General features: G+C 67.5%; 126 protein-coding genes and 2 tRNA genes (1 of these 128 only partly in view). 45 read left to right on the top strand and 83 right to left on the bottom strand.

Going from position 1 to position 109,857, the window contains the following annotated elements; all coding sequences use genetic code 11:
* From ON34_RS07870 to ON34_RS07860, 3 genes are all read left to right on the top strand, one after another.
* Positions 1-295, top strand: partial view of a GlxA family transcriptional regulator gene (locus ON34_RS07870; RefSeq protein ID WP_040776110.1) — the 3' end only. The gene continues 680 nt to the left of window position 1, outside the view; 295 of the gene's 975 nt are visible here — the last part of the coding sequence; its start codon lies off the left edge, out of view; it ends in the stop codon at positions 293-295.
* A gap of 87 nt (positions 296-382) precedes the next feature.
* Positions 383-730 (top strand): ArsR/SmtB family transcription factor, encoded by a 348-nt coding sequence (locus tag ON34_RS07865; RefSeq protein ID WP_040776108.1) that lies wholly within the window; start codon positions 383-385, stop codon positions 728-730.
* The gene (locus ON34_RS07860; protein WP_157172211.1) at positions 721-1,080 is read left to right on the top strand and encodes a hypothetical protein; all 360 of its coding nucleotides are present in this window, start codon (positions 721-723) and stop codon (positions 1,078-1,080) included. The genes ON34_RS07865 and ON34_RS07860 overlap by 10 nt, the downstream gene beginning before the upstream one ends.
* Positions 1,081-1,256: 176 nt before the next feature.
* Here the strand turns inward: ON34_RS07860 and ON34_RS37125 are convergent, their stop codons facing one another.
* Positions 1,257-1,409: a hypothetical protein gene (locus ON34_RS37125; RefSeq protein ID WP_157172210.1), complete on the bottom strand. Its 153-nt coding sequence runs from the start codon at positions 1,407-1,409 to the stop codon at positions 1,257-1,259.
* A gap of 199 nt (positions 1,410-1,608) precedes the next feature.
* On the opposite strand from ON34_RS37125, the gene ON34_RS07855 reads away from it, so the two are divergent.
* Positions 1,609-3,510: a potassium transporter Kup gene (locus tag ON34_RS07855; RefSeq protein WP_040776558.1), complete on the top strand. Its 1,902-nt coding sequence runs from the start codon at positions 1,609-1,611 to the stop codon at positions 3,508-3,510.
* Between the two features lie 30 nt (positions 3,511-3,540).
* On the opposite strand, the gene ON34_RS07850 is transcribed toward ON34_RS07855, so the two are convergent.
* Entirely contained in the window at positions 3,541-4,182 is a 642-nt protein-coding gene (locus tag ON34_RS07850) for a TetR/AcrR family transcriptional regulator (RefSeq protein WP_040776101.1), read from the bottom strand.
* A gap of 209 nt (positions 4,183-4,391) precedes the next feature.
* Here ON34_RS07850 and ON34_RS07845 point away from each other — a divergent pair, with 209 nt between their 5' ends.
* The 3 genes from ON34_RS07845 to ON34_RS07835 all read left to right on the top strand — a co-directional run bounded on the left by ON34_RS07845 (position 4,392) and on the right by ON34_RS07835 (position 8,000).
* Positions 4,392-5,195 (top strand): SDR family NAD(P)-dependent oxidoreductase, encoded by an 804-nt coding sequence (locus ON34_RS07845; RefSeq protein WP_040776099.1) that lies wholly within the window; start codon positions 4,392-4,394, stop codon positions 5,193-5,195.
* Between the two features lie 32 nt (positions 5,196-5,227).
* Positions 5,228-6,355 carry a DUF5938 domain-containing protein gene (locus ON34_RS07840; protein ID WP_040776097.1) on the top strand — a complete coding sequence of 376 codons (1,128 nt, stop codon included), beginning with the start codon at positions 5,228-5,230 and terminating at the stop codon, positions 6,353-6,355.
* An 85-nt stretch (positions 6,356-6,440) separates the two neighbouring features.
* Entirely contained in the window at positions 6,441-8,000 is a 1,560-nt protein-coding gene (locus tag ON34_RS07835; RefSeq protein WP_040776095.1) for an AMP-binding protein, read from the top strand.
* Positions 8,001-8,069: 69 nt separating this feature from the next.
* On the opposite strand, the gene ON34_RS07830 is transcribed toward ON34_RS07835, so the two are convergent.
* Entirely contained in the window at positions 8,070-9,230 is a 1,161-nt protein-coding gene (locus tag ON34_RS07830; RefSeq protein ID WP_040776554.1) for a lipase family protein, read from the bottom strand.
* A gap of 648 nt (positions 9,231-9,878) precedes the next feature.
* On the opposite strand from ON34_RS07830, the gene ON34_RS07825 reads away from it, so the two are divergent.
* Positions 9,879-10,154 (top strand): hypothetical protein, encoded by a 276-nt coding sequence (locus ON34_RS07825; protein WP_040776092.1) that lies wholly within the window; start codon positions 9,879-9,881, stop codon positions 10,152-10,154.
* A gap of 4 nt (positions 10,155-10,158) precedes the next feature.
* Entirely contained in the window at positions 10,159-10,302 is a 144-nt protein-coding gene (locus ON34_RS37430) for a TetR family transcriptional regulator (protein WP_083889206.1), read from the top strand.
* Positions 10,303-10,404: 102 nt separating this feature from the next.
* Here the strand turns inward: ON34_RS37430 and ON34_RS07820 are convergent, their stop codons facing one another.
* The gene (locus ON34_RS07820; protein ID WP_040776552.1) at positions 10,405-11,610 is read right to left on the bottom strand and encodes a lipase family protein; all 1,206 of its coding nucleotides are present in this window, start codon (positions 11,608-11,610) and stop codon (positions 10,405-10,407) included.
* Positions 11,611-12,030: 420 nt separating this feature from the next.
* Here ON34_RS07820 and ON34_RS07815 point away from each other — a divergent pair, with 420 nt between their 5' ends.
* Complete coding sequence (locus ON34_RS07815) at positions 12,031-12,894, top strand: cyclopropane mycolic acid synthase family methyltransferase (RefSeq protein ID WP_040776090.1); 864 nt, start codon at positions 12,031-12,033, stop codon at positions 12,892-12,894.
* Positions 12,895-13,099: 205 nt separating this feature from the next.
* On the opposite strand, the gene ON34_RS07810 is transcribed toward ON34_RS07815, so the two are convergent.
* Entirely contained in the window at positions 13,100-13,978 is an 879-nt protein-coding gene (locus tag ON34_RS07810; protein ID WP_040776087.1) for a proline dehydrogenase family protein, read from the bottom strand.
* Positions 13,979-14,082: 104 nt separating this feature from the next.
* Here ON34_RS07810 and ON34_RS33425 point away from each other — a divergent pair, with 104 nt between their 5' ends.
* On the top strand, positions 14,083-14,481 hold the full coding sequence (locus ON34_RS33425) for a YunG family protein (RefSeq protein ID WP_051022255.1): 399 nt from the start codon (positions 14,083-14,085) through the stop codon (positions 14,479-14,481).
* 54 nt (positions 14,482-14,535) lie between these two features.
* On the opposite strand, the gene ON34_RS33420 is transcribed toward ON34_RS33425, so the two are convergent.
* From ON34_RS33420 to ON34_RS35835, 3 genes are all read right to left on the bottom strand, one after another.
* The gene (locus ON34_RS33420) at positions 14,536-15,117 is read right to left on the bottom strand and encodes a flavin reductase family protein (protein ID WP_157172209.1); all 582 of its coding nucleotides are present in this window, start codon (positions 15,115-15,117) and stop codon (positions 14,536-14,538) included.
* Positions 15,110-16,747, bottom strand: coding sequence for a hypothetical protein (locus ON34_RS37425; RefSeq protein WP_245547933.1), 1,638 nt, complete (start codon positions 16,745-16,747; stop codon positions 15,110-15,112). Before ON34_RS37425 ends, ON34_RS33420 begins: the two co-directional genes overlap by 8 nt.
* A 482-nt stretch (positions 16,748-17,229) precedes the next feature.
* Entirely contained in the window at positions 17,230-17,541 is a 312-nt protein-coding gene (locus tag ON34_RS35835) for a hypothetical protein (RefSeq protein WP_157172208.1), read from the bottom strand.
* Positions 17,542-17,684: 143 nt separating this feature from the next.
* Here ON34_RS35835 and ON34_RS07780 point away from each other — a divergent pair, with 143 nt between their 5' ends.
* The gene (locus tag ON34_RS07780; RefSeq protein ID WP_245547931.1) at positions 17,685-17,870 is read left to right on the top strand and encodes a hypothetical protein; all 186 of its coding nucleotides are present in this window, start codon (positions 17,685-17,687) and stop codon (positions 17,868-17,870) included.
* Between the two features lie 70 nt (positions 17,871-17,940).
* Here the strand turns inward: ON34_RS07780 and ON34_RS33410 are convergent, their stop codons facing one another.
* Positions 17,941-18,552: a TetR family transcriptional regulator gene (locus tag ON34_RS33410; RefSeq protein ID WP_157172207.1), complete on the bottom strand. Its 612-nt coding sequence runs from the start codon at positions 18,550-18,552 to the stop codon at positions 17,941-17,943.
* Here ON34_RS33410 and ON34_RS07770 point away from each other — a divergent pair.
* Positions 18,539-19,579 (top strand): DUF1295 domain-containing protein, encoded by a 1,041-nt coding sequence (locus ON34_RS07770; protein ID WP_157172206.1) that lies wholly within the window; start codon positions 18,539-18,541, stop codon positions 19,577-19,579. The genes ON34_RS33410 and ON34_RS07770 overlap by 14 nt on opposite strands.
* Before the next feature lie 106 nt (positions 19,580-19,685).
* Here ON34_RS07770 and ON34_RS07765 read toward each other — a convergent pair whose 3' ends face one another.
* Entirely contained in the window at positions 19,686-20,003 is a 318-nt protein-coding gene (locus ON34_RS07765; protein WP_040776077.1) for a hypothetical protein, read from the bottom strand.
* 1,105 nt (positions 20,004-21,108) lie between these two features.
* Between ON34_RS07765 and ON34_RS07760 the strand changes: the two genes are divergently transcribed.
* Entirely contained in the window at positions 21,109-21,789 is a 681-nt protein-coding gene (locus ON34_RS07760; RefSeq protein WP_157172205.1) for a Shedu immune nuclease family protein, read from the top strand.
* An 81-nt stretch (positions 21,790-21,870) separates the two neighbouring features.
* Here ON34_RS07760 and ON34_RS38495 read toward each other — a convergent pair whose 3' ends face one another.
* From ON34_RS38495 to ON34_RS07665, 22 genes are all read right to left on the bottom strand, one after another.
* On the bottom strand, positions 21,871-22,083 hold the full coding sequence (locus ON34_RS38495) for a transposase (protein WP_373291885.1): 213 nt from the start codon (positions 22,081-22,083) through the stop codon (positions 21,871-21,873).
* A 136-nt stretch (positions 22,084-22,219) separates the two neighbouring features.
* On the bottom strand, positions 22,220-23,959 hold the full coding sequence (locus tag ON34_RS34400) for a DUF2326 domain-containing protein (protein ID WP_157172204.1): 1,740 nt from the start codon (positions 23,957-23,959) through the stop codon (positions 22,220-22,222).
* 16 nt (positions 23,960-23,975) lie between these two features.
* The gene (locus ON34_RS38490) at positions 23,976-24,200 is read right to left on the bottom strand and encodes an ABC-three component system middle component 6 (RefSeq protein ID WP_083889200.1); all 225 of its coding nucleotides are present in this window, start codon (positions 24,198-24,200) and stop codon (positions 23,976-23,978) included.
* Positions 24,197-24,736 carry a hypothetical protein gene (locus ON34_RS07750; protein ID WP_040776072.1) on the bottom strand — a complete coding sequence of 180 codons (540 nt, stop codon included), beginning with the start codon at positions 24,734-24,736 and terminating at the stop codon, positions 24,197-24,199. The genes ON34_RS38490 and ON34_RS07750 overlap by 4 nt, the downstream gene beginning before the upstream one ends.
* A gap of 1,005 nt (positions 24,737-25,741) precedes the next feature.
* Entirely contained in the window at positions 25,742-25,924 is a 183-nt protein-coding gene (locus ON34_RS07745) for a hypothetical protein (protein ID WP_040776069.1), read from the bottom strand.
* The gene (locus tag ON34_RS07740) at positions 25,921-26,712 is read right to left on the bottom strand and encodes a hypothetical protein (RefSeq protein WP_051022249.1); all 792 of its coding nucleotides are present in this window, start codon (positions 26,710-26,712) and stop codon (positions 25,921-25,923) included. Before ON34_RS07740 ends, ON34_RS07745 begins: the two co-directional genes overlap by 4 nt.
* Positions 26,712-27,629, bottom strand: a complete 918-nt coding sequence (locus ON34_RS34390) for a DUF2637 domain-containing protein (protein ID WP_051022248.1) — start codon at positions 27,627-27,629, stop codon at positions 26,712-26,714. The genes ON34_RS07740 and ON34_RS34390 overlap by 1 nt, the downstream gene beginning before the upstream one ends.
* Positions 27,630-27,632: 3 nt before the next feature.
* Complete coding sequence (locus tag ON34_RS07730; RefSeq protein ID WP_040776065.1) at positions 27,633-28,040, bottom strand: hypothetical protein; 408 nt, start codon at positions 28,038-28,040, stop codon at positions 27,633-27,635.
* 29 nt (positions 28,041-28,069) lie between these two features.
* A complete protein-coding gene (locus ON34_RS33400) occupies positions 28,070-29,107 on the bottom strand; it encodes a toprim domain-containing protein (RefSeq protein WP_051022247.1) in 1,038 nt (345 codons plus the stop codon).
* Positions 29,108-29,109: 2 nt separating this feature from the next.
* Complete coding sequence (locus ON34_RS07720) at positions 29,110-29,451, bottom strand: hypothetical protein (RefSeq protein WP_169333850.1); 342 nt, start codon at positions 29,449-29,451, stop codon at positions 29,110-29,112.
* Positions 29,448-29,867: a hypothetical protein gene (locus tag ON34_RS07715; protein ID WP_040776062.1), complete on the bottom strand. Its 420-nt coding sequence runs from the start codon at positions 29,865-29,867 to the stop codon at positions 29,448-29,450. The genes ON34_RS07720 and ON34_RS07715 overlap by 4 nt, the downstream gene beginning before the upstream one ends.
* Entirely contained in the window at positions 29,867-31,378 is a 1,512-nt protein-coding gene (locus tag ON34_RS07710; RefSeq protein WP_040776061.1) for a GumC domain-containing protein, read from the bottom strand. Before ON34_RS07710 ends, ON34_RS07715 begins: the two co-directional genes overlap by 1 nt.
* A 38-nt stretch (positions 31,379-31,416) precedes the next feature.
* On the bottom strand, positions 31,417-31,782 hold the full coding sequence (locus tag ON34_RS07705; protein WP_157172203.1) for a hypothetical protein: 366 nt from the start codon (positions 31,780-31,782) through the stop codon (positions 31,417-31,419).
* Between the two features lie 23 nt (positions 31,783-31,805).
* Positions 31,806-32,429 (bottom strand): hypothetical protein, encoded by a 624-nt coding sequence (locus ON34_RS07700; RefSeq protein WP_040776057.1) that lies wholly within the window; start codon positions 32,427-32,429, stop codon positions 31,806-31,808.
* Between the two features lie 11 nt (positions 32,430-32,440).
* Positions 32,441-34,465: a type IV secretory system conjugative DNA transfer family protein gene (locus ON34_RS07695; RefSeq protein ID WP_157172202.1), complete on the bottom strand. Its 2,025-nt coding sequence runs from the start codon at positions 34,463-34,465 to the stop codon at positions 32,441-32,443.
* On the bottom strand, positions 34,462-35,523 hold the full coding sequence (locus ON34_RS07690; RefSeq protein ID WP_040776054.1) for a hypothetical protein: 1,062 nt from the start codon (positions 35,521-35,523) through the stop codon (positions 34,462-34,464). The genes ON34_RS07695 and ON34_RS07690 overlap by 4 nt, the downstream gene beginning before the upstream one ends.
* A complete protein-coding gene (locus ON34_RS07685; protein WP_051022246.1) occupies positions 35,520-35,930 on the bottom strand; it encodes an RRQRL motif-containing zinc-binding protein in 411 nt (136 codons plus the stop codon). The genes ON34_RS07690 and ON34_RS07685 overlap by 4 nt, the downstream gene beginning before the upstream one ends.
* Entirely contained in the window at positions 35,927-36,259 is a 333-nt protein-coding gene (locus ON34_RS07680) for a hypothetical protein (protein ID WP_040776052.1), read from the bottom strand. Before ON34_RS07680 ends, ON34_RS07685 begins: the two co-directional genes overlap by 4 nt.
* The gene (locus tag ON34_RS07675) at positions 36,256-36,597 is read right to left on the bottom strand and encodes a hypothetical protein (RefSeq protein WP_040776050.1); all 342 of its coding nucleotides are present in this window, start codon (positions 36,595-36,597) and stop codon (positions 36,256-36,258) included. The genes ON34_RS07680 and ON34_RS07675 overlap by 4 nt, the downstream gene beginning before the upstream one ends.
* A complete protein-coding gene (locus ON34_RS35830; RefSeq protein WP_157172201.1) occupies positions 36,594-36,743 on the bottom strand; it encodes a hypothetical protein in 150 nt (49 codons plus the stop codon). Before ON34_RS35830 ends, ON34_RS07675 begins: the two co-directional genes overlap by 4 nt.
* Entirely contained in the window at positions 36,743-37,015 is a 273-nt protein-coding gene (locus ON34_RS07670; protein ID WP_051022245.1) for a hypothetical protein, read from the bottom strand. The genes ON34_RS35830 and ON34_RS07670 overlap by 1 nt, the downstream gene beginning before the upstream one ends.
* Positions 37,012-37,224: a helix-turn-helix domain-containing protein gene (locus ON34_RS07665; protein ID WP_040776049.1), complete on the bottom strand. Its 213-nt coding sequence runs from the start codon at positions 37,222-37,224 to the stop codon at positions 37,012-37,014. The genes ON34_RS07670 and ON34_RS07665 overlap by 4 nt, the downstream gene beginning before the upstream one ends.
* Before the next feature lie 150 nt (positions 37,225-37,374).
* On the opposite strand from ON34_RS07665, the gene ON34_RS07660 reads away from it, so the two are divergent.
* Both ON34_RS07660 and ON34_RS07655 read left to right on the top strand, forming a co-directional pair.
* Entirely contained in the window at positions 37,375-38,115 is a 741-nt protein-coding gene (locus tag ON34_RS07660) for a helix-turn-helix domain-containing protein (RefSeq protein ID WP_040776047.1), read from the top strand.
* Between the two features lie 6 nt (positions 38,116-38,121).
* Positions 38,122-38,592: an NUDIX hydrolase gene (locus ON34_RS07655; protein WP_040776046.1), complete on the top strand. Its 471-nt coding sequence runs from the start codon at positions 38,122-38,124 to the stop codon at positions 38,590-38,592.
* On the opposite strand, the gene ON34_RS07650 is transcribed toward ON34_RS07655, so the two are convergent.
* The 3 genes from ON34_RS07650 to ON34_RS07640 form a co-directional block, all read right to left on the bottom strand.
* Positions 38,583-39,140: an HD domain-containing protein gene (locus ON34_RS07650; RefSeq protein ID WP_040776044.1), complete on the bottom strand. Its 558-nt coding sequence runs from the start codon at positions 39,138-39,140 to the stop codon at positions 38,583-38,585. The genes ON34_RS07655 and ON34_RS07650 overlap by 10 nt on opposite strands.
* Positions 39,141-39,208: 68 nt before the next feature.
* Positions 39,209-40,141 (bottom strand): tyrosine-type recombinase/integrase, encoded by a 933-nt coding sequence (locus ON34_RS07645; protein ID WP_040776042.1) that lies wholly within the window; start codon positions 40,139-40,141, stop codon positions 39,209-39,211.
* 97 nt (positions 40,142-40,238) lie between these two features.
* Positions 40,239-40,312 (bottom strand) — tRNA-Ile (locus tag ON34_RS07640).
* A 105-nt stretch (positions 40,313-40,417) separates the two neighbouring features.
* Between ON34_RS07640 and ON34_RS07635 the strand changes: the two genes are divergently transcribed.
* A complete protein-coding gene (locus ON34_RS07635) occupies positions 40,418-40,867 on the top strand; it encodes a nitroreductase family deazaflavin-dependent oxidoreductase (RefSeq protein ID WP_040776041.1) in 450 nt (149 codons plus the stop codon).
* Here ON34_RS07635 and ON34_RS35825 read toward each other — a convergent pair.
* On the bottom strand, positions 40,852-41,013 hold the full coding sequence (locus ON34_RS35825; RefSeq protein WP_157172200.1) for a hypothetical protein: 162 nt from the start codon (positions 41,011-41,013) through the stop codon (positions 40,852-40,854). The two genes, ON34_RS07635 and ON34_RS35825, sit on opposite strands and share 16 nt — an antisense overlap.
* Positions 41,014-41,078: 65 nt before the next feature.
* Complete coding sequence (locus tag ON34_RS07630; protein WP_040776039.1) at positions 41,079-42,071, bottom strand: zinc-binding dehydrogenase; 993 nt, start codon at positions 42,069-42,071, stop codon at positions 41,079-41,081.
* A 587-nt stretch (positions 42,072-42,658) separates the two neighbouring features.
* Here ON34_RS07630 and ON34_RS07625 point away from each other — a divergent pair.
* Complete coding sequence (locus ON34_RS07625) at positions 42,659-43,165, top strand: UCP032817 domain-containing protein (protein WP_040776037.1); 507 nt, start codon at positions 42,659-42,661, stop codon at positions 43,163-43,165.
* A 28-nt stretch (positions 43,166-43,193) separates the two neighbouring features.
* On the opposite strand, the gene ON34_RS07620 is transcribed toward ON34_RS07625, so the two are convergent.
* Together ON34_RS07620 and ON34_RS07615 are read right to left on the bottom strand one after the other, a co-directional pair.
* Complete coding sequence (locus ON34_RS07620; protein ID WP_040776035.1) at positions 43,194-44,300, bottom strand: PDR/VanB family oxidoreductase; 1,107 nt, start codon at positions 44,298-44,300, stop codon at positions 43,194-43,196.
* Positions 44,297-45,199, bottom strand: a complete 903-nt coding sequence (locus ON34_RS07615) for a metal-dependent hydrolase (RefSeq protein ID WP_040776034.1) — start codon at positions 45,197-45,199, stop codon at positions 44,297-44,299. Before ON34_RS07615 ends, ON34_RS07620 begins: the two co-directional genes overlap by 4 nt.
* A gap of 177 nt (positions 45,200-45,376) precedes the next feature.
* On the opposite strand from ON34_RS07615, the gene ON34_RS07610 reads away from it, so the two are divergent.
* Positions 45,377-46,768 carry a WS/DGAT/MGAT family O-acyltransferase gene (locus tag ON34_RS07610; protein WP_040776032.1) on the top strand — a complete coding sequence of 464 codons (1,392 nt, stop codon included), beginning with the start codon at positions 45,377-45,379 and terminating at the stop codon, positions 46,766-46,768.
* 73 nt (positions 46,769-46,841) lie between these two features.
* Here ON34_RS07610 and ON34_RS07605 read toward each other — a convergent pair whose 3' ends face one another.
* Together ON34_RS07605 and ON34_RS07600 are read right to left on the bottom strand one after the other, a co-directional pair.
* Entirely contained in the window at positions 46,842-47,738 is an 897-nt protein-coding gene (locus tag ON34_RS07605) for an alpha/beta fold hydrolase (RefSeq protein ID WP_040776030.1), read from the bottom strand.
* A gap of 92 nt (positions 47,739-47,830) precedes the next feature.
* The gene (locus tag ON34_RS07600) at positions 47,831-48,280 is read right to left on the bottom strand and encodes a MaoC family dehydratase (RefSeq protein WP_051022243.1); all 450 of its coding nucleotides are present in this window, start codon (positions 48,278-48,280) and stop codon (positions 47,831-47,833) included.
* A gap of 131 nt (positions 48,281-48,411) precedes the next feature.
* Between ON34_RS07600 and ON34_RS07595 the strand changes: the two genes are divergently transcribed.
* Together ON34_RS07595 and ON34_RS07590 are read left to right on the top strand one after the other, a co-directional pair.
* Positions 48,412-49,158, top strand: coding sequence for a glucose 1-dehydrogenase (locus tag ON34_RS07595; protein ID WP_040776029.1), 747 nt, complete (start codon positions 48,412-48,414; stop codon positions 49,156-49,158).
* A gap of 181 nt (positions 49,159-49,339) precedes the next feature.
* Positions 49,340-50,530, top strand: a complete 1,191-nt coding sequence (locus ON34_RS07590) for a lipase family protein (RefSeq protein ID WP_040776027.1) — start codon at positions 49,340-49,342, stop codon at positions 50,528-50,530.
* 155 nt (positions 50,531-50,685) lie between these two features.
* Here the strand turns inward: ON34_RS07590 and mbp1 are convergent, their stop codons facing one another.
* Entirely contained in the window at positions 50,686-50,937 is a 252-nt protein-coding gene (mbp1, locus tag ON34_RS07585; RefSeq protein WP_040776026.1) for a microaggregate-binding protein 1, read from the bottom strand.
* Positions 50,938-51,116: 179 nt separating this feature from the next.
* On the opposite strand from mbp1, the gene ON34_RS07580 reads away from it, so the two are divergent.
* Together ON34_RS07580 and ON34_RS07575 are read left to right on the top strand one after the other, a co-directional pair.
* Positions 51,117-51,518: a DUF6010 family protein gene (locus tag ON34_RS07580; protein ID WP_040776024.1), complete on the top strand. Its 402-nt coding sequence runs from the start codon at positions 51,117-51,119 to the stop codon at positions 51,516-51,518.
* A gap of 131 nt (positions 51,519-51,649) precedes the next feature.
* A complete protein-coding gene (locus ON34_RS07575; RefSeq protein ID WP_040776023.1) occupies positions 51,650-52,354 on the top strand; it encodes a flavodoxin family protein in 705 nt (234 codons plus the stop codon).
* A 12-nt stretch (positions 52,355-52,366) separates the two neighbouring features.
* Here ON34_RS07575 and ON34_RS07570 read toward each other — a convergent pair whose 3' ends face one another.
* Positions 52,367-53,008: a maleylpyruvate isomerase family mycothiol-dependent enzyme gene (locus ON34_RS07570; protein WP_051022279.1), complete on the bottom strand. Its 642-nt coding sequence runs from the start codon at positions 53,006-53,008 to the stop codon at positions 52,367-52,369.
* Positions 53,009-53,081: 73 nt separating this feature from the next.
* Here ON34_RS07570 and ON34_RS07565 point away from each other — a divergent pair, with 73 nt between their 5' ends.
* Positions 53,082-54,035: a MerR family transcriptional regulator gene (locus ON34_RS07565; protein ID WP_040776021.1), complete on the top strand. Its 954-nt coding sequence runs from the start codon at positions 53,082-53,084 to the stop codon at positions 54,033-54,035.
* 138 nt (positions 54,036-54,173) lie between these two features.
* Here the strand turns inward: ON34_RS07565 and ON34_RS07560 are convergent, their stop codons facing one another.
* The 5 genes from ON34_RS07560 to ON34_RS07540 form a co-directional block, all read right to left on the bottom strand.
* On the bottom strand, positions 54,174-55,637 hold the full coding sequence (locus ON34_RS07560; protein WP_040776019.1) for an MDR family MFS transporter: 1,464 nt from the start codon (positions 55,635-55,637) through the stop codon (positions 54,174-54,176).
* 347 nt (positions 55,638-55,984) lie between these two features.
* Positions 55,985-56,881, bottom strand: coding sequence for a glycosyltransferase family 2 protein (locus tag ON34_RS07555; protein WP_040776018.1), 897 nt, complete (start codon positions 56,879-56,881; stop codon positions 55,985-55,987).
* A 4-nt stretch (positions 56,882-56,885) separates the two neighbouring features.
* On the bottom strand, positions 56,886-57,770 hold the full coding sequence (locus tag ON34_RS07550) for a glycosyltransferase family 2 protein (RefSeq protein ID WP_245547927.1): 885 nt from the start codon (positions 57,768-57,770) through the stop codon (positions 56,886-56,888).
* The gene (locus tag ON34_RS07545) at positions 57,767-58,585 is read right to left on the bottom strand and encodes a polysaccharide pyruvyl transferase family protein (RefSeq protein WP_245547926.1); all 819 of its coding nucleotides are present in this window, start codon (positions 58,583-58,585) and stop codon (positions 57,767-57,769) included. Before ON34_RS07545 ends, ON34_RS07550 begins: the two co-directional genes overlap by 4 nt.
* Before the next feature lie 98 nt (positions 58,586-58,683).
* On the bottom strand, positions 58,684-60,075 hold the full coding sequence (locus ON34_RS07540) for an aldehyde dehydrogenase family protein (RefSeq protein WP_245547925.1): 1,392 nt from the start codon (positions 60,073-60,075) through the stop codon (positions 58,684-58,686).
* Positions 60,076-60,191: 116 nt separating this feature from the next.
* On the opposite strand from ON34_RS07540, the gene ON34_RS07535 reads away from it, so the two are divergent.
* From ON34_RS07535 to ON34_RS07510, 6 genes are all read left to right on the top strand, one after another.
* Positions 60,192-61,172, top strand: a complete 981-nt coding sequence (locus tag ON34_RS07535) for a glycosyltransferase (RefSeq protein ID WP_040776016.1) — start codon at positions 60,192-60,194, stop codon at positions 61,170-61,172.
* Positions 61,169-62,134, top strand: a complete 966-nt coding sequence (locus ON34_RS07530; protein WP_040776015.1) for a UDP-glucuronic acid decarboxylase family protein — start codon at positions 61,169-61,171, stop codon at positions 62,132-62,134. The genes ON34_RS07535 and ON34_RS07530 overlap by 4 nt, the downstream gene beginning before the upstream one ends.
* A 98-nt stretch (positions 62,135-62,232) precedes the next feature.
* Positions 62,233-63,852: a carbamoyltransferase family protein gene (locus ON34_RS07525; protein ID WP_040776013.1), complete on the top strand. Its 1,620-nt coding sequence runs from the start codon at positions 62,233-62,235 to the stop codon at positions 63,850-63,852.
* Positions 63,852-64,838, top strand: a complete 987-nt coding sequence (locus tag ON34_RS07520) for a glycosyltransferase family 2 protein (RefSeq protein WP_051022242.1) — start codon at positions 63,852-63,854, stop codon at positions 64,836-64,838. The genes ON34_RS07525 and ON34_RS07520 overlap by 1 nt, the downstream gene beginning before the upstream one ends.
* 43 nt (positions 64,839-64,881) lie before the next feature.
* Positions 64,882-65,826: a glycosyltransferase family 9 protein gene (locus ON34_RS07515; protein WP_040776012.1), complete on the top strand. Its 945-nt coding sequence runs from the start codon at positions 64,882-64,884 to the stop codon at positions 65,824-65,826.
* Positions 65,819-67,141, top strand: coding sequence for a UDP-glucose dehydrogenase family protein (locus tag ON34_RS07510; protein WP_040776011.1), 1,323 nt, complete (start codon positions 65,819-65,821; stop codon positions 67,139-67,141). Before ON34_RS07515 ends, ON34_RS07510 begins: the two co-directional genes overlap by 8 nt.
* Here ON34_RS07510 and ON34_RS34385 read toward each other — a convergent pair.
* From ON34_RS34385 to ON34_RS34380, 4 genes are all read right to left on the bottom strand, one after another.
* Positions 67,070-67,741 carry a TetR/AcrR family transcriptional regulator gene (locus tag ON34_RS34385; RefSeq protein ID WP_051022241.1) on the bottom strand — a complete coding sequence of 224 codons (672 nt, stop codon included), beginning with the start codon at positions 67,739-67,741 and terminating at the stop codon, positions 67,070-67,072. The two genes, ON34_RS07510 and ON34_RS34385, sit on opposite strands and share 72 nt — an antisense overlap.
* A gap of 71 nt (positions 67,742-67,812) precedes the next feature.
* On the bottom strand, positions 67,813-68,100 hold the full coding sequence (locus ON34_RS36730) for a hypothetical protein (protein WP_051022240.1): 288 nt from the start codon (positions 68,098-68,100) through the stop codon (positions 67,813-67,815).
* Between the two features lie 360 nt (positions 68,101-68,460).
* Positions 68,461-69,018, bottom strand: a complete 558-nt coding sequence (locus tag ON34_RS07495; protein ID WP_040776492.1) for a GNAT family N-acetyltransferase — start codon at positions 69,016-69,018, stop codon at positions 68,461-68,463.
* 90 nt (positions 69,019-69,108) lie between these two features.
* Positions 69,109-69,360: a tyrosine-type recombinase/integrase gene (locus tag ON34_RS34380; RefSeq protein ID WP_218003858.1), complete on the bottom strand. Its 252-nt coding sequence runs from the start codon at positions 69,358-69,360 to the stop codon at positions 69,109-69,111.
* A 331-nt stretch (positions 69,361-69,691) separates the two neighbouring features.
* Here ON34_RS34380 and ON34_RS37420 point away from each other — a divergent pair, with 331 nt between their 5' ends.
* Together ON34_RS37420 and ON34_RS38485 are read left to right on the top strand one after the other, a co-directional pair.
* The gene (locus ON34_RS37420) at positions 69,692-70,102 is read left to right on the top strand and encodes a hypothetical protein (protein WP_245547923.1); all 411 of its coding nucleotides are present in this window, start codon (positions 69,692-69,694) and stop codon (positions 70,100-70,102) included.
* Complete coding sequence (locus tag ON34_RS38485; RefSeq protein ID WP_373291884.1) at positions 70,012-70,701, top strand: VanZ family protein; 690 nt, start codon at positions 70,012-70,014, stop codon at positions 70,699-70,701. The genes ON34_RS37420 and ON34_RS38485 overlap by 91 nt, the downstream gene beginning before the upstream one ends.
* Here ON34_RS38485 and ON34_RS07480 read toward each other — a convergent pair.
* Together ON34_RS07480 and ON34_RS07475 are read right to left on the bottom strand one after the other, a co-directional pair.
* A complete protein-coding gene (locus tag ON34_RS07480; RefSeq protein WP_245547922.1) occupies positions 70,582-70,899 on the bottom strand; it encodes a DUF222 domain-containing protein in 318 nt (105 codons plus the stop codon). The two genes, ON34_RS38485 and ON34_RS07480, sit on opposite strands and share 120 nt — an antisense overlap.
* 722 nt (positions 70,900-71,621) lie before the next feature.
* Positions 71,622-71,694 (bottom strand) — tRNA-Asn (locus tag ON34_RS07475).
* A gap of 204 nt (positions 71,695-71,898) precedes the next feature.
* On the opposite strand from ON34_RS07475, the gene ON34_RS07470 reads away from it, so the two are divergent.
* Positions 71,899-72,144, top strand: coding sequence for a hypothetical protein (locus tag ON34_RS07470; protein WP_040776008.1), 246 nt, complete (start codon positions 71,899-71,901; stop codon positions 72,142-72,144).
* Between the two features lie 69 nt (positions 72,145-72,213).
* On the opposite strand, the gene dnaG is transcribed toward ON34_RS07470, so the two are convergent.
* The 4 genes from dnaG to ON34_RS07450 all read right to left on the bottom strand — a co-directional run bounded on the left by dnaG (position 72,214) and on the right by ON34_RS07450 (position 77,078).
* Complete coding sequence (gene dnaG / locus ON34_RS07465) at positions 72,214-74,133, bottom strand: DNA primase (protein WP_040776007.1); 1,920 nt, start codon at positions 74,131-74,133, stop codon at positions 72,214-72,216.
* 227 nt (positions 74,134-74,360) lie between these two features.
* The gene (locus ON34_RS07460; RefSeq protein WP_040776006.1) at positions 74,361-75,620 is read right to left on the bottom strand and encodes a deoxyguanosinetriphosphate triphosphohydrolase; all 1,260 of its coding nucleotides are present in this window, start codon (positions 75,618-75,620) and stop codon (positions 74,361-74,363) included.
* Between the two features lie 6 nt (positions 75,621-75,626).
* Positions 75,627-76,307, bottom strand: coding sequence for a YdcF family protein (locus tag ON34_RS07455; RefSeq protein ID WP_040776005.1), 681 nt, complete (start codon positions 76,305-76,307; stop codon positions 75,627-75,629).
* 93 nt (positions 76,308-76,400) lie between these two features.
* On the bottom strand, positions 76,401-77,078 hold the full coding sequence (locus ON34_RS07450; RefSeq protein WP_040776004.1) for an MBL fold metallo-hydrolase: 678 nt from the start codon (positions 77,076-77,078) through the stop codon (positions 76,401-76,403).
* Positions 77,079-77,108: 30 nt separating this feature from the next.
* Between ON34_RS07450 and ON34_RS07445 the strand changes: the two genes are divergently transcribed.
* Positions 77,109-79,082 carry a TPM domain-containing protein gene (locus ON34_RS07445; protein ID WP_040776002.1) on the top strand — a complete coding sequence of 658 codons (1,974 nt, stop codon included), beginning with the start codon at positions 77,109-77,111 and terminating at the stop codon, positions 79,080-79,082.
* Positions 79,083-79,299: 217 nt separating this feature from the next.
* On the opposite strand, the gene ON34_RS07440 is transcribed toward ON34_RS07445, so the two are convergent.
* Positions 79,300-80,562, bottom strand: a complete 1,263-nt coding sequence (locus tag ON34_RS07440; protein WP_051022239.1) for a phthiocerol/phthiodiolone dimycocerosyl transferase family protein — start codon at positions 80,560-80,562, stop codon at positions 79,300-79,302.
* A 70-nt stretch (positions 80,563-80,632) separates the two neighbouring features.
* On the opposite strand from ON34_RS07440, the gene ON34_RS07435 reads away from it, so the two are divergent.
* The gene (locus ON34_RS07435) at positions 80,633-81,241 is read left to right on the top strand and encodes a TenA family protein (protein ID WP_040776001.1); all 609 of its coding nucleotides are present in this window, start codon (positions 80,633-80,635) and stop codon (positions 81,239-81,241) included.
* Positions 81,242-81,386: 145 nt separating this feature from the next.
* Here the strand turns inward: ON34_RS07435 and ON34_RS07430 are convergent, their stop codons facing one another.
* On the bottom strand, positions 81,387-82,778 hold the full coding sequence (locus ON34_RS07430; protein WP_040776000.1) for a glycine--tRNA ligase: 1,392 nt from the start codon (positions 82,776-82,778) through the stop codon (positions 81,387-81,389).
* A gap of 194 nt (positions 82,779-82,972) precedes the next feature.
* On the opposite strand from ON34_RS07430, the gene ON34_RS07425 reads away from it, so the two are divergent.
* Both ON34_RS07425 and ON34_RS07420 read left to right on the top strand, forming a co-directional pair.
* Entirely contained in the window at positions 82,973-83,320 is a 348-nt protein-coding gene (locus ON34_RS07425; protein WP_040775999.1) for an ArsR/SmtB family transcription factor, read from the top strand.
* Between the two features lie 3 nt (positions 83,321-83,323).
* Entirely contained in the window at positions 83,324-83,758 is a 435-nt protein-coding gene (locus ON34_RS07420) for a Fur family transcriptional regulator (protein ID WP_040775997.1), read from the top strand.
* A 55-nt stretch (positions 83,759-83,813) separates the two neighbouring features.
* Here the strand turns inward: ON34_RS07420 and ON34_RS07415 are convergent, their stop codons facing one another.
* Positions 83,814-84,785: a hypothetical protein gene (locus tag ON34_RS07415; protein ID WP_040775996.1), complete on the bottom strand. Its 972-nt coding sequence runs from the start codon at positions 84,783-84,785 to the stop codon at positions 83,814-83,816.
* Positions 84,786-84,888: 103 nt separating this feature from the next.
* On the opposite strand from ON34_RS07415, the gene ON34_RS07410 reads away from it, so the two are divergent.
* Positions 84,889-85,506, top strand: coding sequence for a TetR/AcrR family transcriptional regulator (locus tag ON34_RS07410; protein WP_040775995.1), 618 nt, complete (start codon positions 84,889-84,891; stop codon positions 85,504-85,506).
* Positions 85,507-85,515: 9 nt separating this feature from the next.
* Here ON34_RS07410 and ON34_RS07405 read toward each other — a convergent pair whose 3' ends face one another.
* Together ON34_RS07405 and ON34_RS07400 are read right to left on the bottom strand one after the other, a co-directional pair.
* Positions 85,516-85,926, bottom strand: coding sequence for a YbjN domain-containing protein (locus ON34_RS07405; RefSeq protein WP_040776487.1), 411 nt, complete (start codon positions 85,924-85,926; stop codon positions 85,516-85,518).
* Between the two features lie 14 nt (positions 85,927-85,940).
* Entirely contained in the window at positions 85,941-86,759 is an 819-nt protein-coding gene (locus tag ON34_RS07400) for an isoprenyl transferase (RefSeq protein ID WP_040775994.1), read from the bottom strand.
* 122 nt (positions 86,760-86,881) lie between these two features.
* Here ON34_RS07400 and ON34_RS07395 point away from each other — a divergent pair, with 122 nt between their 5' ends.
* Positions 86,882-87,262: an Aca2/YdiL-like domain-containing protein gene (locus ON34_RS07395; RefSeq protein ID WP_051022238.1), complete on the top strand. Its 381-nt coding sequence runs from the start codon at positions 86,882-86,884 to the stop codon at positions 87,260-87,262.
* Positions 87,263-87,508: 246 nt separating this feature from the next.
* Here the strand turns inward: ON34_RS07395 and recO are convergent, their stop codons facing one another.
* The 3 genes from recO to ON34_RS07380 all read right to left on the bottom strand — a co-directional run bounded on the left by recO (position 87,509) and on the right by ON34_RS07380 (position 90,220).
* A complete protein-coding gene (gene recO, locus ON34_RS07390) occupies positions 87,509-88,288 on the bottom strand; it encodes a DNA repair protein RecO (RefSeq protein ID WP_040775993.1) in 780 nt (259 codons plus the stop codon).
* Between the two features lie 473 nt (positions 88,289-88,761).
* Positions 88,762-89,367, bottom strand: coding sequence for a TetR/AcrR family transcriptional regulator (locus tag ON34_RS07385; protein ID WP_040775992.1), 606 nt, complete (start codon positions 89,365-89,367; stop codon positions 88,762-88,764).
* The gene (locus ON34_RS07380) at positions 89,354-90,220 is read right to left on the bottom strand and encodes an alpha/beta fold hydrolase (protein WP_040775990.1); all 867 of its coding nucleotides are present in this window, start codon (positions 90,218-90,220) and stop codon (positions 89,354-89,356) included. Before ON34_RS07380 ends, ON34_RS07385 begins: the two co-directional genes overlap by 14 nt.
* Before the next feature lie 150 nt (positions 90,221-90,370).
* Between ON34_RS07380 and ON34_RS07375 the strand changes: the two genes are divergently transcribed.
* Positions 90,371-91,801, top strand: a complete 1,431-nt coding sequence (locus tag ON34_RS07375; protein ID WP_040775989.1) for an amidase — start codon at positions 90,371-90,373, stop codon at positions 91,799-91,801.
* A 288-nt stretch (positions 91,802-92,089) separates the two neighbouring features.
* Here ON34_RS07375 and ON34_RS07370 read toward each other — a convergent pair whose 3' ends face one another.
* The 3 genes from ON34_RS07370 to ON34_RS07360 all read right to left on the bottom strand — a co-directional run bounded on the left by ON34_RS07370 (position 92,090) and on the right by ON34_RS07360 (position 93,220).
* Positions 92,090-92,485 (bottom strand): hypothetical protein, encoded by a 396-nt coding sequence (locus tag ON34_RS07370; protein ID WP_218003856.1) that lies wholly within the window; start codon positions 92,483-92,485, stop codon positions 92,090-92,092.
* 146 nt (positions 92,486-92,631) lie between these two features.
* Complete coding sequence (locus ON34_RS07365) at positions 92,632-92,904, bottom strand: hypothetical protein (protein WP_040775988.1); 273 nt, start codon at positions 92,902-92,904, stop codon at positions 92,632-92,634.
* A 4-nt stretch (positions 92,905-92,908) separates the two neighbouring features.
* Positions 92,909-93,220 (bottom strand): hypothetical protein, encoded by a 312-nt coding sequence (locus ON34_RS07360; RefSeq protein WP_051022237.1) that lies wholly within the window; start codon positions 93,218-93,220, stop codon positions 92,909-92,911.
* Positions 93,221-93,257: 37 nt separating this feature from the next.
* On the opposite strand from ON34_RS07360, the gene ON34_RS07355 reads away from it, so the two are divergent.
* Complete coding sequence (locus ON34_RS07355; protein WP_051022236.1) at positions 93,258-93,554, top strand: hypothetical protein; 297 nt, start codon at positions 93,258-93,260, stop codon at positions 93,552-93,554.
* Positions 93,555-93,572: 18 nt separating this feature from the next.
* On the opposite strand, the gene era is transcribed toward ON34_RS07355, so the two are convergent.
* From era to ON34_RS07325, 6 genes are all read right to left on the bottom strand, one after another.
* Positions 93,573-94,493, bottom strand: coding sequence for a GTPase Era (gene era / locus ON34_RS07350; protein WP_040775987.1), 921 nt, complete (start codon positions 94,491-94,493; stop codon positions 93,573-93,575).
* On the bottom strand, positions 94,486-94,872 hold the full coding sequence (locus tag ON34_RS07345) for a cytidine deaminase-like protein (protein WP_040775986.1): 387 nt from the start codon (positions 94,870-94,872) through the stop codon (positions 94,486-94,488). Before ON34_RS07345 ends, era begins: the two co-directional genes overlap by 8 nt.
* On the bottom strand, positions 94,869-96,233 hold the full coding sequence (locus tag ON34_RS07340; protein WP_040775984.1) for a hemolysin family protein: 1,365 nt from the start codon (positions 96,231-96,233) through the stop codon (positions 94,869-94,871). The genes ON34_RS07345 and ON34_RS07340 overlap by 4 nt, the downstream gene beginning before the upstream one ends.
* Entirely contained in the window at positions 96,230-96,784 is a 555-nt protein-coding gene (gene ybeY, locus ON34_RS07335; protein WP_040775983.1) for an rRNA maturation RNase YbeY, read from the bottom strand. Before ybeY ends, ON34_RS07340 begins: the two co-directional genes overlap by 4 nt.
* A 61-nt stretch (positions 96,785-96,845) precedes the next feature.
* Positions 96,846-97,937, bottom strand: coding sequence for a PhoH family protein (locus tag ON34_RS07330; protein ID WP_051022235.1), 1,092 nt, complete (start codon positions 97,935-97,937; stop codon positions 96,846-96,848).
* Between the two features lie 121 nt (positions 97,938-98,058).
* Entirely contained in the window at positions 98,059-98,961 is a 903-nt protein-coding gene (locus tag ON34_RS07325) for a LysR family transcriptional regulator (protein ID WP_040775982.1), read from the bottom strand.
* A gap of 99 nt (positions 98,962-99,060) precedes the next feature.
* On the opposite strand from ON34_RS07325, the gene ON34_RS07320 reads away from it, so the two are divergent.
* A complete protein-coding gene (locus ON34_RS07320; RefSeq protein ID WP_040775981.1) occupies positions 99,061-100,299 on the top strand; it encodes an MFS transporter in 1,239 nt (412 codons plus the stop codon).
* A 263-nt stretch (positions 100,300-100,562) separates the two neighbouring features.
* Here the strand turns inward: ON34_RS07320 and ON34_RS07315 are convergent, their stop codons facing one another.
* The 5 genes from ON34_RS07315 to ON34_RS07295 all read right to left on the bottom strand — a co-directional run bounded on the left by ON34_RS07315 (position 100,563) and on the right by ON34_RS07295 (position 105,610).
* Positions 100,563-101,303, bottom strand: coding sequence for a 16S rRNA (uracil(1498)-N(3))-methyltransferase (locus ON34_RS07315; protein ID WP_040775980.1), 741 nt, complete (start codon positions 101,301-101,303; stop codon positions 100,563-100,565).
* Positions 101,304-102,458, bottom strand: coding sequence for a molecular chaperone DnaJ (gene dnaJ, locus ON34_RS07310; RefSeq protein ID WP_040775978.1), 1,155 nt, complete (start codon positions 102,456-102,458; stop codon positions 101,304-101,306).
* Between the two features lie 151 nt (positions 102,459-102,609).
* Complete coding sequence (hrcA, locus tag ON34_RS07305) at positions 102,610-103,641, bottom strand: heat-inducible transcriptional repressor HrcA (RefSeq protein WP_040776471.1); 1,032 nt, start codon at positions 103,639-103,641, stop codon at positions 102,610-102,612.
* 298 nt (positions 103,642-103,939) lie between these two features.
* Complete coding sequence (locus ON34_RS07300) at positions 103,940-104,761, bottom strand: alpha/beta fold hydrolase (RefSeq protein WP_040775976.1); 822 nt, start codon at positions 104,759-104,761, stop codon at positions 103,940-103,942.
* Positions 104,762-104,794: 33 nt separating this feature from the next.
* Positions 104,795-105,610: an alpha/beta hydrolase gene (locus tag ON34_RS07295; RefSeq protein WP_040775974.1), complete on the bottom strand. Its 816-nt coding sequence runs from the start codon at positions 105,608-105,610 to the stop codon at positions 104,795-104,797.
* Between the two features lie 174 nt (positions 105,611-105,784).
* Here ON34_RS07295 and ON34_RS33385 point away from each other — a divergent pair, with 174 nt between their 5' ends.
* Both ON34_RS33385 and ON34_RS38480 read left to right on the top strand, forming a co-directional pair.
* A complete protein-coding gene (locus ON34_RS33385) occupies positions 105,785-106,597 on the top strand; it encodes a cupin domain-containing protein (protein WP_218003855.1) in 813 nt (270 codons plus the stop codon).
* Positions 106,498-106,746, top strand: coding sequence for a helix-turn-helix transcriptional regulator (locus tag ON34_RS38480; RefSeq protein ID WP_083889196.1), 249 nt, complete (start codon positions 106,498-106,500; stop codon positions 106,744-106,746). The genes ON34_RS33385 and ON34_RS38480 overlap by 100 nt, the downstream gene beginning before the upstream one ends.
* Before the next feature lie 4 nt (positions 106,747-106,750).
* Here ON34_RS38480 and ON34_RS07280 read toward each other — a convergent pair whose 3' ends face one another.
* From ON34_RS07280 to ON34_RS07270, 3 genes are all read right to left on the bottom strand, one after another.
* The gene (locus ON34_RS07280; RefSeq protein WP_040775971.1) at positions 106,751-106,966 is read right to left on the bottom strand and encodes a hypothetical protein; all 216 of its coding nucleotides are present in this window, start codon (positions 106,964-106,966) and stop codon (positions 106,751-106,753) included.
* A 506-nt stretch (positions 106,967-107,472) separates the two neighbouring features.
* Positions 107,473-108,633, bottom strand: coding sequence for a radical SAM family heme chaperone HemW (gene hemW, locus ON34_RS07275; protein ID WP_051022278.1), 1,161 nt, complete (start codon positions 108,631-108,633; stop codon positions 107,473-107,475).
* Positions 108,634-108,903: 270 nt separating this feature from the next.
* On the bottom strand, positions 108,904-109,311 hold the full coding sequence (locus ON34_RS07270; RefSeq protein WP_040775967.1) for an SgcJ/EcaC family oxidoreductase: 408 nt from the start codon (positions 109,309-109,311) through the stop codon (positions 108,904-108,906).
* Between the two features lie 213 nt (positions 109,312-109,524).
* On the opposite strand from ON34_RS07270, the gene ON34_RS38475 reads away from it, so the two are divergent.
* Positions 109,525-109,617 (top strand): Ms4527A family Cys-rich leader peptide, encoded by a 93-nt coding sequence (locus ON34_RS38475; protein WP_357721293.1) that lies wholly within the window; start codon positions 109,525-109,527, stop codon positions 109,615-109,617.
* Positions 109,618-109,857 lie beyond the last annotated feature (240 nt).

Below are 109,857 nucleotides of genomic sequence, written 5' to 3'. Positions count from 1 at the left end.
GGTCCGCGACCACCTCGCCGACAACTTCCGAATCTCGCAGGCCGCCAAGGCCATCGGCGTCACCGAGCGCAGCCTGCAACGCGCCACCCACGCCGAACTGGGCATGTCGCCCACCGAATTCGTCCACGACATCCGCCTGGAACGCGCCATGCACCTGCTGCGTACCACGCCCCTCACCGTGGACGCGGTCGCCGCCAAGGTCGGCTACCTCAACGCGGGAACTCTCCGCGGGCTGTTCCGCCGTCGCCGGGGCATGTCGATCTCCGAGATCCGGATGACTCGCCTGTCGTACTGAATCCTTTTCCCGCAGTGGGGAATAGACGTCTCGCGCGCTACCATCTCTTCGAGAGTTCTCGAAGAGACGCGACGAAGCGGAGGTGCGATGCCGATCGGGCGCTGGAAGTCCGCAGATCACCCCGAGATCGATGCCGTGTCGATCGATGCGGTGCTGCACGCCCTCGCCGACCCGACCCGTCGGCGGATCGTGCGCATGCTCATCGACGAGGGCGATCGTCCCTGCGGCAGTTTCGGTCTCGGCATTCCGCCGTCCACCCTGAGCCACCACTTCAAAGCACTGCGCAACGCCGGATTGATCCGCCAGTTCGACCAGGGCCGCCAGCGCATGAACACCCTGCGCCTCGCCGAACTCGACGCCCGCTTTCCCGGCCTGGTCGCCTCGATCCTCGCCCAAGCCGAAGGGCGCCAGAAAGGGATTTCGCCATGTCTGTGAACACCGTCGCGCGAGTCTGCGCCATCCCGGTCAGCGTGTGGCTGATCATCGCGCTCATCGTCGATGCCGACTACCGCGCGGACAACATCTTCGCCGCCCCCGACTTCACTTTCTCCCTCGTCCTGCTGATCGCCGCCTTCCTCCCCTGGCGCTTCGCGATCCCGGCCCTCACCGCCGGCTATTTCTTCGGCTCCGGCGTCATCACCGTCGCCGCCCTCAACCGCTTCGACCATGGCGAATCCGGTCAGGGAATCCTCGACCTGATCATCGCCGCGGTCTACCTGACCGTCGCGTCGCTGCTCGTCCTCCGCGTCGAACGGGCCTCGGCCCCCGCACCGCGGGGCTGCTGATCCCGCGGTCTCCGACCAGCCGGGCCCGAACTACTGGGTGCAGACCTTGGGCGAATCGGCGGCAACGAGGCGACGCGACCCCTTTGGGCTCGGGGCCTGCACGGACACCCTTCGCCCGGGTGACCGATCGCCTCGAGTCCACACGACCGCCGAGCCGCCTGCAATGACCGAACCGGTCAGCGCAGCTGAACGCGGGTCTGCGGGGAATAGGTCACATCATCATCGGCATGCCGGGGAACATCCGATTCCACCAGTCGCGTGCCATCGCCATGATCTGATCCAAGGTCATCATCGTCGTTCACCTCTTTTCGATTGAGACCCACGATCACGGGTACCCCGGATGATCGTTTCTAACGGCGGGACTGCTGAGGATTCCCCCGCAACCTGCCCGATCGCCGAGCCGGGAGCGGTAACGTCCGGGACCAAGCGCCGGATGCGGCAGCGTAGCCCGCACGCAGGAGGATCGCCGTGACCGATCACCGGCACGAGACCACATCGGATGAGCAACGGCCAGCGCCGGGCAACGGTGTGCGCGCCAACGACGCGGTGCGGCTCGCGGTGGTGGTCGGGGCGTTGGGCGTGGTGTTCGGCGACATCGGGACCAGCCCGATCTACACGATCCAGACGGTGTTCAACCCGCGCGATCCGCATCCGGTCCCGGTCAGCATGGCGAACGTGTACGGCGTGGTGTCGCTGATCTTCTGGTCGGTGACGATCATCGTCACGATCACCTACGTGCTGCTGGCACTGCGCGCCGACAACGACGGCGAGGGCGGCATCATGGCGCTGATCACGCAGCTGCGGCGCTGGAGCGCTCGGCGCGGCCGGCGGCAAGCCGCCGTGCTGGCGTCGCTGGGCATCTTCGGCGCGTCGCTGTTCTTCGGCGACAGCATGATCACTCCGGCGATCTCGGTGCTGTCGGCCGTCGAAGGGCTCGAAGTGGTCGAACCGGAGCTGAAAGAGTTCATCGTGCCGATCACCGCGCTGATCATCGTGGTGCTGTTCCTCGTGCAGCGGCACGGAACCGCGGCGGTGGGCCGGGTGTTCGGGCCGGTGATGATCGGGTGGTTCGTCACCATCGGCGTGTCCGGAGTGGGCGGCATCGCCCGCCACCCGGAGATCCTGAAGGCACTGTCGCCGACCTACGCGCTCGGCTTCCTGATCCACCATTTCCACATCGCCTTCTTCGCCCTGGCCGCGGTCGTGCTCGCGGTCACCGGGGCCGAGGCGCTCTACGCCGACATGGGGCACTTCGGCCGCCGCGCGATCACCCGGGCCTGGCTGATCCTCGTGTTCCCCGCCTGCATTGTCAGCTACCTGGGCCAAGGCGCGCTGATCCTCGACGATCCCAGTAACGTCAGCCGCCCGTTCTTCCTGCTCGTGCCCGGCTGGGCCCGGCTACCCCTGGTCGTGCTGGCCACCGCGGCGACGGTGATCGCCTCCCAGGCGGTGATCACCGGCGCGTACTCGGTGGCCGCCCAGGCAGCCCGGCTCGGCTATCTGCCCCGCATGCGGATCGCGCACACCTCGGAATCGGAGGTCGGCCAGATCTACATACCGTGGATCAACTGGCTGCTGATGGTCTCGGTGCTCACGCTGGTGTTCGCCTTCCGCAGCTCGGCAGCGCTGGCCTACGCGTTCGGCATGGCGGTGACCGGAACGATCACGATCACCACGCTGCTGTTCTTCTACATCGCCCGCGCCAGGTGGGGCACACCGCTGTGGCTGATCGGCCTCGGCGCCGTCCCGCTGGTGCTGGTCGACCTGCTGTTCGTGGCGGCCAACCTGACCAAGCTCGTGCACGGCGCGTGGCTGCCGCTGACGATCGCGCTCACCGCGTTCACCGTGATGACCACCTGGCAGCGCGGGCGCGAGATCGTCAGCGCGGAGCGGGAGCGGCGCGAGGGATCACTGCGCGAATTCGTGGACCAGCTGCACGAAGGAGAACTGTCGATACGCCGGGTTCCCGGCACGGCCGTCTTCCTCAACCGCGGCAAGCAGACCACGCCGCTTGCGATGCGGGCCAACGTCGAGCACAACCAGGTGCGGCACGACCATGTGGTGATCATGTCGATCGAGACCGAGCCGGTCCCGCGTGTTCCGGCGGAGGAAAGGATCGCCGTCGACTCCCTCGGCTATGCCGAGGACGGGATCATCTACGTCAGCGCCCGGTTCGGCTACATGGAGCCGCAGGATGTCCGCGGCGCGCTGGCGCTGCTGCACTCCGACAGCACCGAAGGGGCGTTGCGGCTCGACGATGCCTCCTACTTCCTGTCGAAGATCGAGCTTCGGCGCGGGGACGCACCCACCATGGCGTCGTGGCGCAAGCGGCTGTTCATCGCCACCTCCTACATCACCGCCGATGCCGCCGAGCACTTCGGACTACCTCGCGACCGCACCGTCATCATGGGCTCGCGGATCGAGGTCTAGGCGGCGCGGCGCGTTCGGGCGTGGGGCGAGTCAGGGGCGGCCGTCGCCGGTCACCAGGTCCAGGAGACGGGCGGCATCGGCGCGCAGGGTGTCGACGGCGTCGGCGCGTCCGGAGAGCTTGTGCAGCAACGCTTGCTGGAACAGTCCGTCGAAGAGGGCGTACGCCGTGTTCGACGGCACGAGCAGAGGTTTGCCGGACAACTCCGCGTAGCGCCGCACGACGTTGTGGATCATCTGCTCGCGACGCCCGTCGATCTCGATGACGTCGTCGCGGAAGGACTCCTCGAACAGGCTCTGATTGCGTAGGTCGTACCACAGCCGGTGCAGCGGGGCATCGGTGTCCACGGTGGTGGCCATGGCGGCGCCGAAGTCGCGCCGCAGATCCTCGGCCGTGGTCGCGGTGGCGACGATGTCGTCGTACCGGGTGACGCACACCGCCTCGTACTGGCGCACCGCGTGCGTGATCAGCTCGACTTTGTCGTTGAAGTAGTAGTGCAGCACGCCGTGGGTGAACTCGGATTTCTGCGCGATCTCGCGCAGGCTGGTCCGGGCGTAGCCGAGTTCGGCGAGGGTGTGCAGCGCGGCGGCGGCCAACTGCGCGCGCCGTTCGGCGAACTTGTCCACCTGCCTGCGCGCGATGCGATCCCGCCTGGTCTCGACGATCTCGGTCACCGTGACTTCTCTCCGTCCACGCGTCCGCACCCTGCGAACCCGCTCAGTCTAACGCGGCCACTCCACACCGGACCGCGTCGTCTTGACAGTCGTCAAAGAAAATCTTGACGAGTGTCAAAATCTGACAGTACTGTGATCCACGTCGCAGTCGGACGAGCGCCGTATCGGGCGCCCGAGCCGCACAAGCCATCTCGAGGAGGAGATGCCGGATGAGTGGGTACGACCTGACCGGACGCCGGGCGCTGGTCACCGGTGGAGCACGAGGATTGGGCGCCGGTATGGCCGAAGCGCTGGCCCGCGCCGGAGCCGCCGTCGCCATCGGCGACGTACGCGAGGATCTCGGCAAGGACACCGTGGAGGCGTTGCGCGCCTCCGGTGCCGTCGCCGAATTCGTCCCGCTCGATGTCACCGACGACGCGCGCTGGGAGCAGGCGGTCGCCGACACCGTGGCCGCGCTGGGCGGTCTGGACATCGTCGTCAACAACGCCGGTATCGAGATCACCGGTCTGCTCGTGGATCTCGATCCCTCCGAGGCCCGCCGGATGCTGGAAGTGAACGTGCTGGGCACGGCGCTGGGCATCAAACACGCCTTCCGCGCGATGCGTCCCGGCGGGGCGGCGGGCCGCGGCGGAGCGATCGTGAACATCGCCTCGGTGGCCGCGACCATCGCGTTCCCCGGCATCGGGGTGTACTCGTCGACCAAGTCCGCGGTCGATCGCCTCACCCGCGTCGCGGCGATGGAGTCCGGCAAGCTCGGCTACGGCGTCCGGGTGAACTGCGTCTACCCCGGGCTCGTCCCCACCGAGATGGGCGCGCGGCTGGCCAGCGACGTGGCCGAGATCGGTCTGTTCCCCAGCGCGGAAGCCGCCGTCGGCGCCGTGATCGAGCAAACCCCGCAGGGACGCCTCGGCGAGGTCGCCGACATGGCCGACGCGGTGGTGTTCCTCGCCTCCGACGCCGCCCGCTTCATCACCGGGGCGGGCCTGCCGGTCGACGGCGGCATGGGCATGTGACAACCGAACAACATCGAAAGGTCTGAGATCTCATGAGCACCCACAAGCCCGTCGTCGTCTACGGCGCCTCGGGCTACACCGGCCGACTGGTCTGTGAATACCTGCGCGAGTTCAACCTCCCCTTCATCGCCGCGGGCCGGGACAAGTCCCGCCTCCAGGAAGCGATGGACAAGGTCCCCGGCATCGACACCGTCGAGCACGAGATCGTCGAGGTCGCCCACGAAGTGGGGCCGCTGACCGAACTGTTCCGCGGCGCCTCCGTCGTCTGCAACACCGTCGGGCCGTTCTCGCAATACGGCCACGAGGTCGTGCAGGCCTGCCTCGCGGCGGGGACGCACTATCTCGACACCACGGGGGAACAGGATTGGCTCATCGACTGCGATGAGCAATACGGCAGCGACATGGCCGAACGCGGACTGCTGCTGTCGCCGGGCATCGCGCAGATGTACACCACCGGCGAGATCGCCGCCAACCTCTGCCTCGAGACGCCCGGCCTGGACACCTTGGACATCCAGGTCTTCTGGAAGGGCTTCCCGACCGTCGCCTCGACGAAGACGATCCTGGTCAACGCCGCACTGTCCAAGGCCTACTACCTCGAGCAGAACGAGTACGTCGAGTGGCCCGCCGACGGCGGACTCTACGACGTCGTCGTACCCGGCCAGCACGAAATCGGGCTGGCTCTGCCGTGGGGCGGCACCTCGCATCCGGTCTGGTTCAAACGCGATCCGCGCGTCTCGAACGTGAAGGTGCTCGGCGGCGTCTTCAACCGGCCGCTGATGCTCGGCGTTCCGCAGATCGTGCAGGCCGTCATCGAGCAGGTGAAAGACCTTCCGGTGGAGGAGAAATACCGGGTGCTCACCGAGCAGGCGTCGGCTGTGCGCAGCGAGATGCCGCCGCGGGAGAATCCGCGCGTCAACACCTCGCTGGACTCGGTCCACGCGTCGGGTCCGCTGGCGCGCGCGCACTGCGTGATCTACGGAAACTGCAACTACAAGCAGACCGGCCTCCTACAGGCGTTCGCCGCGAACTCGCTGTTGCAGGCTCCGCCGAAGCGGGCCGGGTTCGCCTCGGCCTGCCAGGCGTTCGGCCATCGGGAACTGCTCGGGGTGCTGCGCGGTTTCGGGCTGGTCGCCGAACCGGTCCTCACCGTGCACCGCTGATCACGCCCCGGCCCGTCGGCGTCCGACGCCGCACGCCGACGGGCCGGGATCGTCCACCCACCGCTTCGCATTCGAAGGAACGACCGTGCGTCTGACCGACTATCTCGACAAGGGCGCCTCCCTGGGCGCGACCGCGCCCTGCCTGACCATGAACGGGAACACGCTGACCTATCAGCAGGTCCAGCAGCTGTCCTGGCAGGTGGCCCGCGCGCTGCACGATTCAGGAGTGCGCCCGGGCGACAAGGTCGCGATCCTGTCGGCGAACGACGCACTGGCCTTCGCCTGCGTCTTCGGCATCGCCCGCGCCGGTGCGGTGTGGTGCCCGATGAACCCGCGCAACGAAGCCGCCGAAAACCGGGAACTGCTGGACCTTTTCGATTGCACGTGCCTGATCTTCCACTCCGCCTTCGCGCCGCTGGTGCATGCCATCGCACCGCGGCTGCCCGCGTTGACGACCCTGATCTGCCTGGACCAGAACGTCTCCGGAGCCGTGGGTTTCGACGAGTGGATCCGCGACTGTCCGGCGACCGAGTGGCAGGCCGAACCGGTGGACGACGTCATCATGCTCGTCGGCACGGGCGGAACCACGGGGCGGCCCAAGGGCGTCCGGCTCACCGGGCACAACATCGAGACGATGACGGCGCTCACGCTGATGAGCTACCCGTTCGAGGGACGGCCGCGCTACCTGGCTCTCGCGCCGCTCACCCACGCCGCGGGCGTGCTGTGTTTCCCGATCCTGACCCTCGGCGGCGAGATCGTCGTGATGCCCTCCCCCGACCTGGGCGAATTCCTCGCTCTACTGCAGCGTCACCGTGTCACGCACACGTTCCTGCCGCCCACGCTGATCTACATGCTGCTGGACCACCCCGCCCTGCCGGACGCCGATCTCGGTGCGCTGCAATGTCTTTGGTACGGCGCGGCGCCGATGTCGACCGCTCGGCTGGAGCAGGCGCTGCACCGGATCGGCCCGGTCATGGGACAGCTGTTCGGGCAATCCGAAGCCCCGATGATGATCTCCACCCTGGCGCCGAAGGAACATTTCCGGCCGGACGGCTCGATCGCGACCGAGCGGCTGTCCTCCGCGGGCCGCCCCACTCCCCTGACCCAGGTGGCGATCATGGACGGCGAAGGCCGCCTGCTGCCCACCGGCGAACGCGGCGAGATCGTGGTGCGCGGACCGCTGGTGATGGCCGGCTATCACAAGAATCCGGCGGCGACCGCGGAAGCATCGCGGTTCGGCTGGCACCACACCGGGGATATCGGCTATCTCGACGCCGACAACTACCTCTACGTCGTCGATCGTGCCAAGGACATGATCATCACCGGCGGCTTCAACGTCTATTCCGCCGAAGTGGAGCAGGCCCTGCTGGCCCATCCCGCCGTCCAGGACTGCGCCGTGGTCGGCCTGCCCGACGACAAATGGGGTGAGCGCGTCACCGCCGTCGTCCAATTCCACACCGGCCGCACCGCCACCGCCGCCGAACTGCGCGAATTCGCCAAAGCACGGCTCGGCGCCGTGAAAAGCCCCAAACAAGTGGAGATCTGGGCCGACCTGCCTCGCTCGAAGATCGGCAAGGTGCTCAAACCCGAAGTCCGCGCCCAACTCCGCGCTCAGAGCAACGCACCGGAATCCCTTCCCCGCTGAGCCGTACTCCAGGTTCACGCGCGCCGCGCCAGCGCATGGCCGCCGCAGCGCGCCTGCTGAATCGCTTCGTCAGCAGTTGGTGGGGGCGGGCTCTCCGCGGACCCTTGCTTGGAGCCACAGCAGTGCCACGGGTGCGCCCAGTACCGCCGCGGTCAGGTGCTCGACTCCTGGCACCCGCAATGTCTGCACCCGCACTCCCGCCGCGCACCAGCGGCGGAGGGTGTTCTCCATGGCGTCGACCGGAATTTGCTGGTCGTCCAGTGAATGCCATTCGAAGATCGGTATCTCCGGCACCCCGGCGTAGAACTCCAGGCTGTTCTCCTCCACCACCGATCGGGCTTCGCGGTTGTCGAAGATCGAAGTGTCGGTGACGTACTCGCCGGCGCTGCCGCCCATGCCCGCGGTGAGGATGTCGTTGGCGCAGCTGTTGGCCATCGTCTCAGCAACCTCGAGGCCGCGCGGGTTGAGATACGAGCTGGTCGGCAGCCGGTCCGGGTACTCCCGCTCCAGGCCGATCGCCGCTGCCATGGCCAGCCCGAAGGACGGGTGCGGTTCCAAGCCCAGCGCCTCCCCGATCGTCACCAGGTTCATCGGGGCGCCGCCGAAAGCCGCACCCGCGAGTTCCAGCTCCGGTGCGTACGACGGCTGCAACGCGGCCGCCCAAGCGGTGGCCAGGCCGCCGCCGGAGTAACCGGCAAGCACGGCCGGGCTGTACTGTACGCCGAGTGCGGGCAGCTGTTTCACCGCGCGGACGCCGTCCAGCACGATCTGGCCACCCAAGCGCGCCGTTCCGAACGCGAAGTACGGCCCGAGATGATCCGGCAGCGCGACACTCCAGCCCTGTGCCAGCACCGCGTTCAAACTCGGCATGGTCACCGTCAGATTCAGATCGCCGCTGTACAGCGAGTGCGATACCGCGCACTGGGTGCCGAGCGAATTGATGAAATGCTGATACGACAGCAGCGGCCCGTCGGGCGGATGGTTGGCGGGGGTGATCACCGTGGTGGTCGCAGCGATCGGCGCGCCGCGTGAGTTGGTGGATCGGAATTTGACCAGCGTGACGGTCGCGCCGGGGAAGATCGCCACCGGCGGCATCGGACGCGCGTCGAGCACATCACCGGGTCGGTACGTCGCCAGATCGGCCGGGGCGGCGTAGAACGGGTCGGGATCCGGCCGCGGATACAGCGGTTCCGCGGTCGCCGTCACGGCCAGTAGCAGCGCGAGCGCCACACCGCCGAGAGCACCGAGGGCCCGGTCCGAACCGCTGCGTCCGCTGCTGAGAAAACGAAGAAACTGCCAGGTCACGGCCTTGACCTCCACGGGTAGTTCGCGGCATTCGTCGACCAGCCACAATGAATTCAAGTGCGACACCACCGGCAAACTCCCAGCGACACGCCGGACAGAAAGCCGATCGTGCCGAGAAAAAGACATTGCGCCTGCGATGTCGCGGCGACCGCCGCGTCGACCGGTGTGGCCACGGTGGTCTTGACTTGGCTGGTGGCGCCTGGTAATTCGTTCCCGGCGGCACCAGGCCGCATGGGCAGCCGCGACACTATTCGTCGGCACGGCATCGGCGATGTGGTTCACGCGTGGTTACCGCGTTGCTCGTCCGACAACGACAACCAGGACAGTCCGGGCACCGCGCCGCCGAGCAGATGGTGGCCTCAGACCGGACAACCGCGGCGTGACGAGCCTTGCCGGGCTGTCGGCGCTTGTAGACGGCGAATTCATCTGTACGACATGATCTGCGCCTAACGTGATTCCACTCCCGCCGCCGGGTTGATACCGGCGTATCGGCACGGCCGGACCTGAGCCCCGGGCACGCCGTTCGTCCCTGGCGGCGGGTGCGCCAACGACGAATCGAGCTAGGGGGAAGTGATGGATACCGGCACGGTGGCGGAAACGGCGGTGCTCGCCGTCCTCGCGCTGGGCGGCTTGTGGACCGCCGACCAGATCACCCGAGACGCGCGACTGATCGAGTGGAGTGCCCGCCGGGCGATCGGCCGACTCGAATCGCGCGGTCTCATCATGGCGACGCCGTACGCGGCGTGCTGGTCGATCACTCCACGCGGCGTGGCAGTGGCGCAAGCCGTCAGCACCAGCCCTGACACGGCCTACCTGTGGGCGGGTGTGCGCCGCAGACTGCTCTCATGATGCGATGCCGACTGTTCGGCCGAACCGGTCTGCGCGTGTGGCGTCGGCGCACCCGGACCAGCACCTGCCCCGGGCCGGGGTCGCCAAAGGCACGGTTTTCAATCACTTCGCCAGCAAGGAAGATCTGATCGCAGGCCATCTTCTGTGACAAGCCGGAGTCGGCGTCCGCGCCGGTCTTCGGTGAGCGTGCGGGTCGGTGGCAGCGAGCGCGCTCGCTGCCACCGACCCGTCGAGCATTCGCTGTGATTCGTCAGCAGGCGATCGGCGCGGGCTCTCCGCGAACCCGGCCCTCGAGCCACCCCAGTACCGCGGGCGCGCCCATCACCGCCGCGGACAGATGCTCGCCCCCGGGCACGCGCAGTGTCTGCAACGGCACCCCGGCCGCACACCAACGGCGGTCGGTGTTGTTGATGGCCGCCACCGGAATCAGCGGGTCGTCCGGCGAATGCCATTCGAAGATCGGCATTTCCGGTACCCCTGGGTAGAGTTCCACGCTGTTCTCCTCCACCACCGCCCGGGCCTCGCTTCGCTCGAAGATCGAAGTGGTGGTGACGAACTCGCGAGCGCTGCCGCCCGCGCCGACGGCGAGGATGTCGTTGGTGCAGCTGTTGGCCATGGCGTCACGGACCTCGAGACCGCGCTCGTTGAGATACAAGCTGGTCTGCACCCGGTCCGGATACTCCCGCTCCAAGCCGATCGCCGCGGCCATGGCCAGGCCGAAGGCGGGGTGCGGTTCCAAGCCGAGCGCCTCCGCCATCGTCAGCAGGTTCATCGGGGCGCCGCCGATGGCCGCGCCCGCCAGCCGCAGGTCGGGAGCGTACGAGGGTTGCAGCGCAGCCGCCCATGCGGTGGCCATGCCGCCGCCGGAGTAGCCGGTCATCGCCACCGGGCCGTTCTGCACGCCGAGTGCGGGCAGCTGTTTCGCCGCACGGATGCCGTCCAGCACGATCTGACCACCCAACCGCGCCGCGCCGAAGGCGAACCGCGGTCCGAGGTGATCCGGCAGGGCGATACTCCACCCCTGCTGCATCAGCACGTTCAGAATCGGCGTCGTCGTATTCAGATTGGTATCGCCTGCGTAGAGCAGGTGCGAGACCGCGCAGTCGGTGCCGAGCGCATTGATGAAGTGCTGATACGACAGCAGCGGACCATTGGGCGGATGGTTGGCGGGCGTCAGGATCGTGGTCGTCGCCGCGATCGGCTCGCCATGCGAGTCGGTGGACCGGAATTCGACCAGCGTCACCGTCGCGCCGGGAAAAAGGGGCAGCGGCGGCAGTGGCCGCACGTCGAGCACATCACCGGGTCGGTGCGCCGCCAGATCCGGCGGTGGGGCGTAGAACGGGTCCGGATCGGGCCGCGGATACAACGGCGCGGCGATTGCCGTCACCGCGATGAGCAGCCCAACTGCGATACCGGCGACCGAACCGAGGAGCCTGGGTGAACGGCTTCGCCCGATGCCTTGGAAACGAGGGAATAGACGAGTCACGACCTTGACCTCCACGGGTAGTTCGCGTCATTCGTCGACCAGTCGGCCTGCACTAGCGGGCCAGAGTCAGCAAACTATCAGCTAACACGCCTTGCGGAGCCGAATGTGGCGGAAATGAAACTGTCCCGCGATATTTCATAACGAGGCATGGCGCCAAGCCATGGAATGTTTCTGAATAGTGATCCATCCGGCGCGCTTTTTCGTATCGAATACCGGTCGGCGTCTCCGATAGGAAAGGTGTGCGGCGACTTGCCGTCGACGCATCGGTGATCGCTTCCGCGTTATTGGGCTGCCTGTTGCCGAGCCTCTCCGGCCGACAGCCTGCCGGTGGCGGCTGGAGCTTTGCCGTGCCGTGACATGAATCGCTCGCTGTGAAATGGAGGGTGTGGAATGACCAGGCTTGCGCCGTTCTATGAGAATGTGCAGTCGCACTACGACTTGTCCGACGACTTCTTCGCACTGTTCCTCGATCCGAGCCGCACCTACAGTTGTGCGTACTTCGAACGGGCGGACATGACGCTCGAGCAGGCGCAGCAGGCCAAGGTCGACCTCGCGCTCGGCAAATGCGACCTGCGTCCCGGTATGACACTGCTCGATGTGGGCTGCGGCTGGGGCTCGACGATGATGCGCGCGATGGATCGGTATGGCGTGAATGTCATCGGGCTGACCTTGAGCCGTAACCAGTTCGACTACGTCTCATCCCTGCTCGACGCGCGCGCCGGCGATGGACCGACCGGAGAGGTGCTGCTGCAGGGGTGGGAAGAGTTCGACCGGCCGGTGGACCGCATTGTGAGCATCGGCGCGTTCGAACACTTCCGCTACGAACGCTACGACGACTTCTTCGCCACCTGCCGCGCCCTGCTGCCCCCGGACGGGCGGATGCTTCTGCACACCATCGTCATGTACAACCGCCACCAGGTCCGGGCCATGGGTCTGCCGATCAACCGGGACGTCATCGAGTTCGCGCGGTTCATTCGCGACGAGATCTTCCCCGGCGGCGAACTACCCCAGCCGGAGCAGGTCGTCGCCGCCGCCCAGCGCGGCGGATTCGAGGTGGAACGCATCCAACCGTTGCAGCCGCACTACGCGCGCACACTGGACTGCTGGTCAGCCGCGCTGCGCGCACATGAGCGGGAAGCGATCGAGCTCACCGATGAGGGAACCTATGACACGTACATGAGATACCTGACCGGCTGCGCGGACTTGTTCCGCAACGGCTACGTCGACGTCATGCAGTTCACCCTCCTGAAGTAGGTCGCTTCTCCTGGCCCTGCGTCGCACGGGCTGTCACTCTTGACCGGAACGCTAGGCCGGTTACGACACCCTCCGCCGGGCCTACATCCCGGCGAACCGCGGTCGCGTTCGAGGAAATGGGCTCGCGCAGCACAAAATTCAACGCCCGCACGGGTGGCGGCATCCGAGCATCCATCCGTGCGGCTCCACGTTCGGTGCGCGATGGTCAAGCGCCGCGTGATTCGGCAAGTCGGCGCATCCAGTAGCGAAACCAGTTGTGACCGAAGGGAACGTACATACGAACCGGCACACCGCGAGCGACGAGATCGTTCACGGTCTCCGGTCGCACCCCCAGCAGATGTTCCACCGGTACCGGCCCGAGCGCGGTCAGAAGCGCCTCACGAAGGACACCGTCGTGGGTCGCCAGCGCGAACGGCGCATGTGCCGCCGCCAGCCGATGCGCCAAGCGCACGAAGGCGACGTCGGTGGGCTCACCGTAGGGCAAGGCTCGATCGGGCGCATCGAGGTAGGCGCCCTTGACCAGCCGGATGTGCACGCCCGCCGCGAGGAGACGCTCCATGTCGTCGGGCGTCCGGTGCAGATTGGCCTGTACGGTGGCACCGAGACGGTCGGCCATGCCTCGGTCGGCGACGTCGAGTACACACTTCAGCGCCGCGTCCGCACGCGCGTGATCCTCGGCGCCGACCTGGATACGTCGCCCCTCCGGCAACGCCTGCGCGATCGCCGCGAGAAGGTCGGCACAGCCGGTCGGGTCGACATCGAGGCCGAGATGGGACAGATCGACAGCCAGCCAAGTGTCCCGCGGAAGACCGGCAAGGTCGTCGGCCAACCGCAGATAGTCATCAGCAACCCGCCGCGCGACAAGGGTATCGTCGACCAGCTCACCGAACTGATCGATACTGGCAGCCACACCACGCGCATGAAGCTCCCCGACCACCCGCACCGCGTCGGCCGCCGCAGTCCCCGGGACATACCGCGACGCCGCCCGCCAAGCCAGCTCCTCACCCCCCGGCACAGCCCGAACAACCTGCTCGACAACATCACTCGTGGCCAGCCGAAACAAAATCGCGCGATCAATCGACATGATCCCATCCTTCCAGCCCCTCGACGGCCGGGGGCTGTCCAGCTCCACCCTCGTCGCTCGCAGCCTAAGTTTCGGAACGAAGTACCGCGCGCTACGGTCGATCCGTGGGTGTCGGAAAGCTGGAGGCACTGGCCAGTGCGCTCCAAAGGTCCTGGTCCGCAGAGACCAGCAGCACTCCAGATTGGACGGAAACCAATCGCGCGAAGGGCCAATGCGCCGTCACGGCATGCGTCGTCCAAGACTACTTCGGCGGGGATATCCTGAACACGGTTGCTACCCTGCCGAGCAACGAGACGGTCTCGCACTATTTCAATGTCATCGGTGGCGAGACGATCGACCTTACGCGTGGGCAGTTCCCCGAGGGGACGACGTTTACGAGGCCGACCGCAAAACTAGGTCGCTACTCTTCCACCCGCGAATATTGCCTGTCATACGAAAATACCCGGCTGCGATACGAAGAACTCCGCGGCCGGGTTGCCAAAAATTTTCGTGTGAACGAGTAGCACATGATCGCTGCCGCTTTCGACGGCCAGAACTGCCACCTTGTGCCAATGCCACTAGCGAACCGAGAAGTATGGGATGTGAGTTGGTTCGTCGGCCGTCGTTGTGAACTGGTTACCCGTTTGCTGCATCAGGGGGTGGGTAGCGCCGATCGGCACACCATCGGGCGTAAGGAACTTTGGATTGAACCAAACATGTTCGACCTCAGCGATCGCCAGCCCATGGTCGCCGCCCAGATCAATCCGCGCGATGGTCCGACACGCCATCCAGCCGAGACCCGCGGGTGCCACCGGGCCGTAGACAGAGGATTCGTAATCCAGGCTGAGACCACTGGCACGGAGCTTCTCGGTTGGTGCCGTAACTGGAAACTCGGAGTACCGCGCGCCCAGCTTCCACACGCTGTCCAACTGCTCGATCGTCGGCACGCTGACCGTGAATCCTGATGCGGACGCCAGATTCTCGTAGGTCGCCCACTCCTTGTACACGGCGACCGCCACCTGCTGCGGCTTCGTCGATACCGACGTCAGGTTGGACACCGGAATCAGATTGGCCGTGCCATCGACACTGCGCGTACCGATGAGGTACGCAATACGCGGGGCGAGGAGGCGGTGCGCCACGTGTACTGGGTCGTCACCCATGATCCGCTCCTGGTGCAAAAGCGTGCACGGCATCAACGAGTTCGCGGCCGTGGGCAGTCGCAGCCATCGGCTGCGCCTCGAGGTCTGCACGTACAGCGTGCAGAGCCGAGACCACTTGTGGAATCCGCTGGCCCACGGGTACAGCCAACACCGGTTCGAGCGCTTCGCTCGCAGCAGTAGGGCCATCAAAGTGCAGTCGGGCATGAGCCAGGTTGATTTGCGCCAACGTCAATGTGGTCGGCCACGTCTGTGATTGCTCAGGTGCATACAGGTTGATCACTACCTCGGCTTCGGCCTGCACCTGCGCCCATTCACCCAGACGGGCATAGGTGCTGGCGTCGTAATAATGCTGGCGGGCTAATGAGAAGTCGAAAATCGGGCCGAGTTCGGTCAGGCCATGGCCACCGGTGTGACGTTCGCGCTCGTTTCTGGCGGTACGCACTGCCGCAATGGCGGCGGGGCGGTTTCCGAGCTGAGCGTAGGCGCGGGCAGCAAGGCCCGCCAGCCTGATCCGGGAAACACCGCTCACGTCGCCAGCTTTGTGTACCTCGGCCAGTACCTGCTCGGGTCGGCCCCACCACGAGGCGATCATGGCACGGGTGCAGTACACCCAGGCTTCCAATGACCGATGACCGGCAAGCTCGGCAAACCGTGCGGCGGTGCGTGTCTGGATCATCGCCGCCTGCGGTTCCGCTAGATCATGTGACACCGAGGCCAGCAGCGTGCAGGTCGCGGCGAACAGCACATACAGCTCTTTGAGATCGGTCAATCGACCGGCCCGGTGGATGAGCGCTCCGAGCTGGTCGCGCAGCACGGTCAGGTGGATGAAAATGCGCCGCAGATCAGGATCGAGCGCGTAGTCACTGGCCAGCCGGTGCAGATCTTCCGCGGCATCGGACAACGTCGATGGATCGACCGTCGAACGATCCAAGGCGTTGCTGAGTTGCGCCGATTCTCGGGCGGCACGAAGGACCAGATCCTGAAGCGCGGCACCGGCAGCGATGCCACTCATGCTCAGTACCCGCAAGGCGTCTCGTCTCTTCGTAAGATCACCTCCCGGTTCCGACAGGCCGTGGATTCGACTGGAACCGAGGAGGCCCACCGGCAACCCGGCCCCAGTCCGCAGATCCGCAACGGCAGGCAGCACCCACCGCTCGGTTTTCGCCTGTTCCCGCAGCTGTACCAGATCAGTATGCGCCTCGGCCGTGGACGGCGCGTCAGCGCTCATCGGCATTCGTTCCTTGGGCAACTTGAACCAAAGCAGCTCCGAAGGGATGCTGAGGACCTCCGCCCAACGCGCCAACTTCGAAATCTGGTCCGGCGCGGGTCCTTTCTCGATCCGGCTCAATTGAGCTTGGGTGAGCCCCAGCCATCCGGCTACAAGTTCCTGTGGCAGCGGCCGTCCGTGATACGGATGGTTGCGGTAGGCGTAGATCACCTGCCCCATGTGCCAGGTGGCGAGCGCATCGTGCATCTGGTCCGTTTGCCAGAAGGCCGACGGAACTCTCGGCGGCGTCCGCAAATCACTGCGAAAGTTGACTTCGCAAGGGGCGCAAAGGGTCTGGGCGTTGTAGCGGTTGAGTCTGCTGCCGCAGCGTGCGCAGTACCGCACAGGTCGTACCTGGGTCATCCCCGCTCCCCTGCTCCCCCGGCTGTCGTTTGCCCTGGTCAGCTGGACCGTACCAGCCGTTGACAGGCGCCGCTATACGTTTCATGCATAGCCCGAAAATGCGCCCCACCTGGTTATTTCCGACCGTTCGCGACGACCATCCGTCAAATCCAGGGCGGTATTCCCCGGGCATATGGCCTACCGCTGTCGCGCGAAATAGCCCGTCAAGCCCTGCCCGGTAACCGTTGACCTTGGTCCCCGGCACCGGGCCGACGCCGTAAACACCTGCGGCGCACCAGCCCACCAGAGTGGCGGGCCGGTGGCGAAAGCCCCCGGTGCCGGGTACCGCCTGAACCCCTGCCGCTCCGGATCGGAAAGAAGCACCGTTCGATGCCCACCAGTTCCCATGCCATGTACCAACTCGTCGCAATGTGCGATGAAGCAGCGCACCAGGCGCCGAGGGTGCCGTTCACGGTCTCGCAAGCTCACACGGTGATGCGGTATCACGTGGCGTGCCGGGCCAAGCGCTGCCCACGCAAGGCCGCCGCGCTCCAAACGCTCGTCGAGGCCGGACGGGTGGTGTCGTCCACGACGAAGCCGCGGTGACCCGGATGAACGCGGTCCGGCACATCCATATCGAATCCGGCCCGTTGAGCCTGGACTACCGAGCCAGCGCGGAACAAGCCCAGCACGTCGCCGACGCGTTGGCGAGCAGGTTCTCTGGTCTGGAGCTGACGGTCACGATCGATGACGACGTACACGCCGACATGCCGCCACTGCCGTGCGCCGAACTCTGGGACCGAGCCGTTCACCATCGGCCTGGTTCGCTGATTCGCCCGGCCAGTCCCGAAGGAACACCGCCCATACCGCATGACCGTCCGCCGGAAAGCGCCAGGGCAGAGCTGGTCGTTGAATCAGGCGAGTTTCGAAATCGGTCGGATGTCTAATGCCAGACTCTATGGAGCACAAAACGTTCGTCCAGGCGGACGGCATGCTGGCTGAGTACATGTGCCAGGTCCACCTGATGGAACTGACCGCCGACCGTGCCCGGGAGCTTCGGCACATACATCGGGCGCATCCTCCGGACGAGTGCGTGGTTCACCTAGAGGCGGCATATTTGCTGCTGGTCACGGATGACGTCTGAGCTGCCGAGCCGCGCAGAATCTGCCGCTGAGAACGCTTTTCGTTCTTCCACGCGTGCGCACGGAATCCGACTACGGCGGCGACGGGAGTGAGGCCGTCAGCCGGGCGCGGAGTGTGGGCCAGTCCAGATGGGCCTGTTCGGCCCCGGGTACCGCCAGGAGTGCGGTGCCGCGCAATGTGGCGAGAGTGGTGAGCAGCCATTCGTGGAAGCCGTCTCGCGCCGCCACCTCAGGAACGAGTTCACCAGCCAGATCGCCGACGGCGGCAGTCGCGAGGTTCGCCATCATGGCCGCGACGTCGGCGACATCCACATCGTTGTGGGCGACGGCGTACAGCTCGAGCAGCGCACGGCTTATCGGCAGGTTGTGGACCTCCCACAGCAGGTCGAGCAGGGCCTCGAACCTCCCGGCACCCGGTGGCAACGGGCCGACCTCGGCCTGTACATCGGCCACATAGCGTTCGACGATGCGCTCGAGAGCGGCCTTCACCAACGCGGCCTTCGTCGGGTAGTAGTGCTGCATCGCACCCTGGCTGACACCGGCACGAGCGGCCACCGCTGCAGCGCTCAACGCGACGAACCCGTGCTCGACGAGCATCGATACCGTCGCCCTGAGCAGCCGATCCTGGGTCTCCGCTCGTCGTTCGGCTTGGCTTCGCCGCGGCTTCGTCTTGGCTCTGGTCACCCTCCGAAGGCTAGTACCGCCACTTGCAAGTTACCAACTTATATCTTACCGTTCGCGCATGTCGTCCCCATCGAGCAATGCGCGAGGACTAGCGAACCGCGCCCTCCCGTCCCTGGCTTCCCTGGTGGTCCTCGGCGCCATGCTCACCGAGTCAGCGCTGCGGGATTTCCTACTGGTGAACCTCGGCGTCCAGTTCGTCATCTTTGTGGGCGCTGCCTGCCTCCCGGGGTGGCGCACTCTCCGGATGTCCTATGTCGACATCGCATGGCCTTGGGGACTCGTTGCCCTCGGCGTCCTGACGCTCGCGATGAGTGACAGATCCCCGCTCGCCATAGCTGTGGCCGTCGTCTTTCTGGTGATGGGCGGACGCATGGGCATCGCCGCGCTCGTGCTTTGGCGCCACGGCGAACTCGACCGGGAGCTGCCGCGCTACCGGTTCCAGCGAAAGCGGTGGGCAAAGGCCACCCTGGGCAGCGAGCGGCTCGACATCGTGGCCGAGATCCTGGTCCAGGCGATCTCGAACATCACCGTCATGGCCGTACCCGCAGCGCTGGTGATCGCGATCGACGGTGCCGGGATGAGCGCAGTCGCAGCGGCAGGCATCATCCTGTGGGCGGTGTCGTGGATGCTGGAGTCGGTCGCCGACTTTCAGAAAATCCGTTTCGTCCAGTCGATGTCGACGACGAATACGCGCGGGTATTGCGATGTCGGACTCTGGAACTACAGCCGACACCCCAACTACTTCTTCCAGTGGATGCAGTGGAACGCGATCATCGTCCTGTGCTTGCCGGTGCTGCGCCGATCATTCGACGAATTCACACCCGTCGCGGCGATCGGCGCGGGCATCGGACTGTTCGCACTGTCGGCAATCATGTACTGGTGTCTCGTGTTCTACACCGGCGCTGTCCCGGCCGAGTACTACAGCGCGCAGAAGAGGCCCGGCTACCGTGACTACCAGGCACGGACCAACCGATTCATGCCCGGGTTCCGTCGCCGCGAGCCGTCCGCCAGCCACACTGTGAGCTGAGGGCGCCTCCACCACTATTCGGCTGTGGTGGTAACGGCCTCGGGACAGCTCCACTCGATTCTGGTGACATTGGTGGGCTCGCGGCCGGAGTGGGTGGGGGTCGCGGTCAGGCGCAGACGCGATTGAGCTCGTCGGTGTAGGGGTCGAGGCTGGTGACGTTCTCATCTATCAGCGCGTTGGCGTAGGCGGCGATGACATCCTTCTCCGCACCCTGGGCCAATTCGGCCACGACGCTCAGTTTGTCGGACAGGGCCGTCGCCGTCGCATCGTCCAGGGTGCCGCCGCTCGTGTCGATCGCGGCGTTGATCAGCTGGATGGCCCTGTTGCATTGGAGGGACCGGGCGTGCGCGGGTGCGGCGGGCAGGAAGAGCAGAGCGGCAGCGGCCGCGGAGAGCACAGCGGCGAAGGCCGTCGACTTGATCATGATTTCCTCTCAGAGCGTCGGCCTGATCGTAACGTGGCGGCGTGCGACCAAGATCTTCGCTCCCTCGATCGGGCAACCTCATCCGCTTAACGGATTCACTGCAAGGATGTCCTCGGGCACAAGGTATTTGAAGAACTGCTGTAGCGGGCGATAGTGGCTTCGCGCGTAGTCCGGCGACAACGGCGCGCGGTCCGCTTGCGCGGTCCGGTGAGCAGAGACTCGATAAACAACCACATACAAAGCTGTACATGCGCCGTTCCGTATCAACACGTCTTCACAACTCAGCGTTTCCGCTGGTCAAGGGGATTTTGTGGGGCGGGCGGGGCTCGAACCCGCGACCAATGGATTATGAGATCAAACACTCCGAACGGTGTCCTGACCTGGCAAAACGCTGCTCAGCAGCGAGCATTGCAGCAAGATACATGGCTGTCGGCCAGCGGCTTGTTGATCTTGAACCGTCCGGACTGCGGTACAGGCGGTCTCAGTATCGCGCACTACCCTAATAACAGCTCGGCCCCTAGTATTTGCAGGGCTGAGTTTGTCTGTACCCAATCGTGCCCACGCTACCTGCTTGTGAATCTAGGTCACAACGCCTGGCCGACCGGCATGCGAAGCTAGATCGCGGCGCCGGGGATGCAAGACGCACGGCTACCCGCGGTCCGCCTCCCGCTTGCGGACTTCCTAGTTGACGCGGGCACGTGGTCTGTTCGTCGATCGTCGGGCCGTCCGCCCGCCACCCGTCATCACTGTCACGCTTGTCCGCGAGCGTCCATGCCCACCCCCTGACTCCGGATGCGCTTGGGATGCCGAGTCGTGTATCCATCAGTCTGTGACTCAGAGACATCGAGGTCGGATAACCGACCGAGCCCGTCGCCGCGTCTACGCAGACTTTGGCGAGACTTGCCTTATGCCGGATTGCCCGAATCCGAACAGACTGCCGGACGGCACTCCGCTCCTGGAGATCGCCCATATCGCTTCCCCGTCGCCCGGAGGACCGCGCGCAGACATCGAACGATCAGCCGAAGATCTTTCTGGCGTGCACAACCTCGTACTCGTCTGCGCTGCCCACCACAGGATGATTGACTCACTCCCCCAGGTGTATTCTGTGTCGGAACTGAACCGTCTTCGGATTCGGCATCTTGAACTTGTTGCGGTAGGCGCGCTGCGCGCTTCCAACGTAGTGCCAGCGATACCAAGCCCCGACACAGCCAACCGGCTACAAAAAGCTCTCGGCATCTGGGAGGCGGAACGCGAAAACGCCTCCGAAGAATTCTGGCAGACACTGTTCACCCACCGGCCCGAGCTGCTCAAGTTGGTCACGCAAGGACGCCCGTTCGTCCTGAATTCGAAATGCTATGTTGGCGGCAAGGCTATCGATAACTGCGGCGGCCAGGTCGTCGACTTCCTCGCCCAGTGCAGTGGAGACGCGATTCTAATCGAGATCAAAACACCGACTGCAGCGCTCATGGGTCGTGAATACAGAGCAAACGTGCATCCCCCTTCGCCGGAACTAGCTGGCGCGGTCGCTCAAGCGTTGAACTACCGTCTGACCCTACTTAACGAGATGGCCACGCTCAGCATGAATTCACCAGGCCTCATTGCCCACCACCCCTCAATCGTGGTCATCATCGGCGACGGCAGCCGCGCCGAGCTCTCAGCAGGGCAGCGCAGGTCGTTCGAGTTGTACAGGCAGTGCATGAAGGACATACTCGTGGTCACCTACGACGAACTATTTACATCACTGGCAGATTTGGCCGTGTTGCTGGAGCCCGACGCCACCATGTAGCGCTTGCGGCATCAGTTGTAGTTCGCCGGGCCCAGCGCTTCGAGAGGAATCGACAGTACCGGATTATGAGTTCAGTCACTGTCAGCGATGTACCAACCAGCGAAGAACCTGCTGATCAGAGCAGTAGCAGGCGGGCACGTCACGCCAGGGTACGCCGACCCGAATACGCCAGCGGATCCGCCGATCAGGTGGCCGTTGCTCCATCTCACTTGGTCGTCCGAGGTTGTTCGGGCAAGGCAGCAGCGGCTTGAGTCGAGGCCATAGGGAGTCGGTCAGGGCAGCCCTTCGGGTCACCACTAGGGGTGGTTACGAGGTCTCCGGTGTTGCGTTGGACCTTGGTCGATCAACCAGTTACCGGAGATGTCGCCCCATTCAAAACCATTCTGTCGGAGCGGCTCTCAAGGCCAATCGAGTCACTTCGAGACGAACCCTAGTCGTCCTCACTCTCGATCGAGAAGTGAAGCCGCTGTCCCAAAATACTGCCGGATGGGTCTCCATCATGGAGGGTTAGCACAACCGCGTCATCGAAGACTGAACGATCGGAGAATTCACCCCATGGTACTTTGTCGCTGTTCATAGTTACGATGTGTTGGTATTCGTACTCGTCAGCGGAGGCGGCAGCGATCTCGACGGCCTTGGCGGTCTGTCGCTCATCAACGTCGGCAAAGATCGAGCTGTCATGGATGAGAAACCCGGGGCCGCGGCCACGGCGCGCCATATCTTCGCTAAGTGCGATGTCGTAAGCGAAAATTGCCATCAGATGAACACCACCCGACCCAGTCTTTGGCAGGACCACTTTAAACTGTATGCCAGCTTTTCCTGGGGATACGCGCAGGTCTGCAGGCTCCCCATATAGATACTCCATGATCTCTCCGAACCTCGCGATAATTTCCGCGCGCTGTTCAAACCGCTCCTGTACGTCCAGCTTGGTCCGTGATAAAAGGTCCAGCTCGTCTGACTTAAGCTTCGACTTTCTATCGCTCAGTTCGCGCAGTGTGCGGATCTGCTCCTCGATCCGGGCCACCTCGACTTGAGACTCAGCTAGGCTTCGCTGGAGCGCGGCGAGATCATCAAGTGCCCCGCCCGTCCGGAGCAGCTGGAGATCCTGCTCCTGCTGGGTAGCAAGCCTGGCTTGCTCAGCCTCCCGCTGGGTGACCCGCTCTCGAATGCGTCGTGTTTCGTCTGCTAAGTATGCGATCCGATTGGCGGTAATCTGCCGTTGGAACTCAGCTGCTTCGTCAAGGCTACGCACGATGGCGTCGCCAAGTACGATTCCTGCCTCGCTAAACAGCTCCTCGATGCTGATATTGCTAGCCGCGGATTCGTCCGCAGCCTGCGACTCGTACAAGGCGAGCTGTTGGCGGTCTGCAAAGTTCTCGTTACCCAGGGACTTGATTCGCGCCGTCGCTTGCTGGACGCGTGCCTCGATCTCGCGGTACTCCGGAAGCACCGAAAACGTTCGGATGTCTCGGGCTAGCTTCTCCGAACGACGCTGAACTCGCACGAGTTGGGGTTCGAGTGCCGCGATCTGAGACTCAATGCTGTTGTCCGGATCATCAGCTAGTGCAACGCGTGATTTACGATTTTTGAGGTCTGCCCATTCCTTCGCAAAGCGCCAATCTAGATTGAGTAGGTAGGAGTTCTCCGCCTGGACTGCCTCAGCGCGTTGGTTTGCGAGCGTGCGGAACGGATCAATCAGCGAATCCGAACGATAGCGAGCGAAGTGTCGTATAAGACTGCGGAAGCTGGGCGGATCGGCTGATGATCCTGCATTGCTGAAACACTCTCGACCAAGCCAATTGGTCCACTGGCGGGGGCCGATGTCGACAACGTCAGACAATGGCGCATCATTCCGGTCAATGAGGCCTGCTGCTACTGCGTTGCCTTGAACGTGTATTTCGCCTGGGGTATCTGGACCACGAGAAGCACGGAGCGTAATCCCAGCTCTCGTGGTAAGCGACAGGGTGAAGTACCACCGGTTGCCCTTCATCTGCTCCAGACGGTCGCTCATGTTTGCGCCGAGACAGAAGTCGATCAGGGCGATGACGGTTGTTTTTCCTAATCCATTTCGAGAGTCTGTCTTCGTTGCTTCTTTTGCTCGGTCCGCAACGACGATGTTGAGTCCATCCCGGAACTCAATCGCTCTGAATTCAGCGAAGTTCGCGGTCAATGAGTTTAATCGCATGTCACACCTGCCATTCGAGCACGCCACTTTCGATGGTGACCGCGCCAATCATGAAGAGCAGTGTGAGTGCCTCAGTAAAGGAGTCAAAAGATACCTCAGGTCGCGCTGACCTGTAGGAATGCCATAGCTCGCTTACCGTGGTATTCGTGGCACGCAACGATAGGAGGGTTCCAGATCTACCAAGGATGCTGTCGGACGCGGGGACGTACTTGGTTGGGAGAATCATGCGGCGGGTGCCTCGAACACGTCGCATACCTCGAACAAGTGACACAACACCGCTGCGGCTGCCGCGCGGATAACAAAGAGCCTCGAACCATCTGTTTGGGGAGAAGCGGCGCTGTTGGTGCCAAAGTCGACCAGCGACAGGAACAACGCGTCGCCAGAAGCCCCCTGAGCGAGGAGACGGTCATACTCGGCAACAAATCCGGCTCGGAGGCGCTCCGGGAACCGCGACGACAACTGAGCTTGCCGTCGAATGTAGTCCGCTACCTGCGGGGCCTGAGATAGGCCAACGTTCATTGTCGGGCGTATCGCGTCCGTCAGATCGTTGGCGTCCATTTTTGCCTGCGGTGGCACTGCGACCATCGGAGTTGAGGGAAGCACGACGTCGCCGTCCGCGAAGGCATTGCAAACGATCTGCAACTCAGCAAACGAGACCATTGTTGCTCCCACAGAGAGCTTGTCAGCCGTCGCCTTCTCGGCGGCACGCTTCCACTCCCGAAGTGTCGCAACGGGATAATCGGAATCGATCTTGTCGACCAAGCTGTGGTGATGAGCACAGAGGACGATCAGATTGGGGTAACTATCCCGGGCTGCCGGCGAGAGCGATGGGTTGGGTCGAGGCCCCTTGTTCGAGGACCCTTCGATGTGAGCGATCTCGCCAAGGATGACGGGACCTGTTGCACTGAATTCAACTATCGCAGAAGGGCATCCAGGGAACCCGCAGTAGTGGCCCGAGGTCAAGAAGAGTTGCTTCAGCGTGAGATCTGAGTAGTTCCTCGCCATCGAAACTCCCCTCCGCTGCGGTGAACCCCATGCCTTGTGATAGCGCGGTACGACGCGGCGAGCGCGTAGACGGGCTCGCCGCGTCCATCATTGCATGCACTGTAAGCAATGAGCGTCGGAACCGACGGCGTGGCTCGTGCGGGCTATAGGCGTGGCTCTGTCAGCACTGGCCGTTGTCGGCGGCGGGTGAATCAGCGTGACGTTGACATCATGGGAGTCGCGGGGGTCTCGTCGGTACTGCTGGTGACTCCATCCCCTTCTTGTGGTCCCTACCCGAAACCGCTGCTCGGCCCGCACGACTCGACTACCGCACTGAGCGCGTCCTGGCGCGCGAACACGCCACCGCAGGTGGCGTAGCTCTAGACGTAACCTCCGCACCTGACGCAACCACCCACCTAACCCTACCTTTGTGGTCCCTTCCTTCCGGTCCTTCCCATCCCAAATGTTTGGTGTTGGCTCCCTCCCCACCCGGCCGACACTCTCTATGAACAGCGAAGCCATAGAGAGTGTCGGCCGGGTGGGGAGGGAGACGGCGCCAAACACCCCAGCTCACGGCGATTTTTACGTCGAGGTGCCGGGACAGTGCCGGGACTTGGTATGTCCCGTCAATATCCCGGCGAAGTCCCGTCAATGTCCCGGCAAGTACGGGGGTCCGGACATAGCCGAAGGCCCGTCAGGCGGGCTGACGGGCCTTCGGCTCTTCAGGTGCGATTCGAGCGAGTCCGGGGTTGTATGCGGTTGTCGATGCTGCTTCTCGGCTGGCTACGGACCACCGTTGCGGATGCTGACGGCGATTTCGCCGTAGGCGCGGACGCCGAATCCGCTGCGGTTCGGATAGGTCCGATCGCCGAACCAGATGTCGAATCCAGCCGCGGCCAGCATCACTTGCACCGCGGCGATAGCGTCAGCGTCGCCCGTCATGCGGAGCTTGATCACACTCGTCACTGCTCTTCTCCTGCTGATCCGAAAGTGTCGGTGCATCCACACGCACCCCAGTCGTCGACGTCGAACAGATCTGGTTGCTGCTCGATCCGTTGTCGAAATACCGTCAAGGGCAGGGGTTTCGATGTGCCGTCGGTGCGATCACGCAGGATTGCCACGTCCTTGCCGAGCACGGTGCGCGTGGTGTTCTCCTCGTTTTCCCACTCCAGGTAACGTTGGCGGTCGACCGTCAGGAGAAGCCGCCATTGGGCTTGCCCGCCGCGGACGCAGCCGCCGCCGCAGTTGGCGTGGTGGAACCCGAGCCGGTACAGCCGCGGGGGCTCGATCCCGCGGCGGCGGAACACCTCCAGCAGCTCCGGCTTTGGCGTATAGGGCGGGTCCAGCAGTGGTGAGCGGATCACCCACGGCCGCCACGGCGCGATAGACCGCTGGTGACGCTCAGGTTCGGTCCAGTCGAACCCGAGGTACACGATGGTTGCGGCCGGATCGAAGTGCTCATCCATGTACCGGCGCAGCAGCTCACGCTTCAACACCCGCGAGCACACCGCGAGCCTGTTGTTCGGCACACACCGAAGATCGCGACCGACCTGCATCGGTGTGCGCCCGTCACTGATGCGCACCCACTGGCAACCCAAGCGGTCGGCTACCTCGCGACCGAACCGCCAGTTGTCGGCGTCTTCGGCCATCGTGTCTGCCGTCAGCAGTATCACCTGGTCAGGGCCGTACTGTTCGACGACCCGCCACGCAACTTCGGCTGATCCGGCGCCCGTGGAGAACTGCACCACATGCATCAGTCCAGTCCTTCCGGGGTGACCGCCCGCGCAGCGATCAGTGTCCGCGTCACCGCGGACTTGCTGACCTTGAACCGGTCGGCGATCTGCGCATGAGACCAGCCTTCCTGATGGCGCAGGCGCAAAATCGCGGTCACGGTGTCGGGGTCGCGACGTCCGGACGGGTCGGCGCTGCATACCTGCTCGGCGACCACCGCCCATCGGTCGACCTCCGCACCGGGCGCCGGTGCGTGATGCGTGGGCGCTTCGATCGCGGTCTGTTCGGCGGTGCGCAGCTCCGGGGGCGCCTGTTGCGCGGTCAGTTCGGTCGAGGTCGACCGGGTTTCGGTGTGGACCTCGCGCACCGAGACGGTGCGTACCGGTTCCGGCCGCTGCGCTGGCTCCGGCTCGGTGCGCACCGCCGGTTCGGTGCTGGTGTGGTCGGTGCGTGCGAGCACCAGCAGGGCGACGGTGGCCTGTCCGATGGCGCCGTCGATGATGAGCGGGAACAGCCATGCCAGGTGTTCGCTCATCCCGACCTGAATCGACAGCTCGCGCAGGGCGTCGAACGACAGCCGGAATGCGCCGACCGCGATGGCGGCGGTAAGTGCGACAACAGCCCAGTAGGCCAGGCGTGCCTTGTTCTGGGCGCGCACGAGCAGCCCGACACCGTGGGTTGCTGCCAACAACGCGATCGGCGGGAAACTGGCGACGAACGCCGCGACCGGCTGCTTGCCGTCCGGTGCGTTGATCCATGCGTGAACGAGGTTGCCCGCGATCGACATCGCCGCGACCAAGAGCAATTCGCCCCAGAAGAACCGGATCGCCGAGACCTGCTCGCGGGTCCGTGCACCGGCCTGTGCATCGTCTGGTGCGCTGCGGTGCGCAGCAGGATCGCTGCTGCGCACGACGTCCGCACCGGAGCTGAGTCCGGTCACGGCTCACGCACCCTTGCTCGCGGCGGCCGGGGTGTAGACGGCGGTGAACAGCCGCGCCCGCGGGTACTCGGGGTCGGGTCCGGTGTAGGTGACCGACAGGGTCGCACCGATCTCGAAGTCCTCGCTGCCTGCGTTCTCCAGTGCCAGCCCGATGGCCTGTTCCATGCGCCAGGACACGTACAGGTTGCGCGGTCCGGCGCCGGTGTCGAGGGTTACGACGGTCTGCATGACCGGCTGGCCGTTCTCGTCGAGTTCGACCTCACCGGGCGCCCCGCCGAACTTCAGCTTGGGTTCCTCGACGGCGGCGACGATGCGGCCGTAGACGGTGGTGCCGGGCTTGCTGGTCTTGGTGAACGCCGACGCGGGGCGTGCGGCACGGCGGAAACGCTGTCCGAAGGTGTTGGTGCTCATGATGGATGGGGTCCTTCCTGTTGTGGTGTTCAGCGGGTGCGGGTCCGGTCGGGCTGGCCGCGGCTGGTCGTGGTGGGGTGCAGGTCGTGGATGCTGCGCGGGGATCGGGGCCGGTCGAGGTAGGCGACCGGTTCCAGTTCGTCGAGGTCGTGCCCGGCGTCGAGGTGGTCGCAGAGGTCCTTGCCGTCGCGGGCCTGCAACACCCGGACTTCGCCGACGCGGTCGGCGAGGGATTCGGCGACCTGGGCGGCGTGGCGGTAGCCGGGCCGGTCGCGGTCGGCGACCACGATCACCCGGCCAGCGCCACGCAGCCAGCGCGCGTGGTCGTTGGTCCACTTCCCCGCGCCCATCGCGTTGCACGTCGCGAGCTGCCCGGCCTGGCGGGCTCGCTGCACGTCCTTCTCGCCCTCGCACACGTACAACTCGCGTCCGGTGTCGAGCGCTTCGCGCACGTCGGCGAGCTGCCACGGCAGCGGCGCGAAACCGGTGTTGACCCACTCGGTTCCGGTCCAGCGCCGTTGGTAGAAGCTCTTGGCGTGCCCGTGCTCGTGCGGGGTGTGCAGCCGCACCACCGCGCCCTCGACACGACCATTCGGCCACCGGTAGACGTAGGTGTCGACCGCCTCGGGCTCCCCGATCTGGGCACCCAAGTCCCGCTTGGCGGGCAGCGGGAACCGAGCCGCGAGAATGGCTTTCTCGACCGGCGAGGCGACGCTGACCGGGCGGGCGGGCCGCCCGCCGGCCGCGTACGGCCGACGGACGGAACCCTGCTGGTTGGTGCGCTCGGGCAGCCGGTCCCACAGGTCGCGCACCCGTAACCCGATGCGGTCGAGCACTTCTTGGTCGTCGCAGCGTGCCCAGCAGCGGACCATCGTTTTGCCCTGCCGGGGGTCGTAGCGGACCCCGAGGCTGGGGTTGTGGTGGTGGCCGTCGCCCTCGTGGACCGGGCACAGGTAGTTCGTCCACTGTTGCGGCTCCCGCGGCCACTTGGCCGGACCCACCCGGCGAATCAACGCGGCGGTGACGACCTCGTAGGAACGTCCTTGCTGCGAAGCCTGTTCGGTCATCGTCACCGCCCCCGCTCGATCTCCGGCCGTTGAGCGGCGGTGAGGATGCGGGCCTGCTCGATACTGCGCCGCTGCACCCCGTCCAACGAATCGACGCCCGGCAAGGACAACATCCGCCGCACGGAACTGGGCGAGCGCGACCACAAGTCGTGCACGTCCTTCAGGTACTTCCACTCCCCCGGATGCGGCCCATTGCGCCACCCCTGGTCGATAGCTTCTTGCTGGGCGTACAGGCTGTGAATCTCCGACTCACTGGCGCCCGGCCGGTCCCGCAGCCGCGACAGCCGGTCAACTTCAGCGAACGCTTCGCGCATCGCTTCCTCGTGCTCGATGTGCATGCTCACCGCCCCCGCCCGACCTGTCCGCGGCCCGCTCGGGGGGTTGACTGCTGGGAGGTGGCGCGGTCGATGTAGCGGCGGGCGGCGTCGCGGACTTTCTCGCTGTCTCGACCGGCCAGTTGCCCGGCCTGGCGCAGACTGCGGTTCTGGAGGTCGGTGACCCCATCGCCGCCGCTGTGGTCGATGTTGTCGAGGAACCGGAACATGGTGTCCGGCGCCTGCCGCCAGTCCTCGTAGGCGTCGGTCAGGTAGCTCCAGTGCTCGGCGTGCGGCCCTTCGCCCCACCGCTGATCTGTCTCGCGGCGCTGCGCGGTGATGCGGTCCAGCTCGGCATCGGTAGTGCCCGGCTGGTACATGTCCTCACCCAGCTGGGTGTAGCGGGCGAACTCGGCGCGCATAGCTTCCTCGTGCTCGCGTTCCATCACCGGCTCCGCTCGATGCCGTTGCGGCCGTCGCCGTTCCGGTCCGGCCGTGGCCAGGACTGGGTGTCCGGACCGGCCTGCTCGCGGCCGGTTCCGGTGAGGTCGTGCAGGTAGCTGGCGCGCTTGCCCACCGGGCCGGTGTCGCCCGACTGCCGCCCCGGCTCCGCGGTCGGCGCCGCGCCGTTGCCGGTGCCGGTGCTGCGCTGGCGGTTGCCGTAGCGCTCGTGTTCGGGCGTGGACTGCACGAGTTTGCGCACCGCTTCGTCGCGTTCCTGTTTGAACTGGTCACGCTCGGCGGTGAGCTGCTCGACACCCGGACGGTCCCGCAACTCGCCGATCTCGGCAGCCAGGCGCAGATTACGGTTCTTCAGCGCCTCGATGTGTCCCTCGGCGGAGTCGAGTTTGCGGCGGATCTCGTCGCGGTCGGCGGTGACCGAGTCCAGGCCACGTTGCAGCGTCCCGACCCGGTTTTCCAGCCGGTCCCGGTCGGCGGCCATGTCGTTCAACTGGCGCTCCACCTGCGCCAGCCGGTCGACGCCGGCGGTGTCGGGTGGGCGTTCGCGGTCGGTGTTCTCGCGCTGCCGGGCGGCATGTTCGGCCTGCTCGTGGTGAACCTGTCCGGACAGCGTCCGCTCCCGCAGCACGGCCTCCCGGTCGGCGAGCTGCCCGGCGACGCTCTCGGGGCGACCGTAGTCGACGTACTGCTTCGCGGCGTTGAGGGTGTCGCGGGTCTCGACCGCCAGAGTGGTGCCGTCCGACCACGACGTGCCGCTGATGTTGCGCTGCAACCAGCTGGTGGCGCTGTGCTCGGTGGCGAACGAGCGGGATTCGGTCAGCTTCCCGCCATCAGGATCGGTCCACGTCATTTGCGCGGTGTAGCGGTGGCGATGGTCTTGGGCGGCGTCGATACGTGCGAGCAGCGACTCCTCGGCGTTGGCGCGGCGCGCGGCGTCCAGGCTTTGCTGCCAGTCCTGCTCATGCTCCACCTCGGCGCGCTGGCGGGCGTTGACCGTCTCACGAGCGACGTGGGCGCGGTAGCGCAGTGCATCGATGCCGCGGACCTTGTGCGCTTTGGCGAAGAGGTTGCCGACCCGGAAATGCGGGAAGATCGTCGCCGAGTCCAACCCGTCGAGGGCTATGCCCTGCTCGGTGCGGGTCAGGTGCGCGTTGCCGATGAAGCCGCGGGCCAAGCGGTTGCGGTGCTCGGCCAGCGCGTGAGCGTCGCGGGCGCGCCGGTCATGGTCCACGCGGGGGTCGTTCGCGCGGGCGGCGACCGTTTGGACGTGTACGCGGTAGCGGTCGATCGCCTGGCTGGTCCAGGTCAGCTGATGCTTGCGCATCACCTCGGCCTCGCGGCGCTGCTCGCGCAGCGTCCGGCTGATCTGCTTGCGGATCTTGCGGCGCTCCAGGAAGTTGCGGGCCTGGGCGTGCAGGCGGGTCAGTTCCGGCAGCGATCGCGCGAACTTGCGGGCCTCGGCGATCATCTCGTCTTCCGGGCTACGGTCGGTCATTGCGGTGGATTCCTCTCAGTGGTGGGTGTTTTCGGTGTTCATCGGGTGCGCTCGACGCGGTTGCGTCGGCGGTCGAGTTCGTCGGCAGCGGCGTCGGTGAGCTTGAGGCGGGTCGCGTACCGGCCGCGGGCGCGAGACAGCCAGATGTCGGCGGCGTCCAACTTCTCGTCGGCCATCGCCAGCGCGGTTTCCGCGCCGAGGGCGGCGTCGGCGGGGTCGAGCGGGTCGCCGAGGTTGTCGACCGCCAACGCGTCGGGGTGGCGGCGCAGGGCGGCGTACTCGCGCCGGATCTCGCTGATCTCGCGGCGCAGCTGGAAAAGCCGGTCGTCGACGCTGTGCAGGCGCTCGTACAGATCAACCGGCGCGGTGCGGATCGGGTCGTCGGGGGTTCGGTTGGTGCTCAACGGTTTTCCTTCCTTGTGGTTGGTCACTGGGCGGGGGTGGTCGTGGTGGGGAGGTTGGTCTCGTGCTGGGCGCGGGCGCGGTCGATGCGCTCGACCAGGGCTCGCAGCAGCCCGACGAGGGCGGTCGCGACGGCGGCGACGGCGTGGCTGATACCGGCGGTGACGGTGCTGATGGCCTGCGGCAGGGGCGGGCGGTGGGCGGCGTTCCACCACAGGTAGGCCACCCACGCGCCGCCGTAGACGGCCAGCGGACCGACCACCAGCGGCCCCTCACCCCACCCGGCGGTCACGGCTGCGCCGACCACAACGGCGGACCCTGCCGCGGTGCGCCGCGCGGTCTGCGCGCGTGACCGCGCCGGGACCGGCGCCACCGCGTCGGCGGCCTGCTCGGCGGGCTCGTCGTCGAGGTCGGGCACGACGGTCAGCGCGGCCCGGCGCACCGGCTTGGTGTCGGCGGCGGGTCGTTCGGTCTGCGCGGGGGTTGCGGTTGGGGCGGTGTCGAGGTCGGCGATGCCAGCCAGCCAGTCCTCGACTTCGTCGGCGAACAACTCACCCGCGATCGCGGGATCGGTCGGAGTCGCAGCAGGGTCGGGCCGCCGCTGGCCCTCGTTGTCGTCGTTGTCGTCGTGAGGTCGGATGATGCGCATGGGGTTGCCTTTCAATCGGTTTCGGAGAAATGGGAGGGCCAGGCGGTCGCGTCGGCGGTGACGGTCTCGGCCTCGGGTTCGGCGCTGGTGGTGCCGGGCAGGGGGCGCACGGTGGCGGGGTCGACGGGCACGACGTGCCCGAATTGGGCGCGGCCGGCCTTGGCGTAGACGAATTGGCCGGTGTCGAACTGGCGGACGCGGTCGGGGTCGACCAGCCACTTCTCACCGACCGACACCTGACCTTCGTCGCCGGTGCGCTGGCCCTTGATCAGGTGCCGCGATGGCAGCATGTGCCGGACCGACCCGAAGTGCTTGCACAGTTCTCCGGCGTTCTCGACGTAGCCGAGCAGCACCCCGCCCGCACAGGACTTCAAGATCCGGTCGAGCGCCCACTGATCCCCGGCGACACCCTCGGGGCTCTGGGCGGCGAACAGCACGCTCACGCCTTGGGAGCGGCCTCGCTCGCACACCTCTTCCAGCCCGATCGAGCCCTGGCCGGTGGTGAGTGCGCTCAGCTCGTCGATGATCAGGGTGACGCTGCGGCGCTGGTCCTTGGCGGTGCGGGCGGCGCGCTGCATCAGCATCCGCAGGATGGCGGCGACCTGGGCGCGGGCGGCGTCCTTGTCCAGGCCGGGCACGGTCACATACAGCACGTCGAGGTCGTCGAGGTCGACGCCGCCGTCGAACACCATCCGCCCGTCCTCACCCTGGAGGCTGTCGAACAGGTTGGATGCCTTGATCAGCATGTCGGCGAGCTGGTCGACCTTCTCCGACTGGAGGGCTTCGACCATCCGCTTCACGTCCGGAGCGTTGCCCCACAGATCCAGCAGAGTCTCGGGATTCAGGCGCTGCAGGAACTCTCGGCTCGACCGGGGTGGCCCGGCCGGAGCGTCGACGACGAGCGAGACGATGCGGCGGCGCAGCTCGTCGAAGTGCTGGCCCTCGGAGGTCGACGCCTGTCCGGCGTTGAGCATGTCGCCGAGTACGGCGCGCTGGTCGCGGGCGCGCATTGCCCACACGTTCAGGCGGGCGCCGTGGGGAACCTCGGCGATGCGGTCGGCGGCGATACCGCGGCGCTGGGCGATCTCGCGCAACTCGTGGCCTAAGACCTTGTCGTCGTTGCCGCCCTTGCAGGACACGACCACCAGCAGCGGGCGTGGGTGCTTGCCGCGCATGCCCGGCACGTCCTTCCACCGCTGCCAGGCGTTCCACTCGTATTCGAGCATCCCGATCGCGTACCGCTTGAGCAGCTCCGTCTTGCCCGTCCCGGTCGTGCCGAACGCGGCCATCTGGCGGCGCGCTTCCTTGTGCGGCACCACCATCCACGCCTGATGCCGCGCGGTCAGCTCCGACCACACACCGAGAGGTTTCGCCGAACGCCGGTCCGCCAGCGGTCCCAGCACGATCCCGTCCGTTGTGGTGAACGGGGCACCGACCGACCGCGCGGCGCGGGCGGCCCCGGCGAACTGCCGTGCCGCGAGCGCCGCCTGCACCCGCTCGGTGCGGCCCAGGTTCTTCAACCCGACGGTGTTGGTCTTGTGCACGAACGACGCCCACCAGTACGTCGCCGCCAGCGCGGCCACCGGGGCACCGAGCAGGACCATCGTGCGCAGCCCGCCCATGTCGCCGTCGGCGACCCGTGCCGCACCCGACCACAACAGGGAAGCCGGGGTGATCCACGATCCGCCGGCCATCGCCGACGCCGCGGGCAGCAGCAGCGACCCGATCGCGAAGTTGCGCAACCGGTGCGGCGCAAACGGCCAGCGCGCCGCGACGGCCACGATCATGACCAGCATCGCCACGATCACGACACCGCACACCGTCGCTGTCGAGGCCGCGTCACCGACCGCGGACAAGTCCAGCGTCGGCAGATCCCAGCCTTCGACGTGGCGGATCGGCGGCGCCTGCGGCACCAGCGGGCCGCTACCGGCACCCGGCTCCACTGGCGGCGCGGGCGGCTGGCCGGTCGTGGGGGCTTGCGCGCTGCCGGTTGGGTCGCAGTCCTGGGGAGTGATGATCGGCTGGCAGTTGCTCATGATGCTTCCTGCTGGGAGAGATGAATGAGGTTGCGGCGCCGACGATTCGGGCTCGCCGCCTTGCTGGACTCGCGCAACTGCGCGTACTTCTTGAGCCACGCGGCCCATTCCGCGTCGAAATCGCTGACCACCAGATGCAGTTCCAGCCGTCCGAACTCCTGGTCTGGCAGCCGATCGGAAGCGGCGTTGACGTTGTCGCGGACCGCTCGGGACCGGCACAGGTAGAGCACGCCGACCATCGGTTCGACGTCGCTGTCACGGGCGGCGCGGATCGCGCCCCGCAACGCGATGTCCATGTGTTCCGGCTGCTTCTTGGACAGCTCGACCTCCAGCGCCCACCAACCGTGGACACCCTCCCGAACACCGAGAAACCGCCCGTCGTGGATATGGGTGCGGCCCAGACGGGGCTCGCGGCCAGTCGACACCGGCACCGGGGTGTTCGACCGCGGTCCGCCCTCGGCAGACTGCACACGATGGCGCAGCACCCGCTCCGACACCCACAGCTGCGGATCGGAACCGACCAACATCACCCGCGCCTGCGCCACCGCCCGGTAGTGCTCGGCCAGCGCCAACCGCGGACGCCAATCACTGGGCCGCCAACCCAAGAAGCGAGCCGCGGTCACGCGGGTGGGCACCACCCACTTCTCACCCGCCTGAACCTCTTCGGGCTCGTACACGTCGCCGTCGCGGACGAGGTCGGCGACCAGCGCGTACACGTGGTTGCGCTCCATCCCCAGGAACCAGCCCAACGTGTCCCGCTGCATCCCATTCATCTCCGACAACGCCGCCAACACCGACGTCTTCCGCGTTGTCGACCGCTGCGGCCGGTCAGGGATCAGAGCCTGAACGGTGGTGCGAGGCAGGCCAACTCGACGCCCGATCTCGGCCTGACTGAGCCCGCGACCGTGCAACCGCGTGACCTCCCCGAGCGTCACCTCCACCCGACGGGCACGGATGCCCAGGGTGCGGGCGATCTTCTGGTAGCCCATTCCCGAGGCGCGCAACGCGGTGATGGACTCGTCGAGATCCGCCCCGTGACTCTCCTTGTTGGGGTTCATCGGGTTCGCTCCCTTCCCTGCCGCGAGCCGCGGCTGTGACCGGCCGCGCGGCGACGCTCGGCGATGTCGGCGCGGGCCTGCGCGATGAACTCGCGCATCTCCGTCGCATCCACCCCTCGCCGCTCCGCGGCCATCGCCGAGCGCGTCCACCGCGCCAGCTGCAATGCCTCCAGCTGCGCCTCACTCGAAACTCGCTTCGGCACCGCCGATTCCGCGTCGTACAAGTGCGCCTTCAACGGCCCCCGCGACCCACCCCGAGCCCGCAGCACCTGCGCCTCGTACTCACCACCAGGGCTCTTGCCCTCACGGGCGAGCTGGCGACGGGTCCGCAAATGCTGCGGCGCCAAACCCCACGGCCACGTCGGCAGACCGAACCGCTTGCCATCCGGATCGTGAAACCGGCTCATCGCGAACGCTCGATCCCGCGGGAGCGCCCCCGCCGCGGATGGTCCCAGTCAGCTGTGATCTCGGCGCGGATCTTCGCCGCCGTCGCCGGATCGTGGCGGTAGTCGAGTACTCGGTTCCACACCGCGGCCCACTCGGCGTGCACCTGCGTGCCGGTGTCCCCCGCGTGCCGCATCCTCGACATCTCGAACTCGTTGTCGCAGTAGTCCTTCGTCTCCGATGCGTCACCAGCGGCGAACGCCATGTCGACCAACACCCCGTGAACGAGGTCCAACCGGGCTTCCTCCGCCTCCAACTCGGCACGCTCGCGGCGACGGTCCGGCGCGCTCACCGCGCCACCCCCTCGCGCAATTGCGACCGCGGCACACACGACCCCGCTGGCTCCGCCGGAACCCCCGCGTCGAGCGGGCGGCAGATGTTCGGCGACGGCACATAGTCCTGCTGATCGATCCACGCCGCGGTGCACCCGCCCATCCCGATGAGCAGCAGCACACCGAACGCGGCCAGCCGCACCATCGGCGGCAACAACCCCAACGGGGCGAACACCGCACTGGTCCCGGTGAACTCCGGACCAGCCATCGAATGCAACGGGTTGTGACCACCACGGCGGTCGAAATGCGTGACCGTGTAGCCCTGAACAGGCGGGTCCTGCCGCCACGGCGCGCTCATCGCCGGACCTTCCAGCGCCTCGACGACCGCCAGAACGCGATCGCGCCCAGCAGCATCACCGTGAAACCGACAACCTCAGGCGCCGTCAGCACGAGGTAGCCGACCGCGGTAGCGGCGACCGCAAGAATGAACGTCCGCGCCCGCATCAGAACTCACCGCCCTTGCGGCTACGACCGCGACGGCGGCGGACCTGCGCAGACTTCAACGCGAGCCGCGTGTAATGAGCCTTCCGAGCCTGATCAGCGCGGTAGGCCCGCTCCTCCGGGCTCAACAGCCCATCCGGGTCGACAATGCGGTCGAACTTGCTTGCCATCGCCGCCCGCGCCTTCGCAGTGCGCGCCGCGCGATCGGAAGTCTTCGCCCAGGACTCGTGCGCCGCGATCCGCGCCTGCAATGTCCGCTCGACCGGGGTGCTCATGCCACACCGCCGTTGATGACGGTCGCGGCGGGCCGAATCAGCGCCAGCAGCTCGTCACGCTCGACCCGCAGCAAGCGTCCGTTCACCCTGAAGCCGTTGAGATCACCGGCCGCGATCCAGTTTCGAATCGTCTTCGTGTCGACGTCGACGAGCGCCGCCGCGGTCTTGAGGCTGATCAGATTCCGGGCCTCAGTAGAAGCCTTGTCCATCAATGCCCGCTCCTTCTAAAAGTGGGAAATGCGTTGCAGTTCCCCACTTTTCGCGGAAACTTCGGGCGTAAGCACCGCATAGGTGGACTTGTCCAGACGTCTCAGGTACCGTTGAAGAAGTCCCTAGACGTCCCTGATATTGGAGGCGAAATGGCGAACGAACGCCTTCGCAATGCGATGCAGCAGGCTGGCCTCGACATCCCGGACGTCGCGGACAAGGCCGGTGTGGAGCCGAAGACCGTCGAACGGTGGATCACGAAGGGCCGCGTGCCCTACCCGAAGCACCGGCATGCCGTCGCCGCGCTAGTCGGAGAAACCGAGAACTACTTGTGGCCGGACGCTCTCGCGCCAGAACGGAAGGTCGAGGTTGCACAATCAGAAGTCCTGACGGTCTACCCACACCGCAGTGCAATTCCAAGCGACCTGTGGAAGCGGCTGCTGTCGAGCACCAGCGAACAACTCGACGTCCTCGTGCTCGCGGGCTTGTTCCTTGCCGAGGAGCCCGAATTCACACGAACCCTGCGCAAGAAGACACGCGACGGACTGAAGGTTCGACTGCTGTTCGGTCGCCCGACTGCGGCCGAAGCCGACAAGCGGAGCGCCGAGGAACGTCTGGCGGCAGGCACCGTGCCCTCGCGTATCAACAACGCACTCGCGCTGATCGAGCCGCTGGCCGAGATCGACGGCGTCGAACTTCGATACCACGACACGACGCTCTACAACTCGGTGTTCCGATTCGACAACGAGATGATTGTCAACATGCACGTCTACGGGCTGCCGGGTGCGCATGCCCCAGCGCTTCATCTGCGCCAGCTGCCCGCTGGCGACATGTTCGAGACGTATATGACCAGCTTCGAGCACGTATGGTCGAACGCGACCCCCGAAAGGTGATCGTTCATGGCCCGGACCGACTATTTTCACGACCCCGACGCGCCCACGCCGAACAGTCTCAAGGTCGCCGTCAGTGCTCTTGTGCGCGATTCCGACGGCAGAATCCTGATGATCCACCGCACCGACAACGATCACTATTCGATCCCTGGAGGCGGGCTGGAGGCGGGCGAAACGGTCACGCAGGCGGTCATGCGAGAAGTCAAAGAAGAAACCGGGATCGAAGTTCGGGTAACCGACCTCATCGGAATATTCTCGAATCCAGACCACGTCATTGCGTACGACGACGGTGAAGTGCGCCAAGAGTTCTCCATCTGCTTCCGCGCCGACCCAGTTGGCGGCGAACTCCGAACCAGTTCGGAGTCGAAGGAAGTCAGATGGGTTGCGCCGAGCGATGTTTCATCTCTGGACGTCCATCCCTCGATTGCGCTTCGGATAGATCGGGGCCTGAATCCCTCAGCAGGGCCGTATTACACGTGAGAGCCAATGGAGTCTGACCAATCACGCAGTAGCTTCTCGGTATGGTTGGCTGCTTCGATCAGCTCGGGTGCCGCCTCAGCCAACGACCTGGATACGACATGGTCCGGGCCGTACCGCTCACGGACCTCGGCAATGCGACTGAGCACATCTGTCGTCTCACCGGTTGGGGTCGTCGTCATATCCGCCCACCACAGCGCGTCACGCAGTGCTGTCTGCTCGTCCGGCCAGTCGATCTCTATTTTGCGGTAATTCGCCTCAACACGAGCACACGAATGGTGGGCGACGAGAGCGCACAGGCGCTCCGGCACACCCTCACGCCGCAGAAATTCGGCACCATCAACCGGGTGGAATCCAGTCCTACGGATCGATGGTGCGTAGCCGATGTCGTGCAGCCACGCGGCAGCCAGCAAGAGGTCGGAATCGTCAACAACGTCGACGGCCTGCTGAGCACGCCGAGCGACGCCTTGGACGTGCCGCCACCGCCGAGACATCCCGACGAGGTTGTCCTGCGCCAGCTGTGCAGCCCACGCAACGAAGTCATCGGTCATACAGGCAACCGTAACGCCGTGCCTAATGACGTGCTGCTGCCCCCGGAGACTGCACCGGCCAGACCCTCCTACAGCTTGTCACCCAGCCGTGCCCGGCGGTGCGCTGCTTTCGCTCGGCTGTCCGCGACCGCGGCACCGTAGCGAGACAGCATCTGACGCGACCGCCATCCGGCGAGCATCATGAGGTCTTGCTCCTGGCCGCCACTGTCGAGCCAGGTATGCGCGAAGAAATGACGGAGCTGATGAGGATGCAGGCGTTCGATGCCGGCCGCGTCACATCGACGCTCGAGCATCTGGCGGATACCGGAGTCGGTCATCACTCCGCGGTAACCGAGCCAAAGAGCTGGATTGTCGTTCTTCGCGCCCGGATGCTTCGCACGCACGCGGAGATATCTCCGCAGCGCCGTTCGGGTCTTGTCGCCGAACGGGCACGTGCGCGGTCGGCCGCCCTTGCCGATCACCAGCACTGTGTTCTCGTTGAAGTCCAGCGAGTCCACCTCGAGCGGTGCGAGTTCGCCGCACCGCATGCCGGTGTCGGCGAACAGCCGGATGATGGCGTTGTCGCGTCGGTCGGCGAAGTCGGTGCCGTCGCACTCTGCGAGGAGCGCCTTCACCGCATCCATGCTCGGTACGGGCACTTGTTGATCGGGGACCGAAGGCGGGCTCATCTTGTCGAACGGATTCGCGTCGATGATCTTTTCGGCTGCAAGATATTTGAAGAACTGTTGCAGCGACCGGTACTGACCCCGCGCATACTCCGGCGACAACGGCTCGCCAGTTCGCTGATTGGGCCGCGTGAGCAAATCTTCGATGTAGCCGCCGATGTGGGCGCGGGTGATGTCCGGCGCCGTGGTCGGCAGGTCGCGCTCCTGAAGGTAGGCGGCGAAGTACCTGATCCGCGTCAGGTAGCCGTCGATAGTCTGCTTGCTCCGGTTCTTGCGACGCAGCTCCGTCGCGAAGTCCTCCGCAAGCTCTCGGATGTCGTCCAGATCCAGCCCCATGTCCGGATCTTACCGGCAAAATACATTGCTGTCGGAGCGTTGTTCTGGACCAACTCGGCTGTCGACTTCAGCGTTTCCGCTGCTCAAGTAGCATTTGTGGGGCGGGCGGGGCTCGAACCCGCGACCAATGGATTATGAGTCCACGGCTCTAACCGACTGAGCTACCGCCCCTTGCCGCGAGGAATTCGCAAGCGTTGGGGATGCTACCGGGTCGGGTGGGGTGGGGACCAGTCGGACGTTAGGGTTGGATGTCGGGAACTTACTGGAGGGTCAGGTATGGCCGGTCTGTTCATCAAGGTGTTGAAGGCGCATCAGTGGGTGTACGAGCACTCCGGGGGGCTGGTGGGGCATCGGCTGCTGATGGGAAATCCGACGCTGCTGCTGCGGACCGCGGGGCGCAAGAGCGGCAAGAACCGGACCTCGGCGCTGACGTACGCGCGGGACGGCGAGGACTACCTGGTGACGGCGTCCAATGGCGGCTCGCCGCGGCCGCCGGGGTGGCTGGCGAATCTGAAGGCGCGACCGGAGTGTGAGATCCAGGTCGGGCGGCGGAAACTGGCGGTGCGGGCGCGGCCGACACTGCCGGATGATCCCGATTACGCCCGGCGCTGGGCGATCGTCGACAAGGTGAATCGAGGTCGCTACAGCGCCTATCAAAAGCTGACCAAGCGGCCCATCGCGGTGGTGGTGCTGACCCCGGCCGAGCGGGGTCAGTCGTCGCGGTAGTTCTCGTCCCAGTGGACCTCATAGTCATCGGCGTCGTCGCGGTCCCATAGCTCGGCATCCTTCGGCGGACGACTGGCGAAGTGCACGACTGCGACGACGAAGCCGAGTACCACGATGACGATACCGACAATGAGCAGAGTGTTCACCCCGGCACCCTAGCGCCGCCGCCGGGCTTGTGCACTACATCGATTGTCCAGATCGGGAGGATTGTTCACACCGTTAACAAAGTCCGCCCTACGGCAGTCCTCGACTCGATGGCCGCATGCGCCCGATCGGCCTCTTCCAGCGGGAACGTCTGACCGATGACGACCTCCAGCCGCCCGGCGGCAGCCTCGGCTTGGGCGCGCTCGGCGAGCGCCTGCCAGTCGGTGTCGGCGCCGGTGATGTCGAACAGGCCGTAGACGGTGACACCGCGCGCCGCCGCTTCCCCGTCCAACGAGGCGAACTCGCCTGCGGCAGCACCGTATCCGAGAAAACGGCCGCCCTGCGCCGCGGCCGTGACCGCGGCCTCGCCGAGCGCGCCACCCGCGCCATCGAGCACCACGTCGAAGCCCGCCCCACCGGTCGCGGCGCGCGCCTTCGCCGCCCAGTCCGGCGCGGAGTAGTCGACCACGGCGGTCGCGCCGAGGCGCCCGGCGAGCTCCAGCTTCGCGGCGCCTCGCGCGGCCGCGACGACGTTCGCGCCCGCTGCCCTGGCGAGCTGGATCAGCAGAATGCCGAGGCCGCCGCCCGCCGCGGTGATCAAGACCCACTCCCCCGGCTGAACAGCGGCGCGATCGAACACCGCGAGCGCGGTCCTGCCGTCATGTGCGAGCGCCACGGCCTGCGCCGTGGTCAGCCCCTCGGGAATCGCGGTCAAGGTTTCCGCCTTGGCCAGCGCTTTCTCGGCGTACCCTCCGATCGGCAAGCCGCCGCCGATACCGCTGGCCGCCGTGGGCGTGGACACTCGCTTGCCCACCCAGGCCGGATCGACATCCGGCCCGACCGACGCCACCACACCGCCGACCGCGCCGCCGGGCACGTACGGCGGCTCGATCGCGAAGAAGTCCGTGCCCCAGCCGCCACGCAGCCGCGTGTCCAGGAACATCACATCGGCGGCCGCCACGTCGACCACCACCTCACCCGGCCCGGCCACCGGATCCGGCAGCTCGCGCACCGCGAGCACTTCCGGTCCACCGAACGCACTGGCCTGCACAGCCCGCATGACACAACCTCCATCGTTCCTTGCCGTCGCGAACGATGACAGCATGAAACCTGAAGTCAGGTTGAGGTCAACTCGTGGGGTCAGGACCCGCCGCCGCAGCTGGAACTGCTGCCACCGCCGCAGCTGGAACTGCTCCCCCCGCCACAGCTGGAACTACCGCCACCACAGCTGGAACCGCTACCCCCGCCGCAGCTGCTGCCGCTTCCTCCGCCGCAACTACTACCGTGCTGGCCCCCGCCACAGCTGTTCGGCTGGCCCCAGTCGTACCCGCCGATCAGACCGGCACCGCCAGCGGCCCAGAACGGGTCGGTGGATCCGCTGTGGTCGTGATCTCCGCCCCGGGATACGCGCCACGGTCCATTCGGCGGCAGGAACCGGTCGCGTTGCGCGCGCAGGACGACGACCACCACGATGACCGGGACCGCGATGATCAGCACCAGCATCACCAGAACGAAAACCAGGACGAGCCAGCCCATATCGTGTCCTTTCCGGCAGAGCCGGTCCCTCCGTGGTCACGCTCGGCCTCCCCCGGGCCTGAGCGCCATGCCAAAACGGTAGCGTCCACCGGCACGCACGTACAGTGAACTGTGGTGTCATTCAGTTTCCGCAGATCCCACGCACTCGACCTGGCGACCGTCCGCTCCGCCGTCGACGCGCTGGAACTGCCCGACGCCGTGTACAAGACCTGTCCCTGGCAGCCGCGGGAACTGGTGGACAAGGGATTACGGCAGTGGCTGCTCTGCTGCGGCGCCGCCATGCGCGACGACAAGGTGATCGGCATGCCGTCGCACGCGGTCGACGAGGCGTGGCACGGTCTCATCTTGTGCACGAAGCGCTACGCGGACTTCTGCGCGCGGGCCTATGGCCGCTTCCTGCACCACTTCCCCGAAGGCGACGGTCAGCCGGTCGTTTCGCACGGAACCATGGCCGAGCAGCTCGGCCGCACCGTGGTGGCGTGGTCGTTGGTGGCGGCCCCGAACGAGGAATGTGTGCTGTGGGATCTCGATCGCCGGGTCGGCGTCGAGCACCCGTGGGGCATCGAGGCCGCGCGAGTCGAGGCCATCGAGGCCGAACTCGCCGCTACGCGCCGCTGACGGCCGAGCGCCTGGCCTCAGGGTCGAGTCACAGATCGAGCAGTAGCCGCCCGCCCTCGGCGCGGGACACACAGACGAGCATCTCGCCCGCCTCGCGTTCGGCATCGGTGAGCACGCTGTCGCGATGGTCCGGTGCACCGGCCAGCACACGGACCTTGCAGGTGCGGCAGAAACCCTGCCTGCACGAGTACGGCCGGTCGGGCCGGGTTTCCAGGATGGTGTCGAGTGCGGAACGGTCGGCGGCGACCTCGACGACCTCTCCGGTGGAGGCGAATTGGATCTCGAACGGCGTGCCGTTCACGATCGGCGGCGGCGAAAAGCGCTCGGAATGCAGTTCGACATAGGGCATTTCGCGCACCGCGTCGGCGATCAGCGTGATCATCGGCACCGGTCCGCAGCAGTAGACCGCGGTGTCGGGTCCGACGCCGGGCAGCAAGGCGGCGGCGTCGGGGAGCCCGTGTTCGTCGTCGGTGCGCACGATGACGCGGTCGCCGAATCCCGCGATCTCGTCGAGGAACGGCAGCGTGTCGCGGGCGCGGCCGGTGTACACCATCGACCACTCGATTCCGAGACGGTGCGCCAGCCTAGCCATGGGAAGGATCGGCGTGATGCCGATGCCACCCGCGACGAAATGCAAACGAGCAGCCGGAGATCCGTGTCCGGGCACGGCGAACGGGAACGCGTTGCGCGGTCCGCGCACCACGATCGGCGTGCCGACCGGGAGAGCGTCGTGCACCTCCACCGAACCACCGCCGCCTTCAGGGATGCGGCGCACCGCGATCTGGTAGGCGCGAGTGTCCGCCGGGTCGCCGCACAGCGAATACTGCCGCAGCCTGCCCGAACGCAACTCCAGGTCCAGATGGGCGCCGGGCCGCCACGGTGGCAGCACGCGCCCGTCGGCCGCGGCCAGCCGCAGGCTCACCACATCCTGATCGTGCGCCTCGGTCCGCCGTTCGGTCACGACCAAGGCGAGGCGGTGGTCGTCCACCTTCGGACGCGGATCGCGCCGGTTGACCAGCGTGGTCCAGCGCAGCCGCGCGGAGGCCACCGCGTCGACCACGCGCACCGTGCGGTCGCGAGCACGCTTGCCGAACAGGTCGGCGGGCAGTTGGTCGGGAACGGGTCGCAGAGTCACGAGGCCATCGCCTGGGCGGCAGGAGATTTGGCCAGATATGCCACCGCCTGCGCCGTGGAGCCGACCGAATCCGGGTCGTAGCCGGGCTTGAAGGTGCTCAACGCACTCCACAGCAGTGAGGGGACCCCGGGCAGCGCACCGCGCCACATCGCGCCGAAGACCCGCGCCAGCAATCGCGGATAGCCCAGGTCGGGTAGCTCGGCGTCCTGGTGGACCAGGAACTTGGTGCCGCGCAGCACCAAGGTCAGGAAGATCGGGAACACCAGCGTCATCAGTCCGGCCCGCCGAAGGTAACCGGCGCCGAAGTACACCGCCACGTCGTGTGCGACATGGCGATGCTCGACCTCCTCGGCGCCGTGCCAGCGGAACAGGTCCGCCATGCGGGGGTCGGCGTCGAACCGTTCCAGATCCGCGTTGAGCACCCAGTCGCCGAGATAGGCGAAAAAGTGCTCCAGGCACGCGATGAACGCCAGCCGCTCGATGAGCACCTGCCGTCGCGCGACGCCGTCGGCATCCCGCGGACCGAGCGTCCGGCGGAACAGATACTCGGCCTGCCGCAGATAGGGCTCGGGATCGATGCCGTGGGCGGCGAGCACCTCGTGCAGCACCTTGTCGTGGGTCTCGGCGTGCATCGATTCCTGACCGATGAAGCCGAGCATCGCCTCGCGCAACCTGTCGTCCCGCACGTAGGGCAGCGCCTCGGCGTAGGCGGCGCAGAACATGCGCTCACCTTCGGGCAGCAGCAGATTGAGCGAGTTGATCAGGTGCGAGGCGATGGGCTCGGCCGGCATCCAGCGCAGGGGCGTGCCCGCCCAATCGAACCGCACGTTGCGTGCGTGCAGCGCCACCGGGCCCGGGTCGGTGTCCGGACGTCGCCCAGCCCTGCGAAGTAGCTTCATCGGTACTCCTCGATCCCTCACGCGTCCACGCCGACGCACAATTCCTACGCCCTCGTAGCAAGCATCATACACATATATAGAACTTTGGGTAACACACAAAGCGTTCTATGGTGAGGCAACCTCGCCGCATTCCGGTCTGCGCCGTAAATCTAGAACGCGTTCTAGTAGGCTTTCGCTATGGAACGATTGACCGGATTGGATGCCAGCTTCCTCTACCTGGAAACCGGGACCCAGCACCTCCACGTCTGCGCACTGCTGATCCTGGATCCGACGTCGGCGGACTACTCATTCGACACCTTCAAAGCCGAACTGGGCAGGCGACTACCGCTGATTCCGCAGATGCGCCGCCGCGTGTACGAGGTACCGTTCAACCTCGACCATCCCGTCTGGGTGGAGGACGAGAATTTCGACCTCGACTACCACGTCCGCAGGATCGCCATCGCCGCACCCGCCGGACACCGCGAACTCGCCGAGCTGGTCGGGGACATCGCCAGCCGCCCCATGGATCGCGACCGCCCGCTCTGGGAGATGTCCGTGGTGGAGGGCCTCGACGACGGCAAGGTGGCGGTGATCTGCAAGTACCACCACGCCGCCGTGGACGGCATCACGGGCGCCAATCTGATGATGCACCTGTGCGATCTGGAACCGACCGCCACCAAGCCGGTGCCCGAGGAAGAGTGGCACCCCGAACCGAAGCCGAGCGACTGGCGCCTGCTGGCGGAGGCGGTGGTGAAGTTCCCGACCAAAGCGGGCATGCTCGGCATGGTGCCGAAAACCCTCGGCGTGGTCGCCGGATTCGCCCAGCGCCGCCGACACAACAAGACCGGCATGGCCATACCCTTTTCCGCTCCGCGCACGCCGTTCAACCTGGCCATCACCCCGCATCGCACCGTCGCGTTCATCGATGCCGAGCTCGACGCCGTCAAGGAGATCCGCTCGGCGTTCGGGGTCAAGGTGAACGACGTGCTGCTGACCGTCGTGGCCGGGGCATTGCGCGCCTATCTCGAACGGCACGATGAACTGCCGGATCGATCGCTGATCGCGTCCGTCCCGGTGTCCGTGCACGACTCGACGCGGCACACCGCGGGCATCAACAAGGTGTCCACGCTCTTCGCGCGGCTCGGCACCGATATCGCCGATCCGGTGGAACGCTTGCGCGCGGTGGCCGAGGGCAATCGCGGGGCCAAGGAAGAACACGAACTGATCGGCGCGGATTTCCTGCAGGACTGGTCGAAATACGCTCCGCCGAACGCGTTCCGGCTCGCGGCACGCATGTACTCGTCGCTGAAGCTGGCCGAAATGCACCCGGTGGTGCACAACCTGGTGGTGTCCAATGTGCCCGGGCCGCCGATGCCGCTGTACTTCCTCGGCATACGCGTGGACGCGATGTACCCGTTCGGGCCGGTGTTCCACGGCGCCGGGCTGACCGTGACCGTGTTGTCGAACAACGACAAACTCGATTTCGGCTTCATCGCCTGCAAGGAACTGGTGCCCGACATCGCGGAGCTGGCCGACGCCGTTCCCGGCGTGGTCGCCGAATTGCTCGCCGCGGCACGGACGTCCGGCTGACCGCCAGCCCGATCCGCCCTGTTCGCCACCGCCGCCGGACAGGGCCGCTGCAGCCGGAAACCATCCGGCCGCGTCAGATCTTCGCGGCGACCGCCGCGCAGGCTTCGAGCAACACCGGCACGAACCGGTCGGCCTCCAGCACGCAGGACGCGTGCCCGGCCTCGACCACGTGCGTGCTCGCGGCGGGAATCATGGTCGCCAGCTCCACCTGCCGGGAGACCGGGATCGCCCGGTCGCGCGTGGTGATCACCACGGCCGTCGGCATGGTCAGACTCGACAGCCACGCGGTCGCGTCGAAGCGACCGACCTCCGCCACCACCTGAGCGAGCGCCCATCCGCTGGTGCTGCGGAATTCGCCGAGCGCCCAACGGTTCAGCCGTCCCGGCGGCCAGGTGATCTCCGGAAGCTCCGGCAGGCGGCAGGCGAGCTTCTCGGCGCGCTGGTAGGAGTACGGGCCGACCGCGGCGGCGATGGCGCCGAACGTCCGGTGGAAAGCCTTCTCCGGCAGCGTTTCCTGGAATCGATGGGGCGTCGCGCAGAGAACGAGACCGCTCACCCGGTCGGGATGGCGATGTCCGGCGAGCAGGCTCACGATGCCGCCCAGAGAGAATCCCGCGCACATGGCGCGGTCCACGTGCAGCGCGTCGAGGACGGCCACCACATCGTCGGCGCAGTCCTCCAGCGTGAACCGCTCGGAGCGGATGCCGCGCCCGTGCCACCGCTGGTCGAACAGGATCACCCGGTACCGCTCGGCCAGCGCCGCCAACGACGGAAACCAAGTGAGATAAGCGGTGCACGCCGTAGCGTGCAGCAGCACCAGAACCGGCGCGCGGTCCGGCCCCGGGATGTCCACCACGTAGGTCCGGCCTCGCCCCGGCAACTCGACCAGGCGACCACCGGGCACCTCGGCGATGTCCGGCACCCGGAGACGTCCACCGAACCGCGCGACACGTCGGGGCGAGTTCGTCATGGACACCTCCTGAGGCGACAAATTAGAACGCGTTCTATACCAGCATGACACAGCGGCGAACAGCGTGGCCGGACCGCGCTACCACGCAGCGGTCACGCCAGAACCCGCACCACCGTCTCCGCGACACAGACCGGCTTGTCGCCACCCTCGCGCTCGACGGTCACGGCGAGGATCACCTGCAAGCCGCCCGCCACCTCCTCGACACTCGCGAGCCGCGCCCGGCCGCGAATGCGCGAACCCGAGGGAACCGGCGCGGGAAAACGGATTTTGTTCACGCCATAGTTGATACGGGCCGCCGCGTCGGCGATCCGGAAGATCTGCCCGATGATCGGCGGCAGCAACGACAACGTGAGATAGCCGTGGGCGATGGTGGTGCCGTACGGCCCCGCGGCGGCACGCTCGGGATCGACATGAATCCACTGACGATCCTCCGTCGCGTCGGCGAAGGCGTCGATACGCCGCTGATCGATCTCGATCCAGTCACTCACGCCCAGTTCGGCGCCCGTCGCGGTGCGCAGCGTTTCCATCGTGAAGTCGGTCATTCGACGAACCCTAGGCCGACCCGTCGCACCGGCAAGAGGATTCCGGCCCGCGGGCTGGGTTATTGTCGCCGGGCACGCGACGCAATCTGTAACGTGTTTCAGACGAATTTCGAGAGACGGAGGTACCGCCCATGGGGCGTTTGACCGGCAAAGTGGCGTTGATCAGCGGTGCGGCGCGCGGCATGGGCGCGGCGCACGCCAGGGCGCTGGTCGCCGAGGACGCCCGCGTGGTGCTGGGCGACGTGCTCGACGACGAAGGCGCCGCGGTCGCCGAGGAGCTGGGCGACAAAGCGGTCTACGTCCACCTCGACGTGCGCGAACCCGACGACTGGCGCAAAGCCGTCGCCGAGGCGGTGGGCCGGTTCGGGTCGTTGAGCGTGCTGGTGAACAACGCGGGCATCGCGAACGGCAACCTGCTCGTCGCGTTCGAGCTGGCCGAATGGCAGCGGATCATCGACATCAACCTGACCGGCACGTTCCTCGGCATGCAGGCCGCGACACCGGCCATGATCGAGGCGGGCGGCGGCTCGATCATCAACATCTCCTCCGTCGAGGGCATGCGCGGCAGCCCTGGCCTGCACGGCTACACGGCCACCAAGTTCGCCGTGCGCGGGCTCACCAAGTCCACCGCTCTCGAGTTGGCGCAGTACAAGATCCGGGTGAACTCCGTGCACCCCGGCCTGATCCGGACGCCGATGACCGAGAACATCCCCGCGGACTTCTTGCAGATCCCACTCGGCCGCGCCGCCGAACCGGCCGAGGTCTCCGCGCTGGTGACGTTCCTGGCCAGCGACGAGTCGTCGTACTCGACGGGAGCGGAGTTCGTCATCGACGGCGGTCTGACCGTGGGCATTCCGCACAAGAGCTTCGACAGCTGAATCACCCGCCGAGCGCGGCGTGGAAACCGCACCCCGGTGCGGTGCGCCGAACTCGGCTTCTTCCGCTCGTCCCCTACAGTGACCAGGTCCGGGCACCGGTCGCAGGCGATCGGTATTCGGAGCATTCGACTTCAGCACCACCGTCCCGGAAGCACGTAGTGAATGGGAGTCGACGAACGCCATGCTTCGATCAGGTATCGCAACCGCCGTGGCCGTGCTTTTCGCGATTGCGCCGTCGGCCGCCGCGCAGCCGGTCTATCCCGCACCGGACCCTGATCCGTTCTATGCCGCACCGGCGGACCTGGACCGCGCCGCGCCGGGCGAGGTCCTCGCCGTCCGGCCGATGCCTGGACTGCTCACGTTCCCCGGCGCGACGGTCACGATGATCAAGTTCCGCTCCAGCAATTCCGCGGGCATGCCGATCGCGGCCACCACCACCGTGCTGACGCCGCCGAACTACACCCCCGGCGGGCCGCTGCTGTCCTATCAGCACATCATCAACGGCCTCGGGACCCAATGCGCGGTGTCCCGCGTGCTCTACACCAACGACCCCAACCTGGCGGTGCGCGAAGCGCCCGCGCTGAACGCCGTGCTGCTGCGCGGCTGGTCGGTGGCTCTGCCCGACCACCTCGGCCCGACCAGCGCCTACGGCGCGGCGAAACTGGGCGGCACGATCACCCTCGACGGCATCCGCGCCGCGCGGCGGGTCGCGGAACTGGGGCTGGCCGACAGTCCGGTCGCCATGCTCGGCTACTCCGGCGGTGGTATGGCGACCGCCTGGGCGGCGGCGCTCGCGCCGACCTACGCGCCGGAACTGCCTCTGGTCGGCGCCGCCGCCGGTGGGGTGCCGATGAACCTGCTCGACATGATCGAGGGCCTCGGCTACACGCGGCACGCCGCGTTCGGTCTCGCCTTCGCGGCGGCGATCGGCCTGGAACGGGAGTACCCGGCCCGGTTGCCGATCAGTGACTATCTGAACTCGTTCGGGATGGCGGTCCGGGACCGCATAGCCAACAGCTGCACCAACGACATCCTGCTGGCGGGGGCAGGGCGCAGCGTCATGGACGTCGCCACGTCGGTGTCGCTCGCCAACGACGAATCCGCACTCGCGGTGCTCGAGGAGAACAGTCTGGAACTCTACGACGGCATCCCCACCACGCCGATCTTCCAGTGGCGGGCGGTGAACGACGGCCTGGTCCCGGTGGCGTCGGTCGACAGCACGATCCGGCGGTATTGCGCGGCGGGAGTACGGCTCCAATACGAGATGCTGCCCAGCCCGGATCATTTGTCCACCGCGGTATTGGGGGTGCCGTCGGCGCTCGGGTGGCTCGATGACCGCTTCCACGGTGTGCCCGCGCCGAGCAATTGCTGATCGTGCGGAAAACAATGCAGCGTCCGGGCGCTCGAACCCGGACGCTGTGCGTGAAAGAGTTCCCCCCTCAGGAATGACGGCCCGGTGGCAGCAGATCGCCGCCACCGGGAACGGGCCGCTCGGCCCTACCGCCGCATCGGATCTCGCAGCGGAAGCTAGGCGTCCTTACTGCTCTGGAACGCGCCCTGCCGTGCCTCGTCGACATCGGCTTCGGCACGGGCCTTTTCGGCCTCGGCTTCCTTGCGCGCCGCATCCCGCTCGGAATCGGCCTTGTCCTGCTGCGCTCGACCCTCTTTCTTCAGGTCCTCGTCGCCGGTAACGACGCCCGCAGCTTCCTTGGTCTTGCCCTTGATGTCCTCGACGACACCTTCGACAGCTTCCCGAGGTCCACTCTGATGCTCCGGCATCACATACCTCCCATTCACTTATCGGCTGACACCGGCCGCATACCCGCGACCGTCCCCCTCAATCACCCTGTGACCGCCGCCACCGCGGGTGCGCACGCGCCGGTCGGGTGGCGATTTCCAGTTGGAACGTGGCATCAATGCCACTGGGAGGCGATGGAACGGCCGGATAGCTTCGGACAATGAGTTACATCGCCCCGGTCGTGATCGGCATCCTGTACGCGCTGGTGATGTCGGCGATCCGCGAACCGCACCGGCGCCACTTCAACGCCATCATGGTCGCCGGTGCCGGTGCCGCCTACCTGAGCGGCGGCGGACTCGGCGGCTGGGAATTCCTGTTCACCGCCATTGTCACCTACTGCGCCTATCGCGGACTGGAATCCTGGACCTTCATCGGCATCGCATGGCTCCTGCACACCGCCTGGGACCTGCTGCACCATTTCAAGGGCAACCCCATCATCCCTTTCGCCCACGACTCGTCCCTTGGCTGCGCGATCTGCGACCCGGTCATCGCGTTGTGGTGTTTCGGCGGCGGTCGGTCGCTTTTCTCGTTTCGTGGCAGGGCAGTAGTGACGAAAGTGTGACGCCGCAGCGTGGACGGTGTCGCGCAGGAAGTCGGTCCGGCACGATTGGTGCATGCCCAGAGGTCTGTTCGGGCCGCCAGCGCAAAACCAATCGACGCCAGACCCACAACGAGCACGTCCAGGAGAGGATCATGACCAGCTTCGGCGACCTGCGGGCCCTGTTCATCAACTGCACACTCAAGCGCTCACCGGAACGAAGCAATACCCAAGGACTGATCGATCTCAGCGCCCACATCATGGAGAAGAACGGCGTCCAGGTCTCCCATATCCGCGCCGTGGATCACGACATCGCCCCGGGCGTCTGGCCGGACATGACCGAGCACGGCTGGGCCACCGACGAGTGGCCCGCCCTGCAACGCCAGGTCATGGATGCCGACATCCTTGTGCTGGCGGGACCGATATGGCTGGGCGACAACAGTTCCGTCACCAAGAAGGTCATCGAGCGGCTCTACGGCAATTCGTCGATCCTCAACGAACGCGGCCAATACGCCTACTACGGCCGCGTCGGCGGCTGCATCATCACCGGCAACGAGGACGGCGTGAAGCATTGCGCGATGAACGTGCTCTACAGTCTCCAGCACCTCGGCTACACCATTCCGCCCCAGGCCGACGCGGGCTGGATCGGCGAGGCGGGACCGGGACCGTCCTATCTGGATCCCGGATCCGGCGGGCCGGAGAACGACTTCACCAACCGCAACACCACATTCATGACCTGGAACCTGCTGCACCTGGCGCGAATGCTCAAAGACAACAACGGAATCCCGGCACACGGCAACCAGCGCTCCGAATGGGATGCCGGGTGCCGCTTCGACTTCGAGAATCCCGAACACCGGTAGCGGCTCTGTCCTTCAGGCGAGCATCCGCTCGGCTCCCGCACCCGTGAGGTGTTCTCGCCCGACGCGGCGACCGGCGACCAGCAGGAGCAGCGAGGCGACCGGGCCTTCGACAGCGAGCCCGGCGCCGGCGTCCCATCCGGCATCGGTTGCCACGAGGTGATATCCGGCGAACTTCGCGCGGGACCGGAACGTATCGGCTGTCCAGACTCGTTCGAGAGCCGATCGGGCCGCGGCGACGGGCATGGCGCGGGTGATGCCGAGTGGCACCGCGATGTCCTGCCCGTGCACCAGCAGGTCCATCAGCCGATCGGCGGCGGTGGTGCCGATCGGCGTCGAGCGCGCGCCGATGCTGTCGCGCAGCGCGGCCAGCAACTGCGTCGTCGTCGCGCGGTCGGCGAGGCGGATGGCGGTGTCTCGGATCGCGCGGTCCAGGTTGCCGCGGGCGCGGATCACGTTGACCAGAATCCAGGCGATGCTGGGACGTGCGGACAGCACGATGTGGGCGACGACATCACGCACCCGCCAGCCCTCGCACAAGGAAGCGTGATTCCAGTCGTTCTCGGACAGGGTCTCCAGAAGTTCGACCAGGCTTGCCCGTTCGGTGGCGACCGCCCGCCACATCTCGTCGGTCGTCATCGTTGCGCTTCCGGTCATTTCGCGTTGCTCCATCTCTCCGGGGGTGTTCCAGTACGGTAGGAACTCCACCCGGGTGGAGGTTCCAGCGATAGTGACCGACAACACACGAAACACCGGCGTGGTGAGCATCGGGGAGCTGTCTCGACTGACCGGTGTGCCGATCCGCACCATCCGCTTCTATTGCGACCAAGGGATTCTGGCTGCTCAGCGCACATCCGGCGGACACCGGACCTTCGATCCGGCCACCGCCGTCGATCAACTCCTGCTGGTGCGCCGACTGCGTGCGCTGGGTGTGTCCTTGACCGCGATCGTGGATGTCCTCGCAGGCACCGTTTCCGTCGCCGACGCGGTCGCCGCCGAACGTCGAGCGCTCGACACCGAACTGGCCGCGCTGACCTGGCGGCGTGCCTCACTGCGGGCCGTCGAAGAGGCCTCCCCCGCCGAACGGGCCGCGCGCCTGGAAGTGCTGGGCGCAGTCCAGGACCGGCGCCGCACACACGACGCGATCGTGGCCTTCTGGCGACGCGTGCTCACACCTATTCCCCCGGATCTACTCGACGATTTCGTCGCGATGAACGTGCCCGACCTACCACACGACCCGGACACCCACCACATCGCGGCCTACGCCGAACTCGCCACTCTCATCACCGATCCCGCCTTCCACTCCGTCATCTCACGCCAGCTCTGGCGATCGGACCGGACTGCGATCCGCCACAAGCGTGAACTGCTCACCGGAGTCGCTCCGGCATACCAGTCCGCCATCGACCGCCTGATCACCCACCAGCCACCTCGGCCCGGGCCCGAACTCGACCAGTTCGTCGACGCCCACGCCACCGCCCGCGGCACACGCGACACGCCACGGTTCCGCCGCGAGCTCCTGAACGGCGCGACCGACACCGATCCCCGCATCCACCGATACTGGCGCCTCACCGACGAGGTCACCGGCACCCCCACGCTCGGCGCCGCTCACCAGTGGCTCTACGAATCGCTCACACAATCCGTCGACCCCTTACCCGCGGCCCCAGGGCGAACCCAGCGTCGATGAGGTAACCGAGCGGCTGGCTGGTCAGCTGATCGGCTACCCCATCGCATTACGGCCGCACTTCGCCCTGGTACGGACCGATCCATACGACGAGGCCCCTGGCCTCGATGCAGCCAGGGGCCTCGTCGTGCCGAATTCCGTTCAGCCCTTTACCAGTTCGGGGGTCGTAGGCTCGGTGCCCTCGGCTGCGTGTGGGGTGCCGGTCCGGCTCGGCAGCAGCACTGCCATGACGATGACGATCAGCGCCAAAGCCGCCGAGATGAGGAAGGCCAGGCGCATGCCGTCGAGGGTGGCGGCGACGAGGTCGGCGCCCTCGGCGACCAGCGTGGTGCTGCGGGCCGACATCACCGTCACCACCAGGGCGGTGCCGAACGCCGCGGCGACCTGCTGGAGCGTGCCGAGCATGGAACTGCCGTGCGAGTACAGCTGCTGCGGCAGCGCACCGAGGCCGAGGGTGAAGACCGGGGTGAAGGCCGCGGCCAGCGACACCATCAGCAGGATGTGCAGGATCAGCAGCTGCCAGTACGGCATGGTCATCGAGATCCGGGTGAACCCGGCCAGTGCCGCGGCGATGCCGATCGAGCCCGGGATCACCAGCAAGCGTCCGCCGAACCGGTCGAACAGGCGCCCGACGGTCGGGCCGAGCAGACCCATCGCCAACCCGCCCGGCATCACCAGCAAGCCGGTGGCCAGTGGACTCAGGCCACGCAGGTTCTGCAGGTACAACGGCAGCAGGATCATCGACCCGAGCATCGCCATGAACGCGACCGACATCAGAATCAGCGCCTTGGTGTAGGTGCCCGACCGCAGGACCCGCAGATCCAGCAGCGGAGTGCCGGTGCGCTGCAGGCGCAGCTGACGGAACACGAACACGGCGATCAGGGCCGAGCCCGCGGCGACGATCAGCGCCGGACCGGCGAGGTTGCCGCTCTCGAACCGGCTGAGCCCGAACACCAGCCCGCCGAACCCGAGCGCGGCCAGTGCCACGCTGGCCACGTCGATCTGCCCGGTCTGCGGTTCACCGACGTTCTCCAGCTGGCGCAGGCCGAGCCAGGCGATCACGCCTGCGATCGGCAGCACCAGCAGGAAAAGCCAACGCCACGAACCGATTTGCAGCACCGCTCCGGAGATCACCGGCCCCATCGCGGGGGCCACCGAAATGGCCAGGGTGACATTGCCCATCACCCGGCCGCGGTCGTGCTCGGGCACCACCGTCATCAGCGTGGTCATCAGCAGCGGCATCATCACCGCGGTGCCACCCGCCTGGATGATCCGTCCGATCAGCAGAACGGCGAACGACGGCGCGACAGCCGACAGCAGGGTACCGGCCAGGAAGACGCACATCGCCGCGGCGTAGGCCTGACGGGTCGACACCCGCTGCAGGAACCAGCCGGTCGTCGGGATGACCGCCGCCATCGTCAGCATGAACGCGGTGGACACCCATTGCGCCAACCGGTCGGTGATCGCGAGGTCCTCCATCAGCCGCGGGATCGCGTTGATCATGATGGTCTCGTTCAGGATCACCACGAACGTCGCGAGGACCAGCACCCGGATGACGGTCGGTGTCCGCCCTCCGGAGGGTGGAGCGGATGGTTGGGCGGACATCGGATACCTCCGGAAGCTGGGACGTGGTCAGTAAATATGTGGCCCGTTGCCGAGTCACCGGATCGCGTCCGGCGCCACAGAGGTTGAGACGGGATCGGCTGCTCGAACTCATCGGGCGCGGGCCAGTATTCCGGTCGGCACCGACACAAACCACCGGATTTCCCCTCCGACGCGCCGTGCGCTTGCCAGAAATCGCTGTTCAGGCAGCCTTCTCACGAACTGCCGATCCGAATCGTGAGCCTGGTCACCCATCTCTGGGGACGGCGTCCGGCCGAGACCACGATCGGCAGCACCGGACCCCGTCGGTCGACGAGTGGAGCGGCGGTGTGATGCGCTGCTGGTGAATGTCAGCCCACATAGCGACGCGCGGGCGAACGGCGCTGGGATTCCTCCAATAGAACCAGGCCCGCTTCCACGCGCGGCGGCAGCACTTTCCGCTCGCGCAGCACCCACGGCAATCCACGCAGTGTCTCCAGGACGGCCGCGGCCGTTGTCCGGTCGGCCGGGGCCGACCTGAGCACAGCGGCGGTCCGCCGGGCGGCGCTTCGGGCCGGGCGGCGCAACCACAGCGTCCACAAGGTGTTCCGGATACCGAGTCGACGACGATCGGTCGCGTCCCGCGCGGGTGACGGCTCGTGATGGATCAGCATGTCCTCCACCCAGCACATCCACCAGCCGTGCGCCGCGAGATCGAGCGCGAGCAATTCCTCTTCGCCACCGAACCACAAGCGCCGGGAGAAACCGCCGACTTCCCGGAACGCACTGACCCGGAAAGCCGACAAAGCCGCCATCACACCGAGCAGAGCCGGACCGGGCAGCCACTCAGGCCCGGGAACCGGTGAATCACGCAGTTCCGGCGTGATCGGATCCTCACGCAGGTCGGGAGCGACCAGGCATCGCCCGGTCACCGACCCCAGGCCGGGATACTGGTCGAGCAGATCGGCCGCGCGGGTCAGCGCGCCGGGCTGCCATCGGGTGTCGTCATCGCAGAACGCCACATACGGCGTGGTCACCCGCTCGACCGCGATGTTCCTGGCCACCGCACCCAGGTTCTCCGGCGAACGGATGACCTCCACGGCGGGAAACGCCGCGGTGACCGCGTCGGCCGTACCGTCGGTGGACCCGTTGTCGACGAGGATGATCGGCGCCGCGTCCGGGAGCGCGGTCATGTGCGCGAGCGTTTCCAGCAGCTGTTCGCGCCGATTGCGGGTGATGATGACGACCGTCATTCGTTCCGTAACCATCCGGTCACTTCCTTCCCTCGGCGAGTTCCAGGGTCCTGGCCTGGCGTTCCACCTCCGGCGGCAGCCCACGCCGCTGCGCCAGCGCCCACGGCAGGCGGCGAACGATCCCCGCGATCGCCAGCAATGTCCCTGGGTCGCGCACCGCGCTGCGCAGCAGACCGGCGGACTCGGCCGCGCACCGCCGCAGCGGCCGCCGCATCCAGGCGATCAACGCGTTGTTGCGCTGTTCGACCCGCCTGCGCCAGGCCGGAGGTGGACGCCGCTTCGACGGGTGGTGGTGGGCGCGCACGTCCGCCACGTAACAGAGGTGCCAGCCACAGGCCGCGAGGTCGAGTGACAGCAACCGTTCTTCGGCGCCGAAATGCAGCAGCGGACTGAATCCGGCGGCCTGCAGGTATGCCTCCCGCCGGACGATCGCCGCACACGCCAGGAAGCCGAGAATCAACGGCCCCGGCAGGTCAGGGGGGTGGCCGAGCGGGCTGGTCGCCATCAGTTCGTTGACGGGATCGTCACGGTGGTCGGCGCCGACGAGCGTGCGTCCCGCTACCAGGCCCAGCCGAGGGTGGGCGTCCAGCACCCGCTCTGCTTCCGAGAGCGCGTCACCGGCCCACCACGAATCGTCGTCACTGAAGGCAACGTAGGGCGTCCGGGCGATCGCGACGCCGAGGTTGCGCGCCGCCGCCCCGAGATTGCGCGACAGCCGGATGACCCGCACGTCCGGGAACGACTCCGCCGCGCCGACGGTGTCGTCCATGGAAGCGTTGTCCAGCACCACGATCGCGGGACGCGGCCGCAGCGCGTGCAACTCGGTCAAGGTACGGGTCAATTCGGACGCGCGGTTACGGGTGGCGATGACAACGGTCGTCTTCGCCAGGGTCCGAGGAGTCACACCGACCGTCCCGCGAGCAGCTCATCGAGCAGGTCTCGGGTCAAGGCGTCGGCCGCGGGGAACTCCCGTCGCCGCGCGCGTTCCCGCCCCGCCGGGGACAGACACCAACTCCACCAATGGTCGAACGCGTCTGCGTCGACGGTTTGCTCGGCGGGGACCAGCGCGGGCCAGTTCAGCGCACCTGCCTGCGCGGTGATCTTCCCTCCGCCCGCGATGGGATCCACCGCGAGGACCGGGACACCGGCGCGCAATCCCAGCACCAAGCCGTGCAGGCGAGTGGTGACCACCGCGTCGAGGCGGGCGAACACCGACGCGAGTTGGTCGGGGGTACGGCAGTGGCGCCAGTCATCGGACGCAAGCCTGGTATCCAGCGGTAGGCGCGCGCAGTCGAGATCGCACAGCCAGCGCGTCAACGCCTCGTGCACCGACCGATGACGACGGGCCGCGCCGTATTCGGCCTGGCCCGGCGCGAATACGACGCCCACCACCGGAACGGTCACCGTGGACGCCGCGACGGCCATGTCCGGTCGCGCGGTGGACGGACCGTCGCGCGCCAACACCCGGTGGAACCCGGTGACCGCCGCGTCGGCGGGATCGAGAACGGAAACCCCCACCGCGATGCGTCGGCAGTTCGCGTACCGTTCGTGCAGGCACCGCACCTGCTCCCCGTGGGCTGGCCCGCACACGAACACGAGGTGCGAATAGCGTCCGGAATCGGCGTCGTCCAGATGCAACGCATCGGAACGGAAACCCGGACTCCACGCCGTGTCATGGGGTATTTCGGCGGATGCGAGAGCGTCGCACACCTGGCTCATGCTCAACACATCCCCAGCCGTCGCTTCCCCGTGCACAAAGCTGGGCCACCCGGTGACAAGTACCCGCATGTGTCCGCGCATACCCGGTGCACCGCAGGTCAATCAGCCACCACCGGACGCAGGTGCACGACCTTCGTCTGCGTCATCTCGTCCAGCAATTCCGGGCCGTAACCGAAGCCGGTTCCGCTGGCCCGGCGTGGGTGCGCCGCTCCGCCCGGCGCCCCACCGAACACCGCGTTGATCTTCACCGTGCCGACCGGCAGTTCCCGCCAGGCCCGCTGGGCATTGGCCATCGATGGAGTGAGCACGGTGGCCGCGAGCCCGTAGTCGTCGTTCGCGGCTTCGGCGATGCCCTGTTCGAACGTATCCACCACCCGTACCGGCGCGACCGGACCGAATGTTTCCTCACGCATGATCCGCATATTCGGATCGCAGTGCGTCAGCACGGTAGCCGGATAGTGCGCACCGGCACCGTCCGGCACGACACCACCCGTCAGCAATTCGGCCCCGTGGTCCACCGCGTCGCGTACGTGGGCGTGGACCTGATCGCGATGGCGCCGGTCGACCAACGGCGCCAACGTCCAGGACTCGGCTTCGGCGACCAGTGCCGCCAGAAATGCCTCCGCGACGTCCCGGTGCACGAAGATCCGCTCGACGGACACGCAGATCTGACCGGAGTTCGCGAACGCGCCGAGCGCCGCCTGCCCGGCGGCCCACACCGGATCCACACCGGCGTCCACGACGAGCGCGTCATTGCCGCCATTTTCCAGCAATGCCTTGGCGCCGGTGGCCGCAACGCTTTTCGCGATGGACCGTCCGGTGGTGGTGCTGCCGACGTGCGCGACGACGTCCACGTCGGGGCGTGCGGCGAGCAGTGCGCCGACCCGCCCGTCGCCTTGCACCGTCTGCAGCACACCCTCCGGGAGCCCACGGGCCAGCAGATCGCCGAGAAGACCGCCGGTATGCGGCGCGCGTTCACTCGGCTTGTACACGACCGTGTTTCCGGTGGCGAGCGCGGCTCCGAGTAAACCGCAGGACACCGCGACGGGGTCGTTCCACGGCGTCAGCGCGACGACGACGCCGCGAGGCTCCCACACCATGAGGTCGATCGCCTCGGACTCCCCCTGGAGGCTCTTTCCTCGGTGCACCGGTCCGAGTTCGGCGTATTGCTCCAATGTCGCGGCGCCGACCAGCACCCCCTCCTTGCTCTCCGAGCGCGGGCGTCCGGTTTCGACCTGGTTGAGCTCGGCGAGTTCGTCGGCACGCTCGCGCAGCAGGGCGGCGCCCGCACGTAGCGCGGCGGCCCGCTCAGCCGACGGAGTTCGCCCCCAGCTGGACTGAACGCGATTGGCCAGCTCTACCTTCAGATCGATGTCCGCGATACCGGTCATGGGCACCTTGCCGACGGGCGCACCGGTAGCGGGATCAACGATCTCGATCGTTTCGGTTGCCTGGTCCATGGGAAACGTGACGGCGTTCGGTCCGCTCATACCGCGGGCGATTACCTGCCGCCGACGGTTCAAACCCGTTGGTGGCGACAGCCGCACTGGGCTGCCCCGGGGCGGGGCCAGGTTTGATCCGGCGGCAAGAGGCAAGAGCTACCGACATGGCCCCCGAGATGACCACACAGCTCACCGTGCTGCTGTGGCACGTGCACGGGTCCTGGACGACTTCGTTCGTCCAGGGACCGCACCGTTACCTGATCCCCGTGCTGGAAGGCGGCGGGCCGTGGGGCCTCGGGCGGTGTGGCCGCGACTGGCCGTCCGCCGAGGACGTGCCCGCCGACGAGGTGCGCGAAACCGAGCCGGACGTGGTGATTCTGCAACGCCCGGAGGAAATCGACCTCGTCGAGCGGTGGCTGGGTCGCCGTCCCGGCGCCGATATTCCCGCGATCTACGTCGAGCACAACACGCCGCGTCCCAGCGCGGCCACCACCAGGCATCCGCTGGCGGATCGCACCGACATCCCGATCGTGCACGTAACGCATTTCAACGATCTGATGTGGGACAACGGAAGCGCGCCCACCCGCGTCGTGCCACACGGCATCGTGGACCCCGGCGCGCTGTACACCGGCGAGCTGCCGCACGGCGTAGCGCTGATCAACGAACCGATGCGGCGCGGAAGGATCACGGGAAGTGATCTGCTGCCCGACTTCGCGATGGCGGGGCCTATCGATGTGTACGGCATCGGAACCGATGGCTACACCGCGGACAGACCGACCGGACACCCGATTCGCGGAATCGGCGACTTCGAACAGTCGGTATTGCATCCGGAAATGGCGCGGCGAAGGGTATACCTGCACACCGCGCGGTGGACCTCGCTCGGATTGTCTCTCCTGGAAGCCATGCACCTCGCCATGCCGGTGGTGGCTCTCGCCACCACCGAGGCCGTGAACGCGGTGCCGCCGGAAGCCGGTGCCGTCTCGTCCGACGTCGCGACGCTCACCGCGAAGTTCCACGAATTACTCCACGAACCCGACCTGGCGGTACTCGCGGGCAAGTCGGGACGGCAGTTCGCGCTCGAGCATTACGGCCTCGACGTCTTCCTGCGCCGATGGGATTCCATACTCGCCGAGGTGACCGCATGAAGGAAGAACGCGCATTGGTCACCGGCGGTTGTGGATTCGTCGGATCACACCTGTGTGAGCAACTGCTCGACGCGGGCACAGCCGTGGTCGCGTTGGACAACTTCGCGACCTCCTCACCGGACAATGTCGCCCAACTGCTGGACCGGCCCGAATTCGACCTCATCCAGCACGACGTCACCGAGCCGTTGCCCATCGGCGGCTCCTTCGACGTCGTCTTCCATCTCGCGTCGGCCGCGTCGCCTCCGGACTACCTACGGCTGCCGATCGAGACGCTCCGGGCCGGTTCGCTCGGGACCGCCAACACCCTGGACCTGGCCGAGCGGAACCGAGCTCGATTCGTACTCGCCTCGACCAGCGAGGTATACGGTGACCCGGCCGTCCACCCGCAACCCGAGAATTACTGGGGCCACGTCAATCCGGTCGGTCCGCGCAGCGTCTACGACGAGGCGAAACGGTATGCCGAGGCGTTGACCATGGCTTTTCGCCGGGAACGGGGCGTGAATACCGGAATCGCCCGGATTTTCAATACCTACGGTCCGCGCATGCGTACCGACGACGGGCGAATGGTGCCCACATTCATCGCCCAGGCGTTGTCGGGCGCACCACTCACCATCGCGGGAACAGGTGAGCAGACCCGCTCGCTCTGTTACGTCGACGACACGGTGCGCGGCCTGATCGCGCTGGCGTCCACCGACTATCCGGGACCGGTGAACATCGGCAATCCGCATGAAGTCTCCGTCCAGTGCCTCGCCGAGGAAATCCGATCGGTGACCGGCAGCCGGTCCACGGTGCGGTACGTCGACAGCGCGATCGATGACCCGAAGCGGCGCTGCCCGGACATCTCGCTGGCCCGCCGCGAACTGGGCTGGCGGCCGGTGGTCGACCGGACCGAGGGGCTGCGCCGCACGATCGACTGGTTCGCCGGGCGCGCGGCCGTGTCGGCGGAAGAATCGCTGCGCTGACCAGCGCCTCGGTTTAGTGGTGATCTCGGCGGGTAGCGCCCCCCTATACGTCAGCGGGTAGACCGGCAGGTCCCGCGTCTCGAGTAGAAAGGCGGCCCGTGCGCATTCTCGGAATCAACGCGATATTCCACGATCCTGCCGCTGCCCTGATCGTGGACGGCGAAATCGTCGCTGCCGCCGAGGAAGAGCGGTTCACACGTCGCAAGCATGGCAAGCGGCCGGTGCCGTTCTCCGCGTGGGAGCTGCCCGAGCAAGCGGCCGCATGGTGCCTGGAGCGAGCCGGACTGCGTCCGGATCAGCTCGACGCGGTGGGCTACTCCTACGACCCGAGGCTGGTCGATCACTCGCTCGGCGGGCTCGACCGGAAAAGCGAAGGGACCCGGACGGACTACGCCTTCCGGGCGCCTGCTTTTCTCCAGGCCGCATTGCCCGGGCTCGATCCCACGATCGTGCGCTTCGTGCGACATCACCTGGCGCACGCCGCGTCCGCGGCGCTCGCGGCCCCATTCGGCGACTCCGCGGTCCTGGTGGCCGATGGACGCGGCGAAAGCCATTCCTATCTCGCCGGAGAATATCGGGACGGCAAGTTCGTGGAGTTGGCGTCCCAGCAGCTGCCGCACTCGCTCGGGCTGATGTACGAGGACCTCACCGCACATCTGGGATTCGCCCGGTCGAGCGACGAATACAAAGTCATGGCTCTCGCCTCCTACGGCACGCCACGGTTCCTCGACCGGTTCCGGGAACTCGTGTATTGCACCGGTGACGGTGGTTTCCGCACCGAACCCGTGGACTGGGAATGCTTCGCGCCCGCCGTGACCGGCGGTGAGATCGGCCAGGACCATGCCGACCTCACCGCGAGCGTCCAACGACGACTCGAAGAGGTGTTGTCGGAGTTGACTTCCTGGCTGCATCGTCAGACCGGGCAGCGCGACCTCACGCTGGCCGGTGGCATCGCCCTGAACTGCGTGGCCAACACCCGCCTGCACGCCGAAGGACCCTACGAACGAATCTGGGTGCAGCCAGCGGCGGGTGACGCGGGCACCGCGCTGGGCGCCGCGCTGCAATTGGCCGCCGAGTTCGGTGAACGTGCCACCCCGATGCGAGGGGCCGACCTCGGCCGCGAGTGGACCGACTCGGAGCTGGAAACCATTCTCCGCACGGCGAAGCTGAGGTACACGAAGTCCGACGACATCGCGGCCGACGTGGCGCAAGCGCTCGCGGAGGACCAGGTGGTGGCCTGGTTCCAAGGCAGGGCCGAATTCGGGCCGCGCGCACTAGGGCATCGTTCGCTGCTCGCGCATCCTGGCCGGTCGGCGAATCTCGAACGCCTCAACGATGTGAAGGGGCGAGAGCAGTTCCGGCCGCTCGCACCGATGGTGCTCGCCGACCGGGCATCCGAGATTTTCGGACGCGGACCGTTGCCGAGCCCGTACATGCTGTTCGTCCACGATGTCGCTGCGGCGTGGCGTGAACGAATCCCCGCCGTGACGCATGTGGACGGCACCGCGCGGGTGCAGACCGTCGATCCCGCCGACAACCCTCTCGTCGCACGAATGCTGTCGGAGTTCGACCGGCGCACCGGCTTGCCAGTGGTGGTCAACACCAGCTTGAACACCGCGGGCAGGCCGATGGTCGATTCGCCCCGCGACGCCCTCGAGTGCTTCGGTTCCGCCCCGATCGATCTGCTGGCCATCGGCCCGTTCCTGGTTCACCGCTGATGAACGTGGACTACAGCATCGTGATTCCGACGACGGGCCGGGCGAGCCTTCGTTCGCTGCTCGAGTCGCTCGACACCGCGGCGGGTCCGAAGCCACGAGAAATCATCGTGGTAGACGATCGGCCTGGAGGCGGGGAACTACCGCTGCCCGGCACGGTGCCTCCGGTGCGGGTCATCCGCTCGGGTGGCCGCGGACCCGCCGCGGCGAGGAACGCGGGTTGGCGGCAGGCCCGCGGCACGTGGATCGCCTTCCTCGATGACGATGTGATCACCGCGCCGGACTGGCCTGCCCGCTTGGCCGACGATCTGCGCGCTCTCGACGAGAAAACGGCGGCTTCCACGGCCCGCATCGAGGTTCCGCTGCCACAGCACCGTCGGCCGACCGACGACGAACGAGGAACCGCACGACTGGCCACCGCGCGGTGGATCACAGCCGACATGGCCTACCGCCGGTCGGCGCTGGCCGCGGTCGGCGGCTTCGACGAGCGGTTCCCGAGGGCATTCCGCGAGGACGCCGATCTGGCGATGCGGGTCTGCCTCGCCGGTTACGTCATCGCGTCCGGGCAGCGGCTCACTCGCCACCCGGTCCGCGTATCGGGGCCGATGGCCAGTGTGCGAGCACAACGCGGGAACGCCGACAACGCGTTGCTGCGGCGGAAGTACGGCCCTCGGTGGCGTCAGCGCATCGGCGAAGACCGCGGGCTCCTACCCCGCCACGCGCTCACCACGGCCGCGGGAACGGTGGCCATGGCGTTCGGCATCACAGGCCGCAAACGGCCCGCGCTCGCGTTCGCGGCCATCTGGACGACGCTGACCTGCGAATTCGCCGCGCGCCGGATCGCGCCGGGGCCCCGTACGCTCGGCGAGATCGGCCGGATGGCCGTCAGCAGTGCGCTGATCCCGCCAGCCGCGTGCTGGCATCGCCTGCGCGGTGAGCTGCGCCACCGGCACGCGACCCCGGCCGAAGCCATGGCGGACGTGCCGTGACAGGCCGGGTGCCGGGGTGCACATCGGAAGAGGGATCGCGGCCTTGACCCCCTCGATTCTCGTCCTCCGCGCGCTCGGGCTCGGCGACCTGCTGACCATCGTGCCCGCCCTGCGCGGGCTGAAGAACGCCTACCCGAACCACCGTGTGGTGCTCGCCGCGCCGGAAGGGCTCCGCGATCTGGTGGACCTCATCGACGCGGTCGACGAACTGCTGCCGACCGCGGGACTGGGTGCGCTGCAATGGCAGGGCACACCGCCGAGGCTGGCGGTCAACTTGCACGGCCGAGGGCCGGAAAGCATCCGTGATCTGCTGGCGGTAGGTCCGGACACCGTGTTGACCCATCGCCATCCGGATTTCCCCGATCTGCCCGGCCTCGACTGGCGCGACGACATGCACGAGGTGGACCGCTGGTGCCGACTGCTGGAGTGCGGAGGGATTGCCGCCGATCGAACCGCGCTGCTGCTACCCGCGCCACCCCGGCCCGCCCCTGAGTCGAACGTGGTCGTGATCCATCCCGGAGCGGCCTATCCCGCACGGCGCTGGCCATCCGAACGTTTCGCCCGAGTGGCGCGGGAACTCACTGCCGACGGCCACCGCGTCGTGATCACCGGTACGCGCGGCGAGATACCGCTGGCGAACGCGGTCGCCGAGAGAGCGGGCCTACCGCCGTCAGCGGTGTACGCGGGACGCACCGACTTGGCCGAACTCGCCGCGCTGGTGGCCGACGCGGCACTGGTCGTGTGCGGAGACACCGGTGTGGGACATCTCGCCACCGCCTTCGGCACACCATCGGTACTGCTGTTCGGGCCCACGCCTCCGGATCGGTGGGGGCCGCCCGCCGCCGTGAAACACCACGTAGCGCTGTGGGCCGGGCACATCGGCGATCCGCACAGCGACTATCCGGATTCCGGGCTGCTCATGCTGCGACCCGAACATGTCCTGACCGCCGCGACCGGGTTGCTCGCGGAGAAGGTGCGCCATGGGTAGCCGGGTCGGCGTGGTAGGCGCCGGATACGTGGGGCTCACCAGTGCCGCTTGCCTGGCTCACCTAGGACATCACGTGGTCTGTGTCGACAATGACGAGGCCAAAGTCGAGGCTCTTCGCGCGGGTACGGTTCCGATCGTCGAGCCCGGCTTGCCGGAACTGGTTCGAGAAGGGCTCGTGGAGAACCGGCTCTTCTTCACCTCCGAGCCAGGGGCGTTGCACGAATGCGAAGTGGTCCTGCTGTGCCTTCCTACGCCCATGGGCACTGGTGGTACGGCCGACCTCGGCGTGCTCGAAGACGCGCTCGAGACCTTGTCCGGCGTCCTGTCGCCGGAGTGCGTGCTCGTCACCAAGTCCACCGTTCCGGTGGGGACGGCTGCGCGGATCGCCGCGCGGTCCGGTCTCGCGAACGCGGTCATCAGCAATCCCGAATTCCTCCGGGAGGGACACGCGGTGCACGACTTCCTGCACCCCGACCGTGTCCTCGTCGGCGCGGCCGAGCGGGATCGGGAATCGGCCGACCGCGTCGCGGCGCTCTACGCCGGAACGGGCGCGCCGGTACTGCGATCGGACCCGGCCAGCGCGGAACTCGCCAAGTACGCCAGCAACGCGTTTCTCGCGGTCAAGATCTCGTTTGTGAACACGCTGGCCGAACTGTGCGAACAGATGGGCGCCGACATCACGGAGGTCACCACCGCGATGGGAATGGACGATCGGATCGGTCCGGCCTTCCTCGCGCCCGGCCCGGGCTGGGGCGGCTCGTGCCTGCCCAAGGACACGCGCGCGCTCTTGCGGGCCGCGAAGGAATCCGGAGTGGATTTCGCGATGGTCCGTGACGCCTTGCGAGCCAACGACCATCAGCACGCGATGGTCATGCGCAAGATCCGCCGCGCGGTCACCGGTGCGGTCGACGGCTCACTCTCTGGAACGCGGATCGGCGTGCTCGGCCTCACATTCAAGGCCGGGACGGGCGACCTGCGCGACTCCCCCGCCGTCGCGGTCGCGCGGCAACTCTCCCACCACGACGCCACCGTCACCGCCTACGACCCGTGTGTCCCGGAGTCACGCGCTCCCAAAATAGACGGCATCCGGGTCGTAGACGACCCATATCTGGTGGCGACAAACGCCGCCGCGATCGTGATCCTCACCGAGTGGCCCGAGTTCCGTTCACTCGACTGGACGAGGCTCGCGACCGCCGTCGACCGGCCCGTCATCGTGGACACCCGAAACCTGCTCGACGAACGGCTACTGAGCGGCACGGGATTCACCGTGCTCGGCACCGGCACCGCCAGGTCGTCCGGAGACAGAGGGACCTGATGGGCTCTGCTTTTCGTCCCGGCGCGCCGGTTCTGGTGAGGTGAGGTGGCGGCTGAATCCGTCTAGCAGGGCCACCACTGCGAGGCCGAAGTGATCGGTTCCCGCTGCCGCGTCGTCGGCGGCGGCCAGGAGGTTGTAGTCGGGGGAATCCGGTGCGGGTTTGCGACTGCGGTCGGCGATGTCGCCAGCTTTCGCCAGCATGTGACCGGTGACGTATTCCTGCAGGGACCGCGTGAGCTGTAGCGCGGTCCCTGGCCGGAACCCTGCCGTCTGCACGGAGGCGATCATCCGATTTCCGATGTCGATGGCCGCACTGTTTCGGACCGGCCGACCGGCGAGGACCTGCACCGCTTTCGGATGCCGGTCCAGCATCGAGCGCAGCCGCAGCGCATACGAGCGCATCAGCTCGCGCCAGTCGGCGTGCCAGGGCAGATCGTTCAGGTCCAGTTCGGCGAACATCGCGGCGGCCACCGCATCGAGCAAGTCCTGCTGGTCACTGAAATGCCGATACGTTGCCATCGGATCCACGCCCAATGCCGCGGCAAGCTTCCGCATCGAGAAACCATCGACTCCAGTCTCATCGATCACCGACAACGCCACGGCCGCAATGTAGTCGCGGTTCAGGACAGCTCTGGTCGGCGCATCCCGGCGCGGTCTGGAAGTCTTCCTGGTCACGGCGCGAGCTCTTCGAGCACCGCCCGCAGCCGGTCGGCGAACTCGGCGGGGTGGGTTTGGTATGCGGTGTGCCCGCCCGGAAACACGGTGCAGATCGTGCCGACCTCGCGCGCGAGGGTCTCGGCGGTCGTGTGATACGGGCGCCCGACACTGTCGCGGCCCACCGCCGGACGCCACGGCACGGTAGTGGCGCGCACCGCGTCGAGGTCGGGCCGGTAGTCGAAGCAGAAGCAGGGCAGTTCTCGGCGCAACAGCAGATCGACATTGCCGAGCATGCGTGTCATCACCTGTACGGGCTCCGGCGGGAGGACCGGGAGACACGTGCCACGATGGTGCGCGCCATCGCCGAGGGCAAACCGGCGGAGGGCATACCTACCGAGGCCGCCTCGATCCTCACCCGGCGCGCACCGATCGCCGCGGCGATGTCCGTATTCGCGCGTGCGTTCCCGCAGGAGAGCCGCAGCACCCGTATCCGGACCAGGAGACCCGCCGCCTGCTGGACGGCCAGGCCGCTGTGCTCGCCCAGCCCGTGTGACGGACCGGAAGCGGGTGGCCTCGGTGGCAGTTGCAGATACCCTGGCCGGCAATATATTTCGGGCCGCTCGACGCTCGCTCGGCGGCAAAGGCGGATCTTCGGCGAGGATCTAGCCGATCTGTCTGATCGCGGCATACAAGAGCATGTCCACACGCTTCCCGCCGATTTCCTGATGGCTTCGAAGGAGCCCCTCCCGCTCATATCCCGCGAGTTCCGCCGTGCGCACGGAGGCCACATTCCATGGCTCTATATAGAGCTCGATTCGACATAGCTCCGATATGGACCAGGCGAACCGAGTCAGCGCGATGAGTGCTTGACCTGCGATCCCGCGGCCTCGGCTGCGAGGCGCGACGGAGTAGCCCGCTGTCGCCCGGCCTGCATCAATAGGCGCGAGCCATAGACCGGCCGTTCCGACCGCCTCGTCGGTGTCGTTGTCCGCCACGCAGAAGGAGTAACCAACGCCGGTGTCAAGGCGACTGAGCTGCCGCTCGATGTATGCGAGAGCATCCTCGTGGCTGGCTTTGCCGACTAGCGACCCGATCTGTGGCACGTACGGATCGGTCGACAGGTCCATGATCATGCCAACGTCACGGAGCTCGAAAGCTCGCAGACGCACGTCCCTGAACGTTGGAGCGACCGACGGCATCACAAGCTCGGCGAGATTCATGTAAACGATCTTCTCCGCATTCCGCCGGGTAAGCGACATGATTTCGGGGAAGCCGACGCACGCTCATCGGCATGTGCGTGCGTTGAGTTGTCATGTGCCCGAGGCCATGTAGGCGGCGAGGATGTAGTTGGCGTGCCGATCGAGATTGGTTCGAGCGCGGTCGTAACGCATCGTCGTGCGAGGGTCGGCGTGACGAGCAACGATCTGAACATCGCGTAGATCGACCCCGGCGTCGAGCATGGTCGTGACGAAGGTGTGGCGCAGCATGTGCGGATGCATGTGTGGAAGCCGGACCACCGACACCTTGGCTAGCGCTCGAAGGCGCCGCAGCGGGATCAGCACGATCTTGGAGCCTTTCCCGACTACGCGCGGGACTCGGTGGCCTGTTCTTCGCCGATATAGGTCGTCGCCAGCGAAGGCGACGTCGATGTGTGCTGAAGTACTCATGCACAACGATGCCCGCACAAAGCTGCGACAGTCAGTCGGTGCCGCCACGGACCATCGGATCCGCGCGGGTCGCGGCTATTACAGGGCACTTGGCGCTCACTCGATTTCAGGGCCCTCCGCAGAGCGTGGGCGGCGATGGGTGCAGGCTGCGTGTGGGGGATTTCGGCCAGTTCTGTGGCGCTGGTTAGTTGGATGATACTGGCGGTGTGAACGGGACGTGGGAGGCGTGGGGTGGGTTGTGATCGCCGCGATCGGCGCGATACCGGCAGCCGGTCTCGCGGCCTGGTGGCTGACTGGGCGGCGCGGGTGGCGGGCGGCGCTGTGCGATGTCGGGATGGTGATCGGTACCGCGCCGTGGTTGTGGATGATTTTCACGCCGACCGGAACGGGTCGCTCGGTGAATCTCGTGCCGCTGCGTGATCTGGCCGAGCAACTGGCCGACGACCGGGTAATCGAGCAGTTCGGCGGGAATCTGCTGGTCTTCGCCGCACTCGCTTCCTGTTGCCGGTGCGCCGACCCCGGTTCGCCCGCTCGCACCGCATCCTGTTGGCCGGAGCAGCAGCTTCCATCGCGGTGGAGACTGCACAGTTCGCCCTCGCTATCGGCCGTCACTCATCCATCAACGACGTGCTGCTGAACGCGGCCGGTGCATGCCTGGCGGGCCAGCTCTCACAACATCTGTGGGCGTCGCGCGCATTTACCGACCGGTCCGAGCCGGCATTACCCGGAGAGCCGACAGGGGCCTCGTCTCCGAGCGAGACTGCGTCGGCCAGCCGACCTTCCCCGAGTAGGGAAATCATCGAGACGTGCGTGGCCGCTGGGTCGATGCCAACCATCCACGACGAGCTGCCGCGATCGACAGACCCACAGTCGAGACCGATCCCGCTGGATGCACGGAAATGCAACGGCAGATCAGTGCGTTCGTCCGGTCGAGATGAGCTCGACTCGTTGATCTTTCAGTCCTGCCGCATGGCGACTTCGAACCGCCCGCCTCCGGTGATACAGCGCATTTCGGAACGAGCCACAGTGGACGCGGCCCGTGCTGGCGCCTACACGGTGAACATGCAGTCGGTCCTCGCGGCCCTCCGACCAGAGGTCGAGGCAGCGGGCTCGGCCTCAGCTTGCTGCCGCCAGCACCCTCCATACCTTTCTGGAACGCGAGCGGGCCTGCGGAGCCGCGTATTCGATTCGCTGGCGCGCTTCGTGGGCACTGATCCGCAGCAGATCAGTCAATAGCTGCACGGTGTCCCGATAGCCGGTGTCTGCGGCGAGGCCACGACGCTCGGCTTCGGCGACGGCCGCGCGCATGGCAGCATCCAGTCGCCTCCGACGGCGTTCGGTTTCGACGAGGGTGCGCAGCAAATCGACATCGGCCAGTTCCGGCCATCCCGGTGCTGGAGCATCCGGCGCCGCCGCGATCGAATGTATGTTCACCTGAATCAGCCTACCTCAGCGTCGAACATATGTTCGGCAATTCGGCTTGCTGGATATGCCCGAGCCTGGCGTCACTGTCGGTGCGCTATTGGCGGCCTGGCGGCGCGGCGCATTCGCACGGCATTCGGCATGAGCGCGCACTCGAGTTGGCTGGAGCCAGCGGCTACGACGACCACCGTCCACAGCCGTTCACTTCCGAATCAACGCGTTGCGTAGCCGCCCCGCAGTGCATCGACGAGGGCTGAGATCCCAGAAGCATTTGCCGAACCCATGCCCGGCCCCAGCATGGATATAGACGCCGCCGAAGATGATCACGAACCCTGAGCGCTCCGGGGCGATACAGATCCAGCCCTCCTCGAAATGCCCTGCCCCCCACGGCCGCGCAGCTCGGACGGTAGAGATGCCATGCGACAGCAATCACCTCATTGTGATTCTTCGTACCGGAACCTCGGCTCATCACACTCGTCGTAGACAGCATCGATCTCACACCGAGACAGTGCCTGCCGGGCCCCCAGCACCGCACAACCGACGAAACCGGGACGAACGCGTCACTGTTCGGAATCATCATGGTGACGCCGTTGGACGACTCGGTCAGGTTTCGACACGACCGGGCGACGAAACGTTCGGTGGCGAATCCTTGGCGTTTTCTTGGTGAGGGTCCGATCAGTGGACCAAACGAATGAAGCCCCTGACCATACTTCCTGGTCAGGGGCTTATTCCTGCTCCCCCATCTGGACTCGAACCAGAAACCTGCCGATTAACAGTCGGCTGCTCTGCCAATTGAGCTATAGGGGATTGCTCCCGGCGCGTCCGGTGGCTACCGGGCGGGCCGAGGAGAAACTTTAGCGTATCGCTGGGCAGGAGCCCAAATCGCGTCGCTACCTGCTGACTTGTCCGCCGCTGGCGGGGGCGACGGCAGCGGGTGGCCGGATCGACACGCGTATGGGGCGTCGGGCAGGATAGGAGCGGCGAACTGGCAACTGGGAGGAGCACATCGAGATGCTGCGGTTGATCATCGGCATTGCGGCCGGGTACGTACTCGGCAGCAAAGCCGGGCGGGCTCGCTACGAACAGATCAGCGCCGCGACCCGCGCGCTGACCGAGAGCCCGGTGACCCGCAAGCTCGTGCTCGTCGGCAGACAGAAACTGGCGGACAAGCTCAGCACCCGCCCGCGCCTGGAGCCGATGGAACCGCTCGACGAGCGGACCACCGTCCTGGTGCCGCACGACCAGTTGCGGCGCTGACCTGGGCCAACCCGGGAACGGCACGCGCTTGGCACCGGATGTGCGCGGAATCACGCCGCGGCGCGACCCCTACGCCCCGGTGGCGAAGTCGTCGTGGTTGCCCATCGCCTGGGTGAGCAGGCTCTTACGGTATTGCTCCAGCGCGACCAGGTCGCCGAAGAGGGCGAAATAGGCGTCCGGCTGTTCGGTCGACGACACCCGCTGCAGCTTGGACTTGAGTTCGGCGATCTGCCTGCCGACCCAGGCCTCCTGGGTGCGCGCCAGCACACCGGCGATGAAGCGCGGGATATCCGCCTCCGACTTCACCGGCAGCGGCTCGGTGGCCAGCTCCGACAGCAGCGCGCGCACGGTCAGGTCGTCGGTGCGATCGGCGACGGCATTGACCCACTCGGCGCCGCCGAGCCCGGCCGCCGTGCCGCCCGCCGCGGCGATCAGCGTGCGAACGACCGCGTAGGCGGGATGGGTGAAGGCTTCGGACTCGAGGGCGTCGAAACCCGCCCCGGCCATAGCTGGGTATTGGAGGGCCGCCGCCAGCACCTGTCGCTGCGGCAGGAGCGTGGGATCGTTCGGATTAGGCCGTGCCGCAGGATGTTCCGCGACCACGTCGCGCGGCGCGGGCGCGCGACCCGCCGTGGGGCGTCCGCCGCCGTTGCGATGCCGCTTGGCCTCCTCGCCTACCCGGCGCACGACGGTCTGGATGTCGTCCCAGCCGACCCACCCGGCCAGTTTGGTGGCGTACGCCTTGCGCAGTGCGTTGTCCTTGATCTGCGCGACCACCGGCACCGCACGGCGCAGCGCCTCGACCTGTCCCTCGGCGGTATCCAGGTTGTGGTCGGCCAGCAGCCCGCGAATCACGAACTCGTACAGCGGGGTTCGACGCGCGACCAAGTCGCGCACGGCGGCGTCACCGGAATGCTGGCGCAGTTCACACGGGTCCTGCCCGTCCGGCGCGATGGCGATGTAGGTCTGGCCCGCCAGTTTCTGGTCGCCCGAAAAGGCTTTCAGCGCCGCGGCCTGACCGGCGGCGTCGCCGTCGAAGGTGTAGATGATCTCGCCGCGCCAGAAATTGTCGTCCATCATCAGGCGGCGCAACAGGGCCAGATGCTCGTCGCCGAAGGCGGTGCCGCAGGACGCGACGGCGGTTTTCACCCCGGCCAGATGCATCGCCATGACGTCGGTGTAGCCCTCGACCACCACCGCCTGGTGTCCCTTGGCGATGTCGCGCTTGGCGTGGTCGAGACCGAACAGCACCTGAGACTTCTTGTACAGCAACGTCTCCGGTGTGTTGATGTACTTGCCGGGCATGGTGTCGTCGTCGAAGAGCTTGCGCGCGCCGAACCCGATGACGTCGCCGCCGAGGTTGCGGATCGGCCACAGCAGACGCCGGTGGAAGCGGTCGATCGGGCCGCGCTGGCCCTGCCTGGACAGTCCGGCGGCTTCCAGCTCCTTGACGTCGAATCCCTTGCGCAGCAGGTGCTTGGTGAGCGTGTCCCACCCGGCGGGGGCGTAGCCGCAGCCGAACTGCTGGGCGGCGGCGGCGTCGAAGTTGCGATCGGTGAGGAACTTGCGCGCCGCCTCGGCGCCCGGCTCACGCAGCTGGGCCATGTAGAACTCGTGCGCCGCCGCGTTCGCCGCGACCAACCGGGCGCGGGTGCCGCGATCGCGCTGTACCGAGGTGCCGCCGCCCTCGTAGTTGATCCGGTAGCCGATCCGGTCGGCCAGCTGCTCGACCGCCTCGACGAACCCGACGTGCTCGATCTTCTGCAGGAAGGCGAACACGTCGCCGCCCTCGCCGCAGCCGAAGCAGTGGAACAGGCCGTGGTTGGGCCGCACGTGGAACGACGGCGACTTCTCGTCGTGGAACGGGCACAGGCCCTTCATGGAATCGGCGCCCGCGCGTTTCAGCGCGACGTACTCCCCCACCACGTCTTCGATCCGGACGCGTTCGCGTATTGCCGCGATATCGCGATCAGGAAGTCGTCCGGCCACGGCACAGAGTCTAGGCGAACCGGGCGGCGCAGTGCCCGCGCGGCTCGGGGGCTGGACGGGGGCTCTGCCTTCGCCCGGCACTTCGGTCGGCCGCCGCTGTTCCGCGGGGTACCGCCGCCTTGCTTGTCCGGGGCGCGAACTGCGTGCTGCTTCGCCCGGCTAGGCCGCCTTTGGCATTGCAGGCTCTGCGCTGGGTAAGCGGATGGGGTTGAACCCGGCCGTGCCCGTCAGGCGCGCAGCTCGACGGCGACGCGCTCGAGGCGGCTTTCGGTGTAGGAAGCGATCTGGTCGACGATGACGCGCACGCGGGCGGCGTCGTCGGTCGCCGCGTCCCAGAACGGCAGCAGTACCGGGTCGAGGCCGTGGGGGGCGGTGGCCAGCAGCCGGTCGGCTACCGCGAGGATGCGTTCGCGCTGGGCGGCCTGCCGCAGCCGGTGCGCCGGGTCGGACATCACGTAGCGCAGCGCCACCGTCTTCAGCAGCGCGACCTCGGCGGCCACGATGCGAGGGACCTCCAGGTCGGCGGCGTAGCGGGACAGCGGTTGCGGACCGGCGACCGCCTTGGTCGCCATGATCGCGGCGGTGGCGAAGCGGCCGACGAGCTCGCTGGTCAGGCGTTTCAGCGCGACCGAGGCGGTGAACGTGCCGTCGTACCCGCTCGCCGCCGCGACCACCGGCAGCTCCGACAGCCGTTGCGCCGCGGCGATCAGCTCGTCGGCCGCCAGCGAATGCTGGAACTGGCCGAGCGCCGCCAGCGCGTCCTGTTCGGCGGGGTCGGCCAGCGCACGCAAATCGATGCGACCGGCGAGCACGCCGTCCTCCACGTCGTGCACCGAGTAGGCGACGTCGTCGGACCAGTCCATGATCTGGCATTCCAAGCTGCGCCGCCGATCCGGCGCACCCTTGCGGATCCACTCCAGGCGCTCGGCGTCGACCTCGTACGCGCCGAATTTCGTGCCGGGCCCCGTTCGCCCCCAAGGGTATTTGAGCGCCGCGTCCAGTGCGGCGCGAGTGAGGTTGAGACCGGCGCTGGTGCCGTCGGACTCGAGCACTTTGGGTTCGAGACGGGTGAGGATGCGCAGGTTCTGGGCGTTTCCTTCGAACCCGCCGTAGGCGTCGGCGAAGGTGTCCAGTGCCGTCTCGCCGTTGTGGCCGTAGGGGGGATGACCGATGTCATGGGCGAGACCGGCCAGGTCGACCAGGTCCGGATCGCAGCCGAGGCCGTCGGCGATGCTGCGGCCGATCTGCGCGACTTCGATCGAATGAGTCAGCCGGGTGCGCGGTGTGTCGCCATCGCGCGGGCCCATGACCTGTGTCTTGTCGGCCAGCCTGCGCAGGGCCGCCGAGTGCAGCACGCGAGCGCGGTCGCGGGCGAACTCGGTGCGGTGGCCGGTCTCGAACTCACTGCGCGGCGGGCCGAGGCCCGCGGTCTTGGCGCCCTCGACGACGAGGCGTTCCCGGTCGTGCTCGGTGTATAGGCCGTTCATCGAAACTCACTGTCCCGCCGTGTAGCTGAAGTCCGCCGAGAAGTGGGTCAGTTGGTACCACAGCAGTGCGCCGGTCTCCCTGGCGATGCCGTGTGCCTGGGATTCGCGAGTGTAGACCGCCGGGCCGGTCCTGGTGGGCGCGGTCCAGGCGGCCAAGCCCTCGTCGCGGGCCATGGTGCGGGTGCGCAGCGAATGCCACGGATCGCTGACCAGCACCGCCGAGGACATATCCCGGGCACGCATCGCCGTCGCGACCGCCTCGACGCTGCGCAGCGTGTCCGAGCCGGTCTCCACCGCCAGGATCTTGTCGCTCGGCACACCGCGCGCCTGCAGGTAGTTCTTGCCCGAGGCGGCTTCGGTGAACAGATCGCCCTCCTGCTTGCCGCCCACGGTGATCACGCGTGGGGCGACACCGGCGCGGAAGAGCCGGTAGGCCCGGTCGAGCCGCGCTTCGAACACCGAGGACGGCGTCCCGGAGTACTGCGCTGCGCCGAGCACGACGATCGCGTCGGCCTTCGTGTAGTCGTCGATGCGCGCGACCTGCCAGACACGAAACGCCGTTCCGCCCACCAGCACCGCCGCCATCGCGACCGACCCCACGACCAGTCGGCGCGACCAGCGCAGCAATCCCGCACCGAAGCCGCGCGGCCGTGCCGGATCGGGAGCCCGAACAGTTCGGGTGCGCATCGTTGGCGAATCCACTCCCCAAGTCTGCCAGGAGCGGCGCCGGAGCCTTGGACGGCTGACGACGTTCGTGACTGCGCTCGCTGGCGCTCGGATCTACCAGCCCCGCGCTTGCCAGTCGGAAAGGTGCGGACGTTCGGTTCCGAGCGTGGTGTCGTCGCCGTGTCCGGGATAGACCACCGTGTCATCCGGGTAACGGTCGAAGAGCTTGGTCGTGACATCCGTGAAGAGGGTGGTGAAGTCCCGCCGAGATGTGGTGCGGCCGACGCCCCCGGGGAACAGGGAGTCGCCGGTGAACAGGTGGGTGCGATCGGCGTCGTCGGTGAGTGCCAGGGTGATCGAGCCGGGCGTGTGGCCGCGCAGATGGATGACCTCGAAAACCAGGTCGCCGATCCGGATGACGTCGCGGTCGGTGAGCAGCCGGTCCGGGCGGACCGGGAGCGCGTCGGCGTCCAGCGGATGGGCCGCGGTCGGTGCGTCGGTCGCGGCGACGGTCTCCTTCAGCGCCATCCAGTGGTCCCGGTGCTGGTGCGTGGTGACGATCAGCTGGACTCGCCCCGGCGCCTCCTGCTCGACCAGGGCGGCGATGCGCGGCGCCTCGTTAGCGGCGTCGATGAGCACAGCCGCGCCGGTGTTCGCGCACTGCACCAGGTAGCAGTTGTTGTCCATGTGGCCGACCGACATCTTCACGATGCGGCCGCCGGGGACATCCCGCTGCTGCGGGTTCGAGTCCGGCGACACGTGGCCGGTATACGGGCGATCGATGGTGATCACGAAACGATGCTAGCGAGCTAGATTCGTGCCATGGCACTGCCGCCGCCCAATCGCCTCGCTCGCCGGCTCGCGATCGGCGTCGCGCTGGCCGCCATCGCCCTGTTCGGCGGCGGGACGGTCGCCGCGGAGCCGCCGCTGCGGATGAACACCTACGTCGAGGACCCGGCCGACGCGCTCGACGACCTGCAACGCGTCCGGGTACGCGGTCAGGTCGACCAGCTCTACGCCGACCAGCAGATCCGGCTGTGGGTGGTGTACGTGCGCGACTTCGACGGCCTCGACCCGCGCGACTGGGCCCGCCGCACCGCGTCGATGTCCGGATTCGGTGAGCGGGATCTGCTGCTCGCGGTCGCCACCGAGGATCGCGCGTACCGGCTCGAGGGTGAAGTGCCCAGCGGCGTGAGCGATTCCGAACTCGACCGCATCCTGATCGAGGAGGTCGAACCCGCCCTGCGCGACGGGCGGTGGGCCGACGCCGGGATCGCCGCGGCCGACGGTTTGGACGCGGCGATGCGCGGCGGCGGAGTGAGCGGCCGTGCTCTGCTGGTCATCGGTCTGCTGGTCGTCGTCGTGGCCGGTGGACTGCTCTGGTACGCGCGCAAGCGCCGCCGGGAACGAATCGAGGCCGAACTGGCGGCCGCTCGGCAACTGGACCCGGAGAACGCCACGGCACTGTCGGCGCTGTCGCTGGAGGCGTTGCAGGCCCGATCGCGGGAGGCGCTGGTCGAGATCGACAACGCGGTCCGTACCAGCGGCGAGGAACTCGATTTGGCGACCGCGGAGTTCGGCGTCACCGCCACCACCCCCTTCCGCACCGCGCTCGAGCGCGCGAGGGCAGCCGCGGCCGAGGCTTTCGCGATCCGGCAGCGCCTCGACGACGCCATCCCGGAGACACCGGAGCAACAGCGTGATCTGCTGGTCGAGCTGATCGGCACGGTCGGGCGCGCCGACCGGGAACTGGACGCGCAGGTCGCCGAGTTCGACGCGATGCGCGATCTACTCCTGGGCGCCGAGGCTCGGTTGGACGCCCTCACCAGGGATGTCGTTGACGTCACCGCACGCTTTCCCGGCTCCGAAGCCGAACTGCACCGGCTCTCCGCCGCCTATCCGGCCGGTGTTCTCGCGCCGATCCACGACAACGTGCGGATGGCCCGCGAGCGGATCGCCTTCGCGGAGCAGAACATCGAGGCGGGTCGGTCCGCGCTCAGCCGTCCGGTGGGCGAGCAGGGCGGCGCGGTCGCCGCCATTCGCTCCGCCGAGGCCGCGATCGGTCAGGCTCGCGCCCTGCTCGACGCGGTGGACAACGCGGCGACCACCATTCAGCAGGCCCGCGACGGACTGCCCGGCATGCTGGACGAGTTGCGCCGCGACATCGCCGCCGCCACCGAACTGGCCACCCACGGCGGGCCGGAACTGGCCGCCGCACGCGCCGCCGCCCAGTCCGCCCTGGACACGGCGGCCTCCGCGGCGGACACCGACCCGCTGAGCGCCTTCCATCACGCGGTGACCGCCGACGCCGATCTCGACCGCGCCCTCGCGGCCGCCACCGATCGCAAGCTCGCCACCGAGGACCTGCGGCGCAGGCTCGACCGCGCGCTCACCGACGCCCGCGCCCGGATCGGCGCGGCCGCCGACTACATCGCCACCCGCCGCGGCGGGATCGACGCCGAAGCGCGCACCCGGCTGTCGGAGGCACAGCGCCATCTCGACGAGGCGCAGCGGGTGACCGTCAGCGACCCGGCGGAGGCACTCCGGCACGCGCAGGCGGCGGCGGACCTGGGCGGACGTGCGCTGCAAGCGGCCCAGACGAGCGTGCGGGCTTGGGAGAGCAGCCGGACTCCGTCCGGCAGCGCGCACACCGGGGCGATACTCGGCGGCATACTGCTCGAATCCCTGCTGCGCGGGGCGGCCAGCGGAGCACGACACTCCGGCGGCGGCTGGAGCCCCGGCTCGTACGGCGGCTCCTCCGGCTCCCGGAGGATCGGGCGCGGCGGACGATTCTGAGCTCGACCCTGACACCGTGTGACGCCGTAGACCACGACGCGTCATGTTCAGTATCGGAGACTTCGCCAGACACGGGCGTGTCGGTGCGCACGCTGCACCTCACCCCGGACGGAGAGCACGATTTCGCGGTGGTCGACCTACCCGCGATCGACCGGGCCGCGACCGTCGTGCACCGCGGCAGCATGGAATTGGTACGGAGGCGGCCGCGGCCGATCGCTCAGCGGGCGCAGACCGCCGACAGTCCGGTCAGCTCGGTTCGCACCGCAGCGAGCAGGCCGTCGGCGTGCGCGCCGCCGCCGAGCACGCCGACGGTCAGCTCGCGTGCGAAGGTGTAGACGAGGAAAGTGATCGCGGCCGAGGCACCCGCGGAAGGGCGGGGATGGGCGGACAGATAGACGATCTCGTAGTCCGTCAGTTCGATGGTGGGCGGTGTGCGGAAAGCGGGGACGACGCCGGTGTTGGTCACGGCTATATGCCCGGCGAGGGAGTGGGTCCTGTTCGTGCCGTAGAAGTCCGGGAAATGCAGAACGGACTGCTGCACGATGCCTTCGGAGAGATCGTGCGCCAGTCGAGCCGAGATGCGCTGTGCCAGTTCGACGAGACTTGCGGCCGGGTCCACGTGTGCTGCGAACGAAGCCGACCCGGCCATATTGGTGCCTGCCGACGCGGAGACCGGTGGCTCGAGCCGCCTGCGCAGATCCACGGGATACAGACAACCCAGCGGGATCGCGCCGCCCGCGGGATCGCGGGCGTACGCGCGGAGCAATGCGGCGGTGAGCAGACCGTTCATCGGCACACCCGCGGTACGGGCGAGCCCGACGATCCGCGCGGTGGCGTCCGCGTCCAGCCGCACACGTCGTGGGCGTGCCAGGGCGCTCGGGATCGGCCGCTCGTTGTCGGCGGGCATGTCCCGTGCCTCCGGTGGGAGGGGCTTGGTCACATCCTCGAATCCGGACGCGGCGGCCCTGACGATGCCGCGCGCCGCGACATACCACTCCAAGGAGCGGGGAAGCTCTTGCGGCACAACAACTATCGGCACCTGCTCGACGATGTCGGTGTAGAACGCCCACAGCCGCGTCAGGAGTTCGACGCAATGCCCGGCGTCGGCGACGCTGTGGTGGACGAACAGCGTGACACGCCAGCGGTCCGCGCCCGAGTGGACGACGTCCAGGTACGCCAACTGGGCCGCCGGGTCCGCCACGGGAACGCCGACCTCAGCCACGTCACCCTCGCGCACCGACGCCCGGGCCCATGCCCGCTCGTCGGGATGCAGCAGATAACCCTGCCCCGCAGCGTCTTCCACGATGCGGCAACCCACCACCGGATAGGCGCGCCGCAACGTCGCGAATGCCTCCCGCAGCGCCGCGGGGTCGAGCGCTCCCCGCACCGACACCGACCGGCCCGTGTAGGTGCCGTGCCGCACGAACCGCTGCTCAGAGGGCGCCAACACCCGAACCAGATCGTCCTCATCCCATGACATCCCGCAAGGGTGCGGCACCGTCGGCACCTGCGCAAACCGACCGGGCGGACGGATGCGGAAGACTGGCGGTATGAGTCTCGCGGCACATTTGCAGGACGTCGGCCTGCCGTCGGTCGAGGAACAGCTCGCCCACCCCACCGTCGTGGGCATCGCGGAGGGCACTTTGCCCGAACCGGTCTTCCGGTTCTGGCTGGAGCAGGATTATCTGTTCCTGCTCGACTACGTCCGGGTGTTCGCCCGCCTCGCCTGGCAGGCCCCGGCCGACCACCTCGGCGACTTGGTCGACCTCGCGCACGCCACCTACCACGAGGAGCTGTCGCTGCACCGCTCGCTGGCCGCCGAGTTCGGCGCCGATCTCGACGGGGCCGTCAAAGGCGCACCGTGCGCGGCCTATACGGCGTTCCTCCTGAAGTCCGCCGCGTCCTATGGCGATGGTCTCGCGGCCCTCTATCCGTGCATGTGGGGGTATTCGACCCTCGGAGCGCGGCTGGCCCAGAACCCGCCCGCCGAGCCGCGCTACCGCCGCTGGGTCGACACCTATGCCGATCCCGGATTCGCCGCCCTCACTCGTCGCTGCGCGCAGATGCTCGACGAGTCCGGCGCCGATCCGGTACGCGCGGAAGCACTGTTCCGGGAAGGGATGCGCCATGAGCTCGCGTTCTGGGACGTTCGGCGCTGAACCCCGCGCACGGCCGAAGGGGGCGGTGCCCTGGGCTGTCGCGCTGCTCATTCCGACCACGATCGGAATCATCGTGCGCAAGGACGGTTCCGGAACGACAACGCCCCGTGACCGATGACCGGCCACGGGGCGACGCCAGGCGAACTCAGGCGCCGATCAGGTGCTGGGCCAGGTAGCCCTCCACCTTGTCCAGGGCGATGCGCTCCTGGGTCATCGAGTCGCGCTCGCGGATGGTCACCGCCTGATCGTCGAGGGTTTCGAAGTCGACCGTGACGCAGAACGGCGTGCCGATCTCGTCCTGACGGCGGTAGCGGCGGCCGATGGCGCCCGCGTCGTCGAATTCGACATTCCAGTTCTTGCGCAACCGCGCCGCGAGGTCTTTCGCCTTCGGCGTCAGGTCGGCGTTGCGCGACAGCGGAAGCACCGCCGCCTTCACCGGGGCGAGACGGCGATCGAGACGCAGCACCGTGCGGGTGTCCACTCCGCCCTTGGCGTTGGGCGCCTCGTCCTCGGCGTACGCGTCGACCAGGAACGCCATCAGCGAGCGGGTCAGACCGGCGGCCGGTTCGATGACGTACGGGATGTAGCGCTCGTTGGTGGTCTGGTCGAAGAAGCTCAGCTCGGTGCCGGAGTGTTCGGAGTGCGTCTTCAGGTCGAAGTCGGTGCGGTTGGCGATGCCCTCCAGCTCACCCCACTCGTTGCCCTGGAAGCCGAAGCGGTACTCGATGTCGGTGGTGCCCGCCGAGTAGTGCGAGAGCTTGTCCTTCGGGTGCACGAACAACCGCAGGTTCTCCGGGGTGATGCCGAGGTCGGTGTACCAGGAGAGCCGGGTCTCGATCCAGTACTTGTACCACTCCTCGTCCTCGCCCGGCTTGACGAAGTACTCCATCTCCATCTGCTCGAACTCGCGGGTGCGGAAGATGAAGTTGCCCGGGGTGATCTCGTTGCGGAAGCTCTTGCCGATCTGCGCGATACCGAACGGCGGCTTCTTGCGCGCGGTGGTCATCACGTTGGCGAAGTTCACGAAGATGCCCTGGGCGGTCTCCGGACGCAGGTAGTGCAGGCCTTCCTCGGACTCGATCGGGCCCAGGAAGGTCTTGAGCATCATGTTGAAGTCGCGCGGCTCGGTCCAGCGGCCGACGGTGCCGCAGTTCGGGCAGGCGACGAGCTCCATCGACACCGCGTCCGGGTCATCGAGCTTGTTCTTCAGCGCGTACGCCTCCTGCAGGTGGTCCTGCCGGAAACGGTGGTGGCAGTGCAGGCATTCGACCAGCGGGTCGTTGAACACGCCGACGTGGCCGGAGGCGACCCACACCTGGCGGGGCAGGATCACCGAGGAGTCGAGGCCGACGACGTCCTCACGGCTGGTGACCATGGCGCGCCACCACTGCTTCTTGATGTTCTCCTTGAGCTCGACGCCCAGCGGCCCGTAGTCCCATGCCGACTTGGTGCCTCCGTAGATCTCACCGCACGGGTACACCAGACCCCGGCGCTTGGCGAGGTTGGCAACGGTGTCCACCTTCGACTTGGGTGCCACGCGAGAATTCTCCATCCACTGCGAGTCGGATTGTTGATTGCACCAACACAATAGTTTTACGTCGGCGCTGCGATTGTGCCCAGCCTATCGGCACTGCGATGGCCGGTTTCAACCGCAGGTACCCGCGCGTCCGTTTGACATGCGCACCTGTGCATATGCAAACTGGTAATGCTTTCCATTAAGGAGTTGGTGACATGACTACCGAGACCGCCGCGGCGCCGCACAATCCATATCGGTCGCCCGGCCCGGCGCCGGTTCCCGCGCGGACCGTGCTGGAGGACGCGGGTGAGTTGTTGCGGGCGCTGGCCGCGCCGGTTCGTATTGCTATCGTGCTGCAGTTGCGCGAGTCGCCGCGCTGTGTGCACGAATTGGTCGACGCCCTCGGTGTCACCCAACCACTGGTCAGTCAGCATCTGCGTATCCTCAAGGCCGCTGGCGTCGTGCACGGGGAGCGGTCGGGTCGCGAGGTGCTCTACGAACTCGTCGACGACCATCTGGCGCACATCGTCGTCGACGCCGTCGCACACGCCGAGGAAGGGTGATTCGTGCCAGAGAACACGGCCGCTCCGCAGAAACCGGTCGGCATCCGCAGCACCAGGCAGCGCAGCGCCATCGCCGCACTGCTCGGTGACATCGACGAGTTCCGCTCCGCCCAGGAGCTACACGACGAGCTGCGCAAACGTGGCGAGGGCATCGGCTTGACCACGGTCTACCGGACGCTGCAGTCGCTGGCCGACGCCGGCATGGTGGACGTGCTGCGCACCGACTCCGGTGAATCGGTCTACCGCCAGTGCTCCACCGGCCACCATCACCACCTGGTCTGCCGCAACTGCGGCCGCACCGTCGAGGTGGAGGGCCCCACCGTCGAAGCATGGGCCGAGGCGATCGCGTGCGAGCACGGCTTCACCGAGATCAGCCACACCCTCGAGGTGTTCGGCACCTGCACGTCCTGCGTCGAGGCACGTCGGCCGAACAAGTGACGCCAGGAGGGCCGCCTCGACGAGGACGGCCCTCCATTGTCTCGGGTAGGCGAATTCAGCTCACCAGCACGGGATTCCGTGCCGATTCCCGCGTCTCGGCGGAACGACCACGCAGCGCGCCGACGCCGAGCAGCGCGAGCGCGACCGCGCCCCAGACCAGCAGGACCAGGAGCGGACCAGCGGCGGCCGCGCCGTCGAAGAAGGCGACCGAGCGCAGCAGCGAGGCGGCCGCACCCGGCGGCAGCAGCTGGCCGATCGCGCCCCACGGCTGCGGCAGCAGCTCCGGCGCCGACGTGGCCGCGGAGAACGGGTTGCCGATCAGCAACATGGTGAGTGCGGCGATGCCGATACCCGCGCGTCCGACCACGGTGGCGAGCCCGACCACCGAACCCGCGACCGCGAAGGAGACCAGACCGGCCACCGCGGCGAGCACCGGATACGACCCCGGCACCAGCGACATCCAGCCCTGGATGATCGCCATGCTCAGCAACCCGCCCGCGAGACCGAAGGTGACCAGCCCGATCACCCTGCCGCCGACCGCCGGGATGAGCAGCGCGAGCAGCACACCCGCCGCGATGCCGGACATCACCAGCGGCAGCACCATCGCACCGAACGCGGTGCCGCGCGGGTCGTCCGAGTCGGCGGGCACCACGTCTTCCACCCGGGCCGCGGGCGCGCCGGAGAGTTGCTGCCCGATCTGGGTCAGCTGCTGCGCGACGGCGGGACTCGCGCCCGAGGCGATCAGCACGCGTGGCGGGCCGTCGCCGGTGACGATCGCCCCGTAGACCTCCCGGTCCGCGATGGCGGCGCGGGCGGCCGCCTCGTCCGCGGCGGTGGTGATCTCGAAGGCGTCCGGACTGCGCTCGGCCAGCTTGCCTGCGACCATCCCGGCTTGCGGGCCGGTGACGGCCAGCGGCAGGTCGCGCGGCGCGATATTCGCGGCGGGCCAGGCGAACGCGATCAGCATCAACGCCTGGAGCAGGGCGGCGCCGAGGCCGAGAGCGAACGCCCGCTGCATGGTATTCATGACCAACTCCCATAAATCGAATGCTCGTTCTTTTTAGCTGCCACCACCGTCGCACGCAGTGCGCGAAGTTGTCAAGAACGGATATTCGTTTTATTTTGGTAACATGCCCCGAGTCAGCGAAGAACACCTGGAACGCCGCAGACGGCAGATTCTGGATGCCGCACGGAAGTGCTTCGCCCGCAAGGGATTCCACGAAACCTCCATGCAGGACGTGTTCACGGAGTCGGGCCTGTCGGCCGGTGCCGTCTACCGCTACTTCAAGAGCAAGGACGAGCTGGTCACCGCACTGGCGGCACAGACGACGGTGTCACTGCGCATGACGATGGAACAGACGATCAGCCGCGACCCGCTCCCCACGCCCGCCGAACTGATCACAACGATCGCCGAGGAGGTCGTGCGCCGCAGCGGTCCCGACGGGCCGGTGCGGCTGGCGCCGCAGGCTTGGGCGCTGGCCCTGGTGAACCCGGTGGCGGGCGTCATGGTCCGCGAAACGATGGTCGCGATGCGGGCGATGTGGGTCACCTACGCGGAGCGCATGTGCGCGCAGGGCTGGCTACCGGAAGACGCCGACGTCGATGCCGTGGCGAAGGCGCTCATCGGGCTGCTGCCCGGGTTCATCCTCCAGCATCTCGTCCTCGGCGACTTGGACCCCGAGACGCTGGCACGCGGCGTGCGGACGCTGCTCCCCTACGGCCGAACCGCCACCACAGCGGGCGACTGAGCGCGGGACTCAGGGCAGCAGTCCCTGCCTGGCGCGGCTCGCGTTGGACAGCACGAGCAGCAGCATCGTGGTCAGCGCCTGGTCGTCCAGGCCCGCGGCGGGGAAGGTGTAGCGCAGGATGACGTCGGCGAGCTTGCCGTGGCCGATCACGGTGAGCGAGCCGAACTGCAGCGCGTTGTTGCGCTCGGCGACGCGCTTGTGCAGCTGCGGCTTCAGTGGACGGTCCCAGGCCAGCACGCAGGTCAAGGTCAGCACGTCCAGGCCGGGCGCGAGATTCACCGCGCGCAGCGAACACAGCGCGCCCTCGTACTCATATCCGAGCGACCCTTCGGGGTCCACCCGCACATCGATGCCATACCGCGACAGGCACGCTCCGGCGCGTGCCTGCAGCTCCTGGTCGGGGGTCACCGCCGCGTCCATGTCCGCCTCGCCGTTCACTTGGTGCCGCCGAAACGGCGGTCTCGCGACGCGTACTCGACGCAGGCCTCCCAGAGATTGCGCCGATCGAAATCCGGGAACAGCGTGTGCTGGTAGACGTATTCGGCGTACGCCGACTGCCAGATGAGGAAGTTGGAGCTGCGGAACTCGCCCGACGGGCGCAGGAACAGATCGACGTCCGGCATGTCGGGCTCATCCAGGTACTTCGCCAGCGTGGCCTCGGTGACCTTCTCCGGATCGATCTCGCCCGCCGCCACCCGGCGCGCGATCTCCCTTGCCGCATCGGCGATTTCGGCGCGGCCGCCGTAGTTGACGCACATGGTGAGGGTCATCACCGTATTGTTCTTGGTGAGCTGCTCGGCGATCTCCAATTCCTTGATCACGCTGCGCCACAGGCGCGGCCTGCGACCGGCCCAGCGCACGCGCACGCCCATCTCGTTCATCTCGTCGCGGCGGCGGCGGATCACGTCGCGGTTGAAGCCCATGAGGAAGCGCACCTCCTCGGGGCTGCGCCGCCAGTTCTCGGTGGAGAAGGCGTAGGCCGACAGCCACTTCACACCGATCTCGATGCAGCCCTCCACGGTGTCCATCAGCACCGCCTCGCCACGCTCGTGCCCCGCGGTGCGCGGCAACCCGCGCTCTTGCGCCCAGCGGCCATTGCCGTCCATCACCAGCGCGACGTGATTGGGCACCAATTCCGGCGGCAGCTGCGGCGGCCGAGCTCCGGACGGATGCGGCGCGGGCGGGCGGACGGCGCCTGCGATGTTCGGCTCGGTCGCGGTAGCGGAGTCTCGGCGGAGGATCACGGCCTCCATCCTGCCTGATCGCCGCCGCCGACCCTACTGCCGCGTTGCTTCCTGACGAATTCCCCGGTTCGCACCGGCAGCGGTGATTTATTCTTGTCCTGATCGTGATACTGGGGAGGGGTTTCTCGAACGTGACCGATTTACCAGGCACCGGGACCGCGGCCGGTTTCCGGGCCACTCGCGAATTACTCGGCCTTCCGGTCCCCTGGTGCGCGCGGTTCTTCGCGGTCGCCGAGCGCACCGTCGAGCGGTGGGAGAAGGGGGCGTTCCAGATCCCCGACGTCGTGGCCCGCGAACTCGCCGCCATCGCGGAGGAGACCGAGCAGGTGATCGAGGCCATGGTCGAAGCCATCGACACCGGGGAGATCTCGCCCCGCCTGCACACCTACCGGACCAACGACGACTACAGCAAGCACGAGCCCGACACGCGCTTCCCGGCCACCTGGCACCGCGCGGTGTGCGCCCGGGTCATGATCGAGCTGCCCCAGGTAGAGCTGCAATTCGTGGAATAGGCGGCTGCCTCGCCTTCGCTCGGCCCGGCGCGGGCTGACGACGGACTCCATCCGGCAGCGCTCTCCACTGCGGCTGCCTCAGCCTCCGCTCGGCCCAGCGCGGAACTGACGACGGACTCCATCCGGCAGCGCTCTCCACTGCGGCTGCCTCAGCCTCCGCTCGGCCCAGCGCGGAACCGACGACGGACTCCATCCGGCAGCGCTCTCCACTGCGGCTGCCTCAGCCTCCGCTCGGCTACGGCTGCCTCAGCCGCGGCCCAGCGCGGCTACGGACGGGCTCCGTCCTGCCGCGTCTTTGGACCGCTCGACCAGCGGCAACGTGCGAAGCTGACGCTCCAGATGCCATTGCAAATGCGCCGCGACCAGCCCGCTGGCCTGTTTGCGCACCGCTTCGGGCACCGTCTCGACGTACTCCCACTCCCCCCGCAGCAGCGCGACCAGATGGTCGAGTACGCCGGGAGCGGGTGTCGCCGCGCCCGGTGGACGGCAGTGCACGCATACCGCGCCACCAGCCGCGACGTGGAACGCCCGATGCGGGCCCGGGGTCGCGCATTTCGCGCACTCGTCCAGCGCGGGGGCCCAACCCGCGAAACCCATGGCGCGCAACAGGAATGCGTCCAGGATCAGTTCATGCGGCCGCTGTTTGGCCGCGATCGCGCGCAGAGCGCTCGCGGTGAGCGCGTGCAGCCGGGGCGCGGGGGCGCGCTCCTCGCCCGCCAGTCGTTCGGCGGTTTCCAGCACGGCGCACGCGGTGGTGTAGCGCCCGTAGTCGTCGATGATGTCGGCGGCGAACGACTCCATCGTGGTCACCTGGGTGACGGTGTCGAGCGTACGGCCCGGATGCAACTGCACGTCGATATAGGAGAACGGCTCCAACCGGGCCCCGAACCGCGACTTGGTGCGCCGCACCCCCTTGGCTACCGCCCGCACCAGGCCGTGCTGGCGGGTGAGCAGCGTGACGATGCGATCCGCCTCGCCCAGCTTGTGCTGGCGCACCACTACCGCCTCGTCCCGATACAAACGCACAGGGTCATCTTTCCACGGGCGACCGTCCGCCACGATCAGACAGGCTGGCCGTCCGGCTGCCGACATCGTCGTCGGCCATGGAAGCGCGTGCTCGGGGGCAGGAGTGGCGGCGCGCGGTACCGATGCCTTCTCCGGGCAGACGGACGGTGCGCGGCAGAGAGCCGACGTAAGCGAGTTCATTGCGCTCGGATGTCTACGCCGCTGTCTCCGAGCATGGCATCGACCAGTCCCGCGACACGGTCCGGTGCGGGCGCGGTCTTGATCATCGAGCTGAGGCGCTGAGCCTGCATGGCGGTGACGGCATCGGCGGCACTCGGGCGCTCCGGCGTACTCGTAACCGCCGCATTCGCCGCATTTGCGCAAGGCAGCACCGACAGCGGGTCTCATAGTCGTCATCGTCGCGCCGATACGGTCTCGGTGCCAAGTGAATTGATCTTGCCGCTGGGTTCGGTGACGGTTGTGGGTCTTTCGCTTCAGCCGCCGGTGCGAATGAGCCCGGAGATCAGCAGCAGCACCGATTGCTGGGTCTGTGCGCGGGCGGTGTCGGGATCGTCGGCGTGGGCGACGATCAAGGCCGCCTCGCTGATCACGCTGACGACGAGCTGGGCCAGCACGGGGATCGGGGCGTCGGCGATCAACCCGGCATCGCGGGCGCGCTCGAGTTGGGCGGTGATCAGGCCGAGGCCGTGGGCCGATTCGAATTCGCGCCAAGCCTGCCAGCCGAGCACGGCGGGGGCGTCGGTGAGCGCGATCCGCAACATCGCGGGCCGCTGGCAGATCTCCAGGAAGAGACCGAGGCCCACTGTCATCCCGGCCATCACATCGCCGGAATCGACTGCGGCGATCGCATTTTCGATCTCCCTGGTCGTCTCGACCTCGATCTGCTCCAGCACCGCGAGGAAAAGGCCGCGCTTATCGCCGTAATGGTGGTGCAGCGCGCCGCGGGTGACGCCCGCCTCGGTCACCAGCTCTTCGGCCGAGGTTCCCGCGAAGCCGCGCTCGGTGAACAGCCGGCGTCCGGCCTGTTCGAGCGCGGCTCTGGTGGTGCGCGAGCGGTCTTCCTGGCTACGGCGTGGCATGCAGCCGAGTGAACTCCAGAATCGATTCGGCGAGCAACTCGGGCTGGTCCTCCGGCAGGAAGGTGTAGGAGTCGTCGATGAGCTTCAGCGTCGCGTTCGGCAGGTCGCGGGCCAGGCGTTCGGCGTACGACACCGGGAACAGGCGATCCTCGCGCGCCCAGGCCAGCAGCACGGGAATGTCGACGTCGGCGAAGTGCCGCGCGGCTTCGAGGGTGTACCGGCGATGCGCGGATGTCAGGAAGCGGCGCAGGTCTTTCCGGATCGCGGCCGACTTGCGGCTGGGCAGCAGATAGGAGTCGGCGATCTCCGGCGGCACCGGCCGCTTGGTGACCCAGCCGAAGGCGACCGGCAGGCGATGCAGTGCCCGGATGCGCATCACCTCGGTCAGCAGGCGGATCGACCCGGGGATCTTCGCCAGCAGCGGAAGCGTCGTGAACGGCTGCGGCAAGAAGCCCTCGTAGCTGTCCACCGAGGCGAGCACGACGCGGCCGATCCGGGAGCGGTCGCGGGTCAGCAACACCTGGGTGATCGCTCCGCCGGTGTCATTGGCGACCACCGTGACATCGGTGAGGTCCAGGCGCTCCAGGAACGCGGCGATCAGGTCGGCGACGCCCACCGGGGTCAACTCCGCGTCGGGGACCGGAATCTCGTGCGAGCCGAGTGGCCAGTCCGGCGTGAGGCAGCGGTATCCGGCGGCGGCGATCACGGGGACCACCTTGCGCCACAGATCGGCGTTGACGAGCAGGCCGTGCACGAAGACGACCGGAGCGCCCTCCCCGGTCTCGTGGTAGCGGATGCGGCCACCGGGCAGGTCCACCTCGTGGATGCGGCCTAGTGCAGTGCTGGTTGCCATGGGTCCTCCCAGTTGTCTCGGTCCCGGCAACTTTTACATACATACGGTATGTATGTCTATCCTACCCAGGGTGGATTTCGGGGCATTGATATGGACGCTTGACCAGAGCGGCGTTTACGGTTACCCGAAACACGACGAGACGGAGCTCAGATGACGGTGTCCGATCCGACCCGCCTCCCGCCCGATACGCGGCAGCTGGGGCTGGCCGAACTGGCTGCCGCGATCGCGAGCGGTGCGATCACCTCCACCGCGGCGGTCAGCGGCACACTGGACCGGATCGAGGCGGCGCAACCCACGCTCAACGCGTTCCGCGTCGTGCGCCGCGAACGGGCGCTGGCCGAGGCCGCCGAGGCCGATCGGCGGCTGGCCGCCGGGGAACGGCTGCCGCTGCTGGGCGTGCCCATCGCGGTGAAGGACGACACCGACATCGCGGGCGAGCCGACCGCCTTCGGCTGCGGCGGCGAGTTCGCGCCGAAAACCGAAGACGCCGAATCGGTTCGGCGTCTGCGCGCGGCGGGCGCGGTGATCGTCGGCAAGACCAATACCTGCGAACTCGGCCAGTGGCCGTTCACCAGCGCCGCGTCCTTCGGCCACACCCGCAATCCTTGGGACCGCACGCGGACGCCCGGCGGGTCATCCGGCGGGTCGGCGGCGGCCGTCGCGGCCGGATTGGTCCCTGCCGCATTGGGTTCCGACGGGGCGGGCTCGATCCGTATTCCGTCCGCCTGGACAAACCTGGTCGGCATCAAGCCGCAGCGTGGGCGGATCTCCACCTGGCCGGAAGGCGAACTGTTCTACGGGCTCACCGTCAACGGTCCGCTGGCGCGCACCGTCGCGGACGCGGCGCTGCTGCTGGACTCGGCCGCCGGTCCGCACCCCGGCGACCTGCACACGCCGTCTCCGATCACCGCCTCGGACGCCGTCGGCCGCGACCCCGGACGATTGCGCATCGCCCTGTCGCTGCGAATTCCGTTCACCGCGACCAAGACCGCCCTCGACCCCGAGGTCGAGCAAGCGGTCCGGAGCACCGCCGACACCCTGCGCAAGCTCGGCCACACGGTGACCGTGGCCGACCTGCACTACGGCATCATGATCGGCGCCTCGTTCCTGCCGCGTTCACTGGCGGGCATCCGGCGGGTGTACAACCGGATGCCCGGCCTCGAAGTCGACCCGCGCACCACGGCCAACGCCCGGATCGGCCGAGCGCTCGAGGGACCAGCCCTCTACGCGGCCCGCCAACTGGAACCTTTGCTGCACAAGCGAATCGGCCACTTCTTCCGCGACCACGACGTGGTCCTCGCCCCCACCACCGCCACTCCCCCACCCCGCGCCGAGCAAATCGACGGCATCGGCATCACCGCCACCAACAACCTGATCACCGCCACCTGCCCCTACACCTGGCCTTGGAACGTCCTCGGCTGGCCGAGCGTCAACGTCCCCGCGGGCTTCACCAACTCCGGCCTCCCGGTCGGGGCCCAACTGATGGGCACCGCGAACTCCGAACCCCTCCTGATCTCGCTGGCCGCCCAACTCGAATCCGAACTGAACTGGCAACACCACCGCCCCACGCCCTGGTGGTGAGCTAGGCGGGGACCCACACGGATCCGCTTGTGCCAAGATCGCCGGTGCCCTATCGTCCCGACCGACCGTGGATGCCGAAGGCCGATCGTCACCTGGTAGACGTTCACATCCTGCTCATGCGCGACAACAAGCCACTGCTGGCCCAGCGCCGGGGGATATGTTCGGAGACCGGTGGCATCTACCATCAGGCAAACTGGACGCGGACGAACCGATTACGCTGCATGCCCTATATGCCGATGAGCGCGTGCGGTCCGGAACCGGTTGACCGCGTGTTGCGGAGCGCAGCGGTCACCACGCTGGCCGCGGGTCACGCTCCTCTATCGGGGTCTGCGCGATCGGGCCGTAGTCGCGGTCGGTCCGCAGCAGGATGCCGGGATCGGGCGGGTACTCGTCGGTCGGCGGAGCCGGTGGATAGTATCGCTGGGTACGGGGGAGTTCGATCTCGACCAACTTGCCGTCGTGGAGCATCCACAGGCCGAAGCAGTCGTCTTCCTCGTCGTGGATCAATACCTGGACGCTCCCCGGGAACGGCCACGGCAGCGACTCGAGATGCGCGAAAAGCCCTGTCCGTGTCCGCATGCGCTCGAACTCGGTGGCCCACCCGAAGCCGAAAGACCTGCCCCACTGGCTTTCGATCGGCACGAACCGGCCTCGCCAACTGCGGCTCTCATCGTCACGGGTCAACGGCTCCATAACCTCGTCTGCTTCCAGAGCCAGCACAATAACTTCCGCGAATCTACTCACAACATTGGAGCAGACCATGAAGCGATCAGATGCGACAACACAATTCGATCGTGGCTCAGTCTCCCAGTGGTACACCATGGAGGGATCTACTCGCGTTTTCCCGCAGCCGTGTGCCACTCGTCAGCGTTGCGGGTAGTTCGCCCGCGATCGCAGGGCTCGAGGTACAGGCGTTCGCATGGCAGGCGCGGCAGTTCTGCCGAGTCGCCGGGAATCACGGTCGCCGCGTCTGGGTGGTGGTAGGAGCGCCAGTCTTGCATGAAGCGCGACGCGGCGGTCGTGCAGGCTGCGAAATCCACACGAACATTGGGCGACAGGTGAACGTCGTCTTCTTCGGGGCGCGGCGATGGCTGCGGGTCCATGGCGTCACCGCCTGCGCTGCGGTTGGCAAGCTCGGACGGATTCGATGACTGCCATGCCGGACAGGCGGAAGGCGTCGAGTGGTGGTAATACCCAGACTCGGAATCCCGCCTGTCGGGCGCCGGGCGATGGCAGCGCGATTTGCGCGCCGAAGCGCGATACCGAAACGTTGAGCCGGAACAGCTCGGCGAACAGCCTGTTCTCGTCCGGCACGGTGAGGAATGTCCATCGTTTCGAGCGCGGGGCTGTAACCGCCGGTATGGACAAGTCCGCGAAGGTAGTCGAAAGGCGGCTGGCCACGGCGTGTCGCACCGCCATTCGACTAACCTCGCCGCGTCACCGAACTCGCATACCAGTGAACCTGTCGGCGGGCGGACGTGCAGCGGATCAGCGAGGCCGCCGCGCCATCGCCGATGCCTGGGGCCGCGACCACGTGCCCGAGCGCGGCGACCGCTTCCGGCCCCATCTGTCGCTCGCCTACTCCACAGGCGTGGCATCGATAACCGGCCTTCGTGACCTGCTCAGACGAAATGAGCTGAGCAGCATACAGGTTGTGCAGCCAGTGACGGCGATATCGCTCATTGCGCTGAACCGGGACAACCATCGATACGAATGGCGCGAGATCACCAAGGTGCCGCTGGGCACGCTGTGATTCGGAAGCTGGATCGGGTCAGAAACCGAGTTTGCCCAACTGCTTGGGATCGCGTTGCCAGTCCTTTGCCACCTTCACGTGCAGATTCAGGTAGATGCGGGTGCCGAGGATGTGTTCGATCTGCTTGCGGGCGTTGGTGCCGACTTCCTTCAGGCGGCTGCCCCCCTTGCCGATGACGATGGCTTTCTGGCTGGGGCGTTCGACGTAGAGCAGGGCGTGGACGTCGAGCATGTCCTCGCGGTCCTCGTAGGGCAGGACCTCCTCGATGACGACGGCCAGCGAGTGCGGCAGTTCGTCGCGGACGCCCTCGAGTGCGGCCTCGCGGATCAGCTCGGCCATCAAGGTTTCCTCGGGTTCGTCGGTGAGCTCGCCGTCGGGGTAGAAGGCCGGGCCCTCCGGCATCTTCGAGGCGATGACGTCGACCAGGACCTCGACCTGCTCGCCCTTGACCGCCGACACCGGCACCACGTCGGCGTCCGGGCCGAGCAACTGGGAGACGGCGAGCAGCTGCTGGGCGACCTGGTCGCGGCTGACCTTGTCGATCTTGGTGACGACGCCGAGCAGCGTGGTCTTCGGCGCCATCTGCTTGACCTGCTGCACGATCCAGCGGTCGCCGGGGCCGATCTTCTCGTCGGCCGGGATGCACAGCGCGATCACGTCGACTTCCGAATACGTATCGCGCACCAGGTCGTTGAGGCGCTGACCGAGCAGGGTGCGCGGGCGGTGCAGGCCAGGGGTGTCGACCAGGATCAACTGGGCGTGCTCGCGGTGCACGATGCCGCGAATGGTGTGCCTGGTGGTCTGCGGACGCGAGGAGGTGATCGCGATCTTCGCGCCGACCAGTGCGTTGGTCAGCGTCGACTTGCCGGTGTTCGGGCGGCCGACGAAACAGACGAATCCGGAACGGAAGTCCTCGGAGTCCTTCGACCGCTCAGCCACCGTGCACCTCACCCGAGTCGGCGGTTACCGCGTCGGCGGCGTCGGCCGAATCGTCGACGATCTCGAACACCGCGCCCTCGCGGTCGGTGAAGATGATCCGCGCCTCCGCGGACACCTCACGCACCGCCGTGACGCCGTAGTCGGACAACCGCCCGCCGACCACCGCGGCCGCCTCGAATCCCTCGGCGCCGCTGGAGAGCGCGGCGGCCACCGCGGCTTGCAGCGCCGTCAGCCGCAGCGCAGTCAGGTTCACTTCGCCCGCGGCGTAGGTGCGTCCGTCCGTGTCGCGGATGGCCGCGCCACTCGCCCCGCCGGTGCGGCCGAGCGCGCCGCGGGCCAGCACGACCAGTTTGTTGTCCTCGGCGTCCAGTTCGGTCATTCGGTGTCTCCGTCCTCGTCGCGATCGGCCGGGATCTCCCGCTCCGATCCATTCGCCTTGCGCTTGCCATTGGGATTGTCCCCGTTGGGTTTGCCGACCGGGACCTTCTCGCGCGCTTTGCCGACCACCACGGTGTTCACCCGCATCCGTCCTCGCGCGTCCTGGCCGCCTTCGCCGCGCAGGACCAGCCCGTGCACCTCCACCTTCGAACCGGGCAGCGGCACCCGTCCGAGTTCGTGGGCCATCAGGCCGCCGACGGTGTCGACGTCCTCTTCCTCGATCTCCAGCCCGTACAGCTCGCCGAGGTCCTCCACCGACAGCCGGGCCGATACCCGGTAGCGCCCGTCGCCGAGGTCTTCGATGGGCGGGGTCTCGTCGGTGTCGTACTCGTCGGCGATCTCACCGACGATCTCCTCGAGCACGTCCTCGATGGTCACCAATCCCGCGATGCCGCCGTACTCGTCCACGAGCAACGCCATGTGGTTGCGCCTGCGCTGCATCTCGTCGAGCAGGCTGTCCAGCGGTTTGGAGTCGGGCATGAACACCGCCGACCGCATGACCTGACGCACCCGCACCTTGCGGCTGCGATCCGCATACGGCACAAGGTCTTTCAGGTAGACCACGCCGAGGATGTCGTCGACGTTCTCGCCGATCACCGGGATGCGCGAGTGCCCGGAGCGCACCGCGAGCGACATCGCCTGCGCCGCAGTCTTGTCCGCCTCGATCCAGACCATCTCGGTGCGCGGCACCATCACCGCACGCGCGGGGGTGTCGCCGAGTTCGAACACCGACTGGATCATCCTGCGTTCGTCGTCGGCCACCACGCCGCGCTCACCGGCCATCTCGACCACTTCCCGCAGCTCGATCTCGGAGGCGAAGGGGCCGTTGCGGAAACCTTTACCGGGCGTGATGGCGTTGCCGAGCAGAATCAGCAACCTGCTGAGCGGGCCGAGCAGCGCGCCGATGAACTGCAGCGGCAGCGCCGCGGCCAGCGCGATGGAGTACGCGTGCTGACGTCCCAGCGTGCGCGGACCGACTCCGATCACCACATAGGACACCAGGACCATCACCACCGCGGTGACCAGCAGCGCCCAGTTCTGCGCCCAGACCGCGATCAGCCCCGCCGCCAGCAGCACCGTGGCGCCGATCTCGCACAGAATCCGCAGCAGTACCATGAGATTCACATAGCGCGCCCGGTCGGCGACGATGCGGCTCAGCCGCACCGCACCCGGCCGGTCGGCACGGACCAGGTCGTCGACGCGGGCGGGCGAGATGGTGTTCAGCGCGGAATCGACACCGGCGAAGACCCCGCCCACCGAGATGAGCAGGACCGCCAGCAGGACGAGGGTCAGGGAATTCACGCGTGATCCAGGGAATCACCCGGTGTGGTGAAGCCCGCCTTACCCAGCAACCGCGCGTCGCGTTCGGCGAGCTCGGCCCGCCGCCGCGCTTCCCGCAGGCTCTCGTACCACTCCTCGAGCAGCCGGGCCTGCAACGCGAACATCTCCTTCTCCTCCTCCGGCTCGGCATGGTCGTAGCCGAGCAGGTGGAGCACGCCGTGCACGGTGAGCAGCGCCAGTTCGTGGTCCAGCGAGTGCCCCGCCTTGCGCGCCTGGCCTGCGGCGAACTCGGGGCACAGCACGATGTCGCCCAGCATGGACGGGCCTGGCTCGGGGCTGTCGGGCCGTCCGCCCGGCTCGAGTTCGTCCATCGGGAAGGACATGACGTCGGTGGGGCCGGGCAGGTCCATCCAGCGCATGTGCAGGTCGGCCATGGTGTCGAGATCGACGAGCACCATCGACAGCTCCGCGGCCGGGTGCACGTCCATCCGGGCGATCACGAACCGCGCGACGCTGACCAGCTCTTCTTCGGGTACGTCGATACCCGACTCGTTGGCGATCTCGATGCTCACCCGAATAGCCTACGATCCCGCCGATCGCGTGGGCGGAGCGGAGCCCTGCCCGGCGGACGCGTTATCGGCGCTCCGACCGGCTGGCGGCGCGCCGCTGCGCCCGGTTGCCGCCGTAATGCGGCGCGACCGGCGGACGTGCCTCGGCCTCGGCCCGGTCGTAGGCGTCGACGATGTCCGAAACCAACCGGTGGCGGACCACGTCGCTGCTGGTGAGCTCGGCGAAGTGGATGTCCTCGATTTCGGTGAGGATCTCGCTGGCCGCGCGCAGACCCGATCGCGCGCCGGTGGGCAGGTCGACCTGGGTGACGTCACCGGTGACCACGATCTTCGAGCCGAACCCGAGCCGGGTGAGGAACATCTTCATCTGCTCGGCGGTGGTGTTCTGCGCCTCGTCGAGGATGATGAACGAGTCGTTGAGCGTCCGGCCGCGCATGTACGCCAGCGGCGCGACCTCGATGACACCGGCCGCCATCAGCTTCGGAATGGCCTCCGGATCCATCATGTCGTGCAGCGCGTCGTAGAGCGGGCGCAGGTACGGGTCGATCTTCTCGTTCAGCGTGCCGGGCAGGAAGCCGAGCCGCTCCCCCGCCTCGACCGCGGGCCTGGTGAGGATGATCCGGTTTACCAGCTTGGATTGCAGCGCCTGGACCGCCTTGGCCATCGCCAGATAGGTCTTGCCGGTACCGGCGGGACCGATGCCGAACACGATGGTGTTGGCGTCGATCGCGTCGACGTAGCGCTTCTGGTTGAGCGTCTTGGGCCGGATGGTCCTGCCGCGCCGGGACAGGATGTCCAGGCTGAGCACCTCCGCGGGGGACTCGCTGGTGCCCTCGGTGAGCATCGACACGGTGTGCCGCACCGCCTCGGGAGTCACCACCCGATTGCGGCCGGTGAGCGCGACCAGCTGCTCGATGACACGCTCGGCGAGCGCGACGTCGGCCGCCTTGCCGGTGAGGGTCACGGAATTGCCTCGGACGTGGATGTCCGCGTCGAGCAGGGATTCGAGTTCACGCAGGTTCTGGTCGGCGGAACCGAGGAAGGGGAACACGGATTCGGGAGCGAGTTCGATACTCGAACGCACGGTGCGCGCTGCGGGACCCGAACCGTTGTCGCCGGCGCCGATGCCTGCCGCTGGGGTGATCGGGTCGCCCATCTCGCCTTGTGCTCTCAAAAGTGGCTATAGCCTGCTTTCCGGTCTCGACTGCTGTGTTGAGAAAAGTTTAACGCGCCCCACCGACACCGCCCAGTGAATAAGCTGCTGACAGGGCCGGTGGTCACGGGATTCCGCCTCGCCGCCGGGCCCAATCCTCGGTGAAATCACGAAAGCGCCGCACCGCGTCCGACGGCGTGGCGGCCGCGAGCCATACCATCCCGACCGCGCGCGCGGCGCCCGCGTCGGCGAGCGGCACCGTCACCGGGCCGGACAGCGGCCCCGCCGACAGCCGGTCTTCCCGCGGCAGGATCGCCAGCCCCAATCCGGCCGAGACCAGCCCGGCCACGGTGACCAGATCGCTCGACTCGTACGCGATCCGCGGCCGGATATCCGCCGCGGCGCACAGCTCGTCGAAGATGCGCCGCATCCCGAACCCAGGGTGCATCGTGATGAACTCCGCGTCGGCCACCTCCGCCAGCCGGACCTGCCGCCGTCCGGCGAGACGATGCTCCGGCGGCAGCGCGAGGACCAACGGCTGCCGCAGCACCGCCCGCCAGCCGACGCCCGCGACGGCCGGACGAGGCGAGACGATGCCCAGATCCGCCGCGCCCTCGAGCACCCGCTCGGTCACCGTTTCGGCCGCGCCCTGCCACAGGGTGATCGTGATCCGGCCGGAGACCCGCCGGAACTCGCTGATCAGCTGCGGCACCAGCGAGGCGCCGAAGGAATGCTGGAAGGACAGCCGGACGACGCCCTTGGCCGGGTTCACGCGATCGGCGACGGCCTGTTTCGCGGCGTCCAGCTCGGACCGGGCGCGGCGCGCGTGTTCGTAATAGATGCGGCCGAACTCGTTGAGCGTGATGCGCTTCCCGTGCCGGTCGAACAGTTCGACGCCGACCCTGCGCTCCAACCGCGCCAGCATGCGCGACAAGGTCGGCTGCGCGATGTGCAGCCGCTCCGCCGCCGCGCCGACTCGTTCGAGTTCGGCGAGTGTCGTGAACCACTCCAGATCCTCGCCCAGCATTGTCCGGCCTCTCTATATGCGGATACTGAATCAACTTTCTCATCATTATTCATTTCCGCTCCGAAGCGCGACTGGTGATCCTGGACGGCAGGAGGAGCCATGACCACGACGCAGAGCACGGCGGCGACGGATGTCGCGCACGCACGCAGGATCACCACGGCACTGTTCGCCGCGGGTCTGACCACCTTCGCGTCCATGTACAGCGCTCAAGCCCTGCTGCCGAGCCTTTCGGCGGCGTTCGGCGCCACACCGGCGCGTGCGGCGCTCGCGGTGTCGCTCACCACCGGTTTCCTGGCGCTGGCGATCATCCCGGTGAGCGCGTTGTCCTCCCGCATCGGACGGACCAGGGTGATGATCGGCTCCGCCGTCGCGGCGGCGGCCATCGGACTACTGCTACCGCTGAGCCCGTCACTGGAGGTGCTGCTCACCGGCCGAGCGCTGCAGGGGATGGCGCTGGCGGGCGTGCCCGCGGTGGCGATGGCTTACCTGGCGGAGGAGGTCGGCGGCGAAGGGCTGGGCGCCGCGATGGGCATCTATGTAGCGGGCACCACGATCGGAGGGCTGGCCGGACGCTTGATTCCGGCGTTCACCCTGGACCTGGCGTCCTGGCGCTGGGCGCAGGCGGCGGTTTCGGTCGCCGCGGCGTGCTGCACGGTGTGGTTCGTGCGGTGGTTGCCGCCGTCCCGCGGATTCGTCCCCCGGCCCGCCGGAATCTCCACGGTATTGAGCGACCTCGCGAGTCTGCTGCGCCATCGGGGGCTGCTCGCGCTGTTCGGACTGGCATTCGTGCTCATGGGCGGGTTCGTCTCGATGTACAACTACCTCGGCTACCGGCTCACCACCGCCCCGTTCGGGCTGCCGGAAGCGCTGGCCGGAATGGTGTTCGTGCTGTACCTGGCCGGAACGGCGGCGTCGGCGGTGTCCGGGCGACTGGCTGATCGGGTCGGCAGGCACCGGGTACTAGCGGCGTCGCTGGGAGTGATGGCGGCCGGGCTCGCGGTCACGATCCCGGACCATCTCGGCATCGTGATCGTCGGCGTTTTGCTCTACACGGCGGGATTCTTCGGCGCGCACACCGCCGCCAGCGCGTGCGTCGGCGCGCTGGCCGAAGGCAACCGCGGTGCGGCGTCGTCGCTGTACCTGTTCGCGTATTACCTCGGCAGCGCGGTTATCGGCGGCGTGGCGGGCATCGCCTACGCCCGCGCCGGATGGCTCGGACTCACCATCGGCATCGGTTTCCTGTTGGTCATCGCGGCAATGCTGCTGTGCTCGTTGCTGGTTCATGCGCACCGATCGGCTCTCCGCTCCAAGACGAGCCACACCGATCGCGATTCGTGAGCACCGCCGATCAAGAGCTGACCGAACACCGGACAGCTGCGTCGCCGTAGCCGTTCGCCCGACCGACCCCCGGCTTCGATCGCCGCAAGAAGTCGACACCGCCCGCGCCGAGCGCTTCGCCCGAGCGATGCCGGTCGTGCACACAAGGCACTCGGCGGAGGCTGATCACACGGGCAAGCAGCGCAGGTACGCCTGAACGGGATGGCATCCGGGGCCGGACACGCGATCAGGCGGGGGGAAGGCCAGGCGGCTCGTCAGGGATGTCACCAGCGTGGGGTCAGAGCGCCCAGGGCGCCGAGGGCGACCGCGGCGGCAGTGGACGTGCGCAGAACCGTTGGGCCGAGCAAGGTTACGTCGGCGCCCGCCGCGGACAACGCGGTGAGCTCCGCATCGTCGAGCCCGCCTTCCGGACCGACCACGAGGATGATTTCGGCGGCGTCGGCGAAGGGCAGCTCGGTGAAGCGGGCGGCGCCGGATTCGTGCAGCGCCGCCACGATCGCGCCGTCCGCCTTCGCCTTCCGGACCAGCTCGAGCAGGTCCTTGGTGCGATGCAGATCGGCGACCTCGGGGATGTAGGCGCGGCGGGATTGGCGGGCGGCCGAGCGGGCCGCGGCGCGCCACTTGTCGACCGCCTTGCCCGCCTTCCCTTCCCAGTTGGCGACACACCGCGCCGCCTGCCACGGGATGACGGCGTCCGCGCCCGCTTCGGTCATCAGCTCTACCGCGAGCTCCGAACGGTCGGATTTGGGCAATGCCTGGACAACGGTCACCAACGGCGCCGGTCGGGCCGCCAGCACCCGGTTGCGCACCGTCAACTCGAGCCGTTCGCGTTGCGCCGCGACGACTTCCGACTCGGCGAGCACCCCTCGGCCGTCGGAGAGCGTGATCGGCTCGCCGACCCGGATGCGGCGCACGGTGGCGGCATGCCTGCCTTCCGGGCCGTCGAGCACCGCGATCGCGCCCGGCTCGGGCACCTCGTCGAGGTAGAAGACGGTCGCGGCCACCTAGCGCCCGCTGAACGACGCGCGCAGCCGCGCGAACAACCCGCTGTTGTGCTCCGACTGCGCCGACATCACCTCGGCGCGCTCACGATCGCGCATCCCCTTGAACTTGCGCAGCAACTCGGTCTGCTTGCCGTCCAGCTTGGCCGGGATCACGATGTCCAGGTGCGCGAGCAGATCACCGCGCGCGCCCGAACGCAGGCGGGGCATGCCGTGCCCGCGCAGCACGGAGATCTCCCCTGGCTGCGTGCCCGCCGGAATGGTCAGCTCGGTCGGCCCGTCCAGGATGGTGTCGATCACGACGGTGGTGCCCAGCGCCGCGTCGACCATCGGCACCCGGATGGTGCAGTGCAGGTCGTCACCGTCACGCACGAACACGTCGTGCGGCTGCTCCACGATCTCGACGTACAGGTCACCCGCGTGGCCGCCACCGGGACCGACCTCGCCCTGCGCGGCCAGCCGCACCCGCATGCCGTTGGCGACGCCCGCGGGAATCGGCGCGGCGATCTCCCTGCGCGCCCGCACCCGGCCGTCACCGCCGCACTTCTGGCAGGGATCCGGGATGGTCTCACCGGCGCCGCGGCAGGTCGGGCAGGGACGCGAGGTCAGCACCTGGCCGAGGAAGGAACGCTGCACGGACTGGACTTCGCCCGCGCCGCCACAGGTTTCACAGCGCACCGGCTTGGATTTGCCGTTCGTGCCCGAGCCCTGGCACAGGTCGCACAGGATCGCGGTGTCCACGGTCAGGTGCTTGGTCACGCCGACGGCGCACTCGGCCAGGCTCAGCCGGGTGCGGATCAGCGAGTCGGCGCCCGGCTGGACACGGCCGCGCGGCTTGCGCGTGCTGGTCGATCCGCTCATGCCGCCGAAGAACGCCTCGAACACGTCGCCGAGCCCACCGAAGCCGGCGCCGTTGAAGCCGGCGCCACCGGCAGCGGCGGATTCCAGCGGGTCACCGCCCATGTCGACGATGCGCCGCTTCTCCGGATCCGACAGCACCTCGTAGGCGGTCGACACTTCCTTGAACTTGGCCTGCGCCGCCTCGTCGGGGTTGACGTCGGGGTGGAGCTCACGCGCCAGCTTGCGGTATGCCCGCTTGAGTTCCTGGTCGGTCGCGTTCTTCGCGACGCCGAGCAGTCCGTAGTAGTCCCGTGCCACTTGAGTTCTCTAGTCCTTGGTCGTTTTCGACAGTGCCGCCGGTGCCCGCGCACACGTTCACCGCGCGCCGACAACAGCATTAGTCTTGTGCACTCAACTTTATCCGGCCGAAAGGTCGAGCGTAGCAGTGGCGTGGGTGGCCGGTGTCACGTCAGCGTTCGGCCAGTACCTCGCCGATATACCGGGCGACAGCCGCTACCGAGGCGATCGTCCCTGGGTAATCCATCCGGGTCGGTCCGAGGACGCCCATTCCGCCGAGCACCGCGCCCGCCGCGCCATAGCCGGTCGACACCACCGACGTGCCGCGCATCTGCTCGACCTGCGTCTCCTCGCCGATCCGCACGGTAACCCGCCCCGGCTGCTGGGCCGCGGCGAGCAGCTTGAGCACGATCACCTGCTCCTCCAGCGCCTCCAGCACCGCGCGCAGCGAGCCGGGGAAGCCGAAGTCGGCGGCATTGCGAGTGAGGTTGGCGGTGCCGCCGAGCACCAGGCGTTCCTCCGGATGCTCGACCAGCGTCTCCACCAGCACCGTGGACACCCGGATCAGCACGTCACGCAGGCGCACCGGCGCGTGCTCGGGCAGTTCCGCGACCGCCGCCGAGGCCGCGGCCAGCCGCTTGCCGTCCATCGCGCCGCCGAGCATGCCGCGCAGCGCGGCCAGATCCTCGTCGTCGATCACCGCGCCGAGGTCAACCAGGCGCTGGTCGACGCGGCCGGTGTCGGTGATCACCACCAGCAGCAGCCGTGCCGGATTGAGCGCGACCACCTCGATGTGCCGGACCGTGGACGCCGACACCGTCGGGTACTGCACGACCGCGACCTGCCTGGTCAGCTGGGCCAGCAATCGGACACCGCGGCGCAGCACGTCGTCGAGGTCGACACCGGATTCCAGGAACTCCAGGATCGCCCTTCGCTCGGCGGGCGACAGCGGCTTGACCTCGGAGATCCGGTCCACGAACTGCCGATAGCCCTTGTCGGTGGGGATGCGCCCAGAACTCGTGTGCGGTTGCGTGATGTACCCCTCGGCCTCGAGCACCGCCATGTCGTTGCGCACCGTCGCGCTGGAAACACCCAGGTTATGCCGCTCGACCAAGGTCTTCGACCCGATCGGCTCCTTGGTCGCGACATAGTCCGCGACGATCGCGCGCAGGACCTCGAAGCGCCGATCCTCGGTGCTCGACATCGGCCCCACCTCCTCGCTTTCGTCTCCGGTCGCGCCGTACCTACCGGCGCCCACCAGCCATTACAGGCGAATTCCCGGTTCGTCTGTTTATCCAGTCTAATTGCCGACCGCCGGATCGCTCGGCCTGTGACGGCTGCCCGTCGCCGGGCCGCCGACCGAGCGCATCCAGCTGAGCCGAATACAGACGAGCGGGACCTGACCGTGACAGATGGTCAAATCCCGCTCGGCGGGGGCGATCAGGGCGGGACGGCGGCTTCGGTCACCGCGGCGACGTCGCCGAATCGGGGGTTTCCGCAGCTCAGTTCTTCAAGAAGTCGAGCAGGTCGGCGTTGAATGCCTGTTCGTATGCTCCGCACAGGCCGTGCGGGGCGCCGGGATACACCTTCAGCTCGGCCTGCGGCAGCAGCTTCGCCGTCTCGGCCGCCGAGGCCGCGAACGGGACGATCTGGTCGTCGTCACCGTGGGCGACCAGGATCGGGATCTCGATGCTCGGCAGCTCCGCGGTGAAATCGGTCTCCGAGAACGCCTTGACGCAGTCCAGCGCGCCCTTGAGGCCGACCTGCATGCCCATCAGCCAGAAATGATCCCGGAGGCCTTGGGAGACAGTCGATCCCGGGCGATTTGCGCCGTAGAAGGGTGCGGAGAGGTCCTGATAGAACTGCGAGCGGTCGGCGGCGACGCCCGCGCGAATATCGTCGAAGACATCGATGGGCAGTCCCGCGGGGTTGGCGTCGGTCCGCAGCATCAGCGGGGGGACCGCGCCGACCAGCACGGCTTTCGCTACCCGGGAGCTACCGTGCCGCGACAGGTACCTGGTGACCTCGCCGCCGCCGGTGGAATGCCCGACCAGGACGGCGTCGGTCAGGTTCAGCTCGTTGAGCACGGCGGCGAGATCGTCGGCGTAGTGATCCATGTCGTGCCCGTCCCACACCTGGCTGGACCGGCCGTGACCGCGCCGATCGTGCGCGATGGCACGATAGCCTCTGCTCGCCACCAGATTCATCTGGTTGTCCCAGGCGTCGCCGTTCAGCGGCCAGCCGTGGCTGAACACCACGGGACGTCCCGAACCCCAGTCCTTGTAGGAGATCTCGACGCCATCGCTGGTTGTGATCGTCGGCATGGATGTTCCCTTCGATCTGGAATGGATGTCGGACTACGACTCGCCGGATACCGGCGGGAGGTGCTCGGCGAGGAACGCCACCGCGGTGTCGGCGACCTCGCGCCAGCCGTGATCGGCGGGCATGGAATGCCCCCGATCGGCGAAGACAACGAGCTCGGTCACCGCGGGATTGCGGCGCTGGATCCGGTAGGCCGAGCGCACGGTGGCCTCCGGAACGGTGCGGTCGAGGCCACCGGCGATCATCAGCAGCGGGCCCCGTTCGCTGCGGGTGTCCACCGCCGCCTCGCTGCGCGGCGCGAGATTGGCGGTTCCCGCCTGGAACAGCGGACGTGCCGGGGCGGGAATCGCATAGTCGGCGTACAGCTGGTCGGACTCCGCGCGGGACACGCCGTTGGCGAACGCGCGGTGGTAGCTCTCGGCCGTGTGCGCCCACGTCTTGGTGCGCAGCCACGGGCGGCCCAGGACCGGCAGCGCGTTGCGCAGCTGCACCGGCGGCAGCGTCAACACCCCTTTGAACTGCGCCGGCGCGATCGCCACGCATGCGCTGGCGAAGCCGGTCCCGAGCAGCTTCTGCGCGATCAGTCCGCCGAAGGAGTGCCCGATGACCACCGGCGGCATCGGCAGCGTGGCGATGAACTCCGCGTAGTGATCGGTGACCTCGGCGATGCCGCGATTGTTCAGCGCCGCGGGATCCTTCCTGGTGGCCTCGGGCGTGTCGCCGTCGCCGGGCCATCCCGGCGCCGATGCCCGGTATCCCAGGCTGTCGAACAGCTCGACCCACGGCGCCCAGCTACTGCTGTGCATCCACAGCCCATGAATGAATACCACCGGACGTGGTCGCGTCACCATGCCTCCTGCGGCGAACGGGAATCGACCCCTGTCGATCACCGTTCGACAGCGTAGGACGGGCGGCGGCCGGAAAAATGACTGTCCGTGCACGATCCTCGGCTCACAATGCACGGCCCGATCGGCCGAGCTCGTGCGAGGATTGCCGAGTCTGTCCCAATTGCGACGGAGGCTGTCATGACGGTCGTGTTCAATTCGGACACCATCGCGCCGCACGAGCGGGTGGACGCGGTGTCCGCGGCCATGCAGGAGGCGTCGGTACCGTCGCACGTCGTCCTGGACGGGCCCGAAGAGCGTGTGCACGCCACATTCGATGTCTGGCAGTTCGGGGAGGCGAGCGTCTTCCGTGCCCGCACCTCGGGAATCCAGCTCATCCGCACGCCGAAGCAGGTGCGCACGTCACCCGCGCCGGTACTGGCGGTGGCCGTGCAGCAGGCGGGTGACGGACGATACGAGCAGGGCGGCGTCCAACGGGTGGTGCGGCCCGGCGAACTCCACGTGATGGACCTGAACGCGCCTTACGACTTCAGCTGGCACGGCGACGGCGCGTCCACCTGCCTGCACGTGCCGCTCGATCAACTCGGCTTGCCCGCCGATCTGATCAGCCAGGCCGCGCCCCGAGTGCAGGACAGCCCGCACTATCGGCTGGTGGCCAGCCACATCGTGCAGCTGACCACCGACGCCGACGCGCTCAGCGCCGACCCGGCGGCCGCCCTGTCCGGCTGCGCCAGTATCGAATTGATCCGGGGCCTGCTGTTGTCGGCGGGCAGCGACGACAGCAACGCCGCCGTCATCCCGTCGGACATCCTGCTGTCGCGGATCCGGCCTACGTGCGGCGCAACCTGGCCGACCCCGACCTGGGCGCGGAACAGATCGCCAAGGCGCACAACATGTCGGTCCGGCAGTTGTACAAGATCTGCGCGAACGCGGAGTACAGCCTCGAGCAGTGGATCATCAGTCAGCGGCTGGAACAGGTGCGCGCCGATCTGACCAAGCCGGAGCACCGGCATCGGACGATCGCGATGATCGCTCGACGTTGGGGTTTTCGGGATCCGTCCCACTTCGCGCGGCGCTTTCGCGCCGCCTACGGACTCTCGCCGCGGGAATGGCGCAGGGTCGCGCCGGTGCGGGAGCCGTAGTGAGTCAGCCGCGATTCGCGGCTCTGACCTGCTTGCCCGCGAGGGCGTCCAGGCCGAGCATCGCCAGTAACGACTGGCAATCGGCGGCGTCCTCCGAGTAGCTGGCTACGGTGCGGGCGGCGACTGCGCACTGCCGCGCGTTCTCCGCTTTCTCGGCGGCCCGCGCTTCGGCGAACTCGCCCGGTTCATGGATAAGAGTGATGTGTCGTGCCGACGCCATGAGTCTCCTTGGGGTTGGTCGCAGCCTACGTGGCCGATCGCCGCCGCGGGTAGAAACCGGACGCGGAGTTCGCCGAATCCCCGAATCGCCGACCCGGGGTCGGACCGCGCCCGCATGGAGCACCAGCCCACGCCATATCGCTTGTGCGAGTTCCCAATGCGGACGCCTGACGTGGCCCGCTGCCCAGTTGCCCTCGGCGCAAAAGGAAGACGTCGTCGCGGACGGCCATCCGCCCGGTCGGCCTGCCGCCAGCCACCCGGCCGTCCGAAACCCGCTGCTCCCGTGGGTGTTCCGAGGTTCACCGCGATGATCGGCTCGCCGTGAGGTGGCCGGCCGCTGAATCGGCGATCGCCCAGTGATCAGCGTCACGAATAGCCTTGGACAAGGTCCTCTCTCGCCATGGGATGGCTGCGATGTTCCGGTCAGCACCGGCGTGTCGGATCGGGCGAACCCGGAATCAGTCGCGGACGGCGGGAGTAGGACGAAGTGCCGGACGCTGACGCTGTTCAGGCGAGCAAGTCGCGGACGACGCCGTCGGCGAGGAGGCGGCCTCGGTCGGTGAGCACGAGACGGTCGTCCGTGCGAACAGCGAGACCGTCGGCTATCACGCGGTCGACGGCGGGGGTAGCGTCAGGGGCCAGCTCGGCTAGGGGCAGGCCGGTACGCAGGCGAACCGCGAGCATGATCCGCTCGGTGTACCGCTCGTCGTCGGTGAGTGCTTCCGAGCCCGCCGCGGGCAAGCCGCCGTCGCCGACCCGATCGGCGTACCGTGCCGGGTGCTTCACGTTCCACCAGCGCACTCCCCCGACATGACTGTGCGCACCCGGCCCCGCGCCGAGCCAGTCGCCGCCATTCCAGTAGCCGATGTTGTGCCGGCAGATCGCGTCGGCGTTCGCCGCCCAGTTCGACACCTCGTACCACTCGAGTCCGGCCGCGCGCAGCCTCGTGTCGATGCGTTCGTAGCGCGCGGCGAGCACGTCGTCGTCGGGTGCGGGCAGTTCGCCGCGACGCACCCGCCGGGCCAGCGCGGTACCGTCCTCCACGATGAGCGAGTAGGCCGAGACGTGGTCGACACCCGCGCCGAGCACCGCGTCCAGACTGGCGTCGAGATCGGCGTCGCGCTCACCCGGCGTCCCGTAGATCAGGTCGAGATTGACGTGCTCGAATCCGGCGGCGCGCGCCTCCCGCGCGGCGGCCACCGCACGACCCGGGGTGTGCGTGCGGTCGAGCACCTTCAGCACGTGCGCCGCGGCGGACTGCATGCCCAGCGACACCCGGGTGAACCCGGCCGCGCGGATGCGCTCGAAGAATTCCGGTGACGTGGACTCGGGATTGGACTCCGTGGTGACCTCGGCGTCCGCGGCGAGGGTGAACTCGCCGCGGACGGCGTCCAATACCGCGGCCAGCCCGTCGCCGCCCAGCAGCGAGGGCGTGCCTCCGCCGACGAACACGGTGGACACCTCGGGTGTGGCGCTCGGCAATGCCGCGAATTCCCGCGCCGCGGTCGCCAGCTCTGCGCGCAACGCCTCCAACCACGACTGCGGCGACGCGGACGTGCCGAGCTCCCCCGCCGTGTAGGTGTTGAAGTCGCAGTATCCGCACCGTGTGGCGCAGAACGGCACGTGCACGTACACCCCGAACGGTCCCCCTCCGAAATCGCGCAGCAAGGGCGCGGAGGCGGTGGCGCTGCGGGGCGCGGTGGCGGAAGAACTCACTCATCCAGTGTGAACGTCGTAGCGTCGGCCCCGGCATCCGGGACACCGGTCGGCCGCGGGACAACACCTCGCCACGGGATCGGCACCTCCGGCGAGCCGGTGGCGCGAGGACAGCTTGTCCGGCTGCGACCGTTCGCGCCCTGTCGGCGCAGGTCGCCCGAGCCGCTCTGGCGGATCGACGGCCAGACCGCGCCGATCACATCGCGGTCCGGCGCGACCGGCTCAGTCCGTCACGACCGGGGTGTTCTGGTTGGCGGTGAGCAGCCAGCGACCGTCTTCCTTGGACATCACGTACATCGGGCTGCCTTCGCTGTCCAGGGCGCCATCGTTGGTGAAGTAGCGCTGGCGCACCTTGACAGCGGCGACGTCGGGCCGGATGAACAGGACGTGCTCGACCTCGTAGCTCGCCTTGCCGTGCGCGGTGGCGCCAGGCAGCACCTCGGCGGTGAACTCGGCGATGGCGGCGCGGCCGAAGAGCCGCTTGCCGTGCCCAGTGGTCCAGATGGCGTCTTCGCGGAACAGGGCGACGAACTCGTCGACGAGCTCGTTGTGCTGGGCGTGTTCGACGGCGGCGACCACCGCGCGAATGGCTTCGATCTCGGCGGCGGTGTCGACAGCTGTGGTACTCATGGCGCACAGCCTGCTACCTCGACCTGACTCGAGGTCAAGCGGCGTGCGTGGCGTCACAGCGAACGAACCGGACGTATCACGCGCCGCGCCGCGGCCGCGAACTATGACTGCCGTCACAAATGAGGTCGGGCGTCCAGGGGATTTCCCGCCATATCGCGGAAAATGCTGCCATGGGGGTCGGAAGGCCCTCGCTGACGTGGCACAATAGGCCGCATGCGCGCTTCGGGAGTACGACTGGTGGCACGTCGCCACGTCGATTACAAGCGCGTCTGCAGCGCCTGCTGTCTGCCCGGTTCCCTCCGGTAGCTCAGCGGCGCCCGATCCCGGTTCCCCGGCGATCCCCCGACTTCCTCGGCCCGCTGACACCGCAGGCGTGAGTCAGCCCCTCACGCCCTCAGCAGGATGTACCACCCACCCCGCAGGAGCGACCCCATGACGTCGAGCACCGACGCCGGTCCGACCGATCAGCCCACGCCCGAATCCCGGCCGGGGCATCACCCGCGCCCCGACCGCCCCGCCTCCGAACGCCGTGTCCGCCCGGACCGG

Origin of the sequence: Nocardia pneumoniae NBRC 100136, assembly GCF_000308755.1 — a bacterium.
GTDB lineage: Bacteria > Actinomycetota > Actinomycetes > Mycobacteriales > Mycobacteriaceae > Nocardia > Nocardia pneumoniae.
The sequence above is the reverse complement of the archived record's forward strand: the minus strand, read 5'-3'. Positions and strand labels throughout refer to the sequence as shown.

Excerpts from the sequence above, each read along its gene's own strand:
- ON34_RS07865 (WP_040776108.1), top strand. The coding sequence starts at position 383 with ATGCCGATCGGGCGCTGGAAGTCCGCAGATCACCCCGAGATCGATGCC.
- ON34_RS07860 (WP_157172211.1), top strand. The coding sequence starts at position 721 with ATGTCTGTGAACACCGTCGCGCGAGTCTGCGCCATCCCGGTCAGCGTG.
- ON34_RS07845 (WP_040776099.1), top strand. The coding sequence starts at position 4,392 with ATGAGTGGGTACGACCTGACCGGACGCCGGGCGCTGGTCACCGGTGGA.
- ON34_RS07840 (WP_040776097.1), top strand. The coding sequence starts at position 5,228 with ATGAGCACCCACAAGCCCGTCGTCGTCTACGGCGCCTCGGGCTACACC.
- ON34_RS07825 (WP_040776092.1), top strand. The coding sequence starts at position 9,879 with ATGGATACCGGCACGGTGGCGGAAACGGCGGTGCTCGCCGTCCTCGCG.
- ON34_RS37430 (WP_083889206.1), top strand. The coding sequence starts at position 10,159 with ATGCCGACTGTTCGGCCGAACCGGTCTGCGCGTGTGGCGTCGGCGCAC.
- ON34_RS07815 (WP_040776090.1), top strand. The coding sequence starts at position 12,031 with ATGACCAGGCTTGCGCCGTTCTATGAGAATGTGCAGTCGCACTACGAC.
- ON34_RS07810 (WP_040776087.1), bottom strand. The coding sequence starts at position 13,978 with ATGTCGATTGATCGCGCGATTTTGTTTCGGCTGGCCACGAGTGATGTT.
- ON34_RS33420 (WP_157172209.1), bottom strand. The coding sequence starts at position 15,117 with ATGGGTGACGACCCAGTACACGTGGCGCACCGCCTCCTCGCCCCGCGT.
- ON34_RS37425 (WP_245547933.1), bottom strand. The coding sequence starts at position 16,747 with ATGACCCAGGTACGACCTGTGCGGTACTGCGCACGCTGCGGCAGCAGA.
- ON34_RS35835 (WP_157172208.1), bottom strand. The coding sequence starts at position 17,541 with ATGGTGAACGGCTCGGTCCCAGAGTTCGGCGCACGGCAGTGGCGGCAT.
- ON34_RS07780 (WP_245547931.1), top strand. The coding sequence starts at position 17,685 with ATGGAGCACAAAACGTTCGTCCAGGCGGACGGCATGCTGGCTGAGTAC.
- ON34_RS07765 (WP_040776077.1), bottom strand. The coding sequence starts at position 20,003 with ATGATCAAGTCGACGGCCTTCGCCGCTGTGCTCTCCGCGGCCGCTGCC.
- ON34_RS38490 (WP_083889200.1), bottom strand. The coding sequence starts at position 24,200 with ATGATTCTCCCAACCAAGTACGTCCCCGCGTCCGACAGCATCCTTGGT.
- ON34_RS07740 (WP_051022249.1), bottom strand. The coding sequence starts at position 26,712 with ATGCATGTGGTGCAGTTCTCCACGGGCGCCGGATCAGCCGAAGTTGCG.
- ON34_RS07730 (WP_040776065.1), bottom strand. The coding sequence starts at position 28,040 with ATGAGCACCAACACCTTCGGACAGCGTTTCCGCCGTGCCGCACGCCCC.
- ON34_RS33400 (WP_051022247.1), bottom strand. The coding sequence starts at position 29,107 with ATGACCGAACAGGCTTCGCAGCAAGGACGTTCCTACGAGGTCGTCACC.
- ON34_RS07715 (WP_040776062.1), bottom strand. The coding sequence starts at position 29,867 with ATGGAACGCGAGCACGAGGAAGCTATGCGCGCCGAGTTCGCCCGCTAC.
- ON34_RS07710 (WP_040776061.1), bottom strand. The coding sequence starts at position 31,378 with ATGACCGACCGTAGCCCGGAAGACGAGATGATCGCCGAGGCCCGCAAG.
- ON34_RS07700 (WP_040776057.1), bottom strand. The coding sequence starts at position 32,429 with ATGCGCATCATCCGACCTCACGACGACAACGACGACAACGAGGGCCAG.
- ON34_RS07695 (WP_157172202.1), bottom strand. The coding sequence starts at position 34,465 with ATGAGCAACTGCCAGCCGATCATCACTCCCCAGGACTGCGACCCAACC.
- ON34_RS07690 (WP_040776054.1), bottom strand. The coding sequence starts at position 35,523 with ATGAACCCCAACAAGGAGAGTCACGGGGCGGATCTCGACGAGTCCATC.
- ON34_RS07685 (WP_051022246.1), bottom strand. The coding sequence starts at position 35,930 with ATGAGCCGGTTTCACGATCCGGATGGCAAGCGGTTCGGTCTGCCGACG.
- ON34_RS07675 (WP_040776050.1), bottom strand. The coding sequence starts at position 36,597 with ATGAGCGCGCCGTGGCGGCAGGACCCGCCTGTTCAGGGCTACACGGTC.
- ON34_RS35830 (WP_157172201.1), bottom strand. The coding sequence starts at position 36,743 with ATGCGGGCGCGGACGTTCATTCTTGCGGTCGCCGCTACCGCGGTCGGC.
- ON34_RS07670 (WP_051022245.1), bottom strand. The coding sequence starts at position 37,015 with ATGAGCACCCCGGTCGAGCGGACATTGCAGGCGCGGATCGCGGCGCAC.
- ON34_RS07665 (WP_040776049.1), bottom strand. The coding sequence starts at position 37,224 with ATGGACAAGGCTTCTACTGAGGCCCGGAATCTGATCAGCCTCAAGACC.
- ON34_RS07660 (WP_040776047.1), top strand. The coding sequence starts at position 37,375 with ATGGCGAACGAACGCCTTCGCAATGCGATGCAGCAGGCTGGCCTCGAC.
- ON34_RS07655 (WP_040776046.1), top strand. The coding sequence starts at position 38,122 with ATGGCCCGGACCGACTATTTTCACGACCCCGACGCGCCCACGCCGAAC.
- ON34_RS07650 (WP_040776044.1), bottom strand. The coding sequence starts at position 39,140 with ATGACCGATGACTTCGTTGCGTGGGCTGCACAGCTGGCGCAGGACAAC.
- ON34_RS07645 (WP_040776042.1), bottom strand. The coding sequence starts at position 40,141 with ATGGGGCTGGATCTGGACGACATCCGAGAGCTTGCGGAGGACTTCGCG.
- ON34_RS07635 (WP_040776041.1), top strand. The coding sequence starts at position 40,418 with ATGGCCGGTCTGTTCATCAAGGTGTTGAAGGCGCATCAGTGGGTGTAC.
- ON34_RS07630 (WP_040776039.1), bottom strand. The coding sequence starts at position 42,071 with ATGCGGGCTGTGCAGGCCAGTGCGTTCGGTGGACCGGAAGTGCTCGCG.
- ON34_RS07615 (WP_040776034.1), bottom strand. The coding sequence starts at position 45,199 with ATGAAGCTACTTCGCAGGGCTGGGCGACGTCCGGACACCGACCCGGGC.
- ON34_RS07610 (WP_040776032.1), top strand. The coding sequence starts at position 45,377 with ATGGAACGATTGACCGGATTGGATGCCAGCTTCCTCTACCTGGAAACC.
- ON34_RS07605 (WP_040776030.1), bottom strand. The coding sequence starts at position 47,738 with ATGACGAACTCGCCCCGACGTGTCGCGCGGTTCGGTGGACGTCTCCGG.
- ON34_RS07600 (WP_051022243.1), bottom strand. The coding sequence starts at position 48,280 with ATGACCGACTTCACGATGGAAACGCTGCGCACCGCGACGGGCGCCGAA.
- ON34_RS07595 (WP_040776029.1), top strand. The coding sequence starts at position 48,412 with ATGGGGCGTTTGACCGGCAAAGTGGCGTTGATCAGCGGTGCGGCGCGC.
- ON34_RS07590 (WP_040776027.1), top strand. The coding sequence starts at position 49,340 with ATGCTTCGATCAGGTATCGCAACCGCCGTGGCCGTGCTTTTCGCGATT.
- mbp1 (WP_040776026.1), bottom strand. The coding sequence starts at position 50,937 with ATGCCGGAGCATCAGAGTGGACCTCGGGAAGCTGTCGAAGGTGTCGTC.
- ON34_RS07580 (WP_040776024.1), top strand. The coding sequence starts at position 51,117 with ATGAGTTACATCGCCCCGGTCGTGATCGGCATCCTGTACGCGCTGGTG.
- ON34_RS07575 (WP_040776023.1), top strand. The coding sequence starts at position 51,650 with ATGACCAGCTTCGGCGACCTGCGGGCCCTGTTCATCAACTGCACACTC.
- ON34_RS07570 (WP_051022279.1), bottom strand. The coding sequence starts at position 53,008 with ATGACCGGAAGCGCAACGATGACGACCGACGAGATGTGGCGGGCGGTC.
- ON34_RS07560 (WP_040776019.1), bottom strand. The coding sequence starts at position 55,637 with ATGTCCGCCCAACCATCCGCTCCACCCTCCGGAGGGCGGACACCGACC.
- ON34_RS07555 (WP_040776018.1), bottom strand. The coding sequence starts at position 56,881 with ATGGTTACGGAACGAATGACGGTCGTCATCATCACCCGCAATCGGCGC.
- ON34_RS07545 (WP_245547926.1), bottom strand. The coding sequence starts at position 58,585 with ATGAGCCAGGTGTGCGACGCTCTCGCATCCGCCGAAATACCCCATGAC.
- ON34_RS07540 (WP_245547925.1), bottom strand. The coding sequence starts at position 60,075 with ATGAGCGGACCGAACGCCGTCACGTTTCCCATGGACCAGGCAACCGAA.
- ON34_RS07535 (WP_040776016.1), top strand. The coding sequence starts at position 60,192 with ATGGCCCCCGAGATGACCACACAGCTCACCGTGCTGCTGTGGCACGTG.
- ON34_RS07530 (WP_040776015.1), top strand. The coding sequence starts at position 61,169 with ATGAAGGAAGAACGCGCATTGGTCACCGGCGGTTGTGGATTCGTCGGA.
- ON34_RS07520 (WP_051022242.1), top strand. The coding sequence starts at position 63,852 with ATGAACGTGGACTACAGCATCGTGATTCCGACGACGGGCCGGGCGAGC.
- ON34_RS07510 (WP_040776011.1), top strand. The coding sequence starts at position 65,819 with ATGGGTAGCCGGGTCGGCGTGGTAGGCGCCGGATACGTGGGGCTCACC.
- ON34_RS36730 (WP_051022240.1), bottom strand. The coding sequence starts at position 68,100 with ATGACACGCATGCTCGGCAATGTCGATCTGCTGTTGCGCCGAGAACTG.
- ON34_RS07495 (WP_040776492.1), bottom strand. The coding sequence starts at position 69,018 with ATGAATCTCGCCGAGCTTGTGATGCCGTCGGTCGCTCCAACGTTCAGG.
- ON34_RS07470 (WP_040776008.1), top strand. The coding sequence starts at position 71,899 with ATGCTGCGGTTGATCATCGGCATTGCGGCCGGGTACGTACTCGGCAGC.
- ON34_RS07460 (WP_040776006.1), bottom strand. The coding sequence starts at position 75,620 with ATGAACGGCCTATACACCGAGCACGACCGGGAACGCCTCGTCGTCGAG.
- ON34_RS07455 (WP_040776005.1), bottom strand. The coding sequence starts at position 76,307 with ATGCGCACCCGAACTGTTCGGGCTCCCGATCCGGCACGGCCGCGCGGC.
- ON34_RS07445 (WP_040776002.1), top strand. The coding sequence starts at position 77,109 with ATGGCACTGCCGCCGCCCAATCGCCTCGCTCGCCGGCTCGCGATCGGC.
- ON34_RS07440 (WP_051022239.1), bottom strand. The coding sequence starts at position 80,562 with ATGTCATGGGATGAGGACGATCTGGTTCGGGTGTTGGCGCCCTCTGAG.
- ON34_RS07435 (WP_040776001.1), top strand. The coding sequence starts at position 80,633 with ATGAGTCTCGCGGCACATTTGCAGGACGTCGGCCTGCCGTCGGTCGAG.
- ON34_RS07425 (WP_040775999.1), top strand. The coding sequence starts at position 82,973 with ATGACTACCGAGACCGCCGCGGCGCCGCACAATCCATATCGGTCGCCC.
- ON34_RS07415 (WP_040775996.1), bottom strand. The coding sequence starts at position 84,785 with ATGAATACCATGCAGCGGGCGTTCGCTCTCGGCCTCGGCGCCGCCCTG.
- ON34_RS07410 (WP_040775995.1), top strand. The coding sequence starts at position 84,889 with ATGCCCCGAGTCAGCGAAGAACACCTGGAACGCCGCAGACGGCAGATT.
- ON34_RS07405 (WP_040776487.1), bottom strand. The coding sequence starts at position 85,926 with ATGGACGCGGCGGTGACCCCCGACCAGGAGCTGCAGGCACGCGCCGGA.
- ON34_RS07400 (WP_040775994.1), bottom strand. The coding sequence starts at position 86,759 with ATGGAGGCCGTGATCCTCCGCCGAGACTCCGCTACCGCGACCGAGCCG.
- ON34_RS07385 (WP_040775992.1), bottom strand. The coding sequence starts at position 89,367 with ATGCCACGCCGTAGCCAGGAAGACCGCTCGCGCACCACCAGAGCCGCG.
- ON34_RS07380 (WP_040775990.1), bottom strand. The coding sequence starts at position 90,220 with ATGGCAACCAGCACTGCACTAGGCCGCATCCACGAGGTGGACCTGCCC.
- ON34_RS07375 (WP_040775989.1), top strand. The coding sequence starts at position 90,371 with ATGACGGTGTCCGATCCGACCCGCCTCCCGCCCGATACGCGGCAGCTG.
- ON34_RS07365 (WP_040775988.1), bottom strand. The coding sequence starts at position 92,904 with ATGGACCCGCAGCCATCGCCGCGCCCCGAAGAAGACGACGTTCACCTG.
- ON34_RS07360 (WP_051022237.1), bottom strand. The coding sequence starts at position 93,220 with ATGGCGGTGCGACACGCCGTGGCCAGCCGCCTTTCGACTACCTTCGCG.
- ON34_RS07345 (WP_040775986.1), bottom strand. The coding sequence starts at position 94,872 with ATGACCGAACTGGACGCCGAGGACAACAAACTGGTCGTGCTGGCCCGC.
- ON34_RS07330 (WP_051022235.1), bottom strand. The coding sequence starts at position 97,937 with ATGGGCGACCCGATCACCCCAGCGGCAGGCATCGGCGCCGGCGACAAC.
- ON34_RS07325 (WP_040775982.1), bottom strand. The coding sequence starts at position 98,961 with ATGCTGGGCGAGGATCTGGAGTGGTTCACGACACTCGCCGAACTCGAA.
- ON34_RS07320 (WP_040775981.1), top strand. The coding sequence starts at position 99,061 with ATGACCACGACGCAGAGCACGGCGGCGACGGATGTCGCGCACGCACGC.
- hrcA (WP_040776471.1), bottom strand. The coding sequence starts at position 103,641 with ATGTCGAGCACCGAGGATCGGCGCTTCGAGGTCCTGCGCGCGATCGTC.
- ON34_RS07300 (WP_040775976.1), bottom strand. The coding sequence starts at position 104,761 with ATGCCGACGATCACAACCAGCGATGGCGTCGAGATCTCCTACAAGGAC.
- ON34_RS07295 (WP_040775974.1), bottom strand. The coding sequence starts at position 105,610 with ATGGTGACGCGACCACGTCCGGTGGTATTCATTCATGGGCTGTGGATG.
- ON34_RS33385 (WP_218003855.1), top strand. The coding sequence starts at position 105,785 with ATGACGGTCGTGTTCAATTCGGACACCATCGCGCCGCACGAGCGGGTG.
- ON34_RS38480 (WP_083889196.1), top strand. The coding sequence starts at position 106,498 with ATGTCGGTCCGGCAGTTGTACAAGATCTGCGCGAACGCGGAGTACAGC.
- ON34_RS07280 (WP_040775971.1), bottom strand. The coding sequence starts at position 106,966 with ATGGCGTCGGCACGACACATCACTCTTATCCATGAACCGGGCGAGTTC.
- ON34_RS07270 (WP_040775967.1), bottom strand. The coding sequence starts at position 109,311 with ATGAGTACCACAGCTGTCGACACCGCCGCCGAGATCGAAGCCATTCGC.
- ON34_RS38475 (WP_357721293.1), top strand. The coding sequence starts at position 109,525 with ATGCGCGCTTCGGGAGTACGACTGGTGGCACGTCGCCACGTCGATTAC.